This window comes from Sneathiella glossodoripedis JCM 23214 (assembly GCF_000616095.1).
GTDB lineage: Bacteria > Pseudomonadota > Alphaproteobacteria > Sneathiellales > Sneathiellaceae > Sneathiella > Sneathiella glossodoripedis.
Map to the genome: position 1 here is coordinate 57433 of NZ_BAMS01000005.1, position 108582 is coordinate 166014.

Annotated in this window: 117 protein-coding genes, 1 tRNA gene and 6 pseudogenes (1 of these 124 only partly in view); 41 read left to right on the top strand and 83 right to left on the bottom strand. The window is 46.8% G+C overall.

What is annotated here, in order from left to right:
* From JCM23214_RS15960 to rpmG, 5 genes are all read left to right on the top strand, one after another.
* Positions 1-680, top strand: partial view of an NUDIX hydrolase gene (locus JCM23214_RS15960; RefSeq protein WP_025899807.1) — the 3' portion only. Its footprint begins 40 nt before the window's first position; the window shows 680 of its 720 coding nt (coding positions 41-720); the start codon falls outside the window, past its left edge; its stop codon occupies positions 678-680.
* Positions 677-1309: an NUDIX hydrolase gene (locus JCM23214_RS15965; protein WP_025899808.1), complete on the top strand. Its 633-nt coding sequence runs from the start codon at positions 677-679 to the stop codon at positions 1307-1309. Before JCM23214_RS15960 ends, JCM23214_RS15965 begins: the two co-directional genes overlap by 4 nt.
* A gap of 17 nt (positions 1310-1326) precedes the next feature.
* Positions 1327-2172, top strand: a complete 846-nt coding sequence (locus tag JCM23214_RS15970; protein ID WP_025899809.1) for an MFS transporter — start codon at positions 1327-1329, stop codon at positions 2170-2172.
* Between the two features lie 68 nt (positions 2173-2240).
* On the top strand, positions 2241-2477 hold the full coding sequence (locus tag JCM23214_RS15975) for a hypothetical protein (protein WP_025899810.1): 237 nt from the start codon (positions 2241-2243) through the stop codon (positions 2475-2477).
* Positions 2478-2590: 113 nt separating this feature from the next.
* Positions 2591-2758 (top strand): 50S ribosomal protein L33, encoded by a 168-nt coding sequence (gene rpmG, locus JCM23214_RS15980; RefSeq protein ID WP_025899811.1) that lies wholly within the window; start codon positions 2591-2593, stop codon positions 2756-2758.
* 148 nt (positions 2759-2906) lie between these two features.
* Here rpmG and JCM23214_RS15985 read toward each other — a convergent pair whose 3' ends face one another.
* Both JCM23214_RS15985 and JCM23214_RS15990 read right to left on the bottom strand, forming a co-directional pair.
* Positions 2907-4271 carry a PleD family two-component system response regulator gene (locus tag JCM23214_RS15985; protein WP_025899812.1) on the bottom strand — a complete coding sequence of 455 codons (1365 nt, stop codon included), beginning with the start codon at positions 4269-4271 and terminating at the stop codon, positions 2907-2909.
* Positions 4272-4274: 3 nt separating this feature from the next.
* Positions 4275-4652 carry a response regulator gene (locus tag JCM23214_RS15990; protein WP_025899813.1) on the bottom strand — a complete coding sequence of 126 codons (378 nt, stop codon included), beginning with the start codon at positions 4650-4652 and terminating at the stop codon, positions 4275-4277.
* A 205-nt stretch (positions 4653-4857) separates the two neighbouring features.
* On the opposite strand from JCM23214_RS15990, the gene JCM23214_RS21395 reads away from it, so the two are divergent.
* Genes JCM23214_RS21395 through JCM23214_RS16010 form a run of 4 tightly spaced genes read left to right on the top strand, consistent with a single transcriptional unit; the run spans position 4858 to position 7998 of the window.
* On the top strand, positions 4858-5130 hold the full coding sequence (locus tag JCM23214_RS21395) for a DUF3572 domain-containing protein (RefSeq protein ID WP_025899814.1): 273 nt from the start codon (positions 4858-4860) through the stop codon (positions 5128-5130).
* 4 nt (positions 5131-5134) lie between these two features.
* Positions 5135-5800, top strand: a complete 666-nt coding sequence (locus JCM23214_RS21400; protein ID WP_025899815.1) for a hypothetical protein — start codon at positions 5135-5137, stop codon at positions 5798-5800.
* A 5-nt stretch (positions 5801-5805) separates the two neighbouring features.
* A complete protein-coding gene (locus tag JCM23214_RS16005; RefSeq protein ID WP_025899816.1) occupies positions 5806-6699 on the top strand; it encodes an ROK family protein in 894 nt (297 codons plus the stop codon).
* 21 nt (positions 6700-6720) lie between these two features.
* Entirely contained in the window at positions 6721-7998 is a 1278-nt protein-coding gene (locus tag JCM23214_RS16010; protein ID WP_025899817.1) for a DNA polymerase IV, read from the top strand.
* On the opposite strand, the gene JCM23214_RS16015 is transcribed toward JCM23214_RS16010, so the two are convergent.
* The 4 genes from JCM23214_RS16015 to JCM23214_RS26145 are packed head-to-tail and all read right to left on the bottom strand — an operon-like array spanning position 7995 to position 11157.
* Entirely contained in the window at positions 7995-9110 is a 1116-nt protein-coding gene (locus tag JCM23214_RS16015) for a M48 family metallopeptidase (protein WP_025899818.1), read from the bottom strand. The two genes, JCM23214_RS16010 and JCM23214_RS16015, sit on opposite strands and share 4 nt — an antisense overlap.
* Complete coding sequence (locus tag JCM23214_RS22830; RefSeq protein WP_025899819.1) at positions 9110-10297, bottom strand: YjgN family protein; 1188 nt, start codon at positions 10295-10297, stop codon at positions 9110-9112. The genes JCM23214_RS16015 and JCM23214_RS22830 overlap by 1 nt, the downstream gene beginning before the upstream one ends.
* A 45-nt stretch (positions 10298-10342) precedes the next feature.
* Positions 10343-10849 (bottom strand): EipB family protein, encoded by a 507-nt coding sequence (locus tag JCM23214_RS16025; protein WP_025899820.1) that lies wholly within the window; start codon positions 10847-10849, stop codon positions 10343-10345.
* 8 nt (positions 10850-10857) lie between these two features.
* Complete coding sequence (locus tag JCM23214_RS26145) at positions 10858-11157, bottom strand: EipB family protein (protein WP_025899821.1); 300 nt, start codon at positions 11155-11157, stop codon at positions 10858-10860.
* Positions 11158-11489: 332 nt separating this feature from the next.
* On the opposite strand from JCM23214_RS26145, the gene JCM23214_RS21410 reads away from it, so the two are divergent.
* Positions 11490-12194 carry a GGDEF domain-containing protein gene (locus JCM23214_RS21410; RefSeq protein ID WP_051548220.1) on the top strand — a complete coding sequence of 235 codons (705 nt, stop codon included), beginning with the start codon at positions 11490-11492 and terminating at the stop codon, positions 12192-12194.
* Positions 12195-12209: 15 nt separating this feature from the next.
* Here the strand turns inward: JCM23214_RS21410 and JCM23214_RS16040 are convergent, their stop codons facing one another.
* Positions 12210-13508, bottom strand: a complete 1299-nt coding sequence (locus JCM23214_RS16040; protein WP_025899823.1) for an adenylate/guanylate cyclase domain-containing protein — start codon at positions 13506-13508, stop codon at positions 12210-12212.
* Positions 13509-13720: 212 nt separating this feature from the next.
* Here JCM23214_RS16040 and JCM23214_RS21415 point away from each other — a divergent pair, with 212 nt between their 5' ends.
* The 4 genes from JCM23214_RS21415 to JCM23214_RS16060 all read left to right on the top strand — a co-directional run bounded on the left by JCM23214_RS21415 (position 13721) and on the right by JCM23214_RS16060 (position 18846).
* On the top strand, positions 13721-15685 hold the full coding sequence (locus tag JCM23214_RS21415) for an aldehyde dehydrogenase family protein (protein ID WP_084264895.1): 1965 nt from the start codon (positions 13721-13723) through the stop codon (positions 15683-15685).
* Positions 15663-16439 (top strand): glycerophosphodiester phosphodiesterase family protein, encoded by a 777-nt coding sequence (locus JCM23214_RS16050; RefSeq protein ID WP_025899825.1) that lies wholly within the window; start codon positions 15663-15665, stop codon positions 16437-16439. The genes JCM23214_RS21415 and JCM23214_RS16050 overlap by 23 nt, the downstream gene beginning before the upstream one ends.
* 16 nt (positions 16440-16455) lie before the next feature.
* Positions 16456-17622, top strand: a complete 1167-nt coding sequence (locus JCM23214_RS16055) for a GNAT family N-acetyltransferase (protein WP_025899826.1) — start codon at positions 16456-16458, stop codon at positions 17620-17622.
* A 120-nt stretch (positions 17623-17742) separates the two neighbouring features.
* A complete protein-coding gene (locus JCM23214_RS16060; protein WP_025899827.1) occupies positions 17743-18846 on the top strand; it encodes a ferritin-like domain-containing protein in 1104 nt (367 codons plus the stop codon).
* A gap of 64 nt (positions 18847-18910) precedes the next feature.
* Here JCM23214_RS16060 and clpA read toward each other — a convergent pair.
* From clpA to JCM23214_RS16075, 3 genes and pseudogenes are all read right to left on the bottom strand, one after another.
* Positions 18911-21303: pseudogene (clpA, locus tag JCM23214_RS21420) on the bottom strand (ATP-dependent Clp protease ATP-binding subunit ClpA).
* Positions 21282-21614 carry an ATP-dependent Clp protease adapter ClpS gene (clpS, locus tag JCM23214_RS16070; RefSeq protein ID WP_025899828.1) on the bottom strand — a complete coding sequence of 111 codons (333 nt, stop codon included), beginning with the start codon at positions 21612-21614 and terminating at the stop codon, positions 21282-21284. The pseudogene clpA and the gene clpS overlap by 22 nt, the downstream one beginning before the upstream one ends.
* 256 nt (positions 21615-21870) lie before the next feature.
* The gene (locus tag JCM23214_RS16075) at positions 21871-22452 is read right to left on the bottom strand and encodes a phasin family protein (RefSeq protein WP_025899829.1); all 582 of its coding nucleotides are present in this window, start codon (positions 22450-22452) and stop codon (positions 21871-21873) included.
* Between the two features lie 466 nt (positions 22453-22918).
* Here JCM23214_RS16075 and JCM23214_RS16080 point away from each other — a divergent pair, with 466 nt between their 5' ends.
* Positions 22919-24262: a D-alanyl-D-alanine carboxypeptidase gene (locus tag JCM23214_RS16080; protein WP_199899678.1), complete on the top strand. Its 1344-nt coding sequence runs from the start codon at positions 22919-22921 to the stop codon at positions 24260-24262.
* 15 nt (positions 24263-24277) lie between these two features.
* On the opposite strand, the gene JCM23214_RS16085 is transcribed toward JCM23214_RS16080, so the two are convergent.
* Positions 24278-25138: an MBL fold metallo-hydrolase gene (locus JCM23214_RS16085; RefSeq protein WP_025899831.1), complete on the bottom strand. Its 861-nt coding sequence runs from the start codon at positions 25136-25138 to the stop codon at positions 24278-24280.
* A gap of 65 nt (positions 25139-25203) precedes the next feature.
* Between JCM23214_RS16085 and JCM23214_RS16090 the strand changes: the two genes are divergently transcribed.
* From JCM23214_RS16090 to JCM23214_RS16105, 4 genes are read left to right on the top strand one after another with little or no spacing between them, the layout of a single operon-like run.
* Positions 25204-25503 carry an ArsR/SmtB family transcription factor gene (locus JCM23214_RS16090; protein ID WP_025899832.1) on the top strand — a complete coding sequence of 100 codons (300 nt, stop codon included), beginning with the start codon at positions 25204-25206 and terminating at the stop codon, positions 25501-25503.
* 5 nt (positions 25504-25508) lie between these two features.
* Positions 25509-27263 (top strand): SulP family inorganic anion transporter, encoded by a 1755-nt coding sequence (locus tag JCM23214_RS16095; protein WP_025899833.1) that lies wholly within the window; start codon positions 25509-25511, stop codon positions 27261-27263.
* Complete coding sequence (locus JCM23214_RS16100) at positions 27264-27707, top strand: YeeE/YedE family protein (RefSeq protein ID WP_025899834.1); 444 nt, start codon at positions 27264-27266, stop codon at positions 27705-27707.
* Position 27708: 1 nt separating this feature from the next.
* Complete coding sequence (locus JCM23214_RS16105; protein WP_025899835.1) at positions 27709-28143, top strand: DUF6691 family protein; 435 nt, start codon at positions 27709-27711, stop codon at positions 28141-28143.
* Here the strand turns inward: JCM23214_RS16105 and JCM23214_RS16110 are convergent.
* Positions 28113-29024, bottom strand: a complete 912-nt coding sequence (locus JCM23214_RS16110; protein WP_025899836.1) for a pseudouridine-5'-phosphate glycosidase — start codon at positions 29022-29024, stop codon at positions 28113-28115. The two genes, JCM23214_RS16105 and JCM23214_RS16110, sit on opposite strands and share 31 nt — an antisense overlap.
* A 168-nt stretch (positions 29025-29192) precedes the next feature.
* Between JCM23214_RS16110 and JCM23214_RS16115 the strand changes: the two genes are divergently transcribed.
* From JCM23214_RS16115 to JCM23214_RS16130, 4 genes are all read left to right on the top strand, one after another.
* On the top strand, positions 29193-29960 hold the full coding sequence (locus tag JCM23214_RS16115; RefSeq protein ID WP_025899837.1) for an SDR family NAD(P)-dependent oxidoreductase: 768 nt from the start codon (positions 29193-29195) through the stop codon (positions 29958-29960).
* A gap of 193 nt (positions 29961-30153) precedes the next feature.
* Complete coding sequence (locus tag JCM23214_RS16120) at positions 30154-30573, top strand: response regulator (RefSeq protein ID WP_025899838.1); 420 nt, start codon at positions 30154-30156, stop codon at positions 30571-30573.
* Positions 30570-31298 carry a hypothetical protein gene (locus tag JCM23214_RS16125; protein WP_025899839.1) on the top strand — a complete coding sequence of 243 codons (729 nt, stop codon included), beginning with the start codon at positions 30570-30572 and terminating at the stop codon, positions 31296-31298. The genes JCM23214_RS16120 and JCM23214_RS16125 overlap by 4 nt, the downstream gene beginning before the upstream one ends.
* Before the next feature lie 17 nt (positions 31299-31315).
* Positions 31316-32347, top strand: a complete 1032-nt coding sequence (locus tag JCM23214_RS16130; RefSeq protein ID WP_025899840.1) for an AbrB family transcriptional regulator — start codon at positions 31316-31318, stop codon at positions 32345-32347.
* On the opposite strand, the gene JCM23214_RS16135 is transcribed toward JCM23214_RS16130, so the two are convergent.
* Positions 32334-33653, bottom strand: a complete 1320-nt coding sequence (locus tag JCM23214_RS16135; RefSeq protein ID WP_025899841.1) for an MATE family efflux transporter — start codon at positions 33651-33653, stop codon at positions 32334-32336. The genes JCM23214_RS16130 and JCM23214_RS16135 overlap by 14 nt on opposite strands.
* 142 nt (positions 33654-33795) lie before the next feature.
* Between JCM23214_RS16135 and JCM23214_RS16140 the strand changes: the two genes are divergently transcribed.
* The 6 genes from JCM23214_RS16140 (at position 33796) to pgmG (ending at position 38888) form a co-directional block, all read left to right on the top strand.
* Complete coding sequence (locus tag JCM23214_RS16140) at positions 33796-34506, top strand: hypothetical protein (RefSeq protein ID WP_025899842.1); 711 nt, start codon at positions 33796-33798, stop codon at positions 34504-34506.
* A gap of 153 nt (positions 34507-34659) precedes the next feature.
* A complete protein-coding gene (locus JCM23214_RS25680) occupies positions 34660-35124 on the top strand; it encodes a hypothetical protein (RefSeq protein ID WP_025899843.1) in 465 nt (154 codons plus the stop codon).
* Positions 35097-35207 carry a J domain-containing protein gene (locus JCM23214_RS26840; protein WP_369405914.1) on the top strand — a complete coding sequence of 37 codons (111 nt, stop codon included), beginning with the start codon at positions 35097-35099 and terminating at the stop codon, positions 35205-35207. The genes JCM23214_RS25680 and JCM23214_RS26840 overlap by 28 nt, the downstream gene beginning before the upstream one ends.
* 67 nt (positions 35208-35274) lie before the next feature.
* The gene (gene galU / locus JCM23214_RS16155; protein WP_025899844.1) at positions 35275-36156 is read left to right on the top strand and encodes a UTP--glucose-1-phosphate uridylyltransferase GalU; all 882 of its coding nucleotides are present in this window, start codon (positions 35275-35277) and stop codon (positions 36154-36156) included.
* Between the two features lie 15 nt (positions 36157-36171).
* Positions 36172-37503 carry a UDP-glucose dehydrogenase family protein gene (locus JCM23214_RS16160; RefSeq protein ID WP_025899845.1) on the top strand — a complete coding sequence of 444 codons (1332 nt, stop codon included), beginning with the start codon at positions 36172-36174 and terminating at the stop codon, positions 37501-37503.
* On the top strand, positions 37503-38888 hold the full coding sequence (pgmG, locus tag JCM23214_RS16165; protein WP_025899846.1) for a phosphoglucomutase/phosphomannomutase PgmG: 1386 nt from the start codon (positions 37503-37505) through the stop codon (positions 38886-38888). Before JCM23214_RS16160 ends, pgmG begins: the two co-directional genes overlap by 1 nt.
* Positions 38889-38935: 47 nt before the next feature.
* Here the strand turns inward: pgmG and JCM23214_RS21425 are convergent, their stop codons facing one another.
* The 3 genes from JCM23214_RS21425 to JCM23214_RS16180 form a co-directional block, all read right to left on the bottom strand.
* Complete coding sequence (locus tag JCM23214_RS21425; protein ID WP_025899847.1) at positions 38936-39301, bottom strand: hypothetical protein; 366 nt, start codon at positions 39299-39301, stop codon at positions 38936-38938.
* A gap of 250 nt (positions 39302-39551) precedes the next feature.
* A complete protein-coding gene (locus tag JCM23214_RS16175) occupies positions 39552-40427 on the bottom strand; it encodes a division plane positioning ATPase MipZ (protein WP_025899848.1) in 876 nt (291 codons plus the stop codon).
* A gap of 166 nt (positions 40428-40593) precedes the next feature.
* Positions 40594-41592, bottom strand: coding sequence for a DUF3179 domain-containing protein (locus JCM23214_RS16180; RefSeq protein WP_025899849.1), 999 nt, complete (start codon positions 41590-41592; stop codon positions 40594-40596).
* A gap of 81 nt (positions 41593-41673) precedes the next feature.
* Between JCM23214_RS16180 and JCM23214_RS16185 the strand changes: the two genes are divergently transcribed.
* Both JCM23214_RS16185 and JCM23214_RS21430 read left to right on the top strand, forming a co-directional pair.
* Positions 41674-42771 (top strand): NAD(P)/FAD-dependent oxidoreductase, encoded by a 1098-nt coding sequence (locus JCM23214_RS16185; protein WP_025899850.1) that lies wholly within the window; start codon positions 41674-41676, stop codon positions 42769-42771.
* Positions 42772-42979: 208 nt separating this feature from the next.
* Positions 42980-44049, top strand: a pseudogene (locus JCM23214_RS21430) (Leu/Phe/Val dehydrogenase).
* Positions 44050-44051: 2 nt separating this feature from the next.
* Here the strand turns inward: JCM23214_RS21430 and JCM23214_RS21435 are convergent.
* The 4 genes from JCM23214_RS21435 to JCM23214_RS16210 are packed head-to-tail and all read right to left on the bottom strand — an operon-like array spanning position 44052 to position 47907.
* Positions 44052-44933, bottom strand: a complete 882-nt coding sequence (locus tag JCM23214_RS21435; RefSeq protein WP_037493804.1) for a lysophospholipid acyltransferase family protein — start codon at positions 44931-44933, stop codon at positions 44052-44054.
* The gene (gene lpxK / locus JCM23214_RS16200) at positions 44926-45912 is read right to left on the bottom strand and encodes a tetraacyldisaccharide 4'-kinase (RefSeq protein WP_025899851.1); all 987 of its coding nucleotides are present in this window, start codon (positions 45910-45912) and stop codon (positions 44926-44928) included. Before lpxK ends, JCM23214_RS21435 begins: the two co-directional genes overlap by 8 nt.
* On the bottom strand, positions 45909-47180 hold the full coding sequence (locus JCM23214_RS16205) for a 3-deoxy-D-manno-octulosonic acid transferase (RefSeq protein WP_025899852.1): 1272 nt from the start codon (positions 47178-47180) through the stop codon (positions 45909-45911). Before JCM23214_RS16205 ends, lpxK begins: the two co-directional genes overlap by 4 nt.
* A 4-nt stretch (positions 47181-47184) precedes the next feature.
* Entirely contained in the window at positions 47185-47907 is a 723-nt protein-coding gene (locus tag JCM23214_RS16210; RefSeq protein WP_037493861.1) for a lysophospholipid acyltransferase family protein, read from the bottom strand.
* A 180-nt stretch (positions 47908-48087) separates the two neighbouring features.
* Here JCM23214_RS16210 and JCM23214_RS16215 point away from each other — a divergent pair, with 180 nt between their 5' ends.
* Positions 48088-50154: a molybdopterin-dependent oxidoreductase gene (locus JCM23214_RS16215; RefSeq protein ID WP_025899854.1), complete on the top strand. Its 2067-nt coding sequence runs from the start codon at positions 48088-48090 to the stop codon at positions 50152-50154.
* A gap of 1 nt (position 50155) precedes the next feature.
* Here JCM23214_RS16215 and JCM23214_RS21440 read toward each other — a convergent pair.
* The 6 genes and pseudogenes from JCM23214_RS21440 to JCM23214_RS21450 all read right to left on the bottom strand — a co-directional run bounded on the left by JCM23214_RS21440 (position 50156) and on the right by JCM23214_RS21450 (position 55973).
* A pseudogene (locus JCM23214_RS21440) lies at positions 50156-50589 on the bottom strand (DUF1489 domain-containing protein).
* Between the two features lie 21 nt (positions 50590-50610).
* The gene (locus JCM23214_RS16225) at positions 50611-51528 is read right to left on the bottom strand and encodes a hydroxymethylglutaryl-CoA lyase (RefSeq protein ID WP_025899855.1); all 918 of its coding nucleotides are present in this window, start codon (positions 51526-51528) and stop codon (positions 50611-50613) included.
* A complete protein-coding gene (locus JCM23214_RS21445) occupies positions 51528-53204 on the bottom strand; it encodes an acetyl/propionyl/methylcrotonyl-CoA carboxylase subunit alpha (protein WP_304945164.1) in 1677 nt (558 codons plus the stop codon). The genes JCM23214_RS16225 and JCM23214_RS21445 overlap by 1 nt, the downstream gene beginning before the upstream one ends.
* Positions 53205-53236: 32 nt before the next feature.
* Positions 53237-53545 (bottom strand): biotin carboxylase N-terminal domain-containing protein, encoded by a 309-nt coding sequence (locus JCM23214_RS26315; RefSeq protein WP_304945165.1) that lies wholly within the window; start codon positions 53543-53545, stop codon positions 53237-53239.
* A 17-nt stretch (positions 53546-53562) separates the two neighbouring features.
* Positions 53563-54357, bottom strand: coding sequence for an enoyl-CoA hydratase-related protein (locus tag JCM23214_RS16235; RefSeq protein WP_025899856.1), 795 nt, complete (start codon positions 54355-54357; stop codon positions 53563-53565).
* Between the two features lie 9 nt (positions 54358-54366).
* Positions 54367-55973 (bottom strand): annotated as a pseudogene (locus JCM23214_RS21450) (carboxyl transferase domain-containing protein).
* Positions 55974-56120: 147 nt separating this feature from the next.
* Between JCM23214_RS21450 and JCM23214_RS16245 the strand changes: the two are divergent.
* Positions 56121-56903, top strand: coding sequence for an SDR family NAD(P)-dependent oxidoreductase (locus tag JCM23214_RS16245; protein ID WP_025899857.1), 783 nt, complete (start codon positions 56121-56123; stop codon positions 56901-56903).
* A 37-nt stretch (positions 56904-56940) separates the two neighbouring features.
* On the opposite strand, the gene JCM23214_RS16250 is transcribed toward JCM23214_RS16245, so the two are convergent.
* The 6 genes and pseudogenes from JCM23214_RS16250 to JCM23214_RS16275 form a co-directional block, all read right to left on the bottom strand.
* Complete coding sequence (locus JCM23214_RS16250; RefSeq protein WP_025899858.1) at positions 56941-57558, bottom strand: 2-hydroxychromene-2-carboxylate isomerase; 618 nt, start codon at positions 57556-57558, stop codon at positions 56941-56943.
* A 21-nt stretch (positions 57559-57579) separates the two neighbouring features.
* Positions 57580-58712, bottom strand: a pseudogene (locus JCM23214_RS21455) (acyl-CoA dehydrogenase family protein).
* A gap of 28 nt (positions 58713-58740) precedes the next feature.
* Complete coding sequence (locus tag JCM23214_RS16260) at positions 58741-59928, bottom strand: acetyl-CoA C-acyltransferase (RefSeq protein WP_199899681.1); 1188 nt, start codon at positions 59926-59928, stop codon at positions 58741-58743.
* 51 nt (positions 59929-59979) lie between these two features.
* Positions 59980-61152: an isovaleryl-CoA dehydrogenase gene (locus JCM23214_RS16265; RefSeq protein ID WP_025899860.1), complete on the bottom strand. Its 1173-nt coding sequence runs from the start codon at positions 61150-61152 to the stop codon at positions 59980-59982.
* A gap of 23 nt (positions 61153-61175) precedes the next feature.
* Entirely contained in the window at positions 61176-61610 is a 435-nt protein-coding gene (locus tag JCM23214_RS16270; protein ID WP_148301920.1) for a PaaI family thioesterase, read from the bottom strand.
* A complete protein-coding gene (locus JCM23214_RS16275; protein WP_025899862.1) occupies positions 61600-62067 on the bottom strand; it encodes a PaaI family thioesterase in 468 nt (155 codons plus the stop codon). The genes JCM23214_RS16270 and JCM23214_RS16275 overlap by 11 nt, the downstream gene beginning before the upstream one ends.
* 100 nt (positions 62068-62167) lie before the next feature.
* Here JCM23214_RS16275 and JCM23214_RS16280 point away from each other — a divergent pair, with 100 nt between their 5' ends.
* The gene (locus JCM23214_RS16280; protein ID WP_025899863.1) at positions 62168-63067 is read left to right on the top strand and encodes a LysR family transcriptional regulator; all 900 of its coding nucleotides are present in this window, start codon (positions 62168-62170) and stop codon (positions 63065-63067) included.
* 7 nt (positions 63068-63074) lie between these two features.
* Here JCM23214_RS16280 and JCM23214_RS24945 read toward each other — a convergent pair whose 3' ends face one another.
* The 11 genes from JCM23214_RS24945 to pcaD form a co-directional block, all read right to left on the bottom strand.
* Positions 63075-63386 (bottom strand): magnesium transporter, encoded by a 312-nt coding sequence (locus tag JCM23214_RS24945; RefSeq protein ID WP_199899685.1) that lies wholly within the window; start codon positions 63384-63386, stop codon positions 63075-63077.
* Positions 63305-64483 (bottom strand): magnesium transporter, encoded by a 1179-nt coding sequence (mgtE, locus tag JCM23214_RS21460; RefSeq protein WP_051548222.1) that lies wholly within the window; start codon positions 64481-64483, stop codon positions 63305-63307. The genes JCM23214_RS24945 and mgtE overlap by 82 nt, the downstream gene beginning before the upstream one ends.
* A gap of 8 nt (positions 64484-64491) precedes the next feature.
* Entirely contained in the window at positions 64492-66807 is a 2316-nt protein-coding gene (locus JCM23214_RS16290; protein ID WP_025899864.1) for an NADP-dependent malic enzyme, read from the bottom strand.
* A 160-nt stretch (positions 66808-66967) separates the two neighbouring features.
* The gene (pobA, locus tag JCM23214_RS16295; protein WP_025899865.1) at positions 66968-68140 is read right to left on the bottom strand and encodes a 4-hydroxybenzoate 3-monooxygenase; all 1173 of its coding nucleotides are present in this window, start codon (positions 68138-68140) and stop codon (positions 66968-66970) included.
* 61 nt (positions 68141-68201) lie between these two features.
* Positions 68202-69263: a 3-carboxy-cis,cis-muconate cycloisomerase gene (locus tag JCM23214_RS16300; RefSeq protein WP_025899866.1), complete on the bottom strand. Its 1062-nt coding sequence runs from the start codon at positions 69261-69263 to the stop codon at positions 68202-68204.
* Positions 69264-69293: 30 nt separating this feature from the next.
* A complete protein-coding gene (locus JCM23214_RS16305) occupies positions 69294-70073 on the bottom strand; it encodes a CoA-transferase subunit beta (protein ID WP_025899867.1) in 780 nt (259 codons plus the stop codon).
* Positions 70070-70930 carry a CoA transferase subunit A gene (locus tag JCM23214_RS16310; protein ID WP_025899868.1) on the bottom strand — a complete coding sequence of 287 codons (861 nt, stop codon included), beginning with the start codon at positions 70928-70930 and terminating at the stop codon, positions 70070-70072. Before JCM23214_RS16310 ends, JCM23214_RS16305 begins: the two co-directional genes overlap by 4 nt.
* 15 nt (positions 70931-70945) lie before the next feature.
* On the bottom strand, positions 70946-71560 hold the full coding sequence (gene pcaG / locus JCM23214_RS16315) for a protocatechuate 3,4-dioxygenase subunit alpha (protein ID WP_025899869.1): 615 nt from the start codon (positions 71558-71560) through the stop codon (positions 70946-70948).
* On the bottom strand, positions 71560-72321 hold the full coding sequence (pcaH, locus tag JCM23214_RS16320; RefSeq protein ID WP_025899870.1) for a protocatechuate 3,4-dioxygenase subunit beta: 762 nt from the start codon (positions 72319-72321) through the stop codon (positions 71560-71562). Before pcaH ends, pcaG begins: the two co-directional genes overlap by 1 nt.
* Positions 72290-72697, bottom strand: coding sequence for a 4-carboxymuconolactone decarboxylase (pcaC, locus tag JCM23214_RS16325; protein ID WP_037493809.1), 408 nt, complete (start codon positions 72695-72697; stop codon positions 72290-72292). The genes pcaH and pcaC overlap by 32 nt, the downstream gene beginning before the upstream one ends.
* 48 nt (positions 72698-72745) lie before the next feature.
* Entirely contained in the window at positions 72746-73501 is a 756-nt protein-coding gene (pcaD, locus tag JCM23214_RS21465; protein ID WP_199899682.1) for a 3-oxoadipate enol-lactonase, read from the bottom strand.
* 85 nt (positions 73502-73586) lie between these two features.
* Here pcaD and pcaQ point away from each other — a divergent pair, with 85 nt between their 5' ends.
* Together pcaQ and msrA are read left to right on the top strand one after the other, a co-directional pair.
* Positions 73587-74513 carry a pca operon transcription factor PcaQ gene (gene pcaQ, locus JCM23214_RS16335; protein WP_025899872.1) on the top strand — a complete coding sequence of 309 codons (927 nt, stop codon included), beginning with the start codon at positions 73587-73589 and terminating at the stop codon, positions 74511-74513.
* Between the two features lie 67 nt (positions 74514-74580).
* The gene (gene msrA / locus JCM23214_RS16340; protein ID WP_025899873.1) at positions 74581-75186 is read left to right on the top strand and encodes a peptide-methionine (S)-S-oxide reductase MsrA; all 606 of its coding nucleotides are present in this window, start codon (positions 74581-74583) and stop codon (positions 75184-75186) included.
* A gap of 39 nt (positions 75187-75225) precedes the next feature.
* On the opposite strand, the gene JCM23214_RS22835 is transcribed toward msrA, so the two are convergent.
* Entirely contained in the window at positions 75226-77682 is a 2457-nt protein-coding gene (locus tag JCM23214_RS22835; protein ID WP_025899874.1) for a methyl-accepting chemotaxis protein, read from the bottom strand.
* 171 nt (positions 77683-77853) lie between these two features.
* Between JCM23214_RS22835 and JCM23214_RS16350 the strand changes: the two genes are divergently transcribed.
* Entirely contained in the window at positions 77854-79464 is a 1611-nt protein-coding gene (locus JCM23214_RS16350) for a hybrid sensor histidine kinase/response regulator (protein WP_148301921.1), read from the top strand.
* A gap of 125 nt (positions 79465-79589) precedes the next feature.
* On the opposite strand, the gene JCM23214_RS16355 is transcribed toward JCM23214_RS16350, so the two are convergent.
* Positions 79590-79676, bottom strand: a tRNA-Leu gene (locus JCM23214_RS16355).
* 113 nt (positions 79677-79789) lie between these two features.
* Positions 79790-80038 (bottom strand): FliM/FliN family flagellar motor switch protein, encoded by a 249-nt coding sequence (locus tag JCM23214_RS16360; protein WP_037493865.1) that lies wholly within the window; start codon positions 80036-80038, stop codon positions 79790-79792.
* A 116-nt stretch (positions 80039-80154) separates the two neighbouring features.
* Between JCM23214_RS16360 and lipB the strand changes: the two genes are divergently transcribed.
* Positions 80155-80820, top strand: a complete 666-nt coding sequence (gene lipB, locus JCM23214_RS16365) for a lipoyl(octanoyl) transferase LipB (protein WP_037493811.1) — start codon at positions 80155-80157, stop codon at positions 80818-80820.
* Here lipB and JCM23214_RS16370 read toward each other — a convergent pair.
* The 5 genes from JCM23214_RS16370 to JCM23214_RS16390 form a co-directional block, all read right to left on the bottom strand.
* The gene (locus JCM23214_RS16370; protein ID WP_025899878.1) at positions 80810-81088 is read right to left on the bottom strand and encodes an acylphosphatase; all 279 of its coding nucleotides are present in this window, start codon (positions 81086-81088) and stop codon (positions 80810-80812) included. The genes lipB and JCM23214_RS16370 overlap by 11 nt on opposite strands.
* 7 nt (positions 81089-81095) lie before the next feature.
* The gene (locus JCM23214_RS16375; protein WP_025899879.1) at positions 81096-83063 is read right to left on the bottom strand and encodes an acetyl-CoA carboxylase biotin carboxylase subunit; all 1968 of its coding nucleotides are present in this window, start codon (positions 83061-83063) and stop codon (positions 81096-81098) included.
* Positions 83064-83083: 20 nt separating this feature from the next.
* Complete coding sequence (locus JCM23214_RS16380; protein WP_025899880.1) at positions 83084-84616, bottom strand: acyl-CoA carboxylase subunit beta; 1533 nt, start codon at positions 84614-84616, stop codon at positions 83084-83086.
* 36 nt (positions 84617-84652) lie between these two features.
* Positions 84653-85348 (bottom strand): ATP12 family chaperone protein, encoded by a 696-nt coding sequence (locus tag JCM23214_RS16385; protein WP_025899881.1) that lies wholly within the window; start codon positions 85346-85348, stop codon positions 84653-84655.
* Between the two features lie 88 nt (positions 85349-85436).
* Entirely contained in the window at positions 85437-86108 is a 672-nt protein-coding gene (locus tag JCM23214_RS16390; protein ID WP_025899882.1) for an HAD-IA family hydrolase, read from the bottom strand.
* 156 nt (positions 86109-86264) lie between these two features.
* On the opposite strand from JCM23214_RS16390, the gene JCM23214_RS16395 reads away from it, so the two are divergent.
* Both JCM23214_RS16395 and JCM23214_RS21475 read left to right on the top strand, forming a co-directional pair.
* Positions 86265-86873 carry a glutathione S-transferase family protein gene (locus tag JCM23214_RS16395; protein WP_025899883.1) on the top strand — a complete coding sequence of 203 codons (609 nt, stop codon included), beginning with the start codon at positions 86265-86267 and terminating at the stop codon, positions 86871-86873.
* Positions 86874-87145: 272 nt separating this feature from the next.
* Positions 87146-87904: a DMT family transporter gene (locus JCM23214_RS21475; RefSeq protein ID WP_199899683.1), complete on the top strand. Its 759-nt coding sequence runs from the start codon at positions 87146-87148 to the stop codon at positions 87902-87904.
* 18 nt (positions 87905-87922) lie between these two features.
* On the opposite strand, the gene leuA is transcribed toward JCM23214_RS21475, so the two are convergent.
* The 5 genes from leuA to JCM23214_RS16425 form a co-directional block, all read right to left on the bottom strand.
* Positions 87923-89593 carry a 2-isopropylmalate synthase gene (leuA, locus tag JCM23214_RS16405; RefSeq protein ID WP_025899884.1) on the bottom strand — a complete coding sequence of 557 codons (1671 nt, stop codon included), beginning with the start codon at positions 89591-89593 and terminating at the stop codon, positions 87923-87925.
* Positions 89594-90010: 417 nt separating this feature from the next.
* A complete protein-coding gene (locus JCM23214_RS16410; RefSeq protein WP_025899885.1) occupies positions 90011-91009 on the bottom strand; it encodes an RluA family pseudouridine synthase in 999 nt (332 codons plus the stop codon).
* Positions 91006-91383 (bottom strand): fluoride efflux transporter CrcB, encoded by a 378-nt coding sequence (gene crcB / locus JCM23214_RS16415; protein WP_025899886.1) that lies wholly within the window; start codon positions 91381-91383, stop codon positions 91006-91008. Before crcB ends, JCM23214_RS16410 begins: the two co-directional genes overlap by 4 nt.
* A 1-nt stretch (position 91384) precedes the next feature.
* Positions 91385-92698 carry a replication-associated recombination protein A gene (locus tag JCM23214_RS16420; protein ID WP_025899887.1) on the bottom strand — a complete coding sequence of 438 codons (1314 nt, stop codon included), beginning with the start codon at positions 92696-92698 and terminating at the stop codon, positions 91385-91387.
* A complete protein-coding gene (locus tag JCM23214_RS16425; protein WP_159104379.1) occupies positions 92695-94053 on the bottom strand; it encodes a Do family serine endopeptidase in 1359 nt (452 codons plus the stop codon). Before JCM23214_RS16425 ends, JCM23214_RS16420 begins: the two co-directional genes overlap by 4 nt.
* Positions 94054-94229: 176 nt before the next feature.
* Here JCM23214_RS16425 and JCM23214_RS16430 point away from each other — a divergent pair, with 176 nt between their 5' ends.
* Positions 94230-94700 (top strand): hypothetical protein, encoded by a 471-nt coding sequence (locus tag JCM23214_RS16430; RefSeq protein WP_025899889.1) that lies wholly within the window; start codon positions 94230-94232, stop codon positions 94698-94700.
* Between the two features lie 52 nt (positions 94701-94752).
* On the opposite strand, the gene rplQ is transcribed toward JCM23214_RS16430, so the two are convergent.
* The 27 genes and pseudogenes from rplQ to rpsJ all read right to left on the bottom strand — a co-directional run bounded on the left by rplQ (position 94753) and on the right by rpsJ (position 108523).
* Positions 94753-95187 (bottom strand): 50S ribosomal protein L17, encoded by a 435-nt coding sequence (gene rplQ, locus JCM23214_RS16435; protein WP_025899890.1) that lies wholly within the window; start codon positions 95185-95187, stop codon positions 94753-94755.
* Between the two features lie 50 nt (positions 95188-95237).
* Positions 95238-96248, bottom strand: coding sequence for a DNA-directed RNA polymerase subunit alpha (locus JCM23214_RS16440; RefSeq protein ID WP_025899891.1), 1011 nt, complete (start codon positions 96246-96248; stop codon positions 95238-95240).
* Positions 96249-96342: 94 nt separating this feature from the next.
* Positions 96343-96732 (bottom strand): 30S ribosomal protein S11, encoded by a 390-nt coding sequence (rpsK, locus tag JCM23214_RS16445; protein ID WP_025899892.1) that lies wholly within the window; start codon positions 96730-96732, stop codon positions 96343-96345.
* 1 nt (position 96733) lies between these two features.
* Complete coding sequence (gene rpsM / locus JCM23214_RS16450; RefSeq protein ID WP_025899893.1) at positions 96734-97102, bottom strand: 30S ribosomal protein S13; 369 nt, start codon at positions 97100-97102, stop codon at positions 96734-96736.
* Between the two features lie 109 nt (positions 97103-97211).
* The gene (locus JCM23214_RS16455; RefSeq protein ID WP_025899894.1) at positions 97212-97856 is read right to left on the bottom strand and encodes an adenylate kinase; all 645 of its coding nucleotides are present in this window, start codon (positions 97854-97856) and stop codon (positions 97212-97214) included.
* Positions 97853-99199, bottom strand: coding sequence for a preprotein translocase subunit SecY (gene secY, locus JCM23214_RS16460; RefSeq protein ID WP_025899895.1), 1347 nt, complete (start codon positions 99197-99199; stop codon positions 97853-97855). The genes JCM23214_RS16455 and secY overlap by 4 nt, the downstream gene beginning before the upstream one ends.
* 56 nt (positions 99200-99255) lie before the next feature.
* Positions 99256-99732 (bottom strand): 50S ribosomal protein L15, encoded by a 477-nt coding sequence (rplO, locus tag JCM23214_RS16465; RefSeq protein WP_025899896.1) that lies wholly within the window; start codon positions 99730-99732, stop codon positions 99256-99258.
* A gap of 29 nt (positions 99733-99761) precedes the next feature.
* Positions 99762-99953, bottom strand: a complete 192-nt coding sequence (gene rpmD / locus JCM23214_RS16470; RefSeq protein ID WP_025899897.1) for a 50S ribosomal protein L30 — start codon at positions 99951-99953, stop codon at positions 99762-99764.
* A gap of 2 nt (positions 99954-99955) precedes the next feature.
* A complete protein-coding gene (gene rpsE, locus JCM23214_RS16475) occupies positions 99956-100489 on the bottom strand; it encodes a 30S ribosomal protein S5 (protein WP_037493814.1) in 534 nt (177 codons plus the stop codon).
* A gap of 11 nt (positions 100490-100500) precedes the next feature.
* Complete coding sequence (gene rplR / locus JCM23214_RS16480; protein ID WP_025899899.1) at positions 100501-100863, bottom strand: 50S ribosomal protein L18; 363 nt, start codon at positions 100861-100863, stop codon at positions 100501-100503.
* A 9-nt stretch (positions 100864-100872) separates the two neighbouring features.
* Positions 100873-101405 (bottom strand): annotated as a pseudogene (gene rplF / locus JCM23214_RS26845) (50S ribosomal protein L6).
* A 9-nt stretch (positions 101406-101414) separates the two neighbouring features.
* Positions 101415-101813 carry a 30S ribosomal protein S8 gene (gene rpsH / locus JCM23214_RS16490; protein WP_025899901.1) on the bottom strand — a complete coding sequence of 133 codons (399 nt, stop codon included), beginning with the start codon at positions 101811-101813 and terminating at the stop codon, positions 101415-101417.
* Positions 101814-101825: 12 nt separating this feature from the next.
* Positions 101826-102131 (bottom strand): 30S ribosomal protein S14, encoded by a 306-nt coding sequence (gene rpsN / locus JCM23214_RS16495; RefSeq protein ID WP_025899902.1) that lies wholly within the window; start codon positions 102129-102131, stop codon positions 101826-101828.
* 18 nt (positions 102132-102149) lie between these two features.
* Positions 102150-102677, bottom strand: a complete 528-nt coding sequence (rplE, locus tag JCM23214_RS16500) for a 50S ribosomal protein L5 (RefSeq protein ID WP_037493818.1) — start codon at positions 102675-102677, stop codon at positions 102150-102152.
* Positions 102678-102708: 31 nt separating this feature from the next.
* Positions 102709-103032, bottom strand: coding sequence for a 50S ribosomal protein L24 (gene rplX, locus JCM23214_RS16505; protein ID WP_025899904.1), 324 nt, complete (start codon positions 103030-103032; stop codon positions 102709-102711).
* On the bottom strand, positions 103032-103400 hold the full coding sequence (gene rplN / locus JCM23214_RS16510; RefSeq protein WP_025899905.1) for a 50S ribosomal protein L14: 369 nt from the start codon (positions 103398-103400) through the stop codon (positions 103032-103034). The genes rplX and rplN overlap by 1 nt, the downstream gene beginning before the upstream one ends.
* Before the next feature lie 36 nt (positions 103401-103436).
* Entirely contained in the window at positions 103437-103673 is a 237-nt protein-coding gene (rpsQ, locus tag JCM23214_RS16515; RefSeq protein ID WP_025899906.1) for a 30S ribosomal protein S17, read from the bottom strand.
* An 11-nt stretch (positions 103674-103684) separates the two neighbouring features.
* The gene (rpmC, locus tag JCM23214_RS16520; protein ID WP_025899907.1) at positions 103685-103876 is read right to left on the bottom strand and encodes a 50S ribosomal protein L29; all 192 of its coding nucleotides are present in this window, start codon (positions 103874-103876) and stop codon (positions 103685-103687) included.
* Between the two features lie 2 nt (positions 103877-103878).
* A complete protein-coding gene (gene rplP, locus JCM23214_RS16525; RefSeq protein WP_025899908.1) occupies positions 103879-104298 on the bottom strand; it encodes a 50S ribosomal protein L16 in 420 nt (139 codons plus the stop codon).
* 17 nt (positions 104299-104315) lie between these two features.
* On the bottom strand, positions 104316-105029 hold the full coding sequence (rpsC, locus tag JCM23214_RS16530) for a 30S ribosomal protein S3 (protein ID WP_025899909.1): 714 nt from the start codon (positions 105027-105029) through the stop codon (positions 104316-104318).
* A complete protein-coding gene (gene rplV / locus JCM23214_RS16535; protein WP_025899910.1) occupies positions 105029-105409 on the bottom strand; it encodes a 50S ribosomal protein L22 in 381 nt (126 codons plus the stop codon). The genes rpsC and rplV overlap by 1 nt, the downstream gene beginning before the upstream one ends.
* A gap of 2 nt (positions 105410-105411) precedes the next feature.
* Positions 105412-105690 (bottom strand): 30S ribosomal protein S19, encoded by a 279-nt coding sequence (gene rpsS / locus JCM23214_RS16540; RefSeq protein ID WP_025899911.1) that lies wholly within the window; start codon positions 105688-105690, stop codon positions 105412-105414.
* Positions 105691-105700: 10 nt separating this feature from the next.
* The gene (rplB, locus tag JCM23214_RS16545; RefSeq protein ID WP_025899912.1) at positions 105701-106537 is read right to left on the bottom strand and encodes a 50S ribosomal protein L2; all 837 of its coding nucleotides are present in this window, start codon (positions 106535-106537) and stop codon (positions 105701-105703) included.
* Between the two features lie 2 nt (positions 106538-106539).
* Positions 106540-106833: a 50S ribosomal protein L23 gene (locus tag JCM23214_RS16550; RefSeq protein ID WP_025899913.1), complete on the bottom strand. Its 294-nt coding sequence runs from the start codon at positions 106831-106833 to the stop codon at positions 106540-106542.
* Complete coding sequence (gene rplD / locus JCM23214_RS16555; protein WP_025899914.1) at positions 106830-107450, bottom strand: 50S ribosomal protein L4; 621 nt, start codon at positions 107448-107450, stop codon at positions 106830-106832. Before rplD ends, JCM23214_RS16550 begins: the two co-directional genes overlap by 4 nt.
* Before the next feature lie 14 nt (positions 107451-107464).
* Positions 107465-108202 carry a 50S ribosomal protein L3 gene (gene rplC / locus JCM23214_RS16560; RefSeq protein ID WP_025899915.1) on the bottom strand — a complete coding sequence of 246 codons (738 nt, stop codon included), beginning with the start codon at positions 108200-108202 and terminating at the stop codon, positions 107465-107467.
* A gap of 6 nt (positions 108203-108208) precedes the next feature.
* Positions 108209-108523, bottom strand: coding sequence for a 30S ribosomal protein S10 (gene rpsJ / locus JCM23214_RS16565; RefSeq protein ID WP_025899916.1), 315 nt, complete (start codon positions 108521-108523; stop codon positions 108209-108211).
* Positions 108524-108582: the final 59 nt, after the last annotated feature.

The following is a 108582-nucleotide window of genomic DNA, read 5'->3' on the forward strand; positions in this document are numbered from 1 at the left end:
AAGATGGCTCAAAAGCCCCAAGGCCCAAAGACGCTTCAACGATCATAATATACCGCAATTCTGGGTCACGCACCGAAATCCTGATGGGCGAGAGAAGCGCCCGCCACAGCTTCATGCCAAATACATATGTCTTTCCAGGTGGCCGAGTAGATGCAGGCGATTCAAGAATTATTCCCGCTAAAGACCTTTGCCCCGACGTCTTGGAGCGTTTATGTCGCGGGGGATGCAGCCCAGCGCGAGCAAGAGCACTGGCCATAGCAGCAATTCGGGAGACTTTTGAAGAAACTGGCCTGAGAATAGCCGCAAATTATGACAAACCAAGACGATCGAAAGTAAGTGTGTGGAATGAGTTTGGCACAGTTACCTGCGGCCCGGATCTATCTGAACTCGACTATATTGTTCGTGCTGTCACTCCACCCATGCGGAAAAAGCGATTTAACACCCGGTTTTTTGTCTATGATGGCAATGAAATTGAAGGCGAACTTGGTGGGTCTGACGAATTACTGGATATGAAATGGGTAACCCTAGAAGAGGCACGTGATCTGGAAATTCCTGCCATCACTGAATTTGTTCTAAATGAAGTAGAAGGGTATTTACGAAACCCGCCAAAGAAAACGGCACTTCATCCTGTCAAATTGTTCAAGATGGTCAACGGCAAACGGGTATTTACGACCGAATGAGCATGAAACTATCCGTTAAAGCCGCCGTACGTCCGCGTGACGCGGCAAGCCTTGTATTATACAGAAAGCAAGCAGGCCAAATCAGAGTTCTGATGGGCAAGCGCGCAAAAGCACATCGGTTTCTTCCTAATGTTTTCGTCTTTCCCGGTGGGCGCGTTGACGCGAGCGATCATAGGATGCCCGCACTTAAACCGCTTAAAGAGTCAGTTGCACACCAACTTTCACAGCCGGGGAACAAGGCGCATGCGATTGGTTGCGCCGCTGTTCGCGAGACTTTTGAGGAAACCGGGCTGACAATTGGGCAGAGCGAAGATCAGTTCATAAAACCGGATCTGTCGGGCCTCGACTATTTGGCACGGGCCATAACGCCCGCTCACAACCCGATCCGCTTCAACACGCGTTTTTTAATGGTTGATGCGGATCACAGTTCCGGTAGTTTAGCTGGTTCAGGTGAGTTGCTACACTTACAATGGTTTCCCATTGAAGACGCTTTGGCGATGCCACTCGTTGATGTTACCGAGTTTGTACTTATTGAACTAAAAAACAGGTTAGCAAACCCGTCGCGACCACCGGCCGTCCCTCCACTTTTCACTTATCGAAACGGCAAGGCAATGGTTACGAGGGGCTAAGAAACAGGTCATGAAGCATGAGCCCGAGAAAATCAATAATCATAATAATTGCCGCCGTCACGGCAATGGGGCTCTCCCTCAGCCTTTCCATACCACTTGTTTCACTCGCTCTTGAGCGAAGGGATGTTGGTGCAGATATTATCGGCTTAATGGGCGCTCTGCCCGCTTTAGCCTTTATATTTGTATCACCTGTAGTGCCGCGTCTGACACGAATATTTGGCTCTGGCCCTCTCCTGTGGCTCTCCCTGATTTTATGCAGCGGATCCATCTTCGGCCTCGCGCTCGATGATAACCTGATATACTGGTTTATTCTGCGCATTCTCATCGGTGTAGGTATGTCGATTCTTTTTCTGATTGCTGAAACCTGGATCAATCAGGTTTCCAGTGATGAAAACCGCGGCAAGATAATTGGCCTTTATGTCACGATCCTGACAATGGGATTTGCCTCCGGTCCGATTTTGATCAACTTTCTGGGAACCGAAGGAACGAAGCCCTTTGTAATTGCCAGCCTGATAGTAGCCTCCGCCGGTGTTGTGTTTCTTTTCGCGGGAAGAAACTACCCAAAATTTGAAGGGCAAAGCAGCTTTTCCGTTTTTTCTTTCATCCGAATAGCGCCCCTGATTTGTGCTGCAGCCTTACTTTTATCTTTTTTCGACGGAACCATCCTCACCTTGCTGCCGGTCTATGGTGTTCGGCATGAAATGAGCGAAGGAATGGCGGTACTGATGACCAGCACACTGCTGGCAGGCAATATTTTATTGCAATTTCCCATAGGCTGGCTGGCTGATAAATTTGGCGAAAAACCAATTATTCTCGTATGCGGTCTGTTAGGACTAACGGGTGCAATTCTTCTGCCTTCCTGATAACAACACAGTATATCCTATGGCCCTCACTTGTCATCTGGGGCGGTGCAGTAGTCGGCACCTATACCTTGGCGCTCGTCATCATGGGGCGGCAATTTGTCGGGGCCGAACTCATAACAGCCAACGCAACAGCAGGCGTTTTGTGGGGCGTTGGCAGTCTTGCAGGCCCAGCAGTTGGCGGCTATGCGATGAAACTTTCAGATTCTTACGGAATGCCGGGTGTATTCGTCGTAATTTGCCTTCTCTTTGTCTGCCTGACGCTGCGCGAAATGACTAAAAAAACAAGCTATGCTGCGGCTAAATAAAAAACCTTGGGAAAAATAACTGTTATGCTTGACTTGGTCGGCTAAATCCGTATTTTTCGGGCTTCAATTATTTATTCTTCTGCATGACGCAGTCGAAAGACGGAGTTTCTGGCATGGCTAAGCCAACCACGTTGAAAATCAAACTTGTCAGCACTGCTGGTACTGGTTTCTATTACGTAACCAAGAAAAACCCTCGCACACTGACTGAAAAAATGGTTATGCGCAAATACGATCCAGTTGCGCGCAAACATGTTGAATTCAAGGAAGCTAAAATCAAGTAATTCAGTTTATTTAAACTGAACTTCTGATTTTTGCGAAGTGACTAACCCTAGCATTTGCTGGGGTTTTGTCGTTTGTACTTCATAGAACTCCTGTTCGAAATTCTATATTTCCACCACTTTTATGCGGGAAAGGTCTGTCCGTAAATTTTCATGTTGCGGTAACTACACGGTTTCGCCCATCCCGCTTCGCTTGGTAGAGCGCTTCATCCGCTCTCTTTATCAAGCCTTCGGAACTTTCTCCCTGACTGGACATAGCCACACCGATTGAGCAGGTAATATCGAGGGACAGATCTGCACCAGATATTACAAAAGGCTCCTCAGCAACCTCACGCCGTAAACGCTCCGCCACACCCAGCGCAACTGCGAGATCTGTATCTGGCATGACAACGACAAATTCTTCACCGCCATAGCGACAGGCCAGATCAATACCGCGCACACTTTTAATCATACGGCTCGAGAACTGTTTAAGCACCTCATCGCCGATATCATGACCGTGGGTATCATTTACCTTTTTGAAAAAGTCAATATCCATAATCAGCAGAGATACAGGCTTGAAGTCCTGCATCACATTATTCTGGAGCGTTTCCAGATGGTTTGTCATATATCGCCGGTTGTACAATCCTGTAAGCGCGTCGGTAACAGCCAGTTCCATACTGCGGTGATAATTATGACGTAGCCGGTCCTGATATTGTTTGCGCAACACTTGCGTGCGGGTTCTGACAATTAGCTCATTCTTGTCGATTGGGCGCATGACATAGTCATTAACACCAAGCTCCAGACCTTTGACCAGTTTATCAGTATCAGCTTCATCAACAAGCGTAAGAATAGGTAACTGGCGGGTTTCTTCAAAGGTTCGGACCCGCGAACAGAATCGCAATGGATCGAAGCTCGTTGACCCAAGGCTAACGACGGCGAGATCAAAATCTCCACCTCGCGAGAGGACTTGCGCTTCATCCATGTTACTTTCGATCGTCAGATCATACTGGTCACCATAAATTTGCATCAGTTGCTGGCTGGAAAACTCATTGTCATCCACGGCCAAAATACGCCCCCGGATCGCGTTCGTGTTCTCTTCATCATCTGGGTTAATAACGCCCAGGTCGAAACTGGTCGCTTCGCGAAGACGGAATTCATCCATCATCATTTTCAACCGCAGCAACGATTTAACCCTTGCAAACAAGGCCACATCGTCAACCGGCTTGGTTAGAAAATCATCTGCTCCCGCCTCAAGCCCTTGAACGCGGTCAGCTGTTTCACTAAGCGCTGTTACCATTACAACTGGAATATGTGCTGTTTTCGCGTCTTTTTTAAGCCGTTGACAGACTTCAAAACCGTCCATTTGCGGCATCATAACATCAAGCAAAATCAGATCCGGAGACTTGTCTCGAGCAAGCTCCAAAGCATCTGGACCATTATACGCAGTTATTACATCGTAATATTCGACCGAAAGCTTTGCTTCGAGAATTTTTACGTTAGGTACTACGTCATCAACTACAAGAATTCGTGCTGACATCGATTAATCTAGGAACCCTTTAACGGTATTGATGAAGTTCTCAACGGAAATAGGTTTTGCCACATAGGCTTCACAGCCACCTTCGCGGATTTTTTCTTCATCCCCTTTCATGGCGAAAGCCGTAACCGCAACAACCGGAATTGACTTCAAATTTTCGTCTTCTTTTATCCATTTGGTCACTTCAAGACCCGAAACCTCTGGCAATTGGATATCCATGAGTATCAGATCAGGTTTGTGCTCTCTTGCAAGGGACAGTGCTTCCATTCCATCTTTGGTTTGCAGGGTTGCATAGCCATGGGCTTCCAGCAAATCATGGAATAATTTCATGTTTAGTTCGTTGTCTTCGACAATTAGAACTGTTTTCTTTCCTTCAGAATTCATCGTTCTACTGCCCTACTTTCCCATGCAACATGGCCTGCTATTCATCCCCCAAGAGACAGTAACGCATTTTATCTAACCGCGCTACAGCCACAAAAAAACAAGAAAACCAAATTGAAATACAAAAATGGTAATATCCTCTCACACTAAACAGCTATAAACTTAACATTAAGTTACTCCCACTCACGAGAATTGATAAAAATTAACCATGAATCAGGAACAGGCAGACATAATATCCCTCAAAGCCGTCACCTATCTGCTCTCAGATGAAAAAAGAATTTCTTGGCTGCTGGGAGAAACAGGATTGGATGTGACGTCATTGCGGCAATCACCGGATAACCCCGAAATCCTAGCAGGCATTCTGGATTTTTTATTGAGCCATGAAAATATTCTTGTTGATTTTGCCCAGAACTGTGATGTTGACCCAAGCATAATTTATAAAATCCGGCCACTATATCCCGGCTTTGTTGGAGAGTATTAATCAAATGACTACCGGAATTCATGTGGACGTTCTCCCGCAACTTGATTCAGTTTCAATTGACCCAAATACCCCTCTCATTGTGACAGATGCAGATGAAGTACTCTTCAACTTTATGCAAGGGCTGGAGCTGTTTCTTGAGGAAAATGATCTGTATTTCGATTGGAAATCTTTTGCCTTGCGCGGCAATATAAGACGAAAATCTGATCACGGCGCGGTTGAGGCGGAACACATACCAGAACTACTGGACAAATTCTTTTTCCTCTACGCGGAACGCTTACCCGCCGTCGAAGGCGCTGCTGAAATTTTGGCGGAGTTAAGCGAATACGCACAAGTGGTTGTATTAAGCAACGTCCCCCCCAAATATGCCGACAAACGATTAAAAGGCCTTCGTGCCGCCAACATGGATTTTCCCTTGATCGCAAATGTAGGCGCAAAAGGTCATGTGGTTAGACATTTGACGCAGGATTTGTCCTGCCCAGCATTTTTCATTGATGACATTCCGCACAATCATGGCTCTGTTCGCGAACACGCTGGACATGTGCACCGTCTTCATTTTATCGCTGACACCCGTTTGGCCAAACTTTTGGGGCCTGCTGAGGACAGCTCTGCCCGGCTTGATAGTTGGGATGAGTTGCGAGATTATATACTGCGTGAGATTGAAGGAGCCTGATATCCATGCGATATGGCATTGATCTGGGTGGCACAAAGACTGAAATTATAGCCTTGTCAGAGACCGGTGAGGAAATATTCCGAACGCGAAAACCCACTCCGCGTGGAGATTATGGCTCGATTCTGCGAAACATTGCTGATCTGGTTGCAGAGGCTGATCAAAAAACAGGGGAAACCGGCACAGTCGGTGTCGGCATTCCAGGTGTTATCTCCCCAAACAGCGGGCTAGTAAAAAATGCCAACACAACGGAACTGATCGGACATCCGCTGGATAAAGACCTGGAAGCCTTGATCAATCGACCTGTTCGAACAGCGAATGATGCAAATTGCTTTGCTTTGTCTGAAGCAACTGATGGCGCTGGAGCGGGAGCTGGATCTGTATTTGGTATCATTCTGGGAACGGGAGTTGGCGGCGGATTAGTAATCAACGGAAAACTTCATGCCGGACGGAATGCTATCGCAGGTGAATGGGGGCATTCTCCACTACCTTGGGCCAACCAAACGGAACATCCCGGGCCGGAGTGTTATTGCGGCAAAAAAGGCTGCATTGAAACATTTCTCTCGGGACCGGGGTTCAGCCAATCACACAATTCAGTCGGTGCAACTGGCCCGTCTGCTGAAGAAATCGTAGCACAGGCAACAAATGGAGACGCCGCAGCGCTCAAAACCATCAGCATATTCGAGCGTAGGTTGGCAAAGGCACTAACAGGGATTATCAATGTTATTGACCCGGAAATCATCGTCTGTGGAGGCGGCCTGTCAAATATTTCACGTATTTATGAAAATGTACCTCGCCTTTGGATGGAATATGCTTTTTCCGATACACTGGAGACAAAATTTGTACCCGCAAAGTATGGGGATTCATCAGGCGTGCGGGGTGCTGCATGGTTATGGAACTAATTTTGCTGATCTGGCGGGAAAATGAGCACCCTCTGTCGAAATTGTCTTACAGATTGGCCTGACAGCTTAACTAACCCTGTTAGCAGATGTCCAAAGTGCCGGTCCCCCAAACTTGTTTCGCATGATGAGCTGGATGAATTAAGTATCGCACATATGGATTGCGATGCATTTTATGCAAGTGTCGAAAAACGCGACAACCCAGACCTAGTAGATAAGCCGGTAATTGTCGCCTATGATGGAGAGCGCAGTGTCGTCAGCACTTGTTGCTATATCGCAAGAATGTACGGTGTTCGCTCTGCGATGCCTCTGTTCAAAGCAAAAAAACTATGCCCCAATGGGATAATAATAAAACCGCGTATGAGCGTATATGCAGAAGTCAGCAAGCAAATACACTCATATTTTCAGGAACTCACTCCGATTATCGAACCCCTCTCACTGGACGAAGCATTTCTGGATTTAACAGGCACACAAAAACTTCATCATAGAAGCGCGGCCAAATCCATGGCATGGCTTGCCCGCGAAATCAAAAATACAATCGGCATTTCAGTCTCAGTTGGCCTCAGCTACAATAAATCACTGGCAAAACTTGCATCGGATCTTGATAAACCCTTCGGTTTTTCCGTAATTGGTCGCGCTGAAGCCTCAGCCTTTTTAGCTCCACGGCCTGTTAGTGATATATGGGGTGTCGGCAAAGCGTTAAACAGCAAGTTGATCGCTGACGGAATTACAACCATTGGACAGCTACAACACCGTGAAGAAACGGAGCTGGTCGCACGGTATGGGGTGATGGGAAGCAGGCTTTATAATTTTTCTCGGGGACAAGACAGCCGTCCTGTAAAGGCTCACAGGAAAGCAAAAAGCATTTCCAACGAGACAACATTTTCATCGGACATTGATGATTTTCTAACTTTGAAAAATATACTTTGGCCCTTGTGTGAGAAAGTGGCTGATCAATTAAAAAAATCGAACAAGGCGGGTCAAACAATTACGCTGAAACTTAAAACAGCCGCGTTTAAGACCATTACTCGCAGTCATAGTCTTGATCAACCAACCCAGCTCGCTGAAACAATCTATCGAGAAGCCCTCAAGCATTTGGAAAAAGTCGCAGATGGCGAACTGAAATTCAGGCTGATCGGAGTTGGTGTCAGTAACTTTGGAAATATTGAAGATGCAGACATGCCCGATCTTCTAAATTCCGATAAAAATAAAATCAAAACGGTTGAAACCGCCATCGATGCAGTACGAGCGAAATTTGGCCCCTCCTCCATCGGTAAAGGGCGAGGCCTGAAAAAGACCTAAATACTTTTCTGACAGATAGTTTTAAGAGCTGCCCATTCGCTTTCTGACATTGGGGGCTTGAATTCCTGTGGGTCTTGCTTCTCAATAATTGAAATTCTGTCTTCAATCCCAGGATGTGTATTCAGAATATCAGTAAAACTATTTCCAGCCACTTTCTTATCAAGCTCTTTGAGCAATGGGATAAGCGGTTTCATGTCATAGGACAATGCATCCATTATGCGCAGTGCTTCTCGATCAGCAATTTCTTCCATTTCGCGGCTATAAGATGCCCCAAGTGCCATTTGCCCAAAGGCAGCGACAACAGTACCGCCGGATACATCCCCTAACGCTACAGAGAGCAAGGCTGCAATACCGATATTGGATACCATTAATCTGGAAGGATGCCGTTCATTTATATGTACAAATTCATGGGCGAGGACTCCCACAAACGCGTTTGCATTGGTGGATTTATCAAGCAATCCTGAAAAGATTACCATTCGCCCGCCCGGAAGTGCAAACGCGTTGGCGTGCTTGCTTTTAACTACGGTAATGGAGTTCACAATTGCCCCTGCCTCATCGCCCGTCACAATTTTTGTAAATTCCTGGGTAAGTCGGCTTAGTGTTTTTTCAGCGCCCGCGCCTCTACAAATAACTTCTTCTTGGCTTTTACCGCGTGCAATTCTTTCAACAATCTGCCCCTCAACCCCCTCACCCATTTTTGCAAGGACCTTTTCCGGGATTAGACGGGAGATGGGGTCCGCGGCATAAGGAATACCAATCCAGACGAAGGCAGCCAATCCGGCCAAGACAGCGGCTGTTGCTATAACGGGCATGCTCCAGTTTTTTATCAACCGTCCGCGCCGCTTATACAGTTTTGGACAACGTGCACGAATAGCATCAATCAGAATCTGCTCTTTGACCCTTAATCGACTATTACTCGCATCCGACAAAGACAGGAAAAGCTGTCCATCTTCCTTGGGGATGTTTTCATCCCGTATCAAATCCATAGACCAGACGGCGATCAAAACACCTGAAAGGTCTCTTATCTCCAAATTATCGGCATGAACCTGAATTTCTACAGATTGCGATTGGGCACTGGTTCCGTCAAAATATTCTGCAGATCCACGGATCATTAAAATGCCCCGACATCAAGCGCATCGGCCAGCCCTTCCCCATATTTTGGAGAGTCTACCGACGAGGCCGCAACCTGATTAAAAACCCCTGTATCACTAACGTAGGTATATTCACTTATCAACCTGACTATTGGAATAAACAAGATCATGAAAATCAGAACATCAACGAGCAACAACACGACAATCACTAGTGCAAAGCTCACGAGAAATGCTTCTGGCATGCTGTTGGCAGTTGTTGTCACTAAAAAAAATGCAGAGTAAAACCAAAAAATTGCAATCGCAATTAGAAAACAAATAATTAACAACCCGACGAAGCCAAGTACCAAGATTTTTCCAATTGGCAAATTTGCTTTAAAATGCGCGTTTGCCAATACTGTTTGTGACGTAACATAATTATATTCACCAACGCGTGCCCGTACCCACAATAAAGCAGATATAATAAGGAGCACAGCGCTTATACCGAACAACTGCGTTACGGACAGAGGACCCTGAACGAAGGTAGTGCCATCTGGCAGGACATGTCCGCCGTCACCAACAAATCCCATAAATGCATAAGGAACGATGATATACAGATAAATTGAGATAACAACGGGCCAATAAAGCCGATAAAATGGACCTGCCCTACCTTCAAACTGAAAATGTTGATCTCCAAACGCCATGTTGTTCACCCGGTATTGCGTCAACTTCAAACGCATTAACGGGTAAAGCCAACCCAAGCTAATAATTGATGCAATCGCCCACAACAACACTTTCAACGTATATTTCAGGGCAGAACCGGATTGAAAGAAGCGAATTGTTCGATAGGAAGTCCGGCTCAATCGATAGCGCCACAATCGATATTTTGCAAATTGCCAAAACAGGACCAACAATAAGGCGTTGGCAATTTGACCAATTGCAACCCCTGTTTCGCCAAAAACAAAAGTGAGGTTCTGGGCAAATGTCAACACACCGAAAACAATCATCAACAAGATCATCGCTATTAAAAACCCGATAAACAACTCTTTAGCCGTTCCATGGTAGGTGAGGCGATCTTCTCCGATGCGCATAGATTGCCAAAGCAGACGGCGTAAATGTGTTTTGCCCCAGAAGCGATAAAAACCGAAAGTGGGTATTGCCAGTAGTTTATTTTTTAGCAGCCGCATAAAAACAGCTTTGTTGGATACATCAAATGACAGAAAAGTCTGCATCAGTCCCCCCGGATATCAGAATGATTGTCGTGCTCGCTTCGAATATTATTTACAGTGTTTTTCTTCGTTTAATTCCAGTTGGACAAGCTCACCTTTCATCGAAAAATCCTTGTATTTCAGATGAAGATCAGTTCCGACACCGTTTTCAAACATCCTGAACTTAACCACATAATCAGGCTCGTTTGATTGGCTGCCCAAATCAAAGTAAGACATCTGTATTGACCAGGACTGTTCACTTCCCATGCCGTTTTTTTCAAGCACTTCAGATATTTTCAAAGATTTTTTTCCAATAATTGTAAGGCTGTCCTGAAGTCCATCGCGGCCATTACCATCGAAAACTTTTGCGGAAAGGAGCTTTTTACCATCAGTCGCCGCTGCCAGTATTTTTTGTGTGTGAGCAATAGGAAAAAGAACGCCCTTGGGCAAATCCATAGTTCCTCCTTCCTCATCATTAAAGGTTACAATCCCCTTTTCACCCGAAATGTCCGCCACCCCGTCTGTTTTCATGACGACATTTCCATTAATTGAATTGGAGACGGAAAACCTCATCATTTCACCGTTCAGTCTTCGACCGTAGATAGGCTGTAATCGGAAACAATTTTTCCCCCGCCCAAATTACCGATTTCCACCAACATTCGCTGGTTCACGATATTCCCGGCGCAGCTATTTTCAAATTCCATGACAATACGCCCCCGAGCAGATTGAACTCCCCCACCGTCTTCTACATCTGCTAAAGCCAGGTCATACACGGCCCGATGTGAGACAAGCGACGAAGGTTGCGCGTGGGCATTCGCAATCATTCCAAAACCACTGGATACAATAAACGCTAGTAAAAACAGGCTATTCTTTAACAATCGCATTCAATCTTCTTTCCTGTGCCAGGCTGAGTTTAAGGGTAATTGCAGCCTTGATGCACAACTATAAAGTTATAGTTGCATCACGCCAATGACTTTTAAGCCTAATCTTGAAATAGGGCAAAAATTCCACGCTTTAAGGAAAATTTTTCCGCCTATCGAATTACAGAGGCTGAATAAAAACATCCAAAAATCATTTAACATATTGAAACATAAACATTATTACAGATTTCAATTTTTGGCATGCCGTTTGCTTATTACAGGACGAGTTGAAATTACTTGAACATGTATCACACCCCGTTGACTTAGAAAGTCAGCAATGAGTGAAGGAGTAAGGAATGTCTGGAAGTCTATTTATGCAATCACCTGCCACCTCTGGTTCAACAGGTGTTCTAAATGGCGAAATCACCCCGTATCTTGAGGAACTGGCTTCAAGGATCAGGGACACCAGTGCTGTGGACGACCTTGATACCTCTTTAAGCTGGAATGTTCTGGATCGCGTTATCGCATTTGCCGCAAGCGCAGAACAGCATATTGCTGAACAACAGATGCGTATTCGTGAACTCGAAAGCATGTCTACAACTGACGAACTGACGGGTCTTGCCAACAGGCGCGGATTAAAAAATCATATGCAAAAAGTCCTCTCCTCCGCCTGTAGATATGGTGATACCGGGATCGTTGGCTTTCTGGATTTGGATCACTTTAAGGACGTCAATGATACTCATGGTCATGATGCGGGTGATAAAATTCTTTGCGAACTTGCTAGCCTCCTTCAAACCAACCTTCGGGATACTGATTTTGTAGCGCGCCTAGGCGGTGATGAGTTCGTCTTTGTTCTGGAAAAAGCAGATACCACTCAAGGCCTCAAACGGGCTGCAAAGATAAGAGACTTGATCTGCGAGAAAACTGTCAAACTCAAACGCGAAACTGTGCGTCTGTCAGCCAGCCTAGGTCTAGCCATTTACGATGAAAACAGCACATATGAGGGGTTGATGAAATCTGCGGATAAAGCGATGTACGCTGACAAAAAATTTCGCCGGTAAACCGGCGAAATTAAATCAGGCGCTTTGCATCATTTTATAGCTCGCATCCATATAGGCACTGTCATGCTTGAGCTTGTAAAGCTCCTTCGGCGTCCTCACACCACGCAACGCGTGTAGCCCGGCTGTTTCAAAATGCTCCTTGCAATGCGTTGCATGTTTGACAAATTCACCTGACAACACAACATGCGTTGAAAGAGCATCGCACAGACTTTCCATCCGACTGACCTCATTAACCGCAGGCCCGACAACCGTAAAATCGAGCCTGCTGGCGGATCCAACATTACCATACATAACTTCACCGATATGAAGCGCAACATCCAGTTCAACTGTTGGTAAATTCTGATGTTTTCGCAAATCATTTAACTCGGCGATACTGTTCATCATTGTCTGCGTTGCCAGCATGGCGGTTTTACAGATATCGGCTTCTTCACTCTCCTTCAGGACAAAGGTCGCAAGCATGCCATCGCCCATGAATTTCAGAACCTCGCCACCAAAATCCGTTATCGGATCCGCCATACGTTCCAGATACTGATCAAGTGTTGAGACTATCTCTGCACGCGGTACAGCATCAGCCATTCGCGTAAATCCTTTTAAATCAGCAAACAGCAAAACCGCCGTCATGCTGCGAGCGGCGCCTCGCACAATTTTTCCAGACAAAACTTCCTGAGCCGTTTCCTGCCCAACATAAGTCTGAAGTACTGTTCCGGCGACTTCAAAAGATGCGATCCCTTTTACGGCCAGTGCAAATAACGGGATTGCTTTTTGCAAAATCTGAAAATCACGCTCTGTAAACCCATCTGGATGGGCAGACGCCCAAGACGTAATCAATCCAAATTCAGATTCCAGACGATCATCGCGATGCCCCCAGCCAAAATCAAAGACCTGACTGAACCAATCCGTCATTCCCTCTTTCTTGAATTCCCGAAGGACCGGAAAATCCAGATCATCATTATCCACAAGACGGCGGTGCATAAAATTCACGCCCTGACCCAACATGTAAAAAAACGGACTGGCAAACCAGCCTTCACCAGGCTCATCGGTATGTAGAAACCGGGTATTGCTGACGATACCTTTGCCATCTTTCCAAGTATACATAAACGCACTCACTTGAGGGTGCAAAGTCGTCATTGCGATATTACCGCGCACCAGATGAACCCCAAGATCAGTGAGCCTTTCACATAACTGTTTAAGAAGTTCATCAACAGTGATTTGCTGCATACCGGCTGAGATCAGCCATGCAAAAAGCTTTTCCTCTTCCGAACTGGAGGGAAAGTGCGCACATCCTGAAAATGTACTGATATCTGAATGCTTCATAGTTCAGCTTTCGTATGAACTAAAGGAACCGGTATGGTGGTTCGCCTCATATAGGTATTATATATTGGATTAAAACCAAAAGGTGATAAAAATTCAGCGAAAACAAATTGTTTGAATGTAAACAATCACCCTTGGCAAGACTGTCAATTTTCTGAAATAATATACTTTAAAATAATGGATCGTGGACGCTGGATCGACCACTAAAGGAGAAAATGGTGCAAGACATCACAAAGTATTGGAAAAATTATATAAACGGTGAATGGGTGGACCCCGAGGATGGATCGCGGATTGAGATTGAAAATCCAGCGACTGCGACTCCAATTGCAGAAGTCGCCCGTGCCCGCGAAGCGGATGTTGATCGCGCCGTAGAAGCGGCCCGTGCCTGTTTCAATTCCCGTGAACTTTATAACATGCGCCCGACCAATCGCGGCGCACTTATGTTTGAAATTGCCCGGCATCTTACTGAAATGGCAGATGACATTGCGCTGGTTGAATGTCTGGACAACGGAAAGGCAATCACAGGCGGTAAAAACGAAGCATTGGCTGCCGCACGATATTTCACTTACTATGGTGGTTTAGCTGACAAGCTGGAAGGACGTATGATCCCGCTTGGCGCAGATTACGTGGACTATACTATTCCGTCTCCTTTCGGAGTGTCTGCGCAAATCGTTCCTTGGAATTTCCCTCTGCAAATCGCTGCTAGGTCTGTTGCCTGCGCGTTGGCCACTGCTAATACGGTTGTTCTTAAATCTCCGGAACTGTCGCCTCTTTCAACATATTTTATTGCTGAAGCATGTCACCGTGCGGGGGTTCCAAAAGGTGCAGTCAATATTCTGTGTGGATACGGTCATGATTGCGGCGCTTATCTTGTGTCACACTCAGATGTAGACCACATCGTTTTTACAGGATCACTCAAGACCGGCCAGTCAATCTTAACAGCGGCTGCGAAACGTGTGCTTCCCTGTGTGATGGAGCTTGGCGGCAAATCTGCTGGTGTGATGTTCGAAGATGCAGATATAGATCAGGTTATCAATTCCACCGCGTCGGGCATATTTTCGAACGCTGGTCAGGTGTGCTCCGCTCAATCGAGATTGATCGTTCCTCGCCAACTTCATGATCAGGTTATCGAAAAAATGGTGGCGAAAGCCTCAACCCTTTCAGTCGGTCCCGGCATTGACGGGCATGATATTACACCGGTTATTTCTGCAAATCAGGCTTCAAAAATTGAAGCAATGTGCATGAGTGCTGCTCAATCTGGTGCTCAGGCTGCAATCGGTGGACGCAAAGCTGACGGATTTGATGGTCATTTCATCGAACCTACTGTTTTCGCAAATGTTACCGCGGACATGACAATTGCACAGGAAGAAGTGTTTGGTCCCGTGCTAGCGGTTCTTGCTTACGACGATGTCGAAGAAGCGATAGCACTTGCAAATGGCACAGATTACGGCCTATGTGCTGGTGTTTACACACGTGATCTGGCGATGGCTCACTGGGCAGCAGACCAACTGGTTGCAGGTCAGGTTTTCGTCAACGAATGGTTTGCCGGGGGCATTGAAACACCCTTTGGCGGAACAAAAAGATCTGGATACGGCAGGGAAAAAGGACAGGAAGCCTTGCTAAACTATGTTCAAACGAAGAATGTAGGTATTCGTATTTCAGCAGGTGGCGGTGGTCGCCTGGTGGCTGAGCTAGAAACGGGAGAAAAATTAATGGCTGGACTAATTGATGCACGACTGGCTGACTTGGGAATTACATTGACCGAAGCAGCTGCACCGGCAGCGAATTACGTACCCTATACAATTACAGGAAACCTTGTGTTTATTTCGGGTCAGGTTCCGTTTGTTGATGGCAAACTCGAATATCAGGGAAAAGTCGGACAGGATTTTGACACCGAAGAGGCCATAGCTTGTGCGAGGGTCTGCGCCCTCAATATCCTGGCGCAACTGAAAACGGCATGCGGTGGTGATCTGGACAAGGTGACCAAATGTGTCAAGCTTGGCGGATTTGTAAACTGTGTCGATGGCTACACGGAACAACCAAAAGTCATTAACGGTGCTTCCGATTTAATGGTAGACGTGTTTGGTGAAAAAGGACGCCATGCTCGCTTTGCAGTAGGCACCAACGCCCTGCCAATGAATGTTGCTGTAGAAATTGATGCCGTTTTTGAAATCGCCTGAATATAGCAAAATACCAAATTGGCTTGTGAGCACTCCGATTGCGCATCGAGGGCTCCATGACTTGAATGCCGGTATTGCGGAAAACTCACTGACGTCATTTCGGGCTGCAATGACTAAAGGGCTGGCTATTGAGCTCGACGTCAGGTTTTCACGAGATGAAGTCCCGGTCGTATTTCACGACGAAGACCTAATGCGGCTAACTGGCGCGCAAGGAAAGCTAGCCGGCAAACTCCTGAGCGAGCTTAATAAGTTACAACTTCTGGGGACAAAAGACTCAATACCGTCATTATCAGAAGTTCTTGAGCTTGTTCAGGGACAAGTTCCGCTGGTTATCGAAATCAAATCAACTCAGCTACCTCGTGAGCGGGCGGTCAGCATTATCTGTAAACTTCTGCAACACTACGAAGGCGACTTTTGTATACAGAGTTTTGATCCATTTATTTTGAGGGGCTTTACGCGCAAAGCCCCTCAAATACTCCGCGGACAACTGGGGATGAAATCTCCTCCCTCTTCTCTGCCGCGCCTCAAAAGGCTGATGATACGCCATATGCCCTTTAACTGGTTGGTGAACCCGGATTATATTGGATATGATATTAGCGATATTGATTACCTGACAATCAATGGGAAAAGAAAACACAAACAACCCCTTCTCGCCTGGACGGTTCAAAATCAATCTGACCTTGAAAAAGCCAAACTCTATGCCGACAATGTAATCTTTGAAAAACTGTCTACAGACCTTGTGAAATCTCGCTAACGATCAGTCCTGATATATGTCCTCATCATACAGCATTCGAACACTTCAGCAGATAAATGAACTCCCTGCGATTGAGTGGAATAAGTGTCAGGCGGACGATCACCCATTTACCAGTTTTGAGTTTCTCAATGCTTTGGAGGAAAGTGGCTCGGTAAGCGCGCAGACCGGATGGATGCCGCAACATCTAGTGCTCGAAGATGAAAAACAAAATGTTCTGGCTGTTGCACCAATGTACATTAAAGGCCACTCACAGGGTGAATATGTTTTCGACCATAGCTGGGCACATGCCTATGAAAGAGCGGGTGGTAGATATTACCCTAAACTTCAGATGTCAGTACCATTTTCTCCTGTTACCGGCCCACGCTTACTTGTTAGTCAGGCTGAGGATTATGATGAGCATTCACAAATGCTACTAAATGGCGCAAAACAGGTTGCAATCAAATACGGAATTTCTTCTGTTCATCTAACTTTTTTAAGAGAGAATGACCTAGCCAATACTGAAGCCACCGGGTTTCTCACAAGGGTCGGTGAACAATTCCACTGGCATAACCGTTCTTATCAGCAGTTTGACGACTTTCTAGAAGAACTATCTTCTCGAAAAAGAAAGGCCATTAAAAAAGAACGCCGTCTGGAGAATTTTGAAGGACTAGTTTTCGAAACGCTCCAGGGCGACGAAATCACAGCCTCGCATTGGGATGCATTTTTTGAATTTTATATGGACACCGGCCACCGAAAATGGGGCACCCCTTATTTGAACCGTGAGTTCTTTGACCTGCTGGGATCAGCTTTGAGAGAAAAAGTTATCCTTTTCATGGTTAAAAGGGATGAAAAATATATCGCTGGCGCACTCAATCTTATGAGCTCCAATTGTCTATATGGGCGTTATTGGGGGTGTGTAGAAGAGCATAAATTCCTACATTTTGAATGCTGTTATTATCGAGCAATCGAATTCGCCATCGAAAACGGTCTCGAAAGAGTAGAAGCAGGCGCACAAGGACCGCATAAGCTTGCCCGTGGTTACCTCCCAACAAAAACCTACTCAGCACACTGGATGCAAGACCCCGGATTTCACGACGCTGTGGGTGATTTTCTCAAAGCGGAAAGCCGGGATATGGACGCTGAAATCGAATATCTGGGACAACTCTCCCCTTTCCGCCGCGGACCCGTTTCCGGACAAAAATAGTCACTGTTATTCATTTTATTGATTTACACGACATATTAGTATAACATCCTTTTAAACTTGACGTTTACGTAAAGGTAAAGATCGACGAAAGAGACCATCAAATGCTTGGGAGGGCAGAATATGGCACAACATATAACACATGATCCTATCTATAATGCCGTAAAGCCGGACGACTTCGCTGCAATGCTCGACTCTGAGCGCTATGGAAACCGCACTGATGCATTCGATGGTATCATTTCGGCGACCCACGACCATTTCTGGGACCCTCTGGATGAAGCATATCTGGATTTCAACACTCCTTTTGATACGGAGACCCAACTCATTATGCCACGGGAAACCATTCCCGAACTGCAAAGTGCTGTTGTCGACAAACTGGATGAAAGACAACAAATCAAGCTAGGTAACGAGAGTGTCCGCTGGGGTATTTCAGGCATATTGCATGGTGAACAGGGTGCTTTGTCATTAAGTGCGAGCCTTTGCCACATTCTACTTGATCCCGGAGCACAAGAATACGCGTCCAATCAAACTCGCGAAGAAGCCCGTCATGTCACAGCATACAGCCGCTACATACAGGTTCGCTTTGGAAGCCCCTACCCTGTTGGAGAGCAGCTGGGCGATCTTCTAAAAGAGCTTGTTGCAGCTGAGGAAGTGTATAAAAAACTGGTTGGAATGCAGATGTTGGTCGAAGGGTTGGCCATGGGTGCATTTGCCAGCTTTCACTCCAAGACCAACGATCCGCTGTTGAAGCGCCTGACCCAACTGGTGATGACAGACGAAGCCTTCCACCATAAATTTGGTAAAATCTGGGCCGATAAAACGATCCCAAGCCTGACTGAAAAAGAGCATAATATTGTCGAAGATTGGGCGGCAAGCTGCTTCGAAAAACTCTTGTTCAATCTAATGAATATCCGCCAGAAACGTGTCATTTATGAGCAATTTGGACTGGATTGGGAATGGGTTCGCGATGCCTGCCGTGAAGTGTTTACCGATGCAGACAGACGCAATTCACTCAAAGAATCTACTAATATATTCCGTGTACTTGTGAAAACCCTTCTGAAAGCAGGTATTATTACAGACCGGACGAGACCCCTCTATTCCCATTGGATGGATATGAACGAAATTGATAATGAAGGGGAAGATATGGTTGGATATGCCATCGCCGACGAAGGTATCGAATATCTTAAATCCATAAACCAAGGCAGAAAAGTTATCGGCCAAAAATAACAACTAGAACAAAAAAGGGCCCCTGATCTCATTTTTGATCAGGGGCCCTTTTTAGTGTTTATCGTCAGGCTTTTTGGTCATCCTTTTTGCGACCTTTGCCTCCTTTATTGGATTTATCGCGGTCAATCTGCTCTCGGCGACTAACTTCATCTGGACTTTCCATGTTAAAGGCAAGCTCACCTTTCTTGACTGTAATGGTTACATGCCCACCTTTGGCCAGCTTTCCAAACAGCAATTCTTCAGAGAGTGGCTTTTTGATATTCTCCTGAATGACACGAGCCAAGGGGCGTGCTCCATTCAATTGATCATACCCTTTTTCAGCCAGCCATGTGGCAGCAGCATCATTTAGTGACAAAGTCACATTTCGATCCTGCAATTGCGTTTCGAGCTGCAGAACAAATTTTTCGACAACTCTGGATACAACTTCGGGCGGCAGAGGTCCAAATGGAACAACCGCATCCAGCCTGTTTCTGAATTCAGGCGTAAACAGACGTTTGATGGCTTCTTCATCTTCGCCTTCGCGAACACCACTGCCAAAACCGATGGCCTGCTTGCTCATTTCGTGGGCACCCGCATTTGTGGTCATAATCAGCACAACATTGCGGAAATCAACCTGCTTTCCGTTGTGGTCCGTGAGCTTTCCATGATCCATTACCTGCAATAAAATATTAAACAGATCAGGATGCGCCTTCTCAATTTCGTCCAGTAGCAAGACCGCATGAGGCTGCTGATCAATTGCATCTGTAAGCAATCCACCTTGGTCATACCCAACATAGCCCGGAGGTGCACCGATCAGGCGGCTCACAGTATGCCGCTCCATATATTCTGACATATCGAAACGAACGAGCTCAACGCCCATTATAGACGCCAATTGCCGGGCTACTTCTGTTTTACCAACACCTGTTGGTCCAGAGAAAAGATAGTTTCCAATCGGTTTTTCGGGCTCACGCAGACCAGCGCGAGCCAGTTTTATGGAACTGGATAGCGCTTCGATCGCAGCATCCTGCCCAAACACCACGCGCTTCAACTCAACATCCAGCTTACGCAAACTTTCAGTGTCTTCCTTACTTACAGATTTTGGAGGAATGCGCGCAATTTTTGCGACCACATCTTCCACGTCCTTCACGCCGATAGTTTTCTTACGACGATTTTCAGGCTTGAGCATCTGTGCCGCACCGACCTCATCAATCACATCGATTGCCTTATCTGGCAACTTCCGATCATTGATATAACGCGCAGAGAGTTCAACTGCAGATTTGATGGCATCAGCGGTATAACGAACCTTGTGGTGCTCTTCGAAATAGGGCTTTAAACCTTTCAGAATTTTAATGCTATCCGGAACACTTGGCTCATGAACATCGATTTTCTGGAACCGGCGAAGCAGTGCCCGATCCTTTTCAAAATGGCTGCGAAATTCTTTGTAGGTTGTCGAGCCGATACACCGGATCGCGCCACTAGCGAGCGCAGGCTTCAATAAATTGGAGGCATCCATCGCACCGCCACTTGTCGCACCTGCACCAATAATCGTATGGATTTCATCGATGAAGAGAATTGCGTTATCCATTCCCTCCAATTCAGTCATGACAGCCTTCAACCGCTCTTCAAAGTCGCCGCGGTAACGGGTCCCTGCCAGAAGTGTTCCCATATCAAGTGAATAGATTACACCTGCCAGTAAGACTTCAGGAACATCCCCATCCACAATCCTTTTTGCAAGCCCTTCTGCAATGGCGGTTTTGCCAACCCCTGGATCACCAACCAAAAGCGGATTATTTTTCGAGCGTCGGCACAGAATCTGAATAGTCCGTTCAACTTCGTCCTGACGACCAATCAGCGGATCAATTTTCCCTTTACTGGCCTTTTCGTTCAGATTGACACAATACGCATCAAGCGCCTCAGATGCTTCTGATGAAGCTTTCTCTTCTTCCTGAGTGCTTTCCTGATTTTCCCCCTGAAAAACACCATCAACACCGCGAACCACTCGCGGAATATCTTTACCAGCAGCTTTTGCAACACCATGACTGATATATTGAACCGCGTCCAATCGGGTCATTTCCTGTTTTTGCAAAAAGTAAGCAGCGTGACTTTCACGCTCTGAAAAAATTGCAACGAGAACATTTGCACCGGTTACTTCTTCGCGCCCTGAGCTTTCTACATTGATAAGTGCCCTCTGAACCACTCGCTGGAAAGAAAGTGTAGGTCTTGCTTCAACAAAACGATCCATTACCAGATCGTCCAGCTCATCGGAGATAAAGTCATCCAGATCTTTTCTAAGAACATCAAGATCTACATTGCAGCTCGCATAACTGCCGCCGCGTCCTGATCTTCTGTTAGCGAATACAGCAGATGTTCCAGCATCGCAAATTCATGTCGACGCGATGTTGCCAGCGCCATTGCACGGTGAAGGCTTTCTTCCAGGGCATTTGAAAATCCGGGCACTATTCTTTCTCCATGGTACATTGCAGGGGATGCTGGTTACTACGAGCATATTCAATCACCTGAGCGACTTTTGTTTCGGCGACCTCATAAGTGAATACCCCACAAACACCTACGCCTTTGTGATGAACATGCAGCATTACCTGCGCTGCTGTATGTTCATCCATTCCGAAGAAACTCTGAAGGACATGAACCACAAATTCCATCGGTGTGTAGTCATCATTCAACAAAACAACACGCCACATAGATGGTTTTTTTGTCTTGGTCTTTGTTGCAACGCTTAAACCGGTATCATTACCGCCGTCGTTGTCTCGTTTGTCGTTACCCTTGGTCATTTCTGTCAGAAACCGCTCCATCCAGATAATATTACTACTCGCACTGCCAACTGACAGTTTATTATTGCCCCTAGTACATAGTTAGAGATCATAACAGGAATTTCAAAAAAAATGATAAACAGCGGAAAAAAATTTTAAAAATTTTTGTTTTTTGTGATTTCCGCCAAATTTCTAACCACTTTAAAACGAGAAAAGGCCCGGCTTTAAAAAGCCAGGCCTTCCTGAACACTACTTTGGTCTACTATTCTTCTGAAGCTTACGCGCGGTTAAGGAACTTGTCCATGCTCGCGGCGTACTGGGCTCCAAACGGTTCCATCAGTGTTTTCGAAGCTTCAACGAACATTGCGTTCAATTTTGAGGCTTCGCTTACAAACTGTTCTGCGGAGCTACGAGCGAATTCAGTTTGCAGTTCTATTGCTTTTTGAACATCTTCAGCTTCAATCACAGAACGTGCTGTCGCAAAATATGCGTCCATGCGAGCTGCGCTGAATTCAAGGAGCTCTACGCTGATTTTTTCGCCTTTTTCAGCAACTGCTGTACCTGCTTTCAAGAATGGCTCAGCGCCTTCCTTGTCATACATCGGAACTTCAGTTAGTGACTGTGCAGCTTTCTCAACCTGAGTTTTACCGTCTTTTATGGCTTTCTCAAAAGTTGATTTAAAGGCTTCGCTGCTTGATTTGTATGCATTTTCAGCAACTTCTGTACCAGACAGAAACGCTTCTTGCAGAGTTTTACGATTTGCAGAAAACAAAGATTCCATGTCTTTTTTCACTGCTTCAAGTTTCTCAGCACCATTTGTTTCTTTAGCTGCTGTTTTCTTAGTAGATGATGTGCTCATAATATTTTCGACCTTTCGAATAGCAATCCAAAAATTGCTGCATTGCAACAATTACAGGTGAATATATGCGAAAAAACTATTTTGTCAATAGTTTTTGTGCGCTGCACAATTTTTTAATAAATATGTTAAACTATTGAAATAAATATTAAATTATATCAGGCGCCAGCCAATTATGATTTTTTTCTTATTTAATAAGTCGCAACGCAGCACAAACTCAAATCTGAATTGCCAACTTTCACAAACATAGAACATAAAATGTTAACCACATTATTCTATAAAAGTGACTTGTATTGATTTTGAGACCCAGACGTCTGAATGTGGTTGTGAGGACTCACCCAGATTAATCTTTATGAAAAGTTTAAGGAATTTATTGGACATGATTCGCTTCATTTCCTAAACTCCTGAAAATCAATTGAGATTAACGGTCGATTACTGGTTTCAGCCACCAGAAATGTTGAGAGAGAAATTGTCAAATAGAACGGAAAAAGCCTTAAACTCTACTGGACGGCACAAGCTTTGCTCGGCGAATAACGTTTTGACCCCTCTTTTTCAAGGGCTGGCCCTGTTTCTGGTTCTAGTTTTAACTTCACTCGTTCTTTCAAGTGAGTCTCAAGCCAACTCGCGCTATGCCTCTATTGTAATGGATAGCCGCACAGGACAGGTCCTGTTCTCCCGTAATGCTGACAAACGCCTTTATCCAGCATCCCTAACCAAAATCATGACCTTGTACATGACTTTTGACGCATTAAAGAAAGGGCGTTTCACGCTGGATACGCGACTGAGAGTTTCTGCAAGAGCGGCAGGACAAACGCCAACCAAACTTGGCCTTAAAAAGGGCGAAACAATTACTGTTCGTGATGCAATGTTTGGCCTGATTACCAAGTCTGCAAACGATGCAGCAACGGTTCTGGCTGAAGCGATGGCACCGACCGAAGCCGCATTTGCGAGGCTAATGACTGATCGAGCAAGAAAGCTGGGGATGAGCAGAACCAGTTTTAGAAACGCAAGTGGCCTGCCAAATCGCAGACAGAAAAGCACCGCCCGCGACATGGCACTCCTTGGCGCCGCAATCATTCACGATTTTCCTGAATATTATGACTTCTTATCCCTACAAAGCTTTGAATATAAAGGTCGCAAGTTCAAGAACCACAACAATCTACTTGGAAAATATGCGGGTGCCGACGGCATAAAAACCGGTTATATCCGTGCATCTGGATTCAATCTGGTGGCATCCGCCAAACGAGGCGACAACCGCTTGATCGGCGTCGTGTTCGGTGGTCGCAATGCTAAAAGCCGCGACAGGCACATGACCAAGCTACTGGACAAAGGGTTTGAGAGAATAGAGCAAATGCGTGCCTATGCGATTCCTCTACCGCTTCAACGTCCAGTGAATATTGCCCTTGGCATGAACCATGGCAATAACCGCACACAGGTAGCCGCTGCAAAGCCTGCTCAAATCGCCCAAGCTCCACGGCCATCACAAACAACCGCCGTTCCCACTCCTCCTAAACAGAGTACAACTGCTTTTTCTGACGGAAAATGGGGCATTCAGGTTGGGGCGTTCTCACGTGCAGGTAAAGCAAGAGATCAGCTAAATCTCGCAATCAGTCGCTCTGACGCGGCTATTGAAAGCGGGCGGTATAATATTCAGAAAGTCACTCATAATGGCACACCGATTTACAGAGCACAAATGATTGGCTTCACAGAGGCTCAGGCGCGCAACCTTTGCAGGAACCTAATTCGCCAGTCCATCACCTGCTTTATTGTCACACCAGAGACTGGAAATCTGATGCGTGTTGCACTCAACTGATTTCAGTTGGGACCGCTAAAGGCGATTTAACGGTATCTTCAAATAGGAAACTCCATTGTCTTCTGGCGCTGGCAAATCTCCCGCCCGCATATTCACTTGAACAGACGGCAAGATCAAAACCGGCATTTGCAAGCCGGCATCACGAGCATTTCGCATTTCCACGAACTCCCCTTCACTAACCCCGTCATGAATGTGAATATTTGTTGATAGCTGCTCTGCAACTGTGGTTTCCCATTTATAGTCGCGCCCATCGGGAGCGTAGTCGTGACACATAAACAGGCGCGTCTCTTTTGGTAGGGACAGAATTTTTTTTATTGAACGATAAAGCTGGGCCGCATCCCCACCCGGAAAGTCACATCGAGCTGTTCCATAGTCAGGCATAAAAAGCGTATCGCCTACGAAGACAGCATCTTCAATTTTATAACTCACACATGCAGGGGTGTGACCTGGCGTGTGCATCACCGAAATCATGAATTGTCCAAGCGGCAACTCAAACCCGTCTTTCAGCAACTTATCAAACTGCGAGCCATCCGCAGGCATCTCATCCGCCGCATTAAAGACATCCTGAAAAACTTCCTGCACCTGACATACATGTTCGCCAACCCCAATCAAGCCACCCAACCTACTCTTTAAATAAGGTGCGGCTGACAGGTGATCTGCGTGAACATGGGTCTCCAGTATCCAATCAACCCGCAAGTCATGACTTGCAACATATGCGCAAATTTCATCTGCTGTAGAAGTATCTGTACGGCCTGATTTATGATCATAATCCAAAACGCTGTCTATTATTGCGGAGCGGCCGGACTGAGTGTCGGAGACAACATATGAGACCGTAAATGTCGGCTCATGAAAGAAGGGCTTGATTTCAACTGTCATAGGTTTTCTCTCGATTATTCAATTTACTCTTGACTATATATCTGTATATTTGTAGATATTCAAGTATGAATATAAATGACATGAAAAAATCGGCTGCTCGCGCCAGCACTCTTATGAAAGCATTATCCAGTGAAACACGGCTTATGCTTTTGTGTCAGATGAATGATGGCGAAAAATCAGTCAATGAACTGGCGCAAACTCTGGAAATGCGCCCCTCTTCCGTTTCACAACAACTTGCACTTCTTCGAAAAGATGGACTTGTTGAAACCCGACGCGAAGGGCAAACCATATACTACTCCCTTTGCGGTAATGAAGCACGCAACGTCATTGGCACCCTGTATGATCTCTACTGCGGGGATCAGTAAGTTTCATGTCCTTCAGCACAGTCTTTCCCGCAGCAAAATGGCTGTCCACCTATAACAAATCCTTATTTAGCGGTGATCTAATCGCTGGGATCATCACAGCCATATTGCTTATTCCCCAAGCAATGGCCTATTCAGCACTTGCAGGCCTGCCGCCTCAAATTGGTCTTTATGCCAGTATTGCTGCGCCTATCATGTACGCCTTATTTGGTAGCAGCAGAACACTTGCCGTCGGCCCCGTTGCCGTCGCCTCCTTAATGGTGGCCTATGCACTTGGATCAATAGCTGAGCAAGGCACAGCCTCTTATTTGGAAGCTGCAATACTGCTATCCTTCATGGTCGGTATCTGTTTCATTGGAATTGCGATATTGCGGTTGGGGGTACTTACAGAATTTCTAAGCCATCCTGTCATGGCTGGATTTACCAGTGCAGCTGCCATCATGATTGCTTTCAGTCAATTAACACCGTTTGCCGGATTTGACGAAAAGCTCTTATTCGCCGATTTGTTAAGTATAGGGTCGCTGATCTCCATTCCTGGCAGGATAAACGATTTAACCTTGGTTTTAGGCATTGTATGCCTCTGCGGACTTTATTTAATTAGAAAACATTTCGCTAAATTCCTTGAAAAACTACCGATATCAACCTCTCTTGCTACAGGGATCGCAAAAACCGGCCCCCTTATTGTCCTGGTTTTCTCCTCTTTAGCAATTTGGATATTTGACATGAACAGCACCTATGATGTTGCTGTAATTGGTCACATACCAGCGGGTTTGCCAGAACTCTCCGTCTCTTCATTTAACTGGTCGCTAGTTCAGGAATTAGCCCCCTCAGCCATTCTGATAACAATTGTCAGCTTTATTGAAAGCGTTGCAATTGCCAAAGTTCTGGCCAGTAAAAGGCGGGAAAGATTAAACATAACCCAAGAAGCCTGGGGATTGGGCTTTGCAAATATTGGCAGCGGTTTCACAGGAGCAAGTCCCGTCTGCGGTGGCTTTAGCAGATCTGTTGTCAATTTCTCTGCCGGCGCCAATACACAATTGGCGGCCATTATTACCGCGTTAATTATCGGAGCAACGCTAACCTTCTTCACGCCGCTCTTTTACAATGTTCCCAAGACTGTCCTTGCAGCAATAATTCTAATCGCAATTTTGGAACTGGTAGATCTAAAAGGGTTCTTGAAGAATTTACGCTATGACCGTGCTGACGGCGTGGCTGAAGCGACTACTTTCCTGTGCGTGCTGTTCTTTGGAATTGAAACCGGCCTACTCGCCGGTATCGGCATATCGCTCACATTGCACTTCTGGCGCTCCAGCAGACCTCATATTGCTATTGTTGGTCAGGTAGGAGACAGCGAGCATTTTAGAAATGTCAAACGGCACAAAGTAAAAACTTATCCCCATCTTCTAGCTATCCGTATTGACGAAAGTCTGTTTTTCGCAAATGCGGGTTATTTGGAAACTTATATTCTTAACGAAGTCGCCAATAAGCCTGAGCTTAGTGACATTCTCCTAATCTGTAGCGCTGTCAACGCCATTGACGCCAGCGCTCTGCACACACTTGAACAGCTCAAGAGCGAACTTGATGACAGTTCTGTAGCTTTGCATTTTGCTGAAATAAAAGGCCCTGTTATGGATCGATTGCAAGCAACCAGTCTATTCAGCTCCCAAAATCCTCCGCAGGTTTTTCTCAGCACTCATCAAGCATTCAAGGAAATTTCCGCCAAGGGAAATCCGCTTTTAAATGATCCGGAATGGAGTATCTAAATGGAAAACTTTACCCCTTTCACTTCTTTGTCCGGGGGTATTATCCTCGGCATTTCAGCGACCCTTCTCCTGATGAGTGGCCGAATAGCAGGAATTAGCGGCATTTTAGGAGGCCTTATCCCTCCAGCCTCTGATGATAAAAGCTGGAGAGTACTTTTCCTGATAGGTCTCGTCACGGGTGCTGCCTTATTCCCACTAGTTGGCGGCGACACCGATTACATAGATGTGAACCCTTATAATTTCGAAGAGAGCATTCACTATGGCATTCTGGTACTGGCCGGATTGCTCGTTGGCGCTGGGACAAACATTGGTGCTGGATGTACCAGTGGTCATGGAATTTGCGGGTTAGGAAGGTTATCGGCGAGATCACTTGTCGCAACATTGAGCTTTATGGCAAGCGCGATAATCGTTGTTTTCGTTATCCGTCAAATCACAGGAGGCTAAGATGACAAAAGTAATTGCTATTGTATCAGGCATTTTATTCGGATATGGGCTCGCGCTATCAGGAATGTTAAGCCCGGCTAAGGTGATCGGATTTTTAGATCTGACAGGTGACTGGGACCCAAGTCTGGCCTTCGTCATGGGGGGTGGCCTGATTGTGACCGTTATTTCCTTTAGACTCCTTTTACGGCTTCCTCACCCACTTTTTGGTGATAAGTTTCAGGTCCCAAACCGCACCGATCTGGATAAAAGGTTGATCGCTGGATCAGCCACTTTTGGAATAGGCTGGGCACTTGGAGGACTGTGTCCGGGGCCAGCGATTAGCTCCCTCGCTTATGCAGATCCCCGAATTTTTATCTTCTTCGCATCAATGGTTGCGGGTATTTGGCTCGCCAAAACGCTACTCCCTCAACGGGCGCAAAGTGCAGTCGCCAACTGAGCTGCAACACGACCATTGTTCAGGGCAAGCGATAAATTGACTTCGCTTGTCCTTCCTTCTGACAAACGATTTAAAGCACCTAGAATATAAGGAGTTATAGCCGCCCCCTTTATACCAGAGGCCACAGCTTCTTTGGATGCTTTCGCAACCAGCTCATCCACCTCTTCATTGCTCATGGCATCTTTTGCAGGCACAGGATTGCAGATCAGCATTCCGGCTGGTACTTCCATTTGGAAATGCGCCCCCACGATTTCGGAAAGCTCCTCAATTGTGTTAGCCGTTGCAGGAACATTCAACCCACTTGAAACGCTGTGAAAGGCTGGAAATTTATCTGTTTTAAAGCCAACAACTAGCACACTGTAACTTTCCAGCACTTCTAGTGTTGCTGGCAAATCCAGTATGGATTTAGCCCCCGCAGCAACAACGGCGACGGCAGTTCGGGAAAGCTCGAGAAGATCAGCGCTCACATCGAAACCGCGACCACCTTCCTCGGCTTTGTGCACTCCGCCAATACCACCTGTTGCAAATACGCGTATTCCTGCCTTATGCGCAATGTAGGATGTAGATGCAACGGTAGTCGCACCAGTGCATTTACCCGCAATTGCGACAGGCAAATCGCGGACGGAGCATTTCATGACAGTCTCCGACTTTGCAAGATGCAAAAGCTGTTCCTCAACTAGTCCGCAGGTTACCATTCCGTTCAGGATTGCAATTGTCGCTGGGACAGCACCTTCGGACCGAATGATCGCTTCCATCTCTTTGGCAAGCTCAACATTTTTGGGATAAGGGAATCCGTGGCTGATTATGGTTGATTCAAGAGCAACAACAGGCCTTCCATCATTTAAAGCCTGCTCCACTTCCGGCGAATACTCAATTTGCATCGCTTAAATTCCCGTCTCTATCTCATATAGTATTTGTATTGGCTGGCAATCACCTAGCGTCCGCTTGACACAAGATCAAGTAAAAGATTTTGTTTTCGTTGCACTTTTCCGAAAATAGAGATTAAGGTTAACCTCAACAAATTAATGAAAAAAGAAAAGGAGTGTATAATGAGTTCCCCCAGAAAAGTTGCCATCGTTACCGGATCTGCCACAGGCACCGGTGCTGCAATTGCAATTGCATTGGCCAAAAAAGATTATAACGTACTCATAAATTACACAAAAAGCGAAACCGAAGCTCGTGAAACTGCAAAAGCGGTTGAGGCTGAAGGGGTAGAGGTCCTCGTCTTTCAGGGTGACGTATCCAGAGATGAAGACTGCCAAAATATGGCCACCGCTGCCATGGACAAATGGGGGCGAATCGACGCCCTTGTAAATAATGCGGGACGAACGAAATTTGTCTCCCACGAAGATTTGGAAGGTCTGGATGCAAAAGACTTTCACGACATCTATGCAGTCAACACAATAGGTCCCTTTCAAATGACAAGGGCCTGCGCGCCACACCTTAAAAATAGTGGTCGTGGGCGTGTGGTCATGATTTCATCTGTCGCTGGCACGCATGGGCATGGCTCATCCATCGCGTATGTCGCCTCAAAAGGGGGCTTAAACTCCATGACCAAAGCACTTGCACGTGCTTTAGGCCCAGAAATCACAGTAAATGCGGTGTGCCCAGGTATGATCGAAACAAGATGGCTGCGTGAAGGGTGGGGCGATGAAAACTATGATCGGAATAAACAGGCAATGACGAAAAAGGTCCCGTTGGCCAAGGTTTCGCAGCCAGAAGATATCGCAGACGCTGTTGTGTGGTTCATTGAAGGCGCCAATGTCGTAACCGGAGAGTTGCTTATGGTTGATGGCGGAATGCACTTGGTCAGCTAAAACGATTTGAGACCATACTTATTGTTTGAAATAAAACATCATAGATGGTCTCACTTTACTTATAATTACAATTTGCTATTCTTTTGATGCACAGTATTTCAGTAGCTTACGTAATTTTTGTAATAATTTTATCAACAATACCGCCTAAGTAGCGTTTCGATTATTTGATAAATTATTAGATTGGGGCAGATTAATGGCGAATGAAAACGGTACAAATTTTGCTGCGAATAATAATAGTACTTCCAACAATAAACGCCTTTTAATTGTGGATGACGAAAGGGAATTTGGTGACTTTGTAAAAACTGTTGCAGAAGGCATGGACTACGAAGTGACTGTCACAGAGAAGGCATCAGACTTTCAACGATCCTATAATGAAACGACACCATCTGTTATCATTCTTGATATGGTAATGCCCGGTGTAGACGGCGTAGAGCTAATAAACTGGTTGGCGCAGGAAAAATGCACCGCCAAAATTATTGTGGTGACTGGATTTAACCCACGCTATATTGAACTTGCCGAAGACCTTGGGGGAGCAAAAGGTCTACCTGATATCTCTACCCTCACGAAACCCGTTGCCCTAGCAGATCTGAGGCAAGCCCTTTCTTATTCATGAGTACTTCCCTTCAGCTTGCGCTGGACTACCCTTACGAGCGACCGTCTTATTCTTACACATTGCATAATGGGGTTATTAATCATGGCGTTCCTCTACATGAAATTAAAGACCGCATCCCGGTAATTGCCAGCGGCTCAAACGCCGCGCCCGCCCAGTTACTCAGAAAATTTTCAAACAACCCTAGCCCCATATACGTAACACGCGCAACCTTGGGCGATTTTACCTCAGTATATTCTGCCCACTTTACTTCTTATGGCTCTGTTCCCGCTACTCTGGCGTACAAACCAGGCATCAAAACTCTTTGTCATATTACCTGGCTCACAGAAGATCATCTTACTGCAATGCATGAGACAGAAGCTTTGGGGATTAACTACCGATATTCTATCTTGCGGTCGCTTAACCTCGAGTGCAGCGTGGCCGGCCCTCTGAAATCTGCAGGGGCTTATATCAGCTTGCATGGCGGACTATGTTATGATGGCGCAATGCTAGGACTATCTGAGTTCCTGCCGGAAATACAGAAAGTTAATATCAACTGGCTCGACCAATCGGCTCTGCAACTGTTACTGCTGGAGATACTTCAAGTGAATATTCCACTTGAAGATTTCATTGTTGAAAATATAAGTAACTCTCAAGTTCGCAAGCAACGCACGCAAAAACTAAAACAAATAGCGATCGCGTTCGACTACCCAAATGAAGATATCATTCTGGATCATCCATTGGGTTGAATACAGAAAGGACAGCCATGACCGCAACTTTTAAGGCCTTATTCATCGGCTCGATTGGCGGTGGGTTATTCTTTCTTGCGGACTTGCCATTGGCCTGGATGATGGGATCCATGTGCATTACGACTGTACTTGCCGTTCGCGGAGCTGAACTAGCTGTTAATGCAACCTTGCGCAAAATCATGACAGCTGTACTTGGTGTCATGTTGGGATCCAGTTTTAGTAGCGAAACCATCGATCAACTCTCAACATGGAGCGGAGGATTAATTCTGCTGGCCATTTGCGTCATTCTATCAATGACAATGGTATATTTTTACTTCCGAAAGATCGGCCATTTTGACAGGGCAACAGCCTATTTTTCCGCGGCCCCCGGCGGCTTTAACGTCATGTATGAGGTCGGAGAGGCGAAAGGGGGGGATGGACGAACAATTGCGTTGATACACGCAACCAGAATTTTGCTTCTCGTCATGACAGTTCCCTTGGCGTTCCGATTTGCCATTTCACTCCCGGCGACAGATCAATCAATCCCCTTGCTTGGTAATATTCAATATATGGAAAACTATGGACTTTTACTGGTTGCTGGTATTTTTGGGTATTTTGCAGGAGGTTTGCTTCGCTTTCCGGCATATCACTTGATGGGCCCAATGCTGATTGCCGGAGTACTGTCGATCACTGGAGTTGTCGAGGTTATGCCGCCAATGCTTTTGATATATTTGGCGCAACTCGTAATTGGTACAGCTATTGGTCTGCGTTTTCTGGGGACAACAGTTTACGAAATTCGCCGTGTTATACTGCTGAGTTGCGGGTCAACGTCTATAATGATTCTTCTGGCATGCGGACTTTCGTTTATTGCATCCGACCTCGTCCAAATCAGCATACAGGGACTAATTTTGGCTCTCTCTCCAGGTGGATTAGCAGAGATGTCTCTCGTTGCGTTGGGTCTAGGCATTGATGTTGCATTTGTTTCTATCATGCACGTAATACGGATCGCATTTGTGATAGCGTGTATTCCGTTTGCATTTTCTTTTTTCGAAAAAATTAGACGGAAGTAACTGAGATACGCACACGTGGCATGTATGCGACCAGTGTTACGGCTCTGGCAATCATAAAGACTATCATGGATGCCCACATTCCGTCTGCACCGAAACTTTCGCTAAGCAATGATATACTCACAAAATAAGCTAGAAAGGATAATATCATTCCGTTTCGCATCTCTTTTGTTTTCATTGCACCTATGAATATTCCATCCAATTGATACGACCACACTGCAAATAAAGGCATTGCGATTAACCATGGTAAGTAGTCGTACGCAACGACACGAACACTTTCAATGTTCGTAAGCAGATCAACAATTCCTTCCCCAAAGAGCCAGTAAACGACTGAATATCCAACCGAGACTAAAAGCGCTAATACAGAGGTTGAGGCAATTACTTCCTTTAATCTGTCTTCTTTTCGAGCGCCAATTGCATTACCCACCATACTCTCTGCTGCGTGTGCAAATCCATCTAGGCCAAAGGATAGGAAATGCATAAAATTCATTGCAACCGCTACCGCCGCCAACGCATCCTCGCCAATCTCCGCAGCGGTTACCGTGAAATATGCGAACGCGAATATCAGTAAAACCGTACGTATAAAAATGTCTCGATTGACACTCATCAAACCATAGAATTTTTGCAGATTGAAAATTTCGGATCTATTCCATCCACCAGACTGCTTACGTAGAAAACCCAAAACCAACAAAAGGCCCAGTCCAACCGCCATATACTCTGATATCGTGGTCGCCAGCGCCACTCCGGAAACTCCCATGTCAAACCCAAGGACAAAAACCAGATCCAGAACGATGTTCAGGCTATTCATAAATATCTGAGTTGCCAAAGCTAACTGGGTTTTCCCAATTCCAATAAAAACCCCAAGTAAACAATAATTGGTAAGCGCTGCAGGCGCCCCCCAGACTCTGATGTAAAAATAATCTGATGCTCCCGCCTCAACCGCCGGTGAACTCTCTACCAGATATAATGCCAGTTCCAGCACCGGCATCTGCAAAACAAGAATTAATACCGCTATGCCTGTGCCTAATGAAAATGCTCTGACCAGAATAGATCTGACTTCGCTATAGTCCCCGGCCCCACTCGCTTGAGAGACAAAACCGGTCGTGCCCATACGTAGAAACCCAAATCCCCAGTATAAAAAACTGAAAATCATGGCACCGATAGCAACCGCGCCCAAATTCGCGGCATCAGGTAAATGGCCAATAACGGCTGTATCCACCGCTCCCAACAGAGGAACAGACAGATTGGATAAAATTACCGGCCAAGCGAGTACCAAGACTTCACGATAAGAATTTTTATTGGGCAACATGAAACGAGACCATTTTATAGCGCGGACTTTTTAACTAGCCCGTCTTCAAATCCGCCGCAACTGGCAAAAACAACGTTAATTGAAAAGTATGCGCAAAATACTTACATTTCCTGCTAGGGACGAGCGAAATGCAGCAGGAAAAATGAAGCCACCACAAACCCACAAAAATATCAGTTCTTCAAAAACTGATGTCGACATGTTTTTGCAAAAAGTAGCTGCGACACCTAAGAAGGTCACAACTGGTGATACCGGGCGGCTTTTATTTGCAATTGATGCGACCGCCAGCAGACAACCAACTTGGGACAATGCCGCTCATATCCAATGCGAAATGTTTGAAGAGGCGTCCCGCATAGGTGCATTGTCCATGCAGGTCGCTTTCTTCCGGGGATATCGCGAATTTAAGGCGACCGGATGGACTACAAATAGTTCAGCGCTCACCAGATCAATGTCCAAAGTAACCTGTTTGGGTGGACATACTCAAATTGAGCGAGTTCTCTCCCACGCTATTAAGACAAATTCAGACAAGCCGGTTAACGCAGTCATTTTTATTGGTGACTGCGTTGAGGAGGATGCAGACGCGCTTTGTCATTTGGCTGGACGTCTGGGGTTAGTGAACGTTCCTGTTTTTATATTCCAGGAAGGATATGATGCCGGGGCCGAAAACTGCTTTCGACAAATCTGCAAACTTTCTGGTGGCGCTTATCTTCGCTTTGATGAAAATAGTGTATCAAAACTCCGTGAATTGCTTAAAGCTATTGCCATATTTGCGGTAGGTGGGCGCAAGGCTCTTGAAGATCACGGAAGAAAACAGGGCGGAGATATTCCGCTGTTATTAAGCCAGCTCAGAAAATAGAATTGGGAACATGTTGGGATATTTCATCATAGGAGCAGCGCTCCTGCTCGCCCTGATAGTTGGTGGCAATGCATTACTCAGTGCCAAGCCGGGCACAATCCTAAGGGTCATTCGAATCACAGCACTTATAGTGTTAAGCTCCGGGGCAGCTTCATGGCATTTACCGGGCGACTCCAGATCGCATCCTTCCTAGCTGTTGCAGCCCTTTTCTTTCTTCGAAATAAGCCTCTATTTACAAGCAACAAGCCATCAAGTGGGCAAACCTCAACGGTCACGACCGAATGGCTCGAAGCGTCTTTGGATCACGATAGTGGAAGGATGGACGCCAAAATACTCAAGGGAGAGTTTCAAAATAAAATGCTCTCGGAACTTGATTATGATCAAATCCAGAAACTGAGAGACGAATTAACCATAGATCAAGAAAGTTTTGCCATACTAGACACTTATATCAGCCGCCATTTCGAAGAAGATGGCGAAAGTCACGATACTAACGAAAGTTCAAGTAGCCGTAGTCATACAAGTTCATCGTCAATGAGCAGGCTGAAGCTTATGAAGTTCTTGGCCTTACGCCCAACGCATCAGTTAGGGAAATCAAGGCAGCGCATAAAAAACTTATGAAGAAGTTTCATCCAGATCATGGTGGTTCGGCCTATATGGCTGCCAAAATCAATCAGGCCAGAGACATTCTCATAGAACAGTAATGGAACTTTAGTTGCAGTGTCATAAATCCGGTGTCATAACCGGATAATCAATTTGAGGGGTAATTAAATGGCACAAAAAGTCAGAAAAGCAGTATTTCCTGTTGGCGGACTGGGGACACGTTTCCTTCCGGCGACAAAAGCAATGCCAAAGGAAATGCTACCAGTAGTCGACAAGCCCTTAATTCAATACGCTGTAGACGAAGCCCGTGATGCTGGCATTGAAGAGTTTATCTTTGTCACCGGTCGCGGCAAAGTTACCATTGAAGACCATTTTGACCGCTCTTTTGAGTTGGAAAACACTCTTGAGGAACGCGGTAAGGATGCAGCACTGGATACTCTTGCCGCTCATATGCCAGAGACCGGTACAGTCGCCTATATTCGCCAACGTGAACCACTCGGACTTGGGCATGCTGTCTGGTGTGCAAAAAGATATGTAGGCGATGAACCATTTGCGGTTATTCTGGCAGACGACCTTATTTTAAGTGAAAAAGCCTGCCTAAAACAAATGATGGAGGCACGCGAAGAGTTGGGCGGCGGCAATATTCTGGCATCCATGGAAGTCGCCAATGAGCACACATCGCGATATGGCATCATCAAACCAGGATATGATGATGGTAAAAAGGTTGAAATACAGCATTTAGTTGAAAAACCAAATCCAAAGGATGCCCCCTCTAACCTAGCCGTAATTGGGCGCTATATTCTGGAGCCGCAGGTATTCGATCTGCTGGAAAATCAGGCTAAAGGTGCGGGCAATGAAATTCAGCTTACAGATGCCCTCTCCAACCTCTTGAAAAGTAGTTCTTTTTATGGATTACGTTTTGAGGGAACGCGTTATGACTGCGGCGACAAAGTGGGGTTCTTGCAAGCAAACATAGCTTTTGCGTTAAACCGCCCTGATATGGGAAGGGAAATCGCAAACCATATCAAGGAACTCGCCTCAACACTTTAAAAGCGGAAGCCTTACATGCAAATTACAATGGTCGGTTCTGGATATGTTGGTTTGGTATCCGGAGCCTGTTTCTCCGAATTTGGTCACGAGGTCATTTGCGTTGATAAAGATCACGCAAAGATTGAAATGTTGAATTCCGGCAAAATCCCGATCTTTGAGCCAGGACTTGACACACTTGTTCGAAAGAATGTTGAAGCAGGCCGCTTAAGCTTTCAAACAGATCTTGAGTCAGCTGTGAAATCAGCAGACGCCGTTTTCATTGGTGTTGGCACCCCCAGCAGGCGCGGTGATGGACAAGCGGACCTGACCTATGTTTATGCAGCAGCTCAGGAAATTGCAGATGCAATTGAAAGCTACACAGTTGTCGTCAATAAATCGACCGTCCCTGTCGGCACTGGTCGGGAAGTCTATAAAATCCTCTCACAAAGCTGCGATGAAGACTTATTTGACGTCGTCTCCAACCCCGAGTTCTTACGAGAAGGCGCCGCAATTGAAGATTTCATGCGCCCCGACCGGGTTGTTGTAGGTGCGGTGACTGATAGATCCAAAAAAGTGATGGAAGCAATTTACAGGCCCCTTTCTTTGATCCAGACACCAATTCTCTTCACTTCTATTGAAAGCGCGGAACTGATTAAATATGCGGGAAATGCGTTTCTGGCGACAAAAATTACTTTTATCAATGAAATGGCCGATCTTTGTGAAAAAGTTGGTGCTGATGTCCACTCGGTAGCCGTCGGCATCGGTTTGGATGGCAGAATTGGACGGAAATTCCTGCATGCTGGACCCGGTTTCGGTGGCTCATGTTTTCCCAAAGACACACGAGCTCTTTACCAAACTTCGATCGAGGCAGAAGCCCCTACCCAACTTGTTGGCACAGTCATTGAAGTGAACGAGAACAGAAAACTGAAAATGGCTCGAAAAGTGGTAGAAGCTTGTGGTGGTGATATTGCAGGTAAGAAAATAGCAGTCCTTGGCCTGACATTTAAACCCAACACTGATGACATGCGAGAAAGTCCAAGCCTTGATATCATTCCTGCACTTTTAAATGCAGGCGCCTTAATCGATGCTTATGATCCAGAAGGTATGAAGGAAGCCAAACCACTGCTGAGTGGTGTGAATTTCAGAAGCAATTCCTACGAAACACTGGAAAATGCAGATGCAGTCGTGATCATTACAGAATGGAATGAATTCCGCGCACTTGATATTTCACGGATCAAAAAATTAATGAAAACGCCAATTATGGTTGATCTTCGTAATATTTATGAACCCCATGAGATGTTAGAGCATGGTTTCTCTTACCATTGTGTAGGACGCAACGTCACAACCGAAGCAGAAAAGCAGCATTGATGTCACAGCCAACCCATGATTTTCACCCCACCATTTTGCGTGAATATGATATTCGCGGCATTGTCGACGAAACCTTATTTCCAACGGATGCAACGGCCATTGGCCGTGCCTTTGGCTCATTGGTTATACGCGCAGGCGATGACACAGTCTGTGTTGGCTACGACGGCCGTGCGACATCGCCGATCCTGCAAGAAGCACTCATTGAAGGCCTGCTTTCCACAGGAGTGAATGTGATCAAGGTCGGTATGGGCCCCAGCCCCATGCTTTATTTTTCCACGTATGAACTGGCCACTCGCAATGGCATCATGATTACGGGCTCTCATAACCCGCCGTCACATAACGGCTTCAAAATGATCCTTTCAGGAAAACCTTTTTATGGCCAAGCGATCAAGGATATGGGTGAGCAATGTCGTAAAGGGGACTTTCAGGCTGGAACGGGTAAGCTCAGCGAAACACCCATGATCGATCAGTATGTCAGCCGTATTTTGCAAGATTATCAACATAAATCAGATTTGGTTGTCGTTTGGGATTGCGGTAATGGAGTTACTGGCGAAGCAATGCGGAAAGTCGCCAAAACTCTACCCGGGCGTCATGTGCTTCTTTTTGATGAAAATGACAGTAGCTTCCCCAATCACCACCCGGATCCCACTGTTGCTGAAAATCTGACTGACCTCATTCGAACCGTCAAAGGCATAGACGCAGACCTTGGGATTGCATTTGACGGGGATGGCGACAGAATAGGCGTCGTTGATCGCCGCGGAAATATCATCTGGGGGGATCAGCTCCTCGCGATCCTGTCTCGTGAAGTCCTGAGAAACAATCCCGGCGCGCCAATAATTGCCGATGTAAAAGCCAGCAAGATGCTTTTCGATGAAATTTCCAATCTCGGCGGAGATCCCGTGATGTGGAAAACTGGGCATTCCCTAATCAAGATCAAAATGGCAGAACTCGCCTCTCCATTAGCAGGTGAAATGAGCGGACATATTTTTTTCAATGATCATTTTTACGGGTATGATGACGCTCTGTATGTTGGACTGCGGTTACTGAACCTGTTGGGACAGGAAAGCCAATCATTGGACGAACTGTTTGACAACCTTCCAAAGGCAATTAATACACCTGAACTTCGTTTCGAATGCCCTGATGAAGAAAAATTCCTAGCCGTAGAGCGAATTCAAAACCAACTAAGGGCCAAGGGTGCCGATTTTTCTGAGGTCGATGGTGTTCGCGTAAATGTCGCAGGAGGCTGGTGGTTACTACGTGCTTCAAACACTCAGGCTGTTCTTGTCGCCAGATGTGAAGCTCCTGACGAAACTTCGCTGAACACGGTTAAACACCACATGCGTGAAAATTTACAGGAAGCTGGCATTGATATGCCAGACATATAAAAAACGGCGCTTACGAGCGCCGTTTTATTCATTGAGGCAGTTTTTACTTAACTGACTTTACCCTTTTTAGGCAACGGGATACCCATCCAGGACTCACCTGATGCCATAACGCAGGTCGCTCCATTTGGCTGTGTCAGTACGATTGTCCATGTGACACCGTCCGGACTGGTAAAAACCTCGAGCACGCTCCCATTTGCAGCAAGACCTGCAGCAACTGGTGCTTCCTGAAACTTGCCATCCAAGTGTTTAATGAGTGCTCCGCGTTCAAAACAGGCATTCTGAGCGCTTGCCTCTGTCACTTGAAATGAAACCATCATCGCTGCAAATACTAGCACTGAAAGTCCAATAGAAATGACAGAGCGCATGCGGACTATATTGATAGCTTTCGTATGATGCTTAACTAATTTAAACATACGCTCCTCCTTTTACTTTGCTACTACCGGTTGGCTAAATCCAAACTGCCTTCCGGACTGCTTACACTTAATATTTATAATCAGAAAACGTTAATATAAGATATACAGGTTAATTTTTCTCGGGAAACAAGAAAAAAGGCCCCGTCTCCGGAGCCTAACAAATTGAAAAACAAACATTTTTTTGAAATGTATTTTTCGTCACATTTTGAACAAATTACATAATTTTTAAAAAATATTTGGTCGAAACAAGCTAAATTTCGTCGATTTTTTCGTCTAATCCAGGCAATTGCAGGGCTCGGATCAAGTTTCTGATTTCCTGCCGGGCAGCAACATGACTCATGGACATTTTCACACCAACACCACGTGTTTTCAAATCGAGGACTGTTAAGCCCTTCAAAAACAATTCCCGAAAAATAACCCGTTCTCCAAATCCTGGTGCAGCGCGAAATGAAATCCTTGACGCGAGCTTTGATAGTATCGTTTCGATATTCCTCTTATTATGCGCATCTGTGTGGGACAAACGATTGCGCATTACAATCCAGTCAATCTGGTGTTTGTCAATCAGTGCCCGGCGTTTGCGTTGCTCCCACACCATTTCGCTATACCAGCTTGGACGTTCAACATCGTAGGTACGTTCATCAACTTTTGCCAACAAATCAAGATCGATGAAACTGTCATTCATGGGTGTCAGCAATGTGTCCGCGAAGGAGTGCCCCAGTTTCGCAATAAAGCTATCCGCACCTGGACAATCAACCACGACAAAGTCATTCCCATAGACTTGTTCCTGTAGGGCAGCAACAAAGCGGCTTCGCTCATCACTTTGCGCTTCATCCATGTTCTTTTTATCACTTGGCTCAATGACAGTCAGGCTTGGCATTGGGAGTTTTAGCTTTTTCTTCTCGATAAAAGCTTTACGATTTTCGATATACCGCCCTAACGTCTTCTGCTTTCCGTCAAGATCGATAGCCCCGACCTTAAAGCCAAGTGTCAACAGAGAGACAATTACATGCATTCCCGTTGTTGATTTACCGGATCCACCTTTGGCATTACCAATGACGATGATATGCGCGCGGGTTGCCTGATCAGCATCATTTTGGGGGGACGTTTGTTCAGCGGTAACCGTCACTTTTCACTCCACAGCTCAGTAATCTCACTTCAAAATTCAGCACGGAATTTACTCCAGTGCCCAGACTTAAACTAGCCACATAATTCTGACAAGCCAGTTTAGCGCAACCATATATAGTAGCAAGCCCTACATTAATGTGGAGATATAGAGAAAATCGCTGAAGGATTTATTTAGTAATTATTTTTTTGTCAGGATGGAACGCATGGTAGGCAAATGCGAAATCCACCCGATAGACAACATCAATGGGTTTATTATTGACCATTTTATAGGCAATTATATTACCTATGTCCGTTCCCTCTCCAATAATTGCGGCGTCTAGCGCAGAATTCTGCCCTTTTTCCCATTCAACAATTATTCCGTCCTGCGTCTCAATCCGCTTTTCCTTGCGTATATAATCAAGCGACCAAACATGTTCACCCACAGCAACTACTCGACTTAACGGTGCAACATTCGCGGGATATTCTCCGCGATAGAGAAAGGGAACATCCAAACTATCATAACCAACATAGGGGTTCTTTCCATAGGCCCGCGCGTTCGGATTATTGGGTAGAAGGACCTCCGCTTCAGGAAAGCGCGATTTTAACCGGTTAAATGACTCAATACGCGCAGGAATCATGGTAAGAGATTCTCCGGTGAGATCCCCTACAATCGCTTCACCTGTAAATTGCTGCCACCAGCTTTCAGTTTGCCTGTCATACATCACAAGATCTGAATTACGAAGTTTACCGGTGGTTCCAAAATCCAAAACAAGATCGCTGCCCCCTTCTCTCTTTAGTCGCCTGTCAAAAACAATTGATGCGTTGCACAGAGGGCAAAAGGTCACAGAAATCGGAATGCCCGCCAGTTCATCATTAACAATTTCATGCCACATCAACACCTGAAGTGGATAAGCGCGAGCCTTGCCGGAGATTTCAACGGTGATGACTGGTTCGTTTTTTGAGATTCCTGATATTTTCCCTACTGGGGCAAAAATTGGGTTATCGATCGCGGGGATGCCATCTTTTGGGGGACCACCTGATAAAATTTCCTGAAAATTTACACTGGTTTTCGTAAAGTCGGTGTTTGGCCACTCATATTTCCAAAAGTCAGGATCAGCACCCGCCGCCTTTATAAAAAGCAGGGAACCAAAAACACAGACCGTTAATTTAGCGATCAGATTTCTCATCATGATATGAGTTTAGAGCAAACCCAGGAAAACGTCCTGAAAACCATGTTCAATCTTTTGTGAAACTGCTAACACTCAGTTATGGAAAAGGATTTTGACTCAGTAATAATTGGCGCAGGGGTAATTGGCCTGGCAATCGGGTATTCGCTTGCCAAACGCGGGCACAATGTTCTGATTTTGGAGCGGAATGCCACTTTTGGTGAAGAAACTTCCTCGCGCAATTCTGAAGTTATTCATGCGGGGATTTATTATGCAGAAAACAGTCTGAAAGCGCGCCTGTGCGTGGAAGGAAAGAAGCTGCTTTATGCCTACTGCAGGACCCATAAAATACCTCACCAAAATTGTGGAAAATTGATTGTCGCAACCACTGAGCAGGAACTGGCTGTATTAAAGTCAATCCGAAACAAGGCCAATAAAAATGGTGTACATGACCTTGCAGATCTAACCGTACAGGATATCAAAAGGCTGGAGCCTCAGTTAAGCGCGACAGGCGGCCTTCTATCGCCATCAACGGGAATAATCGACACTCATCAGTATATGCTTTCACTGGTTGGAAATATCCAGAGTTTGGGAGGGCATATCGCTTATCAGTCACCCTTTGAGGCAGCGACTGTCAGAGAGGATGGCTTTGTGATCACATGTGGAGACACAGAAATCACCTGCACCTATCTGGTGAACTCCGGAGGACTTCAAAGCCAACTCGTCTCGTCAAATATAAAAGGCTTGGCCAAAAGTACCATCCCCCAGCGTCACCTGACCAAAGGCAGCTACTTTACCATGTCAAAGCCCAGCCCTTTTAAACATTTGATTTATCCGGTCCCAAACACAGCAAGCCTCGGAGTACATGTGACCCTTGATCTGGCTGGGCAGGTTCGTTTTGGACCTGATCAGGAATGGGTTCAGGCCATAGACTACTCGGTTGATCCAGCGAGAGCAGAGAGTTTTTATGAAGCCATTCGAAAATATTATCCGGCCTTACCCGATAATTGCCTGCAAAGCGCTTATTCAGGCATCAGGCCAAAAATACAGGGCCCTAATGACCCGATGATGGATTTCTGTATCCAAGGCCCGAAAGAGCATGGCATTGACGGATTAATGTGCCTGTATGGTATGGAAAGCCCCGGCCTGACTTCCAGCCTTGCCATTGGTGAATATGTTGCAAATGGCCTTAATGCATGAATCTATTTTTAAGTTCACTCTCTTTTTATAAGAACACAAACGATACAGCACATCGATAATATTTCATTTTTTTCTTATTTTAATTCCTCATATTTCGCAGAAAAGCGCCTTTTCGCAAGCTTAATGCGAATTTGAAAAGTTCTCATCCTGCCTATTGATTTTTCCTTCAAAAGCGAAAAATCCTTACCAGATCGGGAGGATATTTTTTATGACTATTTTTAATTCCAACGAATTTTATGACCATGAAAGCGTCCTATTTTTCAAGGACAGAACAACCGGTCTAAAGGCAATTATTGCTATTCATGATACCACACTCGGGCCAGCGCTTGGTGGCACACGAATGTGGAATTACGCCAGTGAAGAGGAGGCAATAACAGACGTACTGCGCTTATCAAAGGGCATGACGTATAAATCCTCACTTGCGGGTTTAAATCTGGGCGGTGGGAAGTCGGTTATCATAGGTGACCCACAGCAGGATGGGACCGAAGCCTTGTTCAGGGCGTTCGGAAAAGCGGTACACCGTCTTAACGGAAATTATATTGCTGCCGAAGACGTAGGAACAACAGTTCAACGTATGGAATGGGCTCGTAAATCCACGCCGTATATTTCCGGGATTTCCGAGGGTGGTGCTGGCGATCCATCCCCGGCCACATCCTTTGGCGTCTTCAATGGCATTACGGCTGCTGTAAAATACAAGCTCAAAACGGACAGCTTGCGTGGATTGACCATCGCGGTTCAGGGGCTTGGAAATGTAGGGATGGGACTGTGCGGATATCTCCATGAGGCAGGCGCAAAACTTATTGTCACTGACATTAACAGGCAATCAGTTCAAAAAGCACAGGAGCTTTTTGGAGCCACCGCGGTTGAACCTGAACATATTCTGGATCAGGACGCCGACATCTTTGCCCCCTGTGCATTGGGGGCCGTCCTGAACGACGCTTCAATTCCCAGGCTCAAAGTGCAGATAGTTGCCGGTGCCGCAAATAACCAACTCGAAAAGCCACGACATGGAAAAGCGCTACGTGATCTGAACATTCTCTACGCACCGGATTACGCAATTAACGCCGGTGGCATCATATTAATCAGCAATGAGGCCCAAACTTCAATCGCGAAAAAGCGATGAATCAAGTTGCCAAAATCCATGAAACCGCTTTGGATATATTCAAACGGTCGGATAAAGAAAACCGCCCAACACATGAAATCGCCGACCAAATGGCCCTTGAAAGGGTTGAGGCGGCGAGGGCAAAAAGGATTAATGTCGATAGACTGACCGGTTAGTTTTACCAGCGATTGTGAACCCAGAACCAGTGGTCCGGTCGCTCTCTAATCCAGTCTTCGTATATCTCATTAATGGTGGTCAGGAAACTGACCACATTTTTTTGAGTATCCCCATCGGTAGGCGCATAGATCGCCGGATATACTGTCACTTGCATTTGTCCGCCTTCCGTTCTTTCGGCGCGGATAGGATAGACCGGAAGTTTCAGCTTGCACGCGAAATCAGCGATCGCTGTTGCTGTCATTGCATCTCGACCAAAAAACGGGATTGGCACCCCACTATTTTGCTTTTGATCATTTAGCAGCGCGATGGGCCTGTTTTCCTTAATCGCTTTGATTAATGAGCGTGCCCCTGACTTTCCCTTAGGAACGAATTCATAACCAACACCTTTTCTCTCTTGCTGGAAGTAATTCTCAACCAAAGGATTGTTCGCCGCACGATACACGATATTTACGTCAACATTGCAATATTTTCCGGCAAGAGCTGTCGCTTCCCACGGACCGTAATGCGCGGTTACAAATATGGCAGACTGGCCACTTGCAACAAATTCATCCAGGTACTCCTGCCCAACAAGCCTGACGTCATCCTCGCTAAATTTCAAATCCCGGACAAACGGAATTTCTGCAGCATTGCGCCCCAGATTATCCCACATCTTCTTTAGAACACGGTCGCGCTCTTCAAGGTCAAGCTCAGGCAATGCGGCGCTAATATTTTCAACAGCAGTTTTATGTGCCGTCAAAAGCGGTCCAATTTTGCGACCAAGCCACCCCCCAAGATTTGACGCACGTTTTCGGCCAAGCACTCTGAAAATAAAGAAAAAAGTACGAGCAAGCGCATATTCCAACGAATATCTGATGCGGCGCGACACCGGAATTTTCTTATGCATGCTCTGGACTACCTAACGAACTCAAAACCAGATTTTTCAGTGCCTGCGGTTGTTCAAATATCAAATCAATATCAAACACTGTTGTCATTAATCTGGCTTCAGCGGGCAAACGAACATAATCTTTACGCGTTGTCACCAACGCAGCATTATGCAAAGTGGCGCGTTCCACCAGTTTCATGATGTCACCCTGTTTATATCGATAGTGATCAGCAAATTCCACCTTTTCAACAACTTCCGCCCCCGCTTTCGCAAGGCTGTTGAAAAACTTCTCAGGTCGACCGATACCTGCAAACGCAACAACACGCTCACCCACCAGCTCACGCTGCAACGCATGGGGCACAATGTTTGCCTTAAACAGCGGTTTTCCATGGGTATCGAGATTCTGAACAGCACCTCCGGAACCTATTGTTACAACTGCGTCTGACCGCTGTAAGGCTTCATCGAAAGGCTCTCTAAGTGGGCCTGCTGGCAACAAGCGGCCGTTCCCGAGACCGAATTCACCATCAAGAACCAAAATGGATATTGTTTTCACCAATGAACGGTTCTGAAAACCGTCATCCATGACGATTACGTCTGCGCCCGCCTCAACAGCAGCCTTAGCTCCCAAAACTCGATTTTTACTAACCCAAGTTGGTGCCACAGATGCGAGCAATAAAGGTTCATCACCAACTTTTTCGGATGTATGTACATCCAGCACAACCCGCTCTGGCCCCTTAATTTCCCCGCCATAACCTCGTGACAGAAAATGAACCCGCAGACCTTCCTTGATCAACAGCTTTGCGACGCTAACAGCGACTGGTGTCTTTCCTGCACCACCTGCAACCACATTGCCGATGCAGATTAAAGGTATGGGAATTGCCAAAGGTGTCTGCCTGCTGCGGTTTAATTGATCAAAAATTCTGTAAAGCACGCTAATTGGAGCCAATAACTTTGGCATCAGTGAACCAGACTGTGAATTCCAGAATTTGGGTGCCTTCACTTGCCATTTCCCGCAATTGCTTTTTCCACCTGATTTGAAAGGTGTCCCAGCAGCGCCTCACCCGACTTTACAACTTCACGTGCATTGTGCGCAAGCTTGCCTCTAACACGCAACTCACTAAATAGCGAAGAAGCCGCAGTGACAAGCTCCGTGCCATTAGAAACCTGCAATGCAGCCTGATTGTCAAGCAAATCCATTGCTATATCTTCAAAATTGGACATGTCAGCCCCAAACAGGATTGCACAATCAAGACGAGCGGCTTCCAATGGGTTTTGCCCCCCTTTTTCTACAAGAGATCCCCCGATAAACACAATATCTACCAGCCTGTAAAAAAGTCCAAGCTCACCGATCGTATCTGCCAGATACACATCTGTCGTCTCTTGAATATCTTCACGGACTGACCGCTGAGCCACGTTAAAACCGGCTTCCTCCAACTTCTTGCGAATTTCTGGCGCGCGCTCAGGATGCCGCGGAACAATTATGGTAAGAAGCGATTTGAAATTTTCTTTTAAAGCCAGATGCACTCCAGCGATAACTGCTTCCTCCCCTTTATGGGTGCTTGCTGCAAGCCAGCATTTCCGTTCCTTGGTCGCATTACGAAGAACTCTGAATGTATCTTTTTGATACGGCAATGGCGGCGAACAAAATTTAAGATTACCCAGCGTTTCAACATTTTTGGCACCAAAATATTCCAACCTGTCAGCCGTAATCTGATTTTGCGCGTGAATATAGTCAAAGCACTTAATCAGCTTCTTGATCATGCTGCCCGTTTTTCGCCACATATTGAACGATTTGGATGTCATCCGAGCATTGACGAGCAGCATCGGAATTTGCCGGCGTTTGGTTTGCGTTATCAAGTTGGGCCAAATCTCAGATTCCAGCCAAATAGCAGCCTGTGGTTGCCAATAGTCCAAAAACCGCCGAACAGCTTCTTTAGTGTCAATGGGGATATATTGATGGAATGCACCGGCAGGTAATCGCTCTTCCATGAGACGCGCTGAGGTTACAGAACCCGTCGTCAGCATAATTGTCCGATTACTATTTCGAGCCAACAAATTTTGAATAAGCGGAAGCGTTGACATCGACTCGCCGACAGAAGCTGCGTGAATCCAGAGTAGCTCACCTGCCGGCCGTTGTCGGCCCGGATCACCAAAGCGTTCCTCATATCGATTTTCATCTTCCTTGCCCTCAGCAAGCCTTTTCTTGATATGCGCTTTAATTAGAGGCGTTGAGAGTGACAAAAACCAGTTATAAACAGTCAAATACATAAAATCACGTCACTCTCTGGTTTTTTTTCACGACCTCTTCCGCTGGGGCGGGCTCAACAGGTTGTTGACAGCATAATTGATCGCTTGATTGCGTGACCTGAGTCAATTGTTCTTCTATCACTCGTTTCATTCTCTCATGGGCCCCATTTTCGTCTTTACGCGGTACATATATGGGATCTCCCCATACCATGACCCCTTTCGCAAAAGGCTTAGCAAGCGCAAAACGATCCCAACTTTTCAAATACTTCATGCGCGTTGTCGCAAAGCTAACCGGGAAAATGGGGAGGCCGGTCATCGCAGCAATTGCAACAATCCCTTTTTGTGCTCGCATTCTGGGTCCGCGCGGCCCGTCCGGCGTAATGATTGCGACTTCGTTCCGTTTGGTCACCTTCAGCAACTCCTTAAACGCTGCCGCTCCTCCTTGAGAGCTCGAACCCCTTACACTATCGACTCCTAATGGCTTCACAGTCCTCGCAATTAATTCCCCATCACCATGCTGGGAAATCATTACGCTGAATTTCCCATGTGAGGGCAACAAGGGCGCCATCATCAACAAACGACCATGCCAAAACGCAATGATGAAGGGCTTTCCATCCTTCACCATTTGCATCGGCACTTCGTCATTTATCCGTCTCCAGCGCGTAGTTTTGTATACAAACCAAATATAGGCCGTCGCCAAAGCGCTTATACAAGTAACTGCCAGATCGCTTTTCAAGAGTTTCTTCAAGACCGAATTGAACCCTACCAAATCAAAATTCTTCTGAAGCGTATATCGCGTCAGGATTGTTATTGCCAGCCATTATACGGAAATGTCGCCGCATCCCACATTGTTATATTGCCGCCAGATGGATAAATTACTAATCTTGAAACCCAAATAAAAATATTTGTCCCACAACTGAGCTCTTATATGTCTGCTGCATCTAAACCGGAAATTTTTTCGTCTGCCTGTCCTCACGATTGCCCATCCACTTGCTCGCTAGAAGTTGAAAAACTGGGCCCTCAAAAAATTGGTCGCGTCAGAGGAGCTGAAGACAATAGTTACACAGCGGGGGTCATCTGTGCAAAGGTTGCGCGCTATGCTGAGAGGACACATCACCCTGATCGGCTGATGCATCCTCTCAAACGGGTTGGTGCAAAAGGAGAGGGCAAATGGGAGCGTATAAGTTGGGAAGAAGCCCTCGATACCGTTGCCAATAAATTTCTCGAACAAGAGAAAAAATTGGGACCCGAAACCGTATGGCCATACTACTATGCGGGCACCATGGGACTTGTGCACCGTGACGGCATCAATCGCTTGCGTCATGTAAAAAAGTACGCCGGCCAGGAATCTACAATTTGCATCAATCTTGCCAGAGCGGGGTGGAAAGCCGGCGTTGGCGTTTATCGCGGAGCAGATCCAAGAGAGATGGCAAAGTCAGATCTTGTTGTAATTTGGGGCACTAACGCGGTTCATACTCAGATCAATGTCATGACACATGCCACACGCGCCCGAAAGGAACGAGGCGCCAAAATAGTGGTAATTGATCCTTATCGCAATGCAACCGCCATAGCAGCCGACCATCACCTGATGCTTAAACCCGGTACAGACGGTGCATTGGCACTCGGTATCATGCATATATTATTCAGAGATGGCATGGCTGATCGGGAGTATTTGGAAAAATACACACGGGATTTTCTCGAATTTGAAGAACATTTGCAAACAAAGACCCCACAATGGGCATCTGATATTACTGGACTCACAGTCGCCGAAATTACAGAGGTCGCCCATTTAATTGGCAAAACACCGAAGACGTTCCTACGGCTTGGATATGGGTTTACACGTAGTCGCAATGGTGCAGTTAACATGCATGCTGCTACATGTATTGCTGCCGTTACCGGCAGCTGGAAACACGAAGGCGGCGGAGCTTTTCATACAAATGGCGCAATTTTCCATTGGGATATGTCCCTGATTGAGGGGCATGATGCCCTTGATCCAAAAGTTCGTATGCTCGATCAATCCCGCATCGGTCCGGTTTTAACTGGGGATCCGCAGGACCTTAAAGATGGACCGCCGATAACAGCAATGCTCATCCAAAACACCAATCCAATGGATGTTGCCCCTGAACTTGCAAAAGTTCACGCTGGCTTCGCGCGCGAAGACCTTTTTGTATGTGTGCATGAGCAGTTCATGACAGAAACTGCAAAAATGGCCGATATCGTACTCCCCGCAACAACCTTTGTGGAGCATGATGACATCTATCAGGGAGGCGGTCAGAACCACATTACGCTTGGGCGGAAAGTCATTGAACCTTTAGGTGAATGCCGTTCAAACCACTGGGTCATATGCGAACTGGCAAAACGACTGGGTGCAGAGCATGAAGGATTTCAGCTTACAGAAATTGAGCTAATTGAAAAATTGCTAAAATCATCCGGCTGGCCCGATGTGGAAACCTTTATGCAATCCAAATGGGTAGACGCACAAGTTCCCTTTGAAGAAGCGCATTTTCTCAATGGTTTCGGCCATGAGGATGGTAAATTTCACTTCGCCGCTGACTGGTCAGAGGTAGGACGCAATTTCAGCGGTATGCCGGCCCTCCCCGACCATTGGGACGTTATTCAGAAACCTGATGAGCAGCACCCCTATCGTCTGGTGACTGCGCCGGCGAGAAATTTTCTCAACACCTCGTTTACGGCAACTCCATCTTCGCTTAAACGTGAAAAACGGCCGACTGTTCTCCTCCACCCAGAGGATGCCAAGAATATCGGGGTAAATCAGGATGATGTAGTCCGTATGGGCAACGCGCAAGGCTCACTGCTTATCCATGTTGATATTTTTGATGGATTACAGCCAGGAACGGTTGTCGTAGAAGGAATTTGGCCGAACAAACACTTCATCGAAAAAATTGGTATTAACCTACTTGTAGGTGCGGACGCTGCAAAGCCAAATGGCGGAGCCGCTTTTCACGACACGGCAGTATGGATCAAGCCTAATTGACCTAAAGAAGGCCAAGCTCTCTTAATTCCGCCGCCATTTCTGGGGAAAGCTCACCTTCGCTTTCCTCATCATCATTGGCTTCTTCGACAATATCGCGAAGATCTCGCGGCGCATCAGCGGCTTCAAGGTATCGCCAGCCTGATGCGGCCCTCGTTTGACCAGTTCGGTTTCAACAAGCTCTGAGTCAAGTACAAGTCCGCATTTTTCGCCTTCGTGATCAATCAACCGCTCAAGCTCAACGACACGTTGTCGAACCGCAATATGCCCTTTGATTATCCAGTAGAGCGATCCACCATCTAGTAACTCTGCTTCCCTTTGCGGGCGTTGCTTGGTTACATGGCAGATCGGTCCGGCAATCAACCTCCTGGCTTGCGAACTCCTAAGCTGTTCGATTGATGAAATGCCCACACAGACTTTAACCAGATGTACCGTCATGTATCCTGTTTCTTTTTGTTGCTAGGTGTCTCGGCCCAACTTGCTTTTGAGCGCATTGGCAACCCGGGATACCGGGGGTCTGCCGAGGTGATCTGAAATAAACCAAGCTGTTTTTACCAGTTTCTTCAAATCGAGGCCACTATCAATTCCCATACCGTTCAACATATATACTACATCTTCTGTCGCCACATTCCCGGTGGCACCGGGTGCATAAGGGCATCCTCCCAACCCCGCAACAGAACTGTCAATTTTTGTTATCCCAAGTTGCAAGGCTATCAGTATATTGGACAACGCCTGGCCGTAGGTATCATGAAAATGCACTCCTATGGCCTCAAGCGGAATTTTATTTGCAACGGCCTCCAGAACCTGCTTGGTTTTTAACGGAGTTCCAACACCAATTGTATCGGCAATTGAAATTTCATAAGACCCCATCTGATACAATTTATCGGCAACGTCTGCGACAGCGGCAGGCGTAATCTCTTCACCAAATGGACTGCCGAGCGAGCAGGAAACACTTGCCTTGAAATTGATGCCATCCTTTTTCGCACGCTCTACCACCGGCGCGAAGCGCTCCAGACTTTCGGCAATGGAACAGTTAATGTTACGCTTATTGAACTCTTCAGACGCGGCAGTAAAAATCAGTATTTCGTCTGCATTGTGCTCAAACGCTTTTTCGTACCCTTTCAAATTTGGGGTCAGTACACTGTAGGATACGTTTTCCTCTCTGGAAATTTGCCCCATCACTTCTGCGGTATCAGCCATTTGCGGAACCCATTTTGGGGATACAAAGCTGCCAGCCTCGATTGCCTTTACCCCGGCATCGACCAAACGCTCTATCAGTTCGACTTTCACATTTGTGGGAATTTGGGTCTTTTCATTTTGCAGCCCATCTCGGGCTCCCACTTCAAAAACCCTCACGGACGACGGATAATCAGTCATTAAGCATCCTCCGCTTCGATCTGAATAAGAAGCGTTCCCTCATCCACCTGATCGCCGGTTTCAAAATAAATATCGCCCACCACTCCATCGCTACCAGCTGACAGAGTATGTTCCATCTTCATTGCTTCCATTACCATCAATGCATCTCCTCTTTGGACAACATCTCCGGATGCAACATTGATCTGGATAATTTTACCGGGCATTGGTGCCGTAATCGCACCCGCCCCGCCTTCATCTGCCAGGTTATCGAAATCGTGCTCAATTCGCCTGATTTCAAACTGCTGTCCCTCATCAATAATGATCATCCGATCCTTATTGATAACGACCGCAGCCTTGATAATGTGACCATCAAGATTGGCCCTCATTGACCCATCTGCAAGAATATCTGCCGAAGCACTTATCGTTTTTTCCGAAAGCCGGATATCACAGCCTGTTTCTGTCTGTGTGACCATTACGGTAATTTCACCGTCGCCATACTCAAACGAATAATCAACATGAGCGACATCATTCAAACGCCAGCCATCCGCCAAATTCCAAGGTGAGTATGGATCGGAACTATGGGCTGCTACCGCAGCGTCTTCTGCCTGCTTCTGTAACGTCAGATATAATGCGGCAAGGGCATAGTGACGGTCTTTGACCTTCGCACCTTGAGGGACCAGATCATCCCTGAAACGTTCAATGAAAGCGGTATCCAAATCTTTTTGAGCAAATGCAGGATGGGACGCAATATTTTTGAGAAATTCAAGATTTGTAACCAATCCCGCAACTTCATATCGCGCCAAGGCAGCTTGCATTTTTCGAAGCGCTGCGTCGCGGTCCTGCCCCCACACAATAAGCTTTGCAATCATGGGATCGTAAAATGGTGTGACACTATCCCCTTCGAGTACACCTGTATCCACCCTCACCCCATCTTCAGCCTGTGGCGGGCGTAACCTCAAAAGCGGCCCTGTCGCTGGCAGAAAATCATTTTGCGGGTCTTCGGCATATAAACGCGCTTCAAGCGCGTGACCGTGAATGCTCAAGTCTTCCTGAGCTAGTGGAAGCACTCCGCCGTCCGCTACAATCAACTGCCAATGAACAAGATCTTGCCCCGTAATCAGCTCCGTTACAGGATGTTCCACCTGCAAACGGGTATTCATTTCCATAAAATAAAAGCCGTCTTCCTTTAAACCGTCAGACACGTCGGCAATAAATTCAACCGTTCCTGCCCCTTCGTAAGCTATTGCTTTCGCTGCTGCGACTGCAGCCTCGCCCATCACAGCCCGCATCTTCTCAGGCATATCTGGCGCAGGAGCTTCTTCTATGACTTTCTGGTGACGGCGTTGCAAAGAACAATCACGTTCAAACAAGTGAACAACATTTCCATGCTTGTCCGCAAATACCTGAACTTCAATATGACGCGGTTTCGTCAAATACTTCTCGATCAATACACGCTCATCACCAAACGCATTTGACGCCTCCCGCATCGCTCCTTCCAACGCTGCAGGAAACTCTTTCGCACTGTTGACGCGGCGCATGCCTTTACCGCCGCCACCTGCAACAGCCTTGATCAGAACCGGATAGCCGATACGTTCAGCCTCACTTGCAAGTAACTTTGGATCCTGATCTTCCCCGTGATAGCCGGGTACAACTGGCACGCCAGCTTTCTCCATCATCGCCTTGGCAGCATCTTTCAAGCCCATCGCCCGAATGGCAGACGCTGGCGGACCTATAAATGCAACACCATTTTTCTCGCATTTTTCGGCAAAAGAGGCGTTTTCAGATAAAAACCCGTATCCGGATGAATAGCCTGAGCTCCCGTATCTTTCGCAATCTGAAGAATTTTATCCGCTTTCAAATAACTCTCGGTGACTTCTGCAGGACCCAGCAACACGGCTTCATCAGCCATCTTTACATGCCTTGCATTGGCATCGGCTTCTGAGTAGACGGCAACCGTTTTCACACCAAGCTTGCGCGCTGTGTCAATAACCCTGCAGGCGATTTCGCCCCGGTTCGCTATAAGTATTTTATCAAACACGTTAATTCACCCAGCTATCAATTGTTGTTCCATGAAGCTTTACGTTTTTCCAGAAAGGCGGAGATACCTTCCTTCGCCTCATCTGTTTTACGGCGTGCAGCAATTCGATCGGCTGTTTCATTAATCAAGGCCTGATCAATGGGGCGGTTGGCGACCGTATAAATCAGATTTTTTGAATCTGCCATCGCATCCGGTGCGTTAGCCATCACCTGCTTGAGTATACGATCTCGCGCTTGTGCCAAATCATGAACATCTTCAACCAGCTCATGAAGCAAACCATGATGAAACGCCGCTTCGGCATCAAAGACCTCAGCCGTCAGAAAATACCGACGTGCCGCACGAACACCGATTGCTTCGACAACATAGGGTGAAATAACAGCGGGCAGCAATCCAAGCTTAACTTCAGAGAGACAGAATTTGGCTGCACGTACACCTATGGCAATATCACAGGCCGCAACCAGCCCAAGTCCGCCGCCATAAGCAGCTCCCTGCACAAGCGCTATCGTAGGCTTTGGAATATCCTGCAAATTCTTGAGCATACGTCCCAACGCCAACGCATCTTCGCGATTATCTTCTTCTGTAAATCCGGCTGCGCGCTTCATCCAGTTCAAGTCTGCACCAGCGCAATAACTTTTTCCGGCAGCAGCGACAACGACAGCGCGAACACCCTCCTGATGGGCAAGATCGGCAAACATGTCCCCAAGTCGCTCGATTAATTCCTCATCGAATGCGTTGTGAACTTCAGGACGGTTCAGCGTAACGGTTGCAATCCCGTCTGTTGAAAAATGGAGTACAGCAGATTCTTCACTCATAATCAGTCCTTACATTCTAAAGAGGCCAAACTTCGTTGGCTCAATTGGGGCATTTAGTGACGCGGAAATAGCTAGGCCTAAAACCTTGCGACTTTGGGCTGGATCCAGAATGCCATCATCCCACAATCGCGCGCTTGAGAAATAAGGATGGCCTTCCTTTTCATATTGTGCTTCGACGGGAGCTTTGAATGCCGCTTCTTCCTCCGCGCTCCATGTTTCACCGCGTGCTTCCATGCCATCGCGTTTTACAGTCGCCAGAACGGCAGCGGCCTGCGGGCCACCCATCACAGATATCCGTGAATTTGGCCACATCCATAACATCCTCGGGCTATAGGCTCTACCGCACATTCCATAGTTACCAGCTCCGAAGGAACCACCGAAAATCATCGTGAATTTTGGCACCTTGGCTGTCGCAACCGCTGTTACCAACTTGGCACCATCTTTCGCAATACCACCACTCTCATATTTCTGACCAACCATAAACCCGGTAATATTCTGCAAAAACACAAGCGGTATATTTCGTTGGCAGCACAGTTCAATGAAGTGAGCGCCTTAACTGAACTCTCCGAAAACAAGATACCGTTATTTGCAACGATACCGACAGGATATCCATGGATATGTGCGAAACCTGTCACCAACGATGTTCCGTAAAGTTTCTTAAATTCATCAAACTCCGAACCATCAACAATTCGGGCAATGACTTCGCGTACATCAAATGGCTGTCTGGTATCCTGCGGAATTAGGCCGTACAGCTCCTTCGGATCATAAAGTGGAGCTACCGGCTTTTTAATGTCCAGTGGCATCGATTTAGGGCGATTCAGATTAGCAACTATATCCCTCGCAATCTGCAAAGCATGCAAATCATTTTCCGCATAGTGATCCGTAACACCAGAGGTGCGGGAATGCACATCTGCACCTCCCAAATCCTCTGCAGATACGACCTCTCCTGTAGCTGCTTTCACAAGAGGTGGGCCTGCCAGAAATATAGTGCCCTGGTTGCGAACAATCACACTCTCATCAGACATGGCAGGTACATATGCTCCGCCAGCCGTGCATGAGCCCATTACAACTGCAATTTGCGGAATGCCCTTTGCGGACATATTCGCCTGATTATAGAAAATGCGGCCGAAATGATCCCTGTCAGGAAACACGTCCTGCTGATTGGGCAGGTTCGCGCCTCCGCTATCAACAAGATATATACAAGGCAGGTTATTTTGTTCCGCAACTTCCTGAGCCCGCAAATGCTTCTTGACCGTCATAGGGTAATAAGTTCCCCCTTTTACAGTCGCGTCATTGCAAACAATCACACATTCGCGTCCTGAAACACGGCCAATACCTGTTATAATACCTGCGGAATTAATATCACCGCCATACATGTCCCAAGCGGCCATCTGATTTAGCTCAAGAAATGGCGCACCCGGATCCAGTAATTTGCGAACCCGTTCACGCGGAAGCAGCTTTCCTCGGGAAAGATGTTTTTCTCTGGCTCTTTCTCCGCCGCCCATTTTTACGCGGGAGACTTTTTCCTTTAAATCGTCAACCAAAGACTGCATATGGGCGGCATTCGCCTTATACTCATCGCTTCGGGTGTTAAGATTGCTTTTTAAAACAGGCATTTACGCAAAATTCCTTTTGGCAAAATTTAAGCTCACCCTCTGACAGATTGCAGAGTTGGCAGAGCTGAAGTTGATCATTCGCTTGGCGCATTCAACGCTATGTGCTAGGGCTGAACGCACACAAAAAAGAAAACAAGGGAGCCAAGAATGGCCTATAAAGCATTTGATTTGACCGGCAAGGTCGCACTCATCACAGGTGGCAACGGAGGGATCGGACTGGGAATGGGTAAGGCCATTGCTGAAGCCGGTGGAGATGTCTGCATTTGGGGAACAAATGCCGATAAAAATGCCGCTGCGGTTGAGGAACTTAAAAAATCCGGAACCAAGGTGAGCAGTCTGATTTGCGATGTCAGCAATCAACAACAGGTTCAAGACTGCTTTGGTGAAACTCTCAAGCAATTTGGCCGTGTTGACGGCTGTTTTGCGAATGCTGGTATATCGTCCAAAGGCACCAAATTTACTGACATCGAAGATGCTGAATGGCAGAAAATTATGGGCATTAACATGGACGGAGCGTTTTATACCATGCAGGAAGCTGCCAGGCATATGGTCGAGCGCGCTGAAAATGGCGACCCGGGTGGACGCCTTGTAGGCACTGCCAGTCTGGCTGCGGTTTCCGGAGCGGCCCGCAACGAACACTATGCTGCGACCAAAGGTGGGTTGATCTCCATGATCCGGGCGCTGTCGGTTGAGCTGGCAGGCAAAGGCATCACGGCTAATGCCATCCTTCCCGGCTGGATAGAAACCGCGATGACCGAAGCCTCTTTCAACTGGGAAAAATTTGCGAGCAACGTGAAACCACGTATTCCGGCTCGCCGCTGGGGCAATCCGGAAGACTTCGGAGGTATTGCTGTCTATATCATGTCTGACGCCAGCTCTTACCATACGGGTGACACTTTCCTCATTGATGGTGGATATTTCCTATTTTAAACCACGAAACATGGCCCCGTGTTTTCGGGGCCATGTCTTAATTCGATTGACCAGATTTATATGCTAAATACTGATCGATATGCGCAATACGATCAGCACCCCAAAATACTTGTTCACCAACCTTGAACCACGGTACACCAAAACATCCGCTTTCCACAGCATCTGTGGTTGCTGAGATTACAGCAGATTTTGCCTCCGCATCATCGGCTGCAGCGATCACTTCATCCATTGACACACCTAACGAACCCGCAAGCTCGGAAAGATGCTCAGGCGCAGTTATTTCGCGGCTTTCAGCCCATAACTGTCGGCTTACTCCCCGGGCGAACTCTTTCGCCTTTTCAGGATCACTTCTGTTAATTCGGTAAAATACTAATCTTGCCAGTTTGGCGTCGACAGGGAACACAGCAGGTTTCGCCATTGGCAATCCAGCCATACGGGCCGAACGACTACTGTCCATGTTAATATAATTCATTTTTTGTGGAATTGACGCGGGACCAACATTTTGAGCGCCAATAGCTTTCCATACATGACCGAGGGAAATCGGTCGCCAAATCGCCTCGACACCATTTCTTTGTGCGACTTCCCCGATTTGATTTACAGCTATGTAGTTATAGGGTGACGAGAATTCAACAAAAAATTCGATAGCTTTACCCATAAGTTCCTCCCCTTATTATTTTTATGCTGCCAAATTTCTGGCTATTACCATTTTCTGGATATCGGACGTACCTTCATAAATCTGACAAACGCGAACGTCCCGATAAATTTTTTCTACGGGATAATCCGCGATAAATCCGTTTCCACCCAGAGTCTGTATCGCAGCTGAACAAACCTCTTCTGCCATTTCTGACGCAAAAAGTTTCGCCATACTTGCCTCTGTCAGGCATGGAATGCCAGCATCTTTCAAAGACGCTGCATGTATGACCATTTGCCGTGCTACTTCGACCTTTGTTGCCATATCAGCAAGGCGAAAACCAACCGCCTGATGCTCAATGATTGGCTTATCAAACGAATTACGCTCTTTCGCATATTCGATGGCATAATTAAGTGCAGCGGCAGCCATACCGACGCTTTGAGCACCAATTCCAATGCGACCTGTTTCCAGATTTGCAAGAGCAATTTTATACCCAGCGCCTTCTGCACCCAACATGTTTGACGCCGGAACGCGAACATCTTCGAAAGTTATCTGGCAGGTATCAGACGCTTTCTGCCCAAGCTTTTTCTCTACAGAAGCGACCCGGTAACCTTCGCTATCTGTCGGTACAATAAAGCAACTTATTCCTTTTTTGCCGGCGGCTGGATCTGTAACAGCAAAGACAAGCGCTACACCGCCAATTTTCCCTGAGGTAATAAATTGCTTCGTGCCGCTAATGATGAAATCATCTCCATCCCGAACGGCTCTGGTTTTTAACGCCGAAGCATCTGATCCCGCTTGCGGTTCAGTCAGGCAGAAAGCTCCGATCATCTCCCTTTGGCCAGTGACGTAAGGTAGGTTTGCTTCTGCTCCTCAGTCCCATCTTTTAGCAATGCCGCGCAACATGGCGAATTATTTACACTCATGACAGTGGAAATAGCACCGTCACCGCCAGCTATCTCCATCAACGCCAGTGCATAAGATACAAAATCTGTTCCAGCTCCGCCATAAGCTTCCGGGACAGTCATACCCATCAAACCAAGAGCACCCATTTCATCAAAAACTTCGCGCGGAACGGCTTCCGCCTGTTCCCACGCCATCGTATCTGGCGCCAGACGTTTGGTGGCAAAGTCCCGCGCCATATCACGGATCATTGTCTGTTCTTCACTCAGGATCATATTTCTGTCCTCACGTCTGGCATTGGATTTAATTTACAAGTTCAACTGCCATTGCAGTCGCTTCGCCGCCACCGATACAAAGTGCCGCAACGCCTTTTGTCTTGCCATATTTTTTAAGGGCATTCAAAAGCGTAACAACAATCCTCGCACCGGATGCTCCAACTGGATGACCAAGCGCACAGGCTCCCCCGTGAACATTCACTTTTGCATGATCCAGACCCAAATCCTTAATCGCCGCCATAGCAACCACAGCAAATGCCTCGTTAATCTCGAATAGATCAACGTCATCATTTGTCCAAGAAACCTTGTCCATAACTTTACGGATGGCATCGATGGGTGCCAGTGTAAATTCTGATGGTTTACGGGCATGAGTTGAATGAGCGAGAAATCTTGCGATCGGCTTCAATCCACGCTTTTCAGCTTCAGACTGACGCATCATTACCAATGCGGCACCACCATCAGAAATTGAAGAAGCATTGGCGGCTGTGACAGTTCCATCTTTGGCAAATGCAGGACGCAAAGTCGGTATTTTGTCCGGATTTCCTTTGAGAGCCTGCTCATCTTTATCAACGACTATGTCGCCTTTTCTTGATTTAACAGTGACCGGCGCGATTTCATCAGCAAAGCTGCCGTCTTCCGTCGCTTTTTTTGCACGGTTAAGGCTTTCGATTGCATAGGCATCCTGTGCTTCGCGTGTAAACTGGTAAAGACCTGCAGTCTCCTCAGCAAAAGAGCCCATCAGGCGGCCTTCTTCATAGGCATCTTCCAATCCATCCAAGAACATGTGGTCTTTGACCTCTCCGTGTCCCAACCTAAGTCCACCACGAACTTTGGGCAGGATATATGGCGCGTTTGTCATGCTCTCAAACCCACCAGCAACCATCACGTTCGCACTGCCCGCTGCAATGGCGTCATGTGCGTACATGGCCGCGCGCATTCCAGATCCACACATCTTGTTGACAGTTGTACATCCCACATTATCAGGAATTCCAGCCCCGAACGAAGCTTGCCTCGCAGGTGCCTGACCGAGTCCAGCAGGCAGAACACAGCCCATAACAACTTCGTCGATATCCGCGCCAGATACACCAGCACGTTTCATCGCTTCTTCAATCGCTACTGCGCCCAGTTCTGGCGCTTTAACTTCCGCCAGGTCACCTTGAAAGCCACCCATTGGGGTTCGCGCCATACCAACGATTACAATTGGATCATTACTCATTTTAGTCTCCATACCAGCCAAAAAGCCCGCTGGCTATTTATCATGTTTTACTTAAGCGGTTTCGTTGAATAGTTCGCGGCCAATCAGCATACGTCTGATTTCACTGGTGCCTGCACCAATTTCATAAAGCTTCGCATCCCGAAGCAGACGGCCCGTAGGATACTCGTTGATATAGCCGTTACCGCCCAGCGCCTGAATAGCTTCAAGAGCCATCCATGTCGCTTTTTCCGCCGCATATAAAATCACACCTGCTGCATCTTTACGCGCGGTCTCACCCCTGTCGCACGCTTTTGCCACAGTATAAACATAGGCTTTACATGCGTTCATTGTTGAATACATGTCAGCAATCTTGCCCTGCATCAATTGGAACTCTCCGATTGGTTTGCCGAACTGCTCACGCTCATGCACATAAGGAATAACCACATCCATGCAGGCATCCATAATCCCGAGTGGCCCCGCGGAGAGAACAACTCTTTCATAATCCAGACCACTCATGAGCACACGGACACCTTCGTTAAGGGGGCCCAGAATATTTTCCTCAGGAACTTCGCAATCTTCAAAGACAAGTTCACATGTGTTGGAGCCTCGCATACCAAGCTTATCAAGCTTCTGAGCAGTCGAAAAACCTTTGAAACCCTTTTCAATTATGAACGCGGTTATACCCCGCGGACCTGCGTCAGGTTCGGTCTTTGCGTAAACAACAAGCACATCCGCGTCTGGCCCATTGGTAATCCAGAATTTATTGCCGTTAAGAATGTAACGGTCACCTTTTTTGGTTGCTTTGAGCTTCATGGAAACAACATCTGAACCTGCACCCGGCTCACTCATAGCAAGGGAGCCAACATGTTCACCAGAAATCAGCTTGGGGAGATATTTGTGTTTTTGTTCCTCAGTGCCATTGCGACGGATTTGGTTCACACACAAATTGGAATGTGCCCCGTAAGACAATCCAACAGAAGCGGAAGCCCTGCTAATCTCCTCAACCGCTACACAATGCTCAAGATACCCAAGGCCTGAGCCACCATATTCTTCTTCAACGGTAATACCCAGCAGCCCCAAATCTCCCATTTTTTTCCAGAGATCTGCGGGGAATTCATTAGTATGATCAATATCAGCGGCCCGCGGCGCGATTTCAGTCGATGCGAAATTCGCCACAGTATCCCTGAGCATGTCCGCTGTTTCACCCAGATCAAAATTAAGGCTTGGATAGTGCGTATATGACATTGAAATTCCTTTTCCTTGTCCAGTTATACCGTGATCAAAGTGGCCAGCACAGTCGCGACATGCCGCTCGCCAGATGTAGTAATGCTAAATAAATCGGCTTCAGCAACAACCAAGGTGCGCCCCGATTTAATTATATGTGATTTTGCCAGTAACCTGTGTCCACAGGCCGGCTGAAAGTTGTTAAACTTATATTCCGCAGTTTTAAATTCGGCGTTATCCCCGACTATTGTGCCCGCAGCCAAATCCAATGCGACCGATGCTGTTGAAGCGAGCACTCCTTCGTGAAAACAACCGTCCCTGTCAGACAACTGATCGCCATAGGCTAAAGAAACATTTACATTCCCCGGCGAAACAATCTCTATTTCAACTCCCAAGCTTTGAGCAAAACCGCTCCCGTTCAGGCGTGCCTCTACCAATCGGCGCATATGCGGGTCAGCTACAGCAGTTTTATTTTCCATCAACTGCAACTCCATCAGATTTGCCTTGAAGACACATCATGGTGAATAGTCCGGTCAGGCACAGCTTTTCCTTCCCATTATCAATTGAAAACGCCTCTGCCTTCACGTGATATAGCTTGTCCCCTTCACTTATAACAGTTCCAACCGCTTTCAACATTTGACCATTCGCAGGGTTCAAAAAATTGGTTTTCAAATCTACGGTTAAAACCGTGCTTGAGGGCGGAAACAAAGAATAAGCGGCATAACCTGCGGCCGAGTCTGCGAGGGAGACAACAAGTCCACCATGAAAAAAGCCATGCTGTTGCGTAAGCTCTGTCATGCGCACCGTTTTCAGCTCACATACACCTGGTGCCAAAGCTGTCATTTCAGCATTGACATGAGCCATAAAGGGTTGGCGCGCAAAACTATCACGCACCACAGCTTCGAAATCAGGGTTTTTCGCCTGAAACTTTTCCACCACTTCACACCTGTTTGTTTATTTTTGAAAATTATAGAAATTTTGCGAATATAGATAAAATCATTTATTTCGATAAAAACAATTGATAATATCTATTGTTATGGATTTATACCAACTCAGATATTTTCTGGCCCTCGTTGAAACGCATAATTTTTCTCGCGCAGCGGAGCGTGCGTTTGTCAGCCAGCCAACATTGTCAGCGGGCATTAAAAAGCTTGAGACGGAACTCGGGGTTACGCTGTTCCACCGGAGCAAAAAGCACATTTCCCTAACAGAAGCCGGGAATAAATTCCTGCCACGCGCCCGATCAATTATCTATGAATGCAATGCTGCAAAACAGGAAGCTGCGGGTACTGCCCAGTCTACCCGCTTACAAATTGGCCTCCACCGGGTCCTACCCATCGAACATGTAGCCAATCTGCTGGCTGACTTTCAGAAAACTTATCCAGATACCCAAATAGCACTGAAAGAAGGGTCTTCTGAAACGCTTGAAGGGCTCTTGAGTGATGGCCGAATAAATGTCGCAATTTCAACCCCAACCCAGACAGAATCAGGCTACAGATTTGAAAGACTCTTTACCAGCAAGTGCTTGTTAGCTGTTTCGAAACGCCACTCATTCGCTACAAAAAACAGTATTGATCTATCTCAGTTGGATCGGATGGATTTTATCCATAGAAGTCACTGCATTACAGAAACCGAAGTAACCCGCGCCTTCTCACGCGCCAGCATACGGCCTCATATTGTTTTGCGAACAGACGAAGACGAAAAGGCAAGAGCTCTTGTCTCGAAAGGGCTGGGCTTTTGTATGATGCTTGATGTTCTTCTAACGAGCGAAATTACGTTTTTACCAGTCAATGGTCTGAATATTTCACGCCAATTTGGACTGATCTGGCAGGATAGCGCAAAAAACGAACTGGCTGATGCTTTTCGCCTGTTTGCAGCCAGCCATAACTGGATCAATCGAAGCTCAGAACCCGCAAATCTCGAATGGGCGAGATAACCACATTCTAAAGCAGAACGATTGACGCCAAACCGAGAAAAGCAACAAAACCAACGATATCAGTAATAGTGGTCACAAATACGCTTGAGGCAACAGCCGGATCAACTCCGTAACGATCCAAGGTCAGGGGAATTAACATCCCGGAAATTCCAGCAACCACCATGTTCACAATCATGGCAAGCGCAATTACCCAGCCAATGGTCGGATCGGAGAACCAGACCCAAGAGATAAGTCCGATTAAAATGGCGAACGCGGAGCATTCAAGAATGCAACCAATGTCTCCTTGCCCAATATTCGGTGCATATTGCTCGCAGTCAATTCTTTGGTCGCCAACGCGCGTACAGCAACCGTCAGGGTTTGCGTTCCGGCATTCCCTCCCATGCTGGCGACGATTGGCATCAGAACCGCCAGCGCAATCACTTTTTCAAGCGTCGCGTCAAAAAAGCTAATAGCCACTGACGCTAAAATCGCTGTAAACAAATTCACCAAAAGCCAGGTAAAACGGGTTCTGGTTGTATCCATGAAAGAGCCAAAAAGATCATCTTCACCGACACCACCCAGCCTGAGGATATCCTCCTCCGCCTCTTCGGCAATGACGTCAACAATATCGTCAATCGTAATAACACCGATTAAAGCACCATTATCATTAACCACTGCTGCTGAGGATAACCGGTATTGCTTAAATAAATAGGCGACCTCTTCCTGATCCATGTCGACATCGATCAGCTTTTGCTCCCGGTTCATGATATCGCTAACAGGGACGTGCCGGCGACTGCGCATAGCATGATCAAGCGGGATGGTTCCAATTGGGTGATGGCGTGGATCTACAACAAAAATTTCATAGAATTCAGTTGGCAAATCATCCGTTTCGCGCATGTAATCAATCATCTGCCCTATATCCCAATATTCCGGGACGGCGATGAAACCGCGCTGCATCAATCGGCCGGCAGTATCCTCTTCATACCCAAGGCCTTCTTCGATAACCAGACGATCTTCAGTAGAAAGCTCACTGAGAACTTCCCGCTGCTCTTCATCCTCCAAGTCCTGAAGAACTTCAATGGCGTCTTCGACCTCAAGCTCATTTACTAGCTCCGCGATCTCCGTCGCGTTCATCTCTTCAACCAGATCTTCACGAACAGCTTCGTCAAGATCGGTGTACACATCCGCTTCAATGAGATCGTCTGCAACTTCAATGAGCTGAGTACGGTGTTTCGGTTTCAGATATTCAATCAGGTCAGCAATATCAGCTGAGTGCAATTCCCCGATATAATCCCGAACCGCCTCTTTATTCTCTGCGTCCAGCGCCTCACGTATGAGCTGAACCGTCTCGTCCGCAAGGCCGTAGGAGCCCGCCTCCTCTTCGCGGACAACGGTTGGGGTTTCTTCGATTTTTTCCTGTTCAGAAGTTTCTGGCATGAGAAACCCTAAAAATTGCGAGCCCTGGCGACAGGACCAGGCATCATATTACCTGACTTGTGACATTGTGCGTCTACGGCTGCGATCGCCGTGATGTTAACCAACCCCCGTACAGTAACGGATGGAACAGTAATATGCACAGACTTTGACATTCCGATGAGTATCGGTCCCACGGCGATCCCGTTCCCCAAGCTCTTGGCAATGTTATAGCTGATATTAGCAGACTCCAGATCCGGCATAACAAGCAAATTCGCGGCACCTTTCATTCGAGAGTTTGGAAAGAGCGTTTCGCGAATTTCCGGCACCAAAGCGGTATCCGCTTTCATTTCACCTTCAACTTCTAAATCAGGAGCAATCTCCCGAATAATTTTAAGCGCTTCTTTCGCTCTCAAAGCCGACGGAATTTCAGATGAACCAAAATTCGAATGGGACACAAGAGCCGCTTTCGGCTCAATACCAAAACGGCGCACCTCATCAGCAGCAAGTATTGTAAGTTCTGCAAGTTCTTCTGCGGTATGTTCTTCGCGAACCTGAGTGTCTGTGAAGAATAAGGGCCGGCCTTGCAAAATCACCAGATGCAAAGCCGATGCGTGCCTGACCCCCTCACGTAATGGAACAATCCCTGAAACACGTTTGAAATGTTTCGAATATTTGCCGTAAGTTCCGCAAATCATCGCATCAGCATGACCCAAATGCACCATCATCGCCGCAATAATAGTAGTATTGGTACGAATATGAGCACGGGCCGTTTCGGGATCTACCCCGTCACGTTCACGAATGGCATGGTAAGATGTCCAGTATTCGCGATATCTGGGATCATCCTCAGGGTCTACAACATCGAAATGTGTGTTTTCCTTGATCCTAAGACCCATTTTCTGAATTCTAAAGTGAATGACTTTGCGCCGTCCAACCAGTATCGGACGCGCGAGCCCCTCGTCAACCACAGTCTGCACAGCAGATAGAACTCTTTCATCCTCACCTTCAGCATAAGCCACCCGCATCAATTCGGCCCGTGCATTATCGAAAAGGGGCTTCATGACGAATTTTGTACGGTAGATGAAGTTGGAAAGCTGTTCGTGATATTGATCCAGATCATCGATCGGTCTGCTCGCGACCCCACTATCCATAGCTGCCTTTGCAACAGCATGGGAGACTTCGACATAAAGGCGTGGGTCGAACGGTGTCGGTATCAAATAGTCAGGACCAAATGATTTTTGTGCCCCGCCATACGCCTTCGCGACAATATCCGACTGCTCTGCCATTGCGAGATCTGCGATGGCTTTGACAGCAGCGACTTTCATTTCCTCGTTAATTTCGGTGGCGCCCACATCCAGCGCCCCCCTAAATAAATATGGGAAACAAAGAACATTGTTAACCTGATTAGGATAATCAGACCGCCCGGTCGCAATGATAGCATCAGGACGAACTTCCTTAACTTCTTCCGGAAGAATTTCAGGCGTTGGATTGGCAAGGGCCATAATAATTGGCCGATCGGCCATTGTGGCGACCATCTCTTTCGATAAAGCTCCGGGCCCCGAACACCCAAGGAAAATATCAGCTCCCACTACAGCTTCTGCCAGTGTTCTCTGATCCGTATCTACAGCGAAAGCGGATTTATAGGGGTCCATTTCAATTTCTCGCCCCTTGTACACTACCCCATGTATATCGCTTACAATGATATGTTCTTTAGGTAACCCCAAACTCACCAAAAGTTTCAAACAGGCGAGCGCCGCGGCACCGGCCCCACAAGCCGCAACGCGCACATCTTTGATGTCCTTGCCCACGACTCGCAATGCATTGTACACCGCTGCAGCGACACAGATTGCCGTTCCATGCTGATCATCGTGGAACACTGGAATATTCATCCGCTCCCGACAGAGTTTTTCAACAATAAAACATTCTGGCGCTTTGATATCTTCCAGATTGATGCCACCAAATGTTGGCTCCATCGCAGCAATAATATCAACCAGCTTTTCAGGATCTTTTTGATCCAGTTCAATATCAAAGACATCAATACCTGCAAATTTCTTAAAGAGAACAGCTTTCCCCTCCATCACAGGTTTTGAGGCCAATGGTCCTATAGCTCCCAAGCCAAGTACCGCAGTTCCATTTGTCACCACACCTACGAGGTTGGCGCGCGCAGTGAGATGAGCTGCCTGATTTGGATCTTCTTTGATTGCCAAACATGGGTGGGCCACCCCTGGTGAATAAGCTAGCGATAGATCGCTTTGCGTCTCCATCGGTTTTGTTGGCGTAATCGTCAGCTTACCCGGTCGAGGATGCCTGTGATAATCGAGTGCTTTCTCGGAAGAGTCAGATGCCATACCGGGTCCTTTTTGTCGCTCAGAACACTAAAAACTGGAAGATTATCAACAGAATATGCCGATAAAAATGGCAAGTACAAGGCCATAATAAAAAGTTTTCATTATGCGATAAATTTTTCACCGGCCTCGCTCAATATCCGAGCGAAACTTTTGCAATCAGCTAATAGGGAAGTCCCACATAATTTTCAGCAAGCGCTGTCTGCGCAGCCCGGGAAGAGAATAAATACTCCAATTCCGTTTGCTGTATTCGATCACCAAAGCCTTTATTTTCTGGAAATTTGTGAAGGAGCGTCGTCATCCACCATGAAAAGCGCATAGCTTTCCAAATCCTTTTCAAGGCTGTCTCGGAATAAGCTGAAAGCAATGCATCATCACTGTTCTTATAAAATTCTATCAATGCGGTCGATAGGTAGTGAACATCGGATGCCGCTAAGTTCAATCCTTTGGCACCTGTTGGTGGCACTATATGAGCCGCATCACCTGCGAGAAAAAGTCTGCCATAACTTAAAGGTTCTGAGACAAAAGATCGCAACGGAGCAATGCTTTTTTCAATTGAAGGGCCCACCTCAAGTTTCTGCGCGGCATCCTCTGGAATACGTCGCTTCAACTCTTCCCAAAAAGCTTCATCAGACCAGTTTTCAGGACTATCGCTTGAAGAACATTGAATATAGTAACGACTGAGCTTGGGATTTCGCATTGAACATAATGCAAATCCCCTTTCATGCTGGCTATAGATCAACTCCGAAGAGACTGGAGAGGTTTTAGATAATATGCCAAGCCAACCAAAAGGATACACACGCTCATATTCCTGACGGACAGATTTTGGTATCGATTGACGAGAAACGCCATGGAACCCGTCGCAACCAGCAATAAAATCACAATCAATACGATGCGATTTTCCATCTTTTCTATAGGTAACATAGGGTTTATGCGAAGTCAGTTCATGCAGAGTAACATCCTCTGCCTTATTTACAACTGTGCCTCCCATGGCACGACGTGCATCATACAAGTCATGGGTAATTTCAGTCTGGCCATAAACCATGACGGTTTTACCACCCGTCAGTTCCGCAAGGTTAATATGCTGTCGCCGACCTTCCCATGAAACTTCGAAACCTTCGTGGATTTGGCCTTCCCTGTCCATTCGATCGCCAACATTTGCCGCCCGCAGCAGATCAACAAGTCCTTGCTCCAGCACTCCCGCTCTAATTCGGCCAAGCACATACTCTTCACTCTGCCTCTCAAGAACTACGGTATCAATTCCCTGCAAGTGCAGAATTTGGGATAGCAACAACCCAGCAGGGCCGCCGCCCACGATTACAACCTGTGTACGCATGTCGCACTCCAAAGCATTAAAGCCATCTCATTCCAGCAGCGATCAAAACTGAAAACACAATTCAATCTTTTCCAATTTCCTGAATACCCTGCAGGCATTTATTCCCCAACATCAGCGACGCTCCAGTCGCCATCACCATTTGCGGTAAAACCATCCACTCCAGCGTCCAACGACTACCGGAGCGTTCAAACTCCTGCAGGGCTGCTGTTTGAATTGCAGAAAGCTGACAGTCATTAAAATACGCTAAAGTCATCAACAATTCGCTGACAACAGGGTTTTGTTTGTGTGGCATTGCTGAAGAGCCACCTCCTCCAGACAATGCTATTTCAGAGACTTCATTAACCGCCATTAAGGAAATATCCATCCCAAGCTTACCAGCAGCTGTCGTCACATTAGTCAGCCACAACGCAATTTTGCTAATAGCTATTCTGTCCGTATGCCAACAGCCCTCAGGATCAGTGAGTTGCAGCTTTTCAGCGAGCTTTGAACGGACTTCAGCTCCCTTTTCACCCAGTTTATTTAAATCGCCGGCAGCTCCGCCCAATTGCACCAGCAAGAATTTATCCTGCAGAAACTCCAGCTCCGACTTCAATTTCCTAATTGGGCTGCTCCATTCACGGATACGATGAGATACAGTGACCTCATAGGCGTGTTGCAACCTGGTTCGCGCAAAAATCTTTCTATCGCCAAATTTGTGATCCAATTCGGATAGCGCCTGCAGGATTTTCTCCATATCCGCTGAAAATACACTCAGAATTGATTTCAAACGGAGCATTAGAGACGTGTCGACGACATCCTGACTTGTCGATCCAAAATGCAATTTATCGGCAGCTTCCTCATTCAATTCTGCTTTTAGCTGCCTGATCAATTCTGGGACAATAACTCCATCAACAGCGGTTTTCTGGCGAAGCTTTTCGACATTCGGTTGGAACCGCTGGCATGCATCACCAATTTCTTCGGCCACACGTCTGGAAAACAAGCCGACATCCGCCTGCGCAGAAGCAAGAGCAGCCTCAAATTCGAGCATCGCGTAAAGATCAGCTTCAAATGCAAAATAATTGGCAATGTCACTGCGTTCAAACAGGCTTCCCAACACCGGATGGCTGAAAATTGAGATAGACATTAATTCGGCTCCGTTATTTCACATCGCATTTCAGGCCGCCTGTCCTTCATGTGCCGCTTTGGTGCGTGCTTTCAGGTCCCGTAATGTGTTCAATTCCTGCTCCGATGGAGCTTCTGTAGTGCCGAGGTCATCTGCAAATTTGACCTCCCATCCACATGTGGCCTGAACCTGCTCACGTGTAACGCCCGGATGCAGGCTGCGCACTGTAAATTCCTTTGTCACGGGATCTGGTTTCCAGACTGCTAAGTCTGTCACTAACAGTGTAGGACCTTTTGTCGCGATGCCCAGTTCCTGTCGGTGGTTCCCACCACTTCCATGTCCGAACGATGTAAAGAAATCAATCTTTTCAACCATTCCCCTCAGACTTTGCTTCATGGTAATGAATATTTCACCGCAGGATGAAGCAATTTCTGGCGCCCCGCCGCCACCGGGCAGACGTGTCTTGGGTGCCCCGTAATCTCCAATAACAGTGGTGTTAATGTTGCCAAATTTATCAAGCTGGGCGGCCCCGAGAAAGCCGATCGAAATTCGGCCACCTTGCAGCCAGTACCGAAACATTTCAGGCACACCGACAGTTGTGACCGCAGTTTCGCATAATTCACCATCACCTATGGATAACGGCAATACATCTGGAGCAGTTCCAATGGTCCCACTTTCATAAATCAATGTTATGTCTGGAGCATGAGTAAGGCGAGCCACATTACAAGCGGCTGACGGAGCACCAATACCAACAAAACAAATATCAGAGTTCCCAAGTGCACGGGCCGCTGCAATAGTCATCATCTCATCAGGGGAAAACGCTTCACTCATTTGCCTGCTCCCTTCAGGTTCTCAATACGTGACGCAAATACAGTTTCGTCTTTTTCCATCACATTCTTGTTCATCCAATCAGTGAATTTCTCACGATCTGCCGCAATGGCATCCCATTCGACATAGGACGCATTGTCACGAATATAGTAACCGTGAGCATATGAAGGGTGGGCTCCCCCCGGCACAACACAGACGTTCGATATTGTCCAGTTTGGCAATATGCACGCATTGGGGTGAACATCGTCGAAATTTTCCACCACCTCTTCAACCGTGACAACAGCTCTTTTAGCGGCGAGTACAGCTTCCTTCTGCACCCCAATAATTCCTTCGATTAAAACATCGCCCTTTCGATTAGCTTTCTGAGCATGAATAAAAGTTACATCAGGGCGCACCGACGGGACAGCTGCCAGCGTCTCACCTGTAAAGGGGCAAACAACTTCGCGAATATTGGAATTGACGTTCTTTAATCCAGCGCCTTTGTAGCCCCTAAAAACAGCACATGGCAGCCCTGCAGCTCCTGCTTCATAAGCGTTAGCCATAGCAGCATGTGAGTGTTCCTCAACCTCCAAAGCATGGGGCCAATTGTTTTCAACAGCATCTCTAAATCGGCGCAGCAAACCAACCCCAGGGTTTCCGGCATATGAGAAAACGACTTTTTTCGCCATGCCCATTCCAATCATCTGATCGTAAACCAGATCAGGTGTCATACGAACAAGTGTTAATTCCTTACGCCCCTGACGAATGGCTTCGTGCACTGCAGCATGAGGGATCAAATGAGTAAAACCCTCAAATGCAACTACATCGCCATCGCGCAAATTGTCGGCTACAGCTTCTTTTAATGATGTGAATTTTGCCACTCACTTAAACCTTTTTTATATATCGAAAAATACGGTTTCCAATTCACCTTGCAGATGGATATCGAAACGATAGTCGTTACCATCCTTCTGTGCGATTAGTGTAGGAACACGGCTTTTGTGTTCAACGCGCCCAAGCACCGGGTCAGCCTGATTTGCGGTATTTTCCTCAGGAAAATACATGCGCGTGTGCAGGCCTAGGTTAATTCCACGGGCAACAATCCAGAAAGTAATATGTGGCGCCATAGGACGGCCATCCGTAAATGGCACGACACCCGGCTTGATGGTGTGAAAGCAAAACTCACCCGTATCCATTTCACCTGCGCTGCGCCCCCATCCTGAAAAATTAGGGTCAGCTGTCCCTCTCGTTTCGAATGGACTATTATACAAGCCATCGCTGTCAGCCTGCCAGATTTCAACGAGCGCATCTTTCAATGCCATGCCATTGCCATCAATGACGGAACCTCGAATGGTGATCCTTTCACCTTTAGTTTTGTCATTGACCATGCTGGCTCCCAAGTCCTGCTCGTATACCCCTTTAATTCCTGCGAAATTTGGAGTGCATCCGATATGCACATAAGGACCAGCCGTCTGAGAGGGTGTTTCTTTCAAATAGTTGAGCGACTGTGGCATCAATTCCCCTCCCGCCTGTTTTCAAAATAGGTTGAACGTCGGCCTCTCAAGACAATATCAAATTTGTAGGCAAGACTATCCATTGGCAAACTGTTTGCCATATCCAACGGTGCAACCAATTGTTCGATGGCAGCCTGATCCGGTATAGTATTCAGGATTGGACACCTTGCTATGAGGGGATCCCCCTCAAAATACATTTGTGTAATCAAACGTTGCGCAAACCCTTGTCCGAAAACTGAAAAATGAATATGCGCAGGGCGCCAATCATTGACTCCGTTCGGCCATGGGTAGGGGCCTGGCCGGATTGTTCGAAATGTGTAATTTCCGTCATCATCAGTAATGGTACGACCACATCCACCGAAATTAGGATCCAACGGAGCAATATATGACTCTTTTTGGTGACGATATCGTCCACCCGCATTTGCCTGCCACAACTCTAACAACACATTAGGTACGGGATGTCCCTTTTCATCCAATACCCGCCCATGCACAACAATCCTCTCTCCGATCGGCAAATCACCATTTTGTGAAAAATTCTGCAGCAGATCATTGTCCAGTTCACCAATAAGGCTGTGCCCGAAAACCGGTCCGGTCATTTCGCTCAATGTATTGTCAAGTGACAGGAGAGCCTTTTGAGGTGACCTTAGGATGCTAGTCTTATAAGTCGGAGTGTAGGCCGGTGGATGCCAATTGCGATCCCGCTGAATAAACGGTCCACTTTGCTGTTTTTCATTTTTCATTGCTGTTTCGGCTTTCTGCATCAATTGTCTGGAAGACATCTTTAATGACTTTAATGGCACTGTTGGCGGCAGGTACACCAGCGTAAATCGCTACGTGAAGCACAGCCTCACGTATGTCATCTCTGGTCGCCCCTGTGTTTTGTGCCGCCCTGACATGCATTGCACATTCATCCAAATGCCCAAGTGCTGCTAACAGCGCAATCGTAACCATCGAGCGCTCTCTTTTACTCCAGTTTTCGCGGCTCCAGACTGATCCCCAAGCGCCTTCTGTAATTAACTCCTGAAAGGGGAGATCAAATTCACTCTGATTTGCTTCGGCACGAGCTACATGTTCACTTCCGAGCACGGATTGCCGAGTTTTCCGGCCTAGCTCAAATTTTTCAGACTTGCCTTCCATCACAACTCCAATGACACCTTATGCTTCTCAAAGAAGGCTTGTAGAACATTACAAAACGCTGCTGGTTGCTCCACGCATGGTATATGCTGCATTTGAAATTTCAGAAAATTCAGCACCGGGAATGAGACTGCAGAGCTCCCGAACCAGATCAGGGGTGGTCGCCAGATCCTGATCACCCACTAAGCACAATGTAGGCATTGCAATTGACGGCACCTGATCCGTAAAATCAGCATCCCGAATAGCAGCGCAAGTACTCACATATCCTGCGAGTGACTGCCGTTCTAACATGGCTCTGCATCCTAAGAACTCCGGATTATCCTGATGGCGAAACTCAGCCGTAAACCAGCGTTCCATCACCGCATCAACCATTGACGAAAGACCACCTGTCTCAAGAGCGTCAATTCGTTCCTGCCACATTTGTGAGGTTCCAATTTTGTGACCAGTATCGCAAAGAACCAACGCCCGAACAATATCAGGCCTCTTCAATGCTATCCCTTGAGCAATCATACCACCAACAGACAACCCACAAACGATGACGTTCTGAATATTCAGGTGCTCAATGAGTGCTTCGAGATCATCAATGTGATCATCCATTTTGTATGGAGTTTTCCCCAAGTCGGACAAGCCGTGTCCACGCTTGTCATAACGCAGAATCGAAAACGCCTCACTTAATTCTGATGTTATTGCGTCCCAGATCCGAAAATCCGTTCCAAGAGAATTCACAAATACCAGAACAGGCTTATCTTTCGCTGCTTCCAGATATTGGAAATGAATGTTTACAGTATTCACAGTTGCAAATTGCATATCTCTCTCCCTCCCTAATGAAAACAGATTGATTTTGTAAGGTAAAATGATATTTTTGGTCATTTACATAACTGCATGGTTATAAATGAAACGTACCGACGTAAAATTCCGACACCTAAGCATTTTCATTGAAGTAGCCCGTCAGCGAAGCGTGGGTAAAGCCGCTGAAATACTTTCAATCAGTCAGCCTGCAGTGACCAAAGCAATCCGCGAACTTGAAAACATTCTTCAGGTAAAACTGTTTGAAAAGGATGGCCGTGGTATCAAGCTTGGTAGAATAGGAGAAGTATTCCTCAAACACGCCGGTGCAAGCGTTGCTGCTGTTCAACAGGGCATCGACTCTGTAAATCTTGCGCTACTGCATGCTGCGCCTCCCGTTCGAATTGGCGCACTTCCAACAACCTCCGCCCATATCATGCCCAAAGCGGTTAAACTGTACCTTCAGGAAAATGTAGGTAACGAAATTAAGATTGTTACCGGTGAAAACTCTGTCCTTCTAGAGCAGTTGCGTCGTGGGGACCTGGATATTGTCGTTGGCCGCCTTGCCTCCCCCGAAAAAATGACAGGTCTTTCCTTTGAGCACCTTTACAGTGAACAGGTTATGTTTGCTGTTCGCCCAGGTCATCCACTACTAGAGAGCCCAAACCTTCGCCTTGATGAACTTAGAAACTATACTATTTTGATGCCAACGAAGGCGTCAGTCATTAGGCCATTTGTCGAACGCTTCCTGATGGCAAACGGCATTCCAGAATTACCCACCCAAATTGAAACGGTTTCGGACTCATTCGGACGAGCTTTTATTCGAGAGAGTGACGGCATATGGATCATATCGCAGGGGGTAATCGCGCATGATCTGGCATGCGAGGACATCAAGGTATTGCCCGTTGACACCTCGGAAACACGTGGGGCTGTTGGCTTGACAACACAGTCAGACAAAGATCAGGACACCGCACTCAGCATTATGATGCAATCTATTCGCCAAGCGGCTCAGGCTATTCACAGAACCGTGTAATCCTGTGACTTGATCAATCAATGCATAGCTTTAGGTTGACGGAATACCTTTTTATCAGTGTGAGAAAATGAACCGACTTTTAGTTATTTCGATTGCGACCTTACTAACATTTGCGAAGCTTGCCTCCGCAAAAGATACAATAGAAATCGCCACCTTTGCAGGAGGCTGCTTCTGGTGCGTAGAAAGTGACTTTGAAAATGTTGAAGGGGTCATATCAGCGGTATCTGGCTATACTGGTGGGCAAATGACTAACCCGACTTACAGGAAACACGGCAAACATATTGAAGCGGTGCAAATCAGGTTTGATCCATCGGTCGTCAGTTACACAGAGTTGCTGGAAGTATTCTGGCGATCCATCGATCCAACGGATGCCGGCGGCCAATTTTGCGATCGCGGGCATTCCTATACAACTGCGATATTCGTTAATAGTCCAGCCCAGAAGAAAAGCGCGCAAACGTCAAAAGCGCAACTGCAAAAGTCAAAGCGTTTGCCGGCCCCAGTGGTTACCCCGATCCGCGACGCAGGTCATTGGACAGACGCGGAAGACTATCATCAGGATTATTATAAAACCCATCCTGTCCGTTATAAATTCTATCGATTTAACTGCGGTCGTGATAGTCGAGTAAAAGACCTTTGGGGAGTTGAAGCCCATAGAGGAATTCGGAAAAACTAATCCGCACCGGCATCTATCAAAATATACAGAAAGGAATATCTAGCCCGTCTTTTTCTGAATATTTTCCAGAAACGTCCTGATCTGATCGCGCATTTTCTGGAAATCCTCAACCATGCTGTTCGCAGCGCTCCGCTGTTCGCTTGCTGCGCCATCCGACATACCAGCTTCTTCACTAATTTCTGAAACTGTCTCAGCCACCATCTGAGTTGCCTGCTCGGCAAATCTTACATTGTTACCAATGTCACTGATTGTGCTTGCCTGCGTGTCAACCGCAGTTGCAATACTCGCTGTGGCATGATCGATCTTCTCAATCGTTTTGGTTATTTCAGTCGCATTTTCAACAGTTGTTGAAGTTGCTTTTTGAATTGCACTTACTTGTGATGATATTTCTTCGGTTGCTTTTTCTGTCTGGCTTGCAAGGTTTTTAACTTCACTGGCAACAATAGCAAAACCTTTTCCGGCCTCACCCGCGCGTGCGGCTTCAATAGTTGCATTTAACGCCAGCAGATTTGTCTGGCTGGCAATATCCTCAATCAGCGCAACAACTTCACCAATTTTATCAGCTGTAACCGCAAGCCCATTAATTGTATCAGAGGCTGAAGCAGCATGTCCAACAGCCTGCTTGGAAATTTCAGCGGAACTTTGAACTTGTTTTCGAATTTCATCTACCGACTGACTCAAGGTTTCCGCGCCTTTTGCGACCATTCGAACATTGGATGCCGTTTCTTTTGACGTTTCGTCCATTGTTTGCGACTTCATCAGCGTTTGTTCGATCATGCTGGAGACAACACTGGCGTTTGCTTTCACTTTCTCGGATGCTGCCTTTACCGCATCCATTGTCTCACCAATTTCGCGATCAAAGTCAGCGATCAATGCTTCAATGCGCTGAACTTCAGCTTCGTCAGCCATTTTTTGGGCTGCAATCTCGTCCGCTCGTTGTTCCGCTTCGCGCCGCTGCTGCTCAACCTCCTCTGCCATTTGATCACGTTCGGTAACATCTTCCCAGGTCACCATTGTCCGGATATGTTGACCATCCGCATTACGAACTGCAGCCATTGACACTTCATAGTGCTTGTCAGCAATCGTAAATGTGCGCTTAAAAGGGAGCTCATCTGTCTTTTCAAGAACTTCGAGCTCCGTTTGCTCCGTTCCGATAACCTCCCAGATTTTCGATTGATCTTTAATAGGTTGTCCCAATCTTTCTTTCGCGAGCCGTTTTCCGGCTTCATTAACGAAATAGGTCGTGCCACCAAGGCCAACCAGCGCGGTGGGAACGTGACTGCTTTCGATCATATTGCGAAGTTGAAAACTGTCTTCCACGCTTTTTCGCAACGAAGACAGCGCCCTGACCATATCCAGAAACTCGTCTTTTCCAACTTTCGGCAACTCGATATCTGTATGCCCTTTACTAATTTCAGTCAGCCTATCGGAAAATACGTTAATTTTTCTGAACAGAGTAAATTTCAACAATAGCCAACCGACAGCCCAAGCGATTAAAATCCCAATGCCAATCGCAACCATAGCCGAGTTACGAATTTCTGATGTAAGTTTGGCAAATTCTCCCACGTCTCGTGTCAACACGCCGATCATCCAGACATCGCCTATTGTGCCAGGAATTTCGACACTGATGCTTTCAAGCTGCTGACTTTGAACCACAAATTCAGCATCGACGGTTTTATTTTCAGTTGCAGCATCACCACCCTCAGCATCCTGACCTGTATTATCGCTTGCCTCTGGAGTTTGTGCTGAGAAATTCTTAAAATTATCTGCGATTAGTACGTTCCCATTAACATCTGTGTAAGCGATGTCGCCGTTCATATACTCACCCAGACCAAGCAAATGAGGAAGCGGATTTGTGACAACCTCGATAAAGCCGGCAACACGAAAACCGCCGATCGGTGCAATTACACTATGAACCGGCTGGCCGTCTTCTGTTCGCCAATAAAAAGTGCTCACCGTACGACTTGCTTTTTTGTCGCGAGCCAAAAGTTGATCATAAAGATTGCCGATCGAGGTAACAGTCTGCCCCTGCCCTTTTGTTGAAGTTGCCACCAACTTCATGTCTTTGTCGAACAGATTAGTCGTTACGAGGAAAAACTCCTGACGCGTAATAATTGCGTCATTGTGAAAGGCTGTTGCCTGAATGGCCATGTTCTTCTCGTCCTTGTCTTTAACCGCTTTCACTAACGGTTCATGACGAGACCAGTTTTTAACATGAGGCGTTATTTTTTCCGCATACTGAAGACGGATGCGATCATTCACTAGAAAATTCAATGTATCTGCGGCATTGTCGTTAAAGACCTGCAACGAAAATTCAGTAAACTTTTCCGCGACGCGGGTTTGTCCAAGCATCAAAGCTGCCGAGAAAGTTATGGCCAATGCAACAAGAATTCTGCGGGGCGTCCAAAACTGAGTAGCCTTGATGGCATTTGAGCCATCCGGAGTTCTTTTGACTTTTTTAAATACAGCAAAAATTTTGAGTTTATTGAGCATCATAAAATAACTTTTCAGGATTAATATTGCGCAACAATAAACCAGTAAAACTTTATATATTGTTACTTAATGCACTCAAATACACTGTGAAATCGGATTAACGATTTCTGAAGATATCATCAGATAATTTGAATATTCAGATTTTGCCCCCATTAGTATGTTAGGATCTGGAGCGTGAACTCTATTGCTAAGAAACCTATGAACTCCGAAACTCTGGAAGCAGAGAGACTGGCCGTTCTGGATAATTATGACATTCTTGACACAGCCGCTGAAACTGCCTTTGATCGATTAACGGAACTCGCCTCTACATTCTATCAATCACCTATCGCCCTTATCTCGCTGGTAGATGACAAAAGACAGTGGTTCAAAAGCCGTGTAGGACTGGATGCAACTGAAACACCTCGCGACATATCTTTTTGCCAGCATGCCATCATGTCCGATAAACCCTTTATCGTGACCGACGCGCGAAACGACGAGCGTTTCAAGAACAATCCACTGGTAACTGGCGATCCCAACATCCGGTTTTATGCTGGGGCGCCATTGAAATCACCGTCCGGGCACCGTATCGGCACTCTTTGCGTCATTGACGAGAAGCCAAGGCATGATTTCGGGCTTGCAGACAGCAAACAATTACAATTGCTGGCGGACATCGTTATTAGCGAAATGGAATTGCGCCTGAGTAACGCACAATTAACCCAGACAATGAGAACACAGTCAGATTTTCTATCCATGATCAGTCATGAAATTAGAAATCCGATGGGAGCAATTATAGGCTTATCCGATGCATTGTATGACGATGAGTGCGACCCACAAAAAACCAAACTGATTAAAGGTATCCAGTACTCTTCGAGAATGTTAATGGGCCTTTTGAACGATGTTTTGGATTTCACGAAGTCAAGAGCGGGTAAAATAAAATTAAATATTGGTGGATGTGATTTAAGAGCATTGATAGATACCTATACCAAAACATGGGCCCCCGCCGCCGAGGAAAAAAATATCAATTTTACCGTCTCAAGCGGCGCTGATCTTCCGGCTATTGCCAGACTGGATGAACTTCGCACAATACAGATTCTCAACAACATTGTGAGCAATGCGATCAAGTTCTCTGAGGTGGGAACTGTCTCCACATCCTTTGGCGTCAGGAATGACACCGAAACCGGCACATGCTTACAAATTTCTATTTCAGATACTGGCATTGGCATGACTACCGATCATATCAAACGCCTTTTCACTCCCTTTGAACAAGCAGATAATTCAATTACAAGACGCTTTGGTGGAACCGGTCTTGGGATGGCCATTACCAAAGACCTGATTACGCTAATGAAGGGCACAATTAACTGTGATAGCCGTGTTGGCGAGGGCACTACGTTCCATTTGAGCATTCCAATAGAGGTTCCGACGAAACAAAACACAGGAAATGACAATCTTAAAATTAGAGACATCCTCATCGTCGATGACGTTGAAATGAACCTTATGGTTGGCGAAGGTCTGATCGAAAAACTGGGCCACCGCGCCATAAAAGCTTCAAATGCAAAGGAAGCAATCGCTTTGGCTGCAGAGAATACTTATGATCTGATACTCATGGATGTTCACATGCCAGAGGTCAACGGTATTGAAGCTGCCAGACAGATCAAAACCATCAAGCCCAACCAAAAAATTATCGCTTTAAGCGCTGATGACCCACAAACAATATCTGACATCGACCTTGATGAAGTTATTGACGGCTTTCTGGTGAAGCCAATGAATGTGAACAGCCTTGCAGACATATTGCAAAACTGTGACTGACCGCTTTTAAGTTTGTCCGCTCATATGATCTGCAAAACCTGATAACATATGAACGGCTTGAAAAACCTAAAATAAATCGCTTTAGCGCCCAACAAAAAACCCTTCTTGAGACCAAGAAGGGTTTTTGGTGCGGTCGAGAAGACTCGAACTTCCACCCGTGTTACCGGACAGCGACCTCAACGCTGCGCGTCTACCAATTCCGCCACGACCGCTTGAGGTAGAGGGGAAATATCAAATAGTTTGCCCAGTGGCAAGTACAGATTTGAAAATTTCCGGAATGTTGGAAAATTATTTTCGCCATCAGGTGCAAAACCTGAACAGATCGCTATATATCCTGCTGATTGAGGCCAATTTTATCGGTTATGGATACGCCGATGTTATCATCAACCACTATAATCTCGCCGTATGCAATAGGTTTATTGTTCGCCAATACCATTGCATCATCATCAACACCGGTATCAAGCTCAATTACAGCTCCCCGCCCCATTTTCAGTAGTTGGTGAATGGGCATGACGGCCTTTCCCAGAACCACCGAGATTTCAACGTCCACACCTTTAATCGCTTTATCTTCCATCAGGGCACCCATAAATTACAGCAGATAACACTATCACCCGATTATGGTTACAATATTCTTAATATCCAAACAATAACCACTTTGATCGCGGGATCAGCACAGGTTATATAAGCTGCATGCATCAGATTGAATGGAAAATCTCGGACGAGCCAGTCCCCTATGAATTTGCACTCGACGTAATGGAACGACGGGCTGCCGACATTCGAAATGGCACCGCTTCAGAAATGGTTTGGCTGCTGGAACATCCACCGCTTTACACAGCGGGAACAAGCGCGCGCGAAGAAGACCTCCTCACACCTGACAGGTTTCCCGTTTACCGAGCCGGACGCGGGGGGCAATATACTTACCATGGACCAGGGCAAAGAATTGCCTATGTTTTGCTGGATTTAAAGAAACGAGGATCGGATATTCGCAAATATGTTGAAGACCTAGAAAGCTGGGTCATTGATGTTCTGGCACAATATCACATTAAAGGTGAAATTCGCGAAGGCCGCGTTGGTGTCTGGGTGAGCAAGGGGCATCAGGAAGATAAGATAGCTGCAATAGGTGTTCGAGTACGGAAATGGGTAAGTTTCCACGGCATATCCATTAATGTGGAACCAGATTTGAGCCATTATGACGGTATCATACCTTGCGGAATATCCGAGTATGGCGTCACATCACTGGTTAAAGAAGGAATACCGGTAAGCATGCCGGAATTTGATATTGAGCTAAAATCCAGCTTTGAAAAAATATTTCTGCAAAATGGGGCTTTGGGCTGTATCACCAACTCTAAACCGTAGGCCGCCCTTCAAAAGACGTAAAACTGTCGGTAGCTTCAATATATTTGAAAGAAACATTCAATACCCGGGCAAATAAGGGCCCATCCTGACATTTTTCTTTCATGACGAGCAAATCGCTCTCATCTCCTTCGAAAATTGCTTCAACGGAACCATCGGTCCTGTTGCGGACCCACCCTGTCAAACCGAGCTTACTGGCGGTTTGAATTGTCCACGCCCGATAACCAACCCCTTGGACTTTACCGGTTATTCGAGCGTGAACTATTGGCATATGGACCTTATTCGAATTCGAGGATCACATCATCTACGGCCAGTGTATCTCCGGCTTTCGCTTTAACCGCAGACACAATACCATCCTGCTCAGCACGCAGAATATTTTCCATTTTCATCGCTTCCACGACAGCCAAAGGATGACCGGCCTTCACCTCGTCACCCTCTTCGACGTTAATGGAGACCACCATTCCCGGCATTGGGCACAACAGGAATTTGGATAGATCCGGTGCTTCTTTTACAGGCATCAGCTTCGCCAGTTCTGCCTGTCGAGGTTTACGAACAGCAAGGTCAATAACGGCACCGCGATGAGTTACGCGAATACCTGATTTCACCCTTTCGACAAAAGCAATAACCTTCACACCGTTGATCTGGGCGACCACCCTGCGCATGCCAGGCACCCAATCAGACTGAAGTGCAAATATCTTGCCTTCAATTGTAAAGTTCAAGCCATCATGCTGATCCTCAGCAGTGAGGTCTGTATGACGCTCCAACCCTTCACTCACAACCCAATTTGCACCAACCTTCTCCACAACATTGTTGATCGATCTGGCTTTATGGCGCAGCTCAACAAGTGCAGCGATGGCAGCCATATTGTGGTAAGTCTCATCATCCACTTCAACACCGGAAAAACCTTCGGGATATTCTTCGGCGATGAAACCTGTCGTTAGGCAGCCTTCCTGAAACCGTGGGTGATTGCATACAGCGTTCAAGAAATTGATATTGTGTGCAATGCCGCTGACTTCATACGCATCCAGCGCTTGAATCATTTCCGCAATCGCGCTTTTACGATCGGGACCATAAGTACAAAGCTTAGCAATCATGGGATCGTAAAACATTGTAATTTCCGACCCTTCGGTCACACCAGTATCCACACGGACATTCTGCCCTTCAGGTGGCGTGTAGCGTGATAGGCGGCCGATGGATGGCAAAAACCCTCTGTAAGGATCTTCAGCATACAAACGGCTTTCAATGGCCCAACCGTTAAGCTTCACATCTTCCTGTTTGATCGTCAGCTTTTCATCATTGGCAACACGGATCATCTGTTCAACCAGATCAATGCCCGTCACGAGTTCAGTAACCGGATGTTCCACCTGCAGACGGGTGTTCATTTCCAGGAAATAAAAATTGCGGTCCGCGCCTACAATAAACTCTACAGTGCCAGCGGAATGATATTCCACCTCCCGAGCGAGAGCGACTGCCTGCTCACCCATTGCTTTACGCAATTCTTCATCAAGAAACGGGCTCGGCGCTTCTTCAATAACTTTCTGATGTCGGCGCTGAATTGAACATTCACGTTCACCCAGATAAATACAGTTTCCGTGCTTATCTGCCAAAACCTGTATCTCAATATGACGGGGATCAACAACAAATTTTTCAATAAAAATTCTATCATCGCCAAAGCTTGAAATAGCTTCATTTTTTGCAGACTGAAATCCTTCGCGGGCTTCTTCGTCGTTAAATGCAACGCGCATGCCTTTACCGCCACCGCCTGCTGACGCTTTGATCATGACGGGGTAACCAATTTCCTTGGAAATCTTCACCGCGTGATCCGCATCATCGATCAAGTCCATGTGTCCAGGAACAGTATTAACCCCGGCAGCATGAGCCAGCTTTTTGGACTCAATCTTATCTCCCATTGAGGCAATCGCCTTTTTGCCGGGTCCAATAAATGCAATCTTTGCTTTAGTCAAGGCATCTGCAAAAGCTTGATTTTCGGAAAGAAAACCATACCCCGGATGAACAGATTCTGCCCCGGTTTCTTTACAAGCAGCAATAATTTTATCAATAACCAGGTAGCTTTCAGACGCCGCCGCTGGCCCGATATGGACCGATTCATCGGCCATCCGCATATGCATGGCTCCGTCATCAGCATCAGAATAGACTGCTACAGTCTTTATCCCCATTTCACGGGCTGTTTTTATGACACGGCATGCGATCTCACCACGATTGGCGATCAGGATTTTTTTAAACATTTTCTTTATCTCCCCTCACCTTATAGCGGAATATTGCCGTGCTTTTTCCACGGATTTTCCAATTGTTTATTTTTCAGCATCCGCAATGATGCCGCGACCCTGTGACGTGTATTGTTTGGCATAATGACATCATCAATAAATCCACGATGCCCTGCAATGAAGGGGTTGGCAAAACGCTCGGAATATTCGTCAGTTTTACGCTTGATCTTCTCTTCATCCCCAAGCTCAGAGCGGAAAATAATTTCAACAGCGCCTTTTGCGCCCATCACAGCAATTTCAGCAGATGGCCACGCATAATTCACGTCACCACGAAGATGCTTGGATGCCATAACATCATAGGCACCACCATAGGCTTTACGGGTAATTACAGTGACCTTCGGAACTGTCGCTTCAGCGTATGCGTATAGCAATTTAGCTCCATGCTTGATAATTCCGCCATATTCCTGCGCTGTACCTGGAAGGAAGCCCGGTACATCAACCAAGGTTACTATGGGAATATTAAAACAGTCACAGAACCTGACAAAACGGGCTGCTTTTCGCGAACTGTCGATATCAAGACAACCAGCCAACACCATAGGCTGGTTGGCAACCACACCAACAGTCTGCCCTTCAATCCGAGCAAAACCTGTTATGATGTTTTTTGCAAAATCAGGCTGAATTTCGAAAAAATCACCTTCATCAGCGAGCTTCTCGACAAGCTCCATCATATCATAGGGCTTGTTCGCATTCGCTGGAACAAGAGTATCAAGCGATGGTTCCTTGCGATCAGGATTGTCAAAACTGTCTCTAACTGGTGATTTTTCACGATTTGACGCAGGTAACATATCGACAAGATCACGAACTGCACTCAAAGCTTCTACATCATTGTCATATGCGTTATCAGCGACAGAAGACTTACTGGTGTGCGTTCCAGCACCGCCCAACTCTTCAGCAGTCACCGTTTCATTTGTCACGGTTTTAACAACATCAGGCCCGGTTACGAACATGTAAGAACTGTCACGGACCATAAAGATAAAATCAGTCATCGCTGGCGAATAAACGGCACCGCCAGCACATGGCCCCATAATAACAGAGATCTGGGGAATAACGCCTGAAGCCATCACGTTACGCTGAAACACTTCTGCGTAACCAGCGAGACTGTCAATACCTTCCTGAATTCGCGCTCCACCTGAGTCATTGAGACCAATAACCGGAGCCCCTACTTGTACCGCCTTATCCATGATTTTACAGATTTTCTTGGCGTGGTATTCTGAAAGCGAGCCACCAAAAACAGTAAAATCCTGAGAGAAAACAAAAACCAGTTTACCGTTAATGGTCCCGTGACCGGTGATAACACCATCACCAGTTACCACATCATCCTGCATTCCAAATTCTGTGCAACGGTGCTCAACAAACATGTCCCATTCTTCGAATGATCCCTCGTCAAGCAGATATTCAATCCGCTCACGTGCTGTTAGCTTTCCTTTGGCATGTTGCGCATCGATACGACGTTGACCGCCCCCCAGGCGCGCTTTGGCCCGTTTTTCTTCTAGCTGTTGGATAATGTCCTGCATTTTTACTCCCTGACTCTCCCAATAATGGGCGACCAATCAACGGTCACACAGTTCCAAAAAATTCACCGCGGCAACCAAGCTTTCCTTGTTGTTCTTTCTTCGCTTGGTCTGTTCGGCATCTTCACCCCATTGCTCTATCACATGGGTCTCATCAATTTCGCTAATTTCAAATGCCTGCTCGGCATCTAACTTTTTTGCCATCACGGCTAGTGTGACAACCAGCGAACCAGTTAAGTTTACTACATCATGAATTGCCGCCAAATGTAAATCCGATTGCTCTTCCACAACGGACTGCATGTTTAAAAGGGCTGTATCCTCTTGCGCCACATAGCCTACGCCTTGTGTCACTCGAAGCTTGGCATCATACGCCTTCGCAACCCACTCAACCAGTGGATCCCACGCATGTTTTTGAGCTTCCACCAAATTCTCAGGATATGTTGCCCGATAGCACACCAGATCGGTTTCACCAAACCCGGCGATTTCTTTGATAACCGCTTCGCGTTGAGGAGTAACCCGATCAATGGCAGTAGCGGCATATCGCATAAACGGCATTGTGAAGGGTTTTACGGTTTCTTCCTGAGCAGCCCACTCATTCGCGATTGCAGTGGCCAATGCTTCATTAGGCAGATGAAGTTCAGCTTTGGCAGGCGTCTTGATAGGGCGGCCATCCAGCATGACTGAAAATGAGCCGTCCACCTCACGTATTGATGCCGTTTTATAAAATCGCTTCATCGCTATGCACTGCTAAAATTAAGACTATCCATTTGGCAAACAGTCGTTAGGTTTATAAGGATAAATTCCGAAATGGCAAGCAAAACTGCTATTCAATCCCGACCAGTGGCGGCAAATCATCGTATTTATATATGAGATGGTTCGCACCACTTTGCTCAAGGGTTTGAAAGTCGTGATACCCCCAGCCAACACCGATCGCATGACAACCAGCATTTCGAGCAAGCAACATATCGTAGCTGGTGTCACCCACCATATATGTATTGCTGCAATCGGCACCGACTTCTGCCATGGCTTTTTCCAGCATCTGTGGATGAGGTTTCCCGGGGTTTTGATCTGGTGTTTGCAAGGACGTAAAGTATTTTTCCAGCCCGTGCATTTTGATAACGGCTTTAAGCCCTCTCATGGATTTGCCGGTTGCGACAGCCAAAAGCACGTTACTCGAATAGAGTTTTTCCAAGACTTCCAGTGCGCCAGGAAACAGCGGTTCTTCATGATCCTGTTTCAGACGTTGCTCACGAAATGCGTCTCTGTAACACGCCACCAGTTGGTGTAACAGCGGCTCATCCGCGGGATTGGGCATCAACATCCGGATTGCTTCTTCCAGATTCAAACCAATAATATTTCGAATATCATTTTCGATTGGCGGCGTCAGGTCGCAGGCCTCGAAAGATTTATTCATACAACGAATAATATTGTATTGGCTATCAACCAGTGTGCCGTCGCAATCAAAGACAACCAGTTTTAACGCTGAGCTACTCATGCCTAATTCCGCTTGTTATATTCCAAACAGTCTTTTATCAAAGTCAGGCATAAAATACACGCCCTCATCAGTGCTGGGGATTTAGAGCTTCTCTCGATTACTCAAATTAGGTAATCTCCTCCCCGGACAGGAAATCACAGAAACAAGGACCGAAGCATGTATACTCTCTATGATTTCTTACCTTCTGGAAATGGCTACAAAGTCAGACTGCTTCTCAATCAACTTGGTATCAGCTATGAGCTGGTAGAGAAAGATATCGTAAAGGGTGAGACTCGCACTCCGGAATTTTTAAACCTGAATAGCAATGGAAGAATTCCCCTCCTTCAACTGGAAAATGGTGAATGCCTGGCAGAGTCAAACGCAATATTGATGTATCTTGCAGAAGGAACTCCATTTCTTCCTGACGAAAAATTGCTAAAGGCACGCGTGTTGCAATGGATGTTTTTTGAACAATACAGTCATGAGCCGAACATAGCAGTTGTTAGATATTGGATGACACATGGCGGACCCGATGAAGAACAGCAGAGACAATTACCATCTAAAATGCAGTCTGGTTACGCTGCGCTTGACGTGATGGAAAAACAGTTGTCACAGTCTGATTTTCTGGTGGGTGGTAAATATTCTGTCGCCGATATCGCCTTGTATGCCTACACACATGTTGCGCATGAAGGTAATTTTGATTTGTCAGGCTATCCAGCAATTAATGCATGGCTTTTGCGCGTACAATCGCGCCCCAATCATCTGCTGATTACTGATCGCAAGTAAATTGCATGCCGGAAAACGGATATTTCCGGTGTGAATTTTCTGGCATCCCTGTGCTTTTCTGGAGAGTTCGATGTCAACCCAACAGCCTATGCAACAAATTCAAATCGGAATGTCACTAAGCAATTGGGTGCTCTTGCTAATCCTTTCCCTCCTTTGGGGCGGATCCTTCTTTTTTAACGGGGTTGCTGTCAAAGAATTACCCGTTTTTACGATCGTGTTTGGCCGGGTTTGTTTTGCCTCATTAGCTTCTGCTTTTTATGAAGCTTCGAGGATTGAGATTTCCAACTAATCCAAAAATATTGATCGCTTTTCTGTTCATGGGCCTCATGAACAACCTCATTCCCTTTTCCTTAATCGTCGCTGGACAAACAGAAATCAGCAGCGGTTTGGCCTCTGTATTAAACGCTACAACACCACTTTTTGCCGCAGTAGTCGCTCATTTTGCAACAAAAGATCCCACCGAAAGGCTCGGCCCGAAGCGAATTTCAGGAATAATACTGGGAATTCTGGGCGTCAGCATACTGCTTAGCCCAAAAATCGGAAATATTGGTTTCAGTGGCGGTGAAGTATTGGGTCAGATTGCCATACTTGGTGCAGGGCTCTCTTATGGCATCGCTGTTGTATTTGGCCGGCGATTTGCTAAAGAAGGTATCACGCCAGTGACAGCAGCAACAGGTCAGGTATGTGCCAGCACTATTTTGATGCTCCCACTTATTGTCGTTTTTGATCAACCTTGGACGTTTTTACCGCAGATCAGTCAAGATGCCATTTTTTCGGTTCTTAGCATCGCTATTTTCAGCACAGCTATCGCCTACATCCTGTATTTTGAGCTGATCAAATCAGCTGGCGCGACCAATGCAAGTCTTGTAACCCTTATTATTCCCGCAAGTGCAATGTTACTCGGCGTTCTTTTTCTTGATGAAATAGTCACCCTAACAATGATTGCCGGAATGGTGTTTATCGGGCTTGGCTTGCTCGTAATTGACGGGCGTATTTTACGATTTTTGCCAAAAAAGAAGCCCGGTATTTAGCCGGGCTTCTTCCAATGATTATTTACCAGCGCGATTAACTGCGCTCGTAATTGCTTTAAGCGATGCGGTCACAATATTCGCGTGACGCCCAACACCAAATACAGGATTACCGGCTTCATCGCGCATTTCCACATAAGCAACAGCAACGGCATCCGCACCAAATCCTGTTGTATGCTCACGGTAATCATTTACGGAAAGGCTGACACCCAGATTTTCTTTAAGCGCATTCATGTAAGCGTCAATTGGCCCGGTGCCTTTACCTTCGATGGTTTTTTCCTGACCATTATGGCGAATGGTTGCCGTTAATATTCGGCGCTCAGAAGCATGCGTATCAACCGTCGTCTGATGGTTGATAAACTCAACGACGCCAGACGCTTCAAGATATTCGGATACAAAAGTGTCATAAATGAAAGATGAAGACAGCTCTTTACCGGTTTCATCTGTAATCGCCTGAATAACTTTACTAAATTCAACCTGAAGCATCCGAGGCAGTTCAATGCCATAATCTTCTTGCAGAAGATAGGCTACCCCACCCTTTCCAGACTGACTGTTCACCCTGATGACCGCATCATAACTACGGCCCAGATCTGCAGGGTCGATAGGCAGATATGGGATCTCCCAAAGTTCGCTATTGGACTGCTTCATTGCAGCAAATCCTTTCTTGATAGCGTCCTGATGAGAACCTGAAAAAGCTGTGAAAACCAACTCGCCGCCATACGGGTGCCGCGGATGCACGGGCAACTGATTACAATATTCAACGGTACGCACCACCTCGTTAATATTGCTAAAATCCAGCTCAGGATTGACACCTTGCGTGTACATATTCATGGCAATGTTAATAACATCCACATTGCCAGTCCTCTCGCCATTTCCAAACAAAGTGCCCTCAACGCGATCAGCACCCGCCATTATTCCAAACTCTGCAGCCGCAACTCCTGTGCCGCGATCGTTATGTGGATGCAGAGAAAGGATAATTTTCTCCCGTTCTGGCAAGTTACGATGCATCCATTCAATCTGGTCGGCGTAAACGTTTGGACCAGCCACTTCCACAGTCGCAGGAAGATTGAAAATAATTTTATTCTCAAAGGTCGGTTTCCAGATTTCCATTACGGCAGAACAGACCTCACACGCGTAATCAAGTTCTGTCTGTGTAAAACTCTCCGGTGAATATTCCATCTGGACAAGAGTTTCCGGCATTTCATCCGCCAGTTTTCGAACGAGCTTTGCCCCTTCAATCGCGATATTTTTAATACCTTCCCGATCCATATCAAACACAACACGCCGCTGCAGGGTTGATGTGGAATTATAAAGATGAACAATCGCTTGTTTACAGCCCCGAATAGACTCAAAAGTTCGCGTAATCAGCTCCTCACGAGACTGAGTTAAGACCTGAATTTTTACATCATCCGGAATTTCATTATTCTCGATCAAATACCGAACAAAATCAAAATCCGTTTGTGAGGCAGAGGGGAACCCGACCTCAATTTCTTTAAAGCCCAAATGTACAAGGTGACGGAACATACGAAGCTTTCTCTCGTGCCCCATGGGTTCGACCAAGGCCTGATTACCGTCACGCAGGTCTACACTGCACCAGATTGGCGCTTTATCGATAACTTTGTTGGGCCACTCACGGTCCGGCAAGTTAATTGGCTCAAACGGTTTATATTTTTCACCTGGAGTAAAACTCATTTTAGTTTCCTCAAACTATTAACGCTTGCTCAGCGATCTAATTAATCTTCAATTGTTTTTATGCAGCAACGTTTACGGTCACAAGGCGCTACTCCCCCCTGCGACCGCAAATAAGTCGAGAGAGCCCCCCGAATGACCCAATATCGCCATCCTGCCGCAGCTCGTTACTTGATTTTTTTCTTTGTGAAGGATCAGACCAGTCGGTCGTGACTATAATCATCTGTATTCTCGATAAACTGTCTTGAAAAGAGGACAACGTGCCCCGGCACTCTTAAAGTACCGGGCTAATAAGTCGTAGCAGTCCTGACAGTTGATCAATTTTCATCATGGGAGAAAATTATCGGAAGATAACAATTAGTCAAGATAAAAGGAGATTTATTGAAAATTGTCGGTTGTCATAGGCAATCGGCTGAAAACTCATATTCCCATTTCTTCAAATGGATCTTCATAATCATTTTCGTGAAAACCCAACAATTTCCATGTGGCTGCCATATGCTGACCAAGAGGAGCTGTGACAGTCAAGTCGCCTCCCTTAGGGTGGGAAATCGTAATTTCCCTTGCATGCAAATGCATATTTTTTGAAATCACACCTTCCAGAAATGCTGCACTCCCACCATATTTACCATCACCGACAATAGGTGTTTCAATAGCAGCGCAATGCACTCGCAACTGATGCGTTCTACCCGTTAAAGGTTTCAGAGCAAGCCACGCTGCTTTGGTTCCCGCTACTGAAACGACCGAATAATCACTTATGGCTGTCTGGCCATTACGATCCACAATAACTTTCTCTCCAGCAGAGGTTACAACCTTTGTGAGGTTATAAGATACCGTTGCCTGATGCGGCCGCGGTACACCTGCGACAAGCGCCCAATATATTTTCCGGGTACTCCGTCGTTTAAAAGCTTCAGTCAAATGTTTGGCGGCTTTGCGGGTGCGTCCAATAACCAAAACACCAGATGTGTCCTTGTCCAAGCGATGTGTCAGTTTAGGCCGTTCCGCATAATCAAAACGCAGCCCATCCAGCAAACCATCGATATGCCTAACCTGCTTGCTTCCACCCTGAACAGGTATTCCGGCAGGCTTGTTAAGCACAATGACATCGTCATCCATATGAAGGATCATTGAACGAATTTCGGCCACGTCACTTTCACTTAAGCGGCTTTTGTCCTTCTCCTGCTTCGCCCCCTGTTTTTTGGCAACCATAGCCTCGTCATCCAAAGGGGGAACTCGGACTACCTGCCCCGCTTCCAACCGATCTTTTGAACGAGCCCGTTTCTTATCTACTCGGATTTCACCTTTTCGCAGAAATTTTTCGAGCTGCCCATGCGTAACTCCCGGGAAACGAGCCTTAAACCACTTATCCAGACGTTGGTCAGATTCAGCTTCGGTAATCGTAATCTGTTTAACTCTGCTCATGATAAAACCAGACGCATTAAATGTAGCCCCGCAAACAGGCCAATAATTGAAAGGAATACGGACAGCATTATGTAGCTTCCCGCAGTAATATAGGCACCCTTTTGAACCTGTACAGCGACATCAAGTGAAAAGGTGGAGAAAGTTGTAAACGCACCTAGAAACCCCGTCACAAGAAAACTTCGCATCTCAACCGTTGGAGACCATCTTAAAGCCATGTACTCGATCAACAGTCCCATTGCAATCGAGCCAACAACATTTACAAATAAGGTTCCAAAAGGATATCCATGCCCCAATAAGCGGACAGCCAGGATACCCGCACCATATCTGGCACAGGCACCCAATGCGCCGCCGAGGGCAATTGACAGATACATCATTCTATGAACTTCCCTTTTGTTGTTTCTTGTGTCGAAGCTTCTCCCAGTATTCCAAACGCTTTGCAATATCTCGCTCAAAACCACGTGCTACAGGTTGATAGTAATTTTCGCGCTGCATACTTTCGGGAAAGTAATTTTGACCTGAAAAGCCATCTTCTGCGTTGTGGTCATATTCATATCCCTCCGCATATCCCAAAGTCTTCATCATTTGTGTTGGTGCGTTAAGGATATGCTTGGGCGGCATATGTGACCCATATTTTTTTGCAGCCCCGCGGGCTTGCTTAAATGCATTATAGGCTGCATTTGATTTAGGTGCTGTTGCCAAGTAGATTACGGCCTGGGCAACAGCCAGATCCCCTTCCGGGCTCCCCAAGAATTGGTATGCTTCTTTTGCAGCATTTGCCTGAAGCAAAGCATTTGGATCCGCCATTCCAATATCCTCAACAGCAAAACGTACAAGCCTACGCACTATATATAATGGGTCCTCTCCGCCATCCATCATTCGAGAAAACCAGTACAAAGCCGCATCTACATCTGAACCACGCAGGGATTTATGCAGCGCACTGATCAGATTGTAGTGCCCCTCCCTGTCCTTATCATAAGCTGGCGCCTTTTTTGTAACCAGCTCCAGCAACTGCTTACTGTCAAGGTTCTCTTTCTCCGCCTTAAACAACATTTCCACCATATTCAGGAAAAAACGCCCATCACCGTCAGCCAGATCAAAAAGCTGCTGACGAGCTTCTTCCTGTAGAGGGATTTTACGCCCCTGCAAACTCTCAGCCTTTGCTAACAATTGGGATAGCGAAGCCGCATCGTGGCGCTGTAGAACAAGAACCTGGCATCGCGACAACAAGGCGCCATTGAGTTCAAAAGACGGATTCTCAGTGGTCGCACCGACCAAAGTTATCGTTCCATCTTCGACATAGGGAAGAAACCCATCCTGCTGAGAGCGATTGAAACGATGAATTTCGTCAACAAACAGGAGTGTAGCTTTACCATTCTGGCGGCGTATCTTAGCCGCCTCAAATACTTTTCTAAGATCCGCGACACCCGAGAATACGGCAGAAATTTGCTCAAAATACAAATTCACCTGTTCTGCCAACAGTCGTGCTATTGTCGTCTTTCCAGTGCCCGGTGGCCCCCAAAGTATCATCGATGCAAGCCAGTCAGCTTCGAGCATCGTCTGCAAAGGACCTCCCTCCTCCAGCAAGTGATCCTGACCTACTACTTCTTTCAAAGATTGAGGGCGCAAAAGATCCGCAAGTGGTCGCCCTTTGTCAAACTCTTCGTTCGATTTATTGAATAGATCGCTCACCGGCTACGCCTCAAACGGAGTAGTTGATCACCACGGCGAAACAGGATGTCCCATCCCCCTTCCGCTTCAATCATCAAACGTTGCAAATGCTTTGGTGAAGTTACCTCCTCACCATTGACACTAACAATAATATCACCGGGCCGAAACCGCTGTCTTGCAAACAGATTTTCGGGTGAAATTTGTGCAATCACAACACCTTCAATAAAAGGGGAGATACCAAGTTCCAAAGCAAAAGCAGGTGAAAGATTACCAACAATAGCCCCAACAAGCGGTTGAGCCCCTTCCAATAGGGTAAGGTCACGCTGCGGTATTTCCGGAGCGGCCTCATGCTTTAATGTAATTTCTATTTCACCTTCGCCGCGCAGGATTTTCAGATTGGCCGTTTCCCCGACGATACCTGTTGAAATGCGGAAATTCAGGGCCCGCTCATCAATTATATCATATCCATCAACACTTAGGATGATATCGTTGGGCTTTAATCCCGCCTTATATGCAGCGCTGTTTCTGGCTACCTCGCTGATCAACACACCGATGGGGCGATCAAACCCGAGACTTCTTGCCATGTCCGCTGTTAAGCTTTGCGCCTGAGCACCAAGCCATGGTCGAATAACTTTACCCGTATCCAAGCCATTAAGCATTACAGATTTTACAAGATTTGCCGGTATCGCAAACCCAATTCCCAATGAACCACCGCCCTTGCTGAAAATTGCTGAGTTGATCCCCGCCAAAGTTCCACGCATGGTAAGCAGTGCCCCTCCGGAATTTCCAGGGTTAATTGCAGCATCTGTTTGAATAAAGCTTTCGATATCCGCAGTTGCACCGGTGGTCCGACCTAGTGCCGAGATGATCCCGGATGTAACGCTTTGCCCTACTCCAAACGGGTTGCCGATTGCAATCACCAGATCTCCAACTTCAAGCGCGTCGGAATCTTCAAATTCCAGATAGGTAAGACTTTCGCCGTCTGTTTCAATTTTTAGAACAGCCAGATCAGTACTTTCATCCACTAGCAAAACACGTGCTTCAAACTCCCGACGATCATTGAGCGCAACGGTAATCTCGTCAGCACCCGCTATCACATGATAATTAGTTACAATGACACCATCACCTTTTACGATTACTCCTGATCCTAAAGAATTCTGCACCTTTTTACGTTTCTTCGGCTGGCGGAAACCAGGTCCAAAAAATTGTTCAAAAAATGGGTCATTGAACAGGCTGGGTCGCGACCGTTGTCTAACTTCTTTTTTTGTAAAAATGTTGACGACTGCGGGTGCCGCTTTTTTCACTAATGGCGCATAAGACAACCTGACTTCAAGTTGACTTTCAGGAACTATAACTCGTTCTTGCGCGGTTATCATTGAAGTTCCCCATGTTATCAACATGAAAACACCAAGGATCATACATCCTGAACACACGGCTATTTTTCTGCTGCTGATTAACATTATGCTGGCACCCAACTTTCTGTTTTTAAGACTGTTCCTCAATTTCCCATATTTAGGAACAATACTACAGGCTGTCTACTAGAGGAGTGAAAATGAAGAAGTTTGGTTACTTACTATTACCATTTTCCATATATTCAACTGCTATCCTGTTGCCGGTGCATAGCGCAGTTGGCGCGTCAACTGCCAATTCCATTGTTGCTCAATCCAATTCCCTTGTTAGTCATCGTTTTTTTTCCGATAAAGAAATTGAGTTAATCAAAGATTTCTTTGAACTCTTAAACGGTGAACAGACTCCCCAGAAAAATAATTCAAAAAATAAAGGCAACCTTCCACCAGGGCTTGCAAAAAAGAACGAGCTTCCCCCGGGGTTAGCAAAACAACTTCAAATTAAAGGCTCCCTCCCCCCTAGACTTGCGAAAAGGCAGCTTCCAGACAAACTTCATCAACGTCTTCCAAAGAGAAGCCCAATTTTTGAACGAGTTATCGTGGGGAATGATATTCTACTAATTGAGAAGGGCACGGAAATTATTTTGGATATCTTACGCGGCGTCGCCAACAAATAAAAAAAGGCAGCCGGATCGGCTGCCTTTAATTTTCTTCGGAAATGCAGTGCCTTTAAGCGACCGCTTCCGCTTCAAGAATTTCTTCTTCCGCGTCCTGAGTTGGTCCGCTGTCTTGCCCTTTAGCATCTACATCGCGATCTACAAGCTCAATAATTGCCATTGGCGCTGCGTCACCTGTACGGAACCCAGCTTTTAATACACGAGTGTAGCCACCATTACGCTCTTCATAGCGTTCTGAAAGTGTCGTAATCAGTTTGTCTACGATTGCTTTTTCTGAAAGCTTCGCAAGCAACTGACGGCGCGCATGCAGATCGCCACGCTTTCCAAGTGTGATCAGTTTTTCAACAATCGGACGAAGGTCTTTTGCCTTCGGCAATGTTGTTTTAATTTGCTCATGCTTGATCAGCGCTGCTGCCATGTTGGCAAACATCGCCTGACGATGAGATGAGGTTCTGCTGAACTTACGTCCAGATTTACGATGCCGCATAATTCTACTCCAAAGCAGGAAAGGTGCCCTGCCCCTTCTGCGTGTTAGTCTTAATCTTCAGAATACTTCCGAGCCAACTCGTCAATATTTTCAGGTGGCCAGTTCGGTACTTCCATTCCAAGGTGCAGGCCCATACCTGCCAAAACTTCTTTAATCTCGTTCAAAGACTTACGACCAAAGTTCGGTGTACGAAGCATTTCTGCCTCTGTCTTCTGAATGAGATCGCCGATGTAAACGATATTGTCGTTTTTCAGGCAGTTTGTAGAACGAACTGTTAGCTCCAGCTCTTCGACCTTACGAAGCAGGTTCGGATTCATTTCCGGTTCCTGATCTTCTTCCTTAACGACAACTTCTTCCGGTTCATCGAAATTGATGAACAACTGCAACTGTTCCTGCAAGATACGGGCGGCAAATGCCACAGCATCTTCTGGAGTAACAGTTCCGTTTGTAGCGACTTTCAGGGTCAGCTTGTCATAATTCAGGTTTTGCCCTTCGCGAGCAGTATCAACCTTGTAAGACACTTTCGTCACAGGACTGTACAGGCTATCCATTGGGATAAGGCCGATCGGCGCATCCTCAGGCCGGTTCTGTGAACCCGGTACATAACCTTTACCTGTATTGATCGTCATTTCCATATTGATAGTGGCGCCGTCATCAAGATGCATAATCACCTGATCAGGGTCCATAATTTCAATATCAGCTCCTGTGTCAATCATCCCTGCCGTTACTGCACAAGGCCCTGAGGCACGTAGTGACACACGTTTTGGACCTTCGACATGGCTACGAATAGCAAGCTTTTTCAGGTTCAGGACAATATCTGTCACATCTTCGCGAACTCCCGCAATAGACGAAAATTCATGAAGAACGTTATCGATCTGAATGGACGTAATAGCCGCCCCTTGCAGACTTGACAGCAGTATACGACGCAAGGCGTTACCAAGTGTCAGTCCAAAGCCTCTCTCGAGGGGCTCTACAACAACAGTCGCTTCACGTCCTGTCTGCTCCCCCGGTACTACCGAAAGGTTTGCCTGGATCAGGTCTTTCCAGTTCTGTGCAATCACGGTGTTGACCTCATAGCTAAGCAGACCCACTCTGGGTCTGCGAAATCTCAAAATAAGTCAGTGCAGGACGACCCTGCACCGTACTACTTGCCCTTTAAACGCGACGCCGTTTAGGTGGACGGCATCCGTTGTGTGGGATTGGAGATACGTCACGAATGGAAGTGATTGTAAAGCCAACGGCCTGAAGAGCCCGCAACGCTGATTCGCGCCCTGACCCTGGTCCTTTAACTTCTACTTCCAGAGTTTTCATTCCGTGTTCCTGTGCTTTTTTACCAGCATCTTCAGCGGCAATCTGCGCAGCAAACGGAGTTGATTTACGTGATCCTTTAAAACCTTGAGATCCTGCAGATGACCAGGCAATTGCATTGCCCTGAGCGTCTGTGATCATGATCTTGGTATTGTTAAAGGTGGCGCTAACATGAGCAACACCGGAAGTGATGTTCTTACGTTCGCGGCGCCGAATACGAGTTTTATCACGTGCCATGTTACTTCTTCTTTCCAGCTATTGGCTTGGCCGGACCTTTACGGGTACGGGCATTAGTATGTGTACGCTGTCCGCGGACTGGAAGACCACGGCGATGGCGCAGGCCGCGATAGCAACCCAGGTCCATCAGACGCTTAATGTTCATTGCTGTCTCACGACGAAGATCGCCTTCAACAGTATGTTCCGCGTCAATCACTTCGCGAATACGCACGACTTCTGCGTCACTCAGCGCATTCACACGCATTTCATCTGCAAGACCGACTTTGTCGCAGATTTCTTTAGCCTTGGCAGGACCAATGCCATGAATATAAGTCAGTGCAATCTGCACCCGCTTATTCGTCGGGATATTTACACCAGCAATACGAGCCACGCTAGTTTCTCCTCATCACCAAAATCAGGTCATCTCGACCCGTTGAATCACGCGCTTCCGGGAAGCGCGCGATTATATAAATTTGTCCTTAGTAGTCAACACCTAGATATTAATTAAGCAAAGCTTCTATCTGTCGTGTGACTTCGTCTATTTCGGCCATTCCGTCAACTTGTTTCAGAATGCCCTTACCCCTGTAATAGGGTAGCAAAGGTGCGGTCTGATTGTGATAAGCCTGTAAACGAGACTTTACGGTCTCTGCAGTATCATCACTACGGCGTGTAAACTCGGTACCACCGCATTTATCACACACACCTTCTTTAGCTGGTTTCAGGAAACTATCATGATAGCCAGCTCCACAGTTAGCGCATGTATAACGGCCAGTGACACGTTCTACAAGCACTTCATCGTCAGTTTTCATCTCTATTACGGCATCCAGTGACAGATTTTTTTCTGTCAACATCGAATCAAGAGCTTCGGCCTGAGCCTCAGTTCTTGGGAACCCGTCAAGAATTGCACCATTTTTGCAATCTGACTGGTCCAACCGCGCGGAGATAATCCCCGTCATTATATCATCTGAAACCAATTCTCCGCGATCCATCACGGATTTAGCTTTCAGACCGATTTCAGTTCCCTCTGCAACAGCGGCACGTAACATGTCGCCTGTTGAGAGTTGAACAAGTCCGTGTTTATCCTGCAACCGCTGAGCCTGGGTACCTTTACCCGCTCCCGGTGCCCCCAGCAGAATTAAAATCATTTACGCCGCCCCCCAAGGTTCGATTTCTTGATAAGCCCTTCATACTGGTGAGCCAGCAGATGACTTTGGATCTGTGCTACAGTATCCATCGTAACCGACACAACAATCAAGAGGGATGTTCCACCGAAATAAAACGGTACGGCCCATTGTGAAATAAGCAACTCAGGAAGAATACAAACAAGCGATAGATAAGCTGCGCCAACAACCGTTAATCTTGTCAGTACAAAATCAAGATACTCGGACGTCCGTTTACCAGGGCGAATGCCAGGGACAAAGCCACCATTTTTCTTCAGGTTGTCTGCAGTGTCATCTGGGTTGAACACTACTGCTGTATAGAAAAAGCAGAAGAACACGATACCAACTACATAAAGCAGCATGTAAAGTGGAGTTCCGTGACCTACAAGCGTTGTCACCGATGTTAGCCATTCGGGTCCGGATCCTGCTGAGAAACCAGCAACAGTCGCAGGCATCAGAAGCAGAGAAGATGCAAAGATAGGAGGAATAACGCCGGCCGTATTCAGTTTAAGTGGCAGATGTGAATTCTGCCCACCATAGGTTTTATTACCCCTCTGGCGTTTTGGGTACTGAACAAGAATTCTGCGTTGTGCGCGTTCCATAAATACGATGAATGCGATAACAGCAACTGACAAGACCAACAGCAACAGGATAATGCTTGTTGCAATTGCGCCTGTTCGGCCCAGCTCCAATGTTCCCACCAATGCACTGGGGAGCGCAGCAACAATACCGGAGAAAATAATCAAAGAAATTCCGTTACCTACACCACGTGCAGTGATCTGTTCGCCTAGCCACATCAGGAACACGGTTCCGCCGACCAGTGTCATAACAGTAGTTGCACGGAAAAACCAACCTGGTTCAGCAACCGCAGACTGTCCCGTTGACAAAGACATTCCTTCCAAGCCAACAGCAATTCCGTACCCTTGTAGAGCGGCCAACAGCACCGTTCCATAACGCGTGTACTGGTTAATTTTCTTGCGGCCCTGCTCACCCTCTTTCTTCAATTGCCCCATCTGCGGTGAAATTGAAGTCATCAACTGCATGATAATCGATGCAGAGATATAAGGCATGATGTTCAAGGCAAAGATGGTCATACGACCGAGTGCACCACCAGCGAACACATCAAACATACCCAGAACACCACCGGAATTCTGAGCAAAAACATCAGCCAGAACTGTTGGATCTACACCTGGAATAGGAATGTAGGTACCAATTCTGTAAACAATGAGCGCAAATAGCGTAAACCACAAACGTTTCTTCAGCTCAGTCGCTTTGGAGAAGGCCCCAAAGTTCATGTTAGAAGCCATTTGTTCTGCTGCAGACGCCATGTAGTGTTACTCCAGTTTAAAAGGGCAGCTTTAAGCTGCCCCTACGCATTCTTAACTTACGCTTCAGATTTTTCACTGTTCAGAAGGGTGACAGATCCGCCAGCCTTCTCAACCGCTTCGATTGCACCTTTTGATGCGCCGCTGACTTCAAAAGAAACTTTAGTCTTCAATTCACCTTTTGCAAGGAGACGAACACCGTCCACAACCTTACCAACAACACCAGCTTCCTGGAGTTTGGCAATAGTTACTGTTTCTTTTGCGTCGAGCTTACCTGCGTCAATAGCAGCCTGTACACGACCGAGGTTCGCTACCGCATATTCTTTGCGGAAAACATTGGTAAAACCACGTTTTGGCAACCGGCGGTGGATAGGCATCTGACCGCCTTCAAAACCCTTAATGGCTACACCTGAACGTGATTTCTGACCCTTTTGACCGGCACCGGAGGTTTTACCCTTACCAGAACCAATACCACGGCCAACACGCTTGCGGTTCTTTGTAGAACCTGGGTTATCAGACAATTGATTCAATAGCATTTTAAAATTCCTTATCCAACAGGTCGCCCTTAGGCTTCCTTGACCTGCACGAGGTGCTGAACTTTTCGGATCATACCCCGAATGGAAGGTGTATCTTCAACTTCGACAGTACGGTGCATTTTGTTAAGCCCCAAACCGACGAGAGTTGCGCGCTGAGACTTGTGGCGGCCAATTGGGCTACCAGTCTGTGTCACAGTAATCGTTTGCTTAGCCTTTGCCATTATCAGCCTCCTGCATTTTCGCCGCGGCGACCAACAATTTCGGAAACTTTCTTGCCGCGCTTGGCCGCAACCTGACGAGGTGAATTCATGTTTTCAAGCGCATCAAATGTCGCTTTCACCATGTTATATGGGTTGGAAGTTCCAACCGATTTAGTCACAACGTCATGAACACCAAGAGCTTCAAAGACAGCACGCATCGGACCACCGGCGATAATACCAGTACCCGGAGGTGCTGACCGCAGCACCACACGACCTGCGCCAAAATGGCCCTTCACGTCGTGATGCAGAGTCCTTGCTTCACGTAGTGGCACACGGATCATTTCACGTTTTGCAGCTTCAGTCGCCTTACGAATGGCTTCCGGAACCTCACGCGCTTTACCATGGCCATAACCAACGCGACCGTTCTGGTCACCGGCAACTACCAGTGCGGCAAAACCGAAGCGACGACCACCTTTTACAACTTTCGCCACACGGTTGATGTGGACAAGTTTCTCGACGAATTCTGATTCGCCCTTTTCTGCTTGATCTGGTCTCATTTCATATACCTTTAGAAGGACAGCCCGCCTTCACGGGCGGCCTCGGCGAGGGCTTTGACCCGGCCGTGATATTTAAAGGCGCCACGATCAAAAGCAACAGCAGTTACGCCAGCTTTAGTCGCGCGTTCAGCGATAAGTTTGCCTACAGCAGCTGCGGCATCCTTGTTTCCACCTGATTTCAGTTTATCGCGCAGGTCCTTATCGAGAGTGGAAGCAGCAGCAAGTGTCTTGCCCTGTACATCATCGATAACTTGCACATAAATCTGTTTATTAGTCCGGTGAACGGATAAACGAGGACGTCCACCGCCGACTTTTCTGAGCTGCGCGCGATTTCTGCGACGACGACGCTCAAACAATTCATTTGAATTTGCCATGGTCCTATCCTATTTCTTCTTACCTTCTTTGCGGAAGATAAACTCGTCAGCATACTTGACACCTTTACCTTTATAAGGCTCAGGCTTGCGGTAAGAACGAATTTCAGCAGCAACCTGCCCAACCCGCTGTTTATCTGCACCAGAAATTTCAACAGCAGTTGGTGACGGGCACTTGATTTCAATTCCGTCCGGAATGTCATAGTTGATGTCGTGGCTAAAGCTAGGTTCAGGTTCAATGTCTTACCCTGAACTGCGGCACGGTAACCAACACCAACAATTTCCAGTTTTTTCGTGAAACCAGTGCTTACACCTTCAACAAGGTTACTAAGCAAAGTGCGCTGCATACCCCACATCTGTTGAGCACGCTTGCTGTCGTTGGCTGGCTTGACCCAAACCTGGTCGCCATCCTGTTCGACAGTCACGTCATCTACAAATGTCATGCTCAAAACGCCTTTGGCGCCTTTCGCTGTTACGTTTTTGTCACTGAACTGCAGATCTACGCCTGAAGGAACAGAAACTGGATGTTTACCAATTCTAGACATTGTTCCTCCTTAGTAGACAGTGCACAGCACTTCGCCGCCAACATTGGCTTCGCGTGCTTCGTTATCAGACAAAACACCCTTCGGTGTAGACAAAATAGAAATACCAAGGCCGTTACGAACAGGTGTCAATTCCTTGACGCCAGTGTATACGCGGCGACCAGGCTTGGACACGCGATCAACTTTTTCAATCACGCTCTTGCCTTGATAATATTTCAATTCAATGCTCAGTTCCGGCTTACCTTTTTGCGGCTCAGAAACCTCGTAACCACGAATGAAACCTTCGCGCTTGAGTGTTTCCAGAACGTTTACACGCAATTTGGACGCTGGGCTCTTAACCGAACTTTTGTTCGCTTTCTGACCATTGCGGATACGTGTCAGCATATCGCCGAGAGGATCACTAAAAGACATTTTTAACTCCCCTTACCAGCTTGACTTTACAACGCCCGGAATCTGACCTGCGGACGCCATGTCACGAAGACCAATACGGGAGAGTTTAAATTTGCGGTACACACCACGTGGACGACCTGTCAATTCGCAGCGATTGCGAACGCGAGTCCTAGACGAGTTGCGTGGCAATTCAGCCAACTTAAGGCGAGCCGCGAAGCGTTCGTCCTGAGGCACGTTTTCGTCATTGATGATTGCTTTGAGCGCTGTGCGTTTGGCCGAGTATTTCTCGACGAGACGACGACGCTTCAAATCTCTCTCAACGGCACTTTTCTTAGCCATTTCCAATTTCTCCTTGGATCAATTGATCTTGAACGGCATGTTGAAACCTTTCAGAAGCTCACGAGCTTCTTCATCGGTATCAGCAGTCGTACAGATCACGATATCCATACCCCGTACATCATCTACATCATCATAGTCGATTTCAGGGAACACGATTTGCTCTTTCAGACCCATGGCATAGTTGCCACGTCCGTCAAAGCTTTTTGCTGACACACCACGGAAGTCACGAACGCGCGGCAAAGCAATGTTTACCAAACGATCTAAAAATTCGTACATTCTATCCTTCCGAAGTGTAACCTTCGCACCAATCGGCATACCTTCACGCAATTTGAAAGTCGCGATGGATTTTTTTGCAGTTGTTGTAACGGGATGCTGGCCAGTAATTTTGGCAAGCTCGTTTACAACGGATTTGATTTTTTTGGAATCACCAACTGCTTCACCACAGCCAACATTGACAACGATCTTTTCCAATTTCGGAATCATCATGTCGTTAGCATAGTTGAATTTTTCTTTGAGCTGCTTGCGCAACTCATCGTTATATAATATTTTAAGTCTAGCGCTGCCATCTTACTATCCTTTAAAGGTCAATAACTTCGCCAGAACGTTTGGCAAAACGAACCTTGCGACCATCTTCCAACGTCTTAAAGCCAACACGAGTTGCCTTACCGTCTTTTGGATCGATAAGTGCAATATTTGACAGGTGGATTGAAGCTTCCTTGGAAACAATACCACCTTGTTCAGTTTGGCTCTGACGAGTGTGACGCTTGACCATGTTTACACCAGACACAGTTGCTCTGCGATCTGCACGATTAACGCTCAGTACTTCGCCGCTTTTACCTTTGTCTTTACCGGTGAGGACAATTACCTTGTCGCCTTTTTTCACAGAGAATTTTTCAGCCATTAGAGCACCTCCGGAGCCAAAGAAACAATTTTCATCATGTTTTTAGCGCGCAGTTCACGAGTAACAGGGCCAAAAATACGAGTTCCGATAGGCTCGCCGGAGTTGTTGATCAAAACAGCAGCATTTGTATCAAAACGAATAGCTGTTCCATCAGGGCGGCGAATTTCTTTCTTTGTGCGCACGATGACGGCACGCTGCACGTCACCTTTTTTCACGCGGCCACGCGGAATAGCTTCTTTTACAGATACAACAATTGTATCTCCTACAGACGCTGTTTTCCGTTTGGATCCGCCCAAAACTTTAATGCACTGCACCCGTCTCGCGCCGGAGTTATCGGCGACATCCAGGTTGGTTTGCATTTGAATCATAGTCTTTACCTTCGTCTAATTATGACATGCCCTAACTTAGGCGTTGTCGTAAAGAACTTCCCAACGTTTCAGTTTAGAAATCGGACGACATTCCTGAATGCGGACGACATCACCGGCTTTAAACTGATTCTTCTCATCATGGGCGTGGTACTTCTTTGACCGGCCAATGTATTTTTTGTAGAGCGGGTGCATCACCTGACGCTCTACATTGACTACGACCGTCTGGTCGTTCTTGTCACTAACTACTGTCCCTTGCAGGATACGTTTCGGCATAGTTGTTTCTCCTACGACGCCAGTTTCGCTGACATCACCGTCTTAATTCGGGCAATGTCACGACGGACTTGACGTTCACGAGCCGTATTTTCCAGTTGGCCGCTGGCTTTCTGGAAACGAAGATTAAACTGCTCTTTTTTCAAAGCAATCAGCTCTGTCTTCAATTCTTCTGGGTTTTTACCCACCAAATCTTGTGCCTTCATGATCAACCCCCTTCGCCGAGACGGGTGACAAACTTAGTTTTCACTGGCAACTTAGCAGCGCCACGCTCAAACGCTTCACGGGCCAGATCCGCTGGAACACCGTCAAGTTCGAACATGATTTTGCCCGGCTGAATACGCACCATCCAGTATTCCGGAGAACCCTTACCTTTACCCATACGGACTTCAGTAGGCTTCTTGGATACAGGAATGTCTGGGAAGACACGAATCCAAACGCGGCCAGCACGTTTAATATGACGAGTAATTGCACGACGAGTTGCCTCGATCTGACGTGCAGTTACACGACCCGGCTCAACAGCCTTAAGACCATAAGCACCGAAGTTCAGGGTTGTACCCGAAGTTGCGACGCCCTTCAAGCGTCCTTTGTGCGCTTTGCGAAATTTTGTACGCTTCGGCTGAAGCATGATATCACCTCTTTACCTTAGCCCCGACGACCACCAGGACGTCCACCACCAGGACGACCGCTAGCTTGCAGTTTTTCCTGTGCTTTTTCCTGGCCCATTGGGTCATGTTTCATAATGTCGCCCTTATAGATCCACACTTTAATACCGATGATACCGTATGTGGTCAAAGAACTTGCTGTTCCATAATCTATATTTGCGCGCAAAGTCTGGAGAGGAACGCGGCCTTCGCGATACCATTCCGTACGAGCAATTTCAGCACCGCCCAAACGACCGGCGCAATTGATGCGGATACCCTGTGCACCAAGACGCAGTGCAGAGTCAACTGCGCGCTTCATGGCGCGGCGATATGCCACACGTCGTGCCAGTTGCTGGCCAATGTTCTCAGCAACCAATTTTGCTTCGATTTCCGGTTTACGAATTTCAACAATGCTGATGTTGACTTCCGCCTTGGTCAGTTTGGCAACTTCATTTTTGAGGTTACCAATATCCTGACCTTTTTTACCAATGATGATGCCTGGACGCGCAGAGTGAATGGTCACATGGCATTTGTTTGCCGGACGCTCGATCACGATCTTGCTGACAGCAGCCTGTGTCAGCTTTTTTTCCAGGAATTTACGAATACGCACATCTTCATGCAACAAATCCGCAAAGTTGTCACCAGCGTACCAACGGGAATCCCAAGTACGATTGATGCCAACACGCATGCCTACCGGATTAACTTTCTGACCCATTATGCCTGCTCCTCGCGTTCACGAACAACAATCGTGATGTTGCTGAATGGTTTCAAAATACCGCTTGCACGGCCACGGCCACGCGGACGCATACGCTTCATTACCAGCGATTTGCCGACATAAGCTTCTGCAACATAGAGCTGATCAACATCCAACTGGTGGTTATTCTCAGCATTTGCAATAGCTGACTGAAGAACCTTTTTCACGTCACGTGCAATTGCACGCTTGGAGAAAGTCAATTCAGACAATGCAGCTTCCGCAGATTTACCGCGGATGAGGCCTGCCACGAGGTTCAGCTTTTGAGGGCTCACACGCAGGCGATTGCCTTTTGCAAGCGCACTGTGTTCGTCCAGCTGCCTTTCGAGGGACTGCTTACCCATGTTTATTTCCTCCGCGCCTTTTTATCGGCGTCATGGCCATAATATGTACGAGTAGGAGAAAACTCTCCGAATTTATGGCCGACCATATCTTCGTCTACCAGCACAGGTACGAACTTCTGACCGTTATAAACGCCAAAAGTCAATCCTACGAACTGAGGGAGGATGGTTGACCGACGAGACCAAGTCTTGATGACCTGGTTTTTACCGCTTTCACGAGCAGCTTCTGCTTTTTTAAGCAAATAGCCATCGACAAAAGGGCCTTTCCAAATAGAACGTGCCATCTAGCGCTCCTTACTTCTTCCGCTTTTGCGGACGGCGCCGCATGATCATTTTATCTGTAGACTTATTAGAACGTGTCCGTTTGCCCTTGGTCGGCTGACCCCAAGGTGATACCGGATGGCGACCACCTGAAGTACGACCTTCACCACCACCATGTGGATGGTCAATCGGGTTCATGGCAACACCACGAACTGATGGGCGACGCCCAAGCCAACGAGAACGACCAGCTTTCGCCAGTTTAATGTTTTTCTGATCCGGGTTCGATACTGCGCCCACAGTCGCCATGCACTCAGCAGGAACAATACGTTGCTCACCTGAGGCCAGACGAAGCTGAGCATAACCAGCATCCTTACCAATCAATTGTACATATGTACCAGCAGCACGAGCCATCTGGCCACCTTTGCCAGGCTTCATTTCCACATTATGGATAATGGTACCAACCGGCATATTCTTCATCGGCATCGCATTGCCAGGCTTGATATCAGCGTGCTCTGCAGCGATCACTTTATCACCGACTGAAATACGCTGAGGAGCCAGAATGTAGGACAATTCTCCGTCGTCATATTTGATCAAAGCAATAAATGCTGACCGGTTTGGATCATATTCCAAACGCTCAACAGTAGCAGCAACATCAAATTTGCGACGTTTGAAGTCAACAATACGGTAAGTCCGTTTGTGTCCACCACCACGGCGACGTGCTGTAATCCGGCCGTTGTTGTTACGGCCGCCACTTCCTGTCAAACCTTCTGTAAGGCTTTTAACAGGCTTACCTTTGTGCAACTCTGACCGATCAACGAGAATCAGACCACGCTGCGCAGGTGTTGAAGGCTTATAACTTTTAAGCGCCATTATTAAATCCCCGTCGTAACGTCAATGGTCTGGCCTTCGGCCAATGTTACCATTGCTTTCTTGAAGTCAGACCGTTTACCAAGGCGACCGCGGAAACGCTTCACCTTACCGTTTGTGCGGTTGGTGTTGACGTTTGTGACCTTTACGTTGAAGAGTGTTTCAACTGCTTCCTTGATTTCAGGTTTGGTTGCATCCAGTGATACACGGAATGTAACCTGATTGAATTCTGATCCCATTGTGGACTTTTCAGTCACAACTGGTCCCAACAGGATGTCGTAAATACGTTCCTGGTTCATTTCAAACGAGCCTCCAGGCTTTCTACTGCGCTTTTTGTCAGCACCAGCGTGTCGCGACGCAAAATGTCATAAACATTTGCACCGGTTTCAGGCAGCACATCCACATTTGGCAGATTGCGTGTTGACAAAGCAAAGTTTGTATCAGGCTCGCTCGCATCGATAATCAAAGCTGATTTCCAGCCCAATGTATCGAATTTGCCAGCCATCGCTTTGGTTTTTGCTTCAGCAGCTTTGAGTTCATCAACCACGATCAATTTGCCTTCTGCCTGCTTTGTTGACAAAGCAGTTTTCAAAGCAAGTTTACGGACCTTTTTTGGCAACGCATGAGCATGCGAACGAAGTACAGGACCGTGAGCGACACCACCACCACGCTGATGAGGAGCTCTCTTCTGACCTTGACGGGCACGACCTGTACCCTTCTGGTTGAATGGCTTTGCACCTGTGCCGGATACTTCAGAGACGTCTTTAGTCTTGTGTGTACCCGCACGGCGTGCTGCCAGCTGATATTTTACCATTCTTTGGAGCAGATCCGCACGCGGAGCCAGTCCAAAAACCTCGTCAGCAAGCTCAATATCACCTGCTTTTTTGTTATCGAGGTTGATTACTTTAACCTTCATTAGGGCAGTTCCTCTTAATTCTCAGCAGGAGCGTCCGCAGACGGCGCTTCTTCAACAGCCTCTGGAGCCGCAGCAGCAGTAGTCCGAACAGCAGCCGGGAATGGTGCTTCTTCTGGACGGTTCTTTTTCACCGCATCAGACACGAACACCCATCCACCTTTGGAACCAGGGACAGCACCCTTCACCAAAATAAGGCCACGCTCAGCATCGGTAGAGACCACTTTAAGGTTCTGTGTTGTCACGCGAGCAGCACCCATGTGACCGGCCATTTTCTTGCCTTTAAAAACACGACCAGGGTCTTGACACTGACCAGTTGAACCATGCGCACGGTGAGAAACAGAAACACCATGTGAAGCCCGTAGTCCGCCAAAGTTATGACGCTTCATTGGACCGGCGAAACCTTTACCAATGCTTGTTGCCACAACGTCGACATTCTGATTTGGCACAAAGTGATCAGCAGTCAGTTCTGCACCCAGATCAACAAATGCTTCTTCTTCAATACGGAACTCAGCAAGCTTCATTTTTGGCTCAACATTTGCTTTCGCAAAGTGGCCGCGCATTGCTTTTGAGACGTTTTTAACTTTTGCAGAACCAACACCCAGTTGCAGTGCATTGTAACCATGGGTTTCAGTTTTGCGATGAGCGACCACCTGACAGTTATCAACTTCCAGAACGGTCACTGGAACATGTTGTCCGTCTTCAGAGAAAACGCGAGTCATGCCCAGTTTTTTTGCGATCAATCCAGTACGCATCTTAGCTTACCCCAACACACTGATTGCAACGTCGACACCTGATGGCAAGTCCAGTTTCATCAAAGATTCAACTGTCTGCGGTGTAGGCTCGACAATATCCAGAACCCGCGCATGCGTCCGTGTTTCGAACTGTTCACGAGATTTCTTGTTCACATGTGGGCTACGGTTGACCGTTACTTTTGAAATATTGGTCGGCAACGGGATCGGTCCACGAACCTGTGCACCTGTCCGTTTGGCAGTATCCACAATGCTACTTGTCGAATCGTCCAGCACTCGGTGATCAAACGCCTTGAGTTTAATTCGAATATTTTGGTTTTCCATTACTCTGGTCACTCCAGAAAACAGCCGCCTCCCAAAGAGGCGGCCTTATCAAGTTCTTT

Bases quoted from the DNA above. Each gene is read 5' to 3' on its own strand.
- JCM23214_RS16060 (WP_025899827.1), top strand. From the start codon at position 17,743: ATGGCACAACATATAACACATGATCCTATCTATAATGCCGTAAAGCCG.
- rplN (WP_025899905.1), bottom strand. From the start codon at position 103,400: ATGATTCAAATGCAAACCAACCTGGATGTCGCCGATAACTCCGGCGCG.
- leuA (WP_025899884.1), bottom strand. From the start codon at position 89,593: ATGAGTTTTACTCCAGGTGAAAAATATAAACCGTTTGAGCCAATTAAC.
- JCM23214_RS16360 (WP_037493865.1), bottom strand. From the start codon at position 80,038: ATGGAAGATAAAGCGATTAAAGGTGTGGACGTTGAAATCTCGGTGGTT.
- JCM23214_RS16160 (WP_025899845.1), top strand. From the start codon at position 36,172: ATGCAAATTACAATGGTCGGTTCTGGATATGTTGGTTTGGTATCCGGA.
- JCM23214_RS16100 (WP_025899834.1), top strand. From the start codon at position 27,264: ATGGAAAACTTTACCCCTTTCACTTCTTTGTCCGGGGGTATTATCCTC.
- JCM23214_RS16375 (WP_025899879.1), bottom strand. From the start codon at position 83,063: ATGTTTAAAAAAATCCTGATCGCCAATCGTGGTGAGATCGCATGCCGT.
- JCM23214_RS16025 (WP_025899820.1), bottom strand. From the start codon at position 10,849: ATGATGAGGTTTTCCGTCTCCAATTCAATTAATGGAAATGTCGTCATG.
- JCM23214_RS16280 (WP_025899863.1), top strand. From the start codon at position 62,168: ATGGATTTATACCAACTCAGATATTTTCTGGCCCTCGTTGAAACGCAT.
- JCM23214_RS16115 (WP_025899837.1), top strand. From the start codon at position 29,193: ATGAGTTCCCCCAGAAAAGTTGCCATCGTTACCGGATCTGCCACAGGC.
- rpsN (WP_025899902.1), bottom strand. From the start codon at position 102,131: ATGGCTAAGAAAAGTGCCGTTGAGAGAGATTTGAAGCGTCGTCGTCTC.
- lipB (WP_037493811.1), top strand. From the start codon at position 80,155: ATGCATCAGATTGAATGGAAAATCTCGGACGAGCCAGTCCCCTATGAA.
- JCM23214_RS16455 (WP_025899894.1), bottom strand. From the start codon at position 97,856: ATGATTTTAATTCTGCTGGGGGCACCGGGAGCGGGTAAAGGTACCCAG.
- JCM23214_RS16120 (WP_025899838.1), top strand. From the start codon at position 30,154: ATGGCGAATGAAAACGGTACAAATTTTGCTGCGAATAATAATAGTACT.
- rplQ (WP_025899890.1), bottom strand. From the start codon at position 95,187: ATGCGGCATCGTAAATCTGGACGTAAGTTCAGCAGAACCTCATCTCAT.
- rplR (WP_025899899.1), bottom strand. From the start codon at position 100,863: ATGGCAAATTCAAATGAATTGTTTGAGCGTCGTCGTCGCAGAAATCGC.
- rpsE (WP_037493814.1), bottom strand. From the start codon at position 100,489: ATGAGACCAGATCAAGCAGAAAAGGGCGAATCAGAATTCGTCGAGAAA.
- JCM23214_RS21425 (WP_025899847.1), bottom strand. From the start codon at position 39,301: ATGTTTAAATTAGTTAAGCATCATACGAAAGCTATCAATATAGTCCGC.
- rpsC (WP_025899909.1), bottom strand. From the start codon at position 105,029: ATGGGTCAGAAAGTTAATCCGGTAGGCATGCGTGTTGGCATCAATCGT.
- JCM23214_RS22835 (WP_025899874.1), bottom strand. From the start codon at position 77,682: ATGATGCTCAATAAACTCAAAATTTTTGCTGTATTTAAAAAAGTCAAA.
- rpsQ (WP_025899906.1), bottom strand. From the start codon at position 103,673: ATGCCGAAACGTATCCTGCAAGGGACAGTAGTTAGTGACAAGAACGAC.
- JCM23214_RS16010 (WP_025899817.1), top strand. From the start codon at position 6,721: ATGAGCACCCTCTGTCGAAATTGTCTTACAGATTGGCCTGACAGCTTA.
- JCM23214_RS16410 (WP_025899885.1), bottom strand. From the start codon at position 91,009: ATGAGCAGAGTTAAACAGATTACGATTACCGAAGCTGAATCTGACCAA.
- JCM23214_RS16090 (WP_025899832.1), top strand. From the start codon at position 25,204: ATGAATATAAATGACATGAAAAAATCGGCTGCTCGCGCCAGCACTCTT.
- rpmC (WP_025899907.1), bottom strand. From the start codon at position 103,876: ATGAAGGCACAAGATTTGGTGGGTAAAAACCCAGAAGAATTGAAGACA.
- secY (WP_025899895.1), bottom strand. From the start codon at position 99,199: ATGGCGTCTGCAGCAGAACAAATGGCTTCTAACATGAACTTTGGGGCC.
- JCM23214_RS16095 (WP_025899833.1), top strand. From the start codon at position 25,509: ATGTCCTTCAGCACAGTCTTTCCCGCAGCAAAATGGCTGTCCACCTAT.
- pobA (WP_025899865.1), bottom strand. From the start codon at position 68,140: ATGCGTACACAGGTTGTAATCGTGGGCGGCGGCCCTGCTGGGTTGTTG.
- JCM23214_RS16005 (WP_025899816.1), top strand. From the start codon at position 5,806: ATGCGATATGGCATTGATCTGGGTGGCACAAAGACTGAAATTATAGCC.
- JCM23214_RS25680 (WP_025899843.1), top strand. From the start codon at position 34,660: ATGGCATTTACCGGGCGACTCCAGATCGCATCCTTCCTAGCTGTTGCA.
- JCM23214_RS16075 (WP_025899829.1), bottom strand. From the start codon at position 22,452: ATGAGCACATCATCTACTAAGAAAACAGCAGCTAAAGAAACAAATGGT.
- JCM23214_RS16235 (WP_025899856.1), bottom strand. From the start codon at position 54,357: ATGAGTGAAGAATCTGCTGTACTCCATTTTTCAACAGACGGGATTGCA.
- JCM23214_RS16055 (WP_025899826.1), top strand. From the start codon at position 16,456: ATGTCCTCATCATACAGCATTCGAACACTTCAGCAGATAAATGAACTC.
- rpmD (WP_025899897.1), bottom strand. From the start codon at position 99,953: ATGGCAAAGGCTAAGCAAACGATTACTGTGACACAGACTGGTAGCCCA.
- rplX (WP_025899904.1), bottom strand. From the start codon at position 103,032: ATGGCTGAAAAATTCTCTGTGAAAAAAGGCGACAAGGTAATTGTCCTC.
- JCM23214_RS16185 (WP_025899850.1), top strand. From the start codon at position 41,674: ATGGAAAAGGATTTTGACTCAGTAATAATTGGCGCAGGGGTAATTGGC.
- JCM23214_RS16215 (WP_025899854.1), top strand. From the start codon at position 48,088: ATGTCTGCTGCATCTAAACCGGAAATTTTTTCGTCTGCCTGTCCTCAC.
- JCM23214_RS16130 (WP_025899840.1), top strand. From the start codon at position 31,316: ATGACCGCAACTTTTAAGGCCTTATTCATCGGCTCGATTGGCGGTGGG.
- JCM23214_RS16125 (WP_025899839.1), top strand. From the start codon at position 30,570: ATGAGTACTTCCCTTCAGCTTGCGCTGGACTACCCTTACGAGCGACCG.
- JCM23214_RS16300 (WP_025899866.1), bottom strand. From the start codon at position 69,263: ATGTCTATCTCAATTTTCAGCCATCCGGTGTTGGGAAGCCTGTTTGAA.
- JCM23214_RS15965 (WP_025899808.1), top strand. From the start codon at position 677: ATGAGCATGAAACTATCCGTTAAAGCCGCCGTACGTCCGCGTGACGCG.
- rpsJ (WP_025899916.1), bottom strand. From the start codon at position 108,523: ATGGAAAACCAAAATATTCGAATTAAACTCAAGGCGTTTGATCACCGA.
- JCM23214_RS15970 (WP_025899809.1), top strand. From the start codon at position 1,327: ATGAGCCCGAGAAAATCAATAATCATAATAATTGCCGCCGTCACGGCA.
- pcaC (WP_037493809.1), bottom strand. From the start codon at position 72,697: ATGGAAGGCAAGTCTGAAAAATTTGAGCTAGGCCGGAAAACTCGGCAA.
- rpsH (WP_025899901.1), bottom strand. From the start codon at position 101,813: ATGTCTTTTAGTGATCCTCTCGGCGATATGCTGACACGTATCCGCAAT.
- JCM23214_RS16135 (WP_025899841.1), bottom strand. From the start codon at position 33,653: ATGTTGCCCAATAAAAATTCTTATCGTGAAGTCTTGGTACTCGCTTGG.
- JCM23214_RS21435 (WP_037493804.1), bottom strand. From the start codon at position 44,933: ATGCATAAGAAAATTCCGGTGTCGCGCCGCATCAGATATTCGTTGGAA.
- JCM23214_RS16390 (WP_025899882.1), bottom strand. From the start codon at position 86,108: ATGAGTAGCTCAGCGTTAAAACTGGTTGTCTTTGATTGCGACGGCACA.
- rplV (WP_025899910.1), bottom strand. From the start codon at position 105,409: ATGGGTAAGCAGTCCCTCGAAAGGCAGCTGGACGAACACAGTGCGCTT.
- JCM23214_RS16110 (WP_025899836.1), bottom strand. From the start codon at position 29,024: ATGCAAATTGAGTATTCGCCGGAAGTGGAGCAGGCTTTAAATGATGGA.
- pcaD (WP_199899682.1), bottom strand. From the start codon at position 73,501: ATGCAATTTGCAACTGTGAATACTGTAAACATTCATTTCCAATATCTG.
- mgtE (WP_051548222.1), bottom strand. From the start codon at position 64,483: ATGCCAGAAACTTCTGAACAGGAAAAAATCGAAGAAACCCCAACCGTT.
- JCM23214_RS16250 (WP_025899858.1), bottom strand. From the start codon at position 57,558: ATGGGTAAAGCTATCGAATTTTTTGTTGAATTCTCGTCACCCTATAAC.
- JCM23214_RS16395 (WP_025899883.1), top strand. From the start codon at position 86,265: ATGTATACTCTCTATGATTTCTTACCTTCTGGAAATGGCTACAAAGTC.
- JCM23214_RS16140 (WP_025899842.1), top strand. From the start codon at position 33,796: ATGAAGCCACCACAAACCCACAAAAATATCAGTTCTTCAAAAACTGAT.
- rplO (WP_025899896.1), bottom strand. From the start codon at position 99,732: ATGCTATTGAATCAATTGTCTGATAACCCAGGTTCTACAAAGAACCGC.
- JCM23214_RS16015 (WP_025899818.1), bottom strand. From the start codon at position 9,110: ATGATCCGTGGATCTGCAGAATATTTTGACGGAACCAGTGCCCAATCG.
- JCM23214_RS15985 (WP_025899812.1), bottom strand. From the start codon at position 4,271: ATGTCAGCACGAATTCTTGTAGTTGATGACGTAGTACCTAACGTAAAA.
- JCM23214_RS16430 (WP_025899889.1), top strand. From the start codon at position 94,230: ATGAAGAAGTTTGGTTACTTACTATTACCATTTTCCATATATTCAACT.
- JCM23214_RS21415 (WP_084264895.1), top strand. From the start codon at position 13,721: ATGGTGCAAGACATCACAAAGTATTGGAAAAATTATATAAACGGTGAA.
- rplD (WP_025899914.1), bottom strand. From the start codon at position 107,450: ATGAAGGTTAAAGTAATCAACCTCGATAACAAAAAAGCAGGTGATATT.
- pcaQ (WP_025899872.1), top strand. From the start codon at position 73,587: ATGAAACGTACCGACGTAAAATTCCGACACCTAAGCATTTTCATTGAA.
- msrA (WP_025899873.1), top strand. From the start codon at position 74,581: ATGAACCGACTTTTAGTTATTTCGATTGCGACCTTACTAACATTTGCG.
- JCM23214_RS15990 (WP_025899813.1), bottom strand. From the start codon at position 4,652: ATGAATTCTGAAGGAAAGAAAACAGTTCTAATTGTCGAAGACAACGAA.
- pgmG (WP_025899846.1), top strand. From the start codon at position 37,503: ATGTCACAGCCAACCCATGATTTTCACCCCACCATTTTGCGTGAATAT.
- pcaG (WP_025899869.1), bottom strand. From the start codon at position 71,560: ATGCCACAGTCGCTCAACTATTTGAAAGAAACACCCTCTCAGACGGCT.
- galU (WP_025899844.1), top strand. From the start codon at position 35,275: ATGGCACAAAAAGTCAGAAAAGCAGTATTTCCTGTTGGCGGACTGGGG.
- pcaH (WP_025899870.1), bottom strand. From the start codon at position 72,321: ATGCAGAAAGCCGAAACAGCAATGAAAAATGAAAAACAGCAAAGTGGA.
- JCM23214_RS21410 (WP_051548220.1), top strand. From the start codon at position 11,490: ATGTCTGGAAGTCTATTTATGCAATCACCTGCCACCTCTGGTTCAACA.
- rplC (WP_025899915.1), bottom strand. From the start codon at position 108,202: ATGCGTACTGGATTGATCGCAAAAAAACTGGGCATGACTCGCGTTTTC.
- JCM23214_RS16180 (WP_025899849.1), bottom strand. From the start codon at position 41,592: ATGAGAAATCTGATCGCTAAATTAACGGTCTGTGTTTTTGGTTCCCTG.
- JCM23214_RS16105 (WP_025899835.1), top strand. From the start codon at position 27,709: ATGACAAAAGTAATTGCTATTGTATCAGGCATTTTATTCGGATATGGG.
- JCM23214_RS16245 (WP_025899857.1), top strand. From the start codon at position 56,121: ATGGCCTATAAAGCATTTGATTTGACCGGCAAGGTCGCACTCATCACA.
- JCM23214_RS16225 (WP_025899855.1), bottom strand. From the start codon at position 51,528: ATGACTGATTATCCGTCGTCCGTGAGGGTTTTTGAAGTGGGAGCCCGA.
- JCM23214_RS16290 (WP_025899864.1), bottom strand. From the start codon at position 66,807: ATGGCATCTGACTCTTCCGAGAAAGCACTCGATTATCACAGGCATCCT.
- JCM23214_RS16205 (WP_025899852.1), bottom strand. From the start codon at position 47,180: ATGTATTTGACTGTTTATAACTGGTTTTTGTCACTCTCAACGCCTCTA.
- JCM23214_RS16050 (WP_025899825.1), top strand. From the start codon at position 15,663: ATGCCGTTTTTGAAATCGCCTGAATATAGCAAAATACCAAATTGGCTT.
- JCM23214_RS16370 (WP_025899878.1), bottom strand. From the start codon at position 81,088: ATGCCAATAGTTCACGCTCGAATAACCGGTAAAGTCCAAGGGGTTGGT.
- rpsK (WP_025899892.1), bottom strand. From the start codon at position 96,732: ATGGCACGTGATAAAACTCGTATTCGGCGCCGCGAACGTAAGAACATC.
- rpmG (WP_025899811.1), top strand. From the start codon at position 2,591: ATGGCTAAGCCAACCACGTTGAAAATCAAACTTGTCAGCACTGCTGGT.
- JCM23214_RS16550 (WP_025899913.1), bottom strand. From the start codon at position 106,833: ATGAACCAGGAACGTATTTACGACATCCTGTTGGGACCAGTTGTGACT.
- JCM23214_RS16425 (WP_159104379.1), bottom strand. From the start codon at position 94,053: ATGATAACCGCGCAAGAACGAGTTATAGTTCCTGAAAGTCAACTTGAA.
- JCM23214_RS16265 (WP_025899860.1), bottom strand. From the start codon at position 61,152: ATGTCATATACGCACTATCCAAGCCTTAATTTTGATCTGGGTGAAACA.
- JCM23214_RS16305 (WP_025899867.1), bottom strand. From the start codon at position 70,073: ATGAGTGAAGCGTTTTCCCCTGATGAGATGATGACTATTGCAGCGGCC.
- JCM23214_RS22830 (WP_025899819.1), bottom strand. From the start codon at position 10,297: ATGCAGACTTTTCTGTCATTTGATGTATCCAACAAAGCTGTTTTTATG.
- JCM23214_RS16260 (WP_199899681.1), bottom strand. From the start codon at position 59,928: ATGAGTAATGATCCAATTGTAATCGTTGGTATGGCGCGAACCCCAATG.
- JCM23214_RS16380 (WP_025899880.1), bottom strand. From the start codon at position 84,616: ATGCAGGACATTATCCAACAGCTAGAAGAAAAACGGGCCAAAGCGCGC.
- rplP (WP_025899908.1), bottom strand. From the start codon at position 104,298: ATGCTTCAGCCGAAGCGTACAAAATTTCGCAAAGCGCACAAAGGACGC.
- JCM23214_RS21395 (WP_025899814.1), top strand. From the start codon at position 4,858: ATGAATCAGGAACAGGCAGACATAATATCCCTCAAAGCCGTCACCTAT.
- rplB (WP_025899912.1), bottom strand. From the start codon at position 106,537: ATGGCGCTTAAAAGTTATAAGCCTTCAACACCTGCGCAGCGTGGTCTG.
- JCM23214_RS21400 (WP_025899815.1), top strand. From the start codon at position 5,135: ATGACTACCGGAATTCATGTGGACGTTCTCCCGCAACTTGATTCAGTT.
- JCM23214_RS16385 (WP_025899881.1), bottom strand. From the start codon at position 85,348: ATGAAGCGATTTTATAAAACGGCATCAATACGTGAGGTGGACGGCTCA.
- JCM23214_RS16270 (WP_148301920.1), bottom strand. From the start codon at position 61,610: ATGGAAAATAAAACTGCTGTAGCTGACCCGCATATGCGCCGATTGGTA.
- clpS (WP_025899828.1), bottom strand. From the start codon at position 21,614: ATGACCAAGGGTAACGACAAACGAGACAACGACGGCGGTAATGATACC.
- crcB (WP_025899886.1), bottom strand. From the start codon at position 91,383: ATGATGTATCTGTCAATTGCCCTCGGCGGCGCATTGGGTGCCTGTGCC.
- JCM23214_RS16085 (WP_025899831.1), bottom strand. From the start codon at position 25,138: ATGACAGTTGAAATCAAGCCCTTCTTTCATGAGCCGACATTTACGGTC.
- JCM23214_RS16040 (WP_025899823.1), bottom strand. From the start codon at position 13,508: ATGAAGCATTCAGATATCAGTACATTTTCAGGATGTGCGCACTTTCCC.
- JCM23214_RS26145 (WP_025899821.1), bottom strand. From the start codon at position 11,157: ATGCGATTGTTAAAGAATAGCCTGTTTTTACTAGCGTTTATTGTATCC.
- rpsS (WP_025899911.1), bottom strand. From the start codon at position 105,690: ATGGCACGTTCTATTTGGAAAGGCCCTTTTGTCGATGGCTATTTGCTT.